This is a genomic window from Ruegeria sp. HKCCA4008 (assembly GCF_013033125.1).
Classification (GTDB): Bacteria; Pseudomonadota; Alphaproteobacteria; order Rhodobacterales; family Rhodobacteraceae; genus Ruegeria.
This window is the reverse complement of sequence record NZ_WQDM01000006.1, coordinates 111,986-221,365: the sequence shown is the minus strand read 5'-3', so window position 1 is coordinate 221,365 and position 109,380 is coordinate 111,986. Positions and strand designations below refer to the sequence as shown.

General features: G+C 59.4%; 122 protein-coding genes (2 of these 122 only partly in view). 66 read left to right on the top strand and 56 right to left on the bottom strand.

Translation table 11 applies throughout. The features are described 5' to 3' along the window. The 3 genes in view from GOW60_RS14825 to GOW60_RS14815 are tightly spaced (at most 1 nt apart) and all read left to right on the top strand, a layout consistent with a single transcriptional unit that may run on beyond the window. Positions 1 to 357, top strand: partial view of a mandelate racemase/muconate lactonizing enzyme family protein gene (locus tag GOW60_RS14825; protein WP_171229863.1) — the end only. 750 nt of this gene lie to the left of the window's left edge; the window shows 357 of its 1,107 coding nt (coding positions 751–1,107); its start codon lies off the left edge, out of view; the stop codon is at positions 355 to 357. After that, positions 354 to 1,457, top strand: coding sequence for a mandelate racemase/muconate lactonizing enzyme family protein (locus GOW60_RS14820; protein WP_171229862.1), 1,104 nt, complete (start codon positions 354 to 356; stop codon positions 1,455 to 1,457). Before GOW60_RS14825 ends, GOW60_RS14820 begins: the two co-directional genes overlap by 4 nt. A 1-nt stretch (position 1,458) precedes the next feature. After that, positions 1,459 to 2,730, top strand: coding sequence for an aspartate aminotransferase family protein (locus GOW60_RS14815; RefSeq protein ID WP_171229861.1), 1,272 nt, complete (start codon positions 1,459 to 1,461; stop codon positions 2,728 to 2,730). Positions 2,731 to 2,968: 238 nt separating this feature from the next. Here GOW60_RS14815 and hemC read toward each other — a convergent pair whose 3' ends face one another. After that, positions 2,969 to 3,934 carry a hydroxymethylbilane synthase gene (hemC, locus tag GOW60_RS14810; protein WP_171229860.1) on the bottom strand — a complete coding sequence of 322 codons (966 nt, stop codon included), beginning with the start codon at positions 3,932 to 3,934 and terminating at the stop codon, positions 2,969 to 2,971. A gap of 106 nt (positions 3,935 to 4,040) precedes the next feature. On the opposite strand from hemC, the gene hemE reads away from it, so the two are divergent. After that, a complete protein-coding gene (hemE, locus tag GOW60_RS14805) occupies positions 4,041 to 5,075 on the top strand; it encodes a uroporphyrinogen decarboxylase (protein WP_171229859.1) in 1,035 nt (344 codons plus the stop codon). A gap of 80 nt (positions 5,076 to 5,155) precedes the next feature. On the opposite strand, the gene GOW60_RS14800 is transcribed toward hemE, so the two are convergent. Beyond that, a complete protein-coding gene (locus GOW60_RS14800; protein ID WP_171229858.1) occupies positions 5,156 to 6,250 on the bottom strand; it encodes a CaiB/BaiF CoA-transferase family protein in 1,095 nt (364 codons plus the stop codon). A 165-nt stretch (positions 6,251 to 6,415) separates the two neighbouring features. Here GOW60_RS14800 and GOW60_RS14795 point away from each other — a divergent pair, with 165 nt between their 5' ends. The 6 genes from GOW60_RS14795 to uvrC all read left to right on the top strand — a co-directional run bounded on the left by GOW60_RS14795 (position 6,416) and on the right by uvrC (position 13,103). Then, complete coding sequence (locus GOW60_RS14795; protein WP_171229857.1) at positions 6,416 to 7,345, top strand: ABC transporter ATP-binding protein; 930 nt, start codon at positions 6,416 to 6,418, stop codon at positions 7,343 to 7,345. After that, positions 7,342 to 8,103 carry an ABC transporter permease gene (locus GOW60_RS14790; protein WP_171119787.1) on the top strand — a complete coding sequence of 254 codons (762 nt, stop codon included), beginning with the start codon at positions 7,342 to 7,344 and terminating at the stop codon, positions 8,101 to 8,103. The genes GOW60_RS14795 and GOW60_RS14790 overlap by 4 nt, the downstream gene beginning before the upstream one ends. Positions 8,104 to 8,217: 114 nt before the next feature. Next, entirely contained in the window at positions 8,218 to 9,015 is a 798-nt protein-coding gene (locus tag GOW60_RS14785) for a S49 family peptidase (protein ID WP_171229856.1), read from the top strand. A 171-nt stretch (positions 9,016 to 9,186) separates the two neighbouring features. After that, positions 9,187 to 10,149, top strand: a complete 963-nt coding sequence (locus GOW60_RS14780) for a calcium/sodium antiporter (protein ID WP_171229892.1) — start codon at positions 9,187 to 9,189, stop codon at positions 10,147 to 10,149. 21 nt (positions 10,150 to 10,170) lie between these two features. Beyond that, positions 10,171 to 10,950, top strand: a complete 780-nt coding sequence (locus GOW60_RS14775; RefSeq protein WP_171229855.1) for an SDR family oxidoreductase — start codon at positions 10,171 to 10,173, stop codon at positions 10,948 to 10,950. A gap of 290 nt (positions 10,951 to 11,240) precedes the next feature. Continuing rightward, a complete protein-coding gene (gene uvrC / locus GOW60_RS14770; RefSeq protein WP_171229854.1) occupies positions 11,241 to 13,103 on the top strand; it encodes an excinuclease ABC subunit UvrC in 1,863 nt (620 codons plus the stop codon). Here uvrC and GOW60_RS14765 read toward each other — a convergent pair. Further along, positions 13,100 to 13,984 (bottom strand): DMT family transporter, encoded by an 885-nt coding sequence (locus GOW60_RS14765; RefSeq protein WP_171229853.1) that lies wholly within the window; start codon positions 13,982 to 13,984, stop codon positions 13,100 to 13,102. The two genes, uvrC and GOW60_RS14765, sit on opposite strands and share 4 nt — an antisense overlap. A 173-nt stretch (positions 13,985 to 14,157) precedes the next feature. Here GOW60_RS14765 and pgsA point away from each other — a divergent pair, with 173 nt between their 5' ends. The 4 genes from pgsA to GOW60_RS14745 all read left to right on the top strand — a co-directional run bounded on the left by pgsA (position 14,158) and on the right by GOW60_RS14745 (position 16,843). Next, on the top strand, positions 14,158 to 14,826 hold the full coding sequence (pgsA, locus tag GOW60_RS14760; RefSeq protein WP_152456738.1) for a CDP-diacylglycerol--glycerol-3-phosphate 3-phosphatidyltransferase: 669 nt from the start codon (positions 14,158 to 14,160) through the stop codon (positions 14,824 to 14,826). Between the two features lie 3 nt (positions 14,827 to 14,829). Next, complete coding sequence (gene moaD / locus GOW60_RS14755; RefSeq protein WP_171119782.1) at positions 14,830 to 15,075, top strand: molybdopterin converting factor subunit 1; 246 nt, start codon at positions 14,830 to 14,832, stop codon at positions 15,073 to 15,075. Positions 15,076 to 15,078: 3 nt separating this feature from the next. Beyond that, on the top strand, positions 15,079 to 15,522 hold the full coding sequence (locus GOW60_RS14750) for a molybdenum cofactor biosynthesis protein MoaE (RefSeq protein WP_152456740.1): 444 nt from the start codon (positions 15,079 to 15,081) through the stop codon (positions 15,520 to 15,522). Between the two features lie 112 nt (positions 15,523 to 15,634). Further along, entirely contained in the window at positions 15,635 to 16,843 is a 1,209-nt protein-coding gene (locus GOW60_RS14745; protein WP_171229852.1) for a PLP-dependent aspartate aminotransferase family protein, read from the top strand. 21 nt (positions 16,844 to 16,864) lie between these two features. Here GOW60_RS14745 and GOW60_RS14740 read toward each other — a convergent pair whose 3' ends face one another. From GOW60_RS14740 to ubiA, 3 genes are all read right to left on the bottom strand, one after another. After that, the gene (locus GOW60_RS14740) at positions 16,865 to 17,185 is read right to left on the bottom strand and encodes a hypothetical protein (protein ID WP_117870533.1); all 321 of its coding nucleotides are present in this window, start codon (positions 17,183 to 17,185) and stop codon (positions 16,865 to 16,867) included. 1 nt (position 17,186) lies between these two features. Next, on the bottom strand, positions 17,187 to 19,124 hold the full coding sequence (locus tag GOW60_RS14735) for an OmpA family protein (RefSeq protein ID WP_171229851.1): 1,938 nt from the start codon (positions 19,122 to 19,124) through the stop codon (positions 17,187 to 17,189). Positions 19,125 to 19,188: 64 nt separating this feature from the next. After that, positions 19,189 to 20,151, bottom strand: coding sequence for a 4-hydroxybenzoate octaprenyltransferase (gene ubiA, locus GOW60_RS14730; RefSeq protein ID WP_171229850.1), 963 nt, complete (start codon positions 20,149 to 20,151; stop codon positions 19,189 to 19,191). A gap of 12 nt (positions 20,152 to 20,163) precedes the next feature. Here ubiA and GOW60_RS14725 point away from each other — a divergent pair, with 12 nt between their 5' ends. From GOW60_RS14725 to GOW60_RS14685, 9 genes are all read left to right on the top strand, one after another. Next, on the top strand, positions 20,164 to 20,889 hold the full coding sequence (locus GOW60_RS14725) for a 16S rRNA (uracil(1498)-N(3))-methyltransferase (RefSeq protein ID WP_171229849.1): 726 nt from the start codon (positions 20,164 to 20,166) through the stop codon (positions 20,887 to 20,889). Between the two features lie 68 nt (positions 20,890 to 20,957). Next, positions 20,958 to 21,731, top strand: coding sequence for a GNAT family N-acetyltransferase (locus tag GOW60_RS14720; protein ID WP_171229848.1), 774 nt, complete (start codon positions 20,958 to 20,960; stop codon positions 21,729 to 21,731). Next, positions 21,728 to 22,255: a hypothetical protein gene (locus tag GOW60_RS14715; RefSeq protein WP_171119774.1), complete on the top strand. Its 528-nt coding sequence runs from the start codon at positions 21,728 to 21,730 to the stop codon at positions 22,253 to 22,255. Before GOW60_RS14720 ends, GOW60_RS14715 begins: the two co-directional genes overlap by 4 nt. A 66-nt stretch (positions 22,256 to 22,321) precedes the next feature. Further along, a complete protein-coding gene (locus tag GOW60_RS14710; protein WP_171229847.1) occupies positions 22,322 to 23,692 on the top strand; it encodes a glutamate--cysteine ligase in 1,371 nt (456 codons plus the stop codon). 70 nt (positions 23,693 to 23,762) lie between these two features. Then, complete coding sequence (pheS, locus tag GOW60_RS14705; RefSeq protein ID WP_171229846.1) at positions 23,763 to 24,836, top strand: phenylalanine--tRNA ligase subunit alpha; 1,074 nt, start codon at positions 23,763 to 23,765, stop codon at positions 24,834 to 24,836. A 29-nt stretch (positions 24,837 to 24,865) separates the two neighbouring features. After that, the gene (locus GOW60_RS14700) at positions 24,866 to 25,270 is read left to right on the top strand and encodes a hypothetical protein (protein ID WP_171229845.1); all 405 of its coding nucleotides are present in this window, start codon (positions 24,866 to 24,868) and stop codon (positions 25,268 to 25,270) included. A gap of 154 nt (positions 25,271 to 25,424) precedes the next feature. Next, a complete protein-coding gene (locus tag GOW60_RS14695) occupies positions 25,425 to 26,228 on the top strand; it encodes a PHB depolymerase family esterase (RefSeq protein ID WP_171229844.1) in 804 nt (267 codons plus the stop codon). 78 nt (positions 26,229 to 26,306) lie between these two features. After that, on the top strand, positions 26,307 to 28,703 hold the full coding sequence (gene pheT, locus GOW60_RS14690; RefSeq protein ID WP_171229843.1) for a phenylalanine--tRNA ligase subunit beta: 2,397 nt from the start codon (positions 26,307 to 26,309) through the stop codon (positions 28,701 to 28,703). 82 nt (positions 28,704 to 28,785) lie between these two features. Continuing rightward, entirely contained in the window at positions 28,786 to 29,232 is a 447-nt protein-coding gene (locus GOW60_RS14685) for a YtoQ family protein (RefSeq protein ID WP_171119768.1), read from the top strand. Positions 29,233 to 29,282: 50 nt separating this feature from the next. Here the strand turns inward: GOW60_RS14685 and GOW60_RS14680 are convergent, their stop codons facing one another. After that, positions 29,283 to 29,981: a glutathione S-transferase family protein gene (locus GOW60_RS14680; protein WP_171229842.1), complete on the bottom strand. Its 699-nt coding sequence runs from the start codon at positions 29,979 to 29,981 to the stop codon at positions 29,283 to 29,285. A 216-nt stretch (positions 29,982 to 30,197) separates the two neighbouring features. Between GOW60_RS14680 and GOW60_RS14675 the strand changes: the two genes are divergently transcribed. Beyond that, entirely contained in the window at positions 30,198 to 31,004 is an 807-nt protein-coding gene (locus GOW60_RS14675; RefSeq protein WP_171229841.1) for a mechanosensitive ion channel domain-containing protein, read from the top strand. Positions 31,005 to 31,193: 189 nt separating this feature from the next. Here GOW60_RS14675 and ald read toward each other — a convergent pair whose 3' ends face one another. After that, the gene (gene ald, locus GOW60_RS14670) at positions 31,194 to 32,312 is read right to left on the bottom strand and encodes an alanine dehydrogenase (RefSeq protein ID WP_171229840.1); all 1,119 of its coding nucleotides are present in this window, start codon (positions 32,310 to 32,312) and stop codon (positions 31,194 to 31,196) included. 135 nt (positions 32,313 to 32,447) lie between these two features. Here ald and GOW60_RS14665 point away from each other — a divergent pair, with 135 nt between their 5' ends. Then, the gene (locus GOW60_RS14665; protein WP_152456756.1) at positions 32,448 to 32,906 is read left to right on the top strand and encodes an Lrp/AsnC family transcriptional regulator; all 459 of its coding nucleotides are present in this window, start codon (positions 32,448 to 32,450) and stop codon (positions 32,904 to 32,906) included. Positions 32,907 to 32,909: 3 nt separating this feature from the next. On the opposite strand, the gene GOW60_RS21440 is transcribed toward GOW60_RS14665, so the two are convergent. Beyond that, a complete protein-coding gene (locus GOW60_RS21440; protein WP_171229839.1) occupies positions 32,910 to 33,749 on the bottom strand; it encodes a CPBP family intramembrane glutamic endopeptidase in 840 nt (279 codons plus the stop codon). A gap of 280 nt (positions 33,750 to 34,029) precedes the next feature. Between GOW60_RS21440 and ppk2 the strand changes: the two genes are divergently transcribed. Continuing rightward, on the top strand, positions 34,030 to 34,947 hold the full coding sequence (gene ppk2, locus GOW60_RS14655) for a polyphosphate kinase 2 (RefSeq protein ID WP_371419726.1): 918 nt from the start codon (positions 34,030 to 34,032) through the stop codon (positions 34,945 to 34,947). 67 nt (positions 34,948 to 35,014) lie between these two features. On the opposite strand, the gene GOW60_RS14650 is transcribed toward ppk2, so the two are convergent. From GOW60_RS14650 to rpsU, 3 genes are all read right to left on the bottom strand, one after another. Continuing rightward, on the bottom strand, positions 35,015 to 36,127 hold the full coding sequence (locus GOW60_RS14650) for a CAP domain-containing protein (protein WP_254443967.1): 1,113 nt from the start codon (positions 36,125 to 36,127) through the stop codon (positions 35,015 to 35,017). Positions 36,128 to 36,210: 83 nt separating this feature from the next. Further along, on the bottom strand, positions 36,211 to 36,399 hold the full coding sequence (locus GOW60_RS14645; RefSeq protein ID WP_171229838.1) for a hypothetical protein: 189 nt from the start codon (positions 36,397 to 36,399) through the stop codon (positions 36,211 to 36,213). A gap of 25 nt (positions 36,400 to 36,424) precedes the next feature. Further along, complete coding sequence (gene rpsU, locus GOW60_RS14640) at positions 36,425 to 36,631, bottom strand: 30S ribosomal protein S21 (protein ID WP_005614280.1); 207 nt, start codon at positions 36,629 to 36,631, stop codon at positions 36,425 to 36,427. 111 nt (positions 36,632 to 36,742) lie between these two features. Here rpsU and GOW60_RS14635 point away from each other — a divergent pair, with 111 nt between their 5' ends. Further along, positions 36,743 to 37,435: a COQ9 family protein gene (locus GOW60_RS14635; RefSeq protein WP_171229837.1), complete on the top strand. Its 693-nt coding sequence runs from the start codon at positions 36,743 to 36,745 to the stop codon at positions 37,433 to 37,435. 61 nt (positions 37,436 to 37,496) lie between these two features. Next, positions 37,497 to 38,483, top strand: coding sequence for an NAD(P)H-quinone oxidoreductase (locus tag GOW60_RS14630; protein ID WP_171229836.1), 987 nt, complete (start codon positions 37,497 to 37,499; stop codon positions 38,481 to 38,483). 30 nt (positions 38,484 to 38,513) lie between these two features. Here the strand turns inward: GOW60_RS14630 and GOW60_RS14625 are convergent, their stop codons facing one another. Then, the gene (locus tag GOW60_RS14625; RefSeq protein WP_152456761.1) at positions 38,514 to 39,371 is read right to left on the bottom strand and encodes a DUF2189 domain-containing protein; all 858 of its coding nucleotides are present in this window, start codon (positions 39,369 to 39,371) and stop codon (positions 38,514 to 38,516) included. Between the two features lie 192 nt (positions 39,372 to 39,563). Between GOW60_RS14625 and GOW60_RS14620 the strand changes: the two genes are divergently transcribed. Next, positions 39,564 to 40,547, top strand: coding sequence for a quinone oxidoreductase (locus GOW60_RS14620; RefSeq protein WP_171229835.1), 984 nt, complete (start codon positions 39,564 to 39,566; stop codon positions 40,545 to 40,547). 49 nt (positions 40,548 to 40,596) lie between these two features. Here the strand turns inward: GOW60_RS14620 and GOW60_RS14615 are convergent, their stop codons facing one another. From GOW60_RS14615 to GOW60_RS14570, 10 genes are all read right to left on the bottom strand, one after another. After that, positions 40,597 to 41,130, bottom strand: coding sequence for an outer membrane protein (locus GOW60_RS14615; protein ID WP_171229834.1), 534 nt, complete (start codon positions 41,128 to 41,130; stop codon positions 40,597 to 40,599). A gap of 261 nt (positions 41,131 to 41,391) precedes the next feature. Next, positions 41,392 to 41,868: a YHS domain-containing (seleno)protein gene (locus GOW60_RS14610; RefSeq protein ID WP_171119757.1), complete on the bottom strand. Its 477-nt coding sequence runs from the start codon at positions 41,866 to 41,868 to the stop codon at positions 41,392 to 41,394. Between the two features lie 183 nt (positions 41,869 to 42,051). Beyond that, entirely contained in the window at positions 42,052 to 42,321 is a 270-nt protein-coding gene (locus tag GOW60_RS14605; RefSeq protein ID WP_171229833.1) for a hypothetical protein, read from the bottom strand. Next, positions 42,318 to 42,923: a glycerol-3-phosphate 1-O-acyltransferase PlsY gene (gene plsY, locus GOW60_RS14600; protein ID WP_171206089.1), complete on the bottom strand. Its 606-nt coding sequence runs from the start codon at positions 42,921 to 42,923 to the stop codon at positions 42,318 to 42,320. Before plsY ends, GOW60_RS14605 begins: the two co-directional genes overlap by 4 nt. Then, positions 42,923 to 44,203, bottom strand: a complete 1,281-nt coding sequence (pyrC, locus tag GOW60_RS14595; RefSeq protein WP_171229832.1) for a dihydroorotase — start codon at positions 44,201 to 44,203, stop codon at positions 42,923 to 42,925. Before pyrC ends, plsY begins: the two co-directional genes overlap by 1 nt. Beyond that, the gene (locus tag GOW60_RS14590; protein ID WP_171229831.1) at positions 44,200 to 44,652 is read right to left on the bottom strand and encodes a hypothetical protein; all 453 of its coding nucleotides are present in this window, start codon (positions 44,650 to 44,652) and stop codon (positions 44,200 to 44,202) included. The genes pyrC and GOW60_RS14590 overlap by 4 nt, the downstream gene beginning before the upstream one ends. Continuing rightward, positions 44,649 to 45,035 carry a hypothetical protein gene (locus tag GOW60_RS14585; RefSeq protein WP_171229830.1) on the bottom strand — a complete coding sequence of 129 codons (387 nt, stop codon included), beginning with the start codon at positions 45,033 to 45,035 and terminating at the stop codon, positions 44,649 to 44,651. Before GOW60_RS14585 ends, GOW60_RS14590 begins: the two co-directional genes overlap by 4 nt. Next, on the bottom strand, positions 45,020 to 45,538 hold the full coding sequence (locus GOW60_RS14580; RefSeq protein ID WP_171229829.1) for a hypothetical protein: 519 nt from the start codon (positions 45,536 to 45,538) through the stop codon (positions 45,020 to 45,022). The genes GOW60_RS14585 and GOW60_RS14580 overlap by 16 nt, the downstream gene beginning before the upstream one ends. Further along, positions 45,535 to 46,470: an aspartate carbamoyltransferase catalytic subunit gene (locus tag GOW60_RS14575; protein WP_171229828.1), complete on the bottom strand. Its 936-nt coding sequence runs from the start codon at positions 46,468 to 46,470 to the stop codon at positions 45,535 to 45,537. The genes GOW60_RS14580 and GOW60_RS14575 overlap by 4 nt, the downstream gene beginning before the upstream one ends. Before the next feature lie 59 nt (positions 46,471 to 46,529). Further along, positions 46,530 to 47,144, bottom strand: a complete 615-nt coding sequence (locus GOW60_RS14570) for a scavenger receptor class F, member 2 (protein WP_171206084.1) — start codon at positions 47,142 to 47,144, stop codon at positions 46,530 to 46,532. A gap of 83 nt (positions 47,145 to 47,227) precedes the next feature. Here GOW60_RS14570 and GOW60_RS14565 point away from each other — a divergent pair, with 83 nt between their 5' ends. From GOW60_RS14565 to GOW60_RS14540, 6 genes are all read left to right on the top strand, one after another. Then, positions 47,228 to 47,995: a uracil-DNA glycosylase family protein gene (locus GOW60_RS14565; RefSeq protein WP_171229827.1), complete on the top strand. Its 768-nt coding sequence runs from the start codon at positions 47,228 to 47,230 to the stop codon at positions 47,993 to 47,995. Next, a complete protein-coding gene (locus tag GOW60_RS14560) occupies positions 47,992 to 48,591 on the top strand; it encodes a metallophosphoesterase (protein WP_171229826.1) in 600 nt (199 codons plus the stop codon). Before GOW60_RS14565 ends, GOW60_RS14560 begins: the two co-directional genes overlap by 4 nt. Continuing rightward, positions 48,588 to 49,208 (top strand): LysE family translocator, encoded by a 621-nt coding sequence (locus tag GOW60_RS14555; RefSeq protein WP_171229825.1) that lies wholly within the window; start codon positions 48,588 to 48,590, stop codon positions 49,206 to 49,208. The genes GOW60_RS14560 and GOW60_RS14555 overlap by 4 nt, the downstream gene beginning before the upstream one ends. A 6-nt stretch (positions 49,209 to 49,214) precedes the next feature. Next, a complete protein-coding gene (gene moaB / locus GOW60_RS14550; RefSeq protein WP_171229824.1) occupies positions 49,215 to 49,757 on the top strand; it encodes a molybdenum cofactor biosynthesis protein B in 543 nt (180 codons plus the stop codon). Between the two features lie 106 nt (positions 49,758 to 49,863). Next, positions 49,864 to 51,312 carry an efflux RND transporter periplasmic adaptor subunit gene (locus GOW60_RS14545; protein ID WP_171229823.1) on the top strand — a complete coding sequence of 483 codons (1,449 nt, stop codon included), beginning with the start codon at positions 49,864 to 49,866 and terminating at the stop codon, positions 51,310 to 51,312. Between the two features lie 5 nt (positions 51,313 to 51,317). After that, positions 51,318 to 54,719 carry an efflux RND transporter permease subunit gene (locus GOW60_RS14540; RefSeq protein ID WP_171229822.1) on the top strand — a complete coding sequence of 1,134 codons (3,402 nt, stop codon included), beginning with the start codon at positions 51,318 to 51,320 and terminating at the stop codon, positions 54,717 to 54,719. Here the strand turns inward: GOW60_RS14540 and GOW60_RS14535 are convergent. Together GOW60_RS14535 and GOW60_RS14530 are read right to left on the bottom strand one after the other, a co-directional pair. Beyond that, a complete protein-coding gene (locus GOW60_RS14535) occupies positions 54,686 to 55,135 on the bottom strand; it encodes an NUDIX hydrolase (RefSeq protein ID WP_171229821.1) in 450 nt (149 codons plus the stop codon). The genes GOW60_RS14540 and GOW60_RS14535 overlap by 34 nt on opposite strands. Before the next feature lie 4 nt (positions 55,136 to 55,139). Next, positions 55,140 to 55,952: a protein-disulfide reductase DsbD domain-containing protein gene (locus GOW60_RS14530; RefSeq protein ID WP_371813366.1), complete on the bottom strand. Its 813-nt coding sequence runs from the start codon at positions 55,950 to 55,952 to the stop codon at positions 55,140 to 55,142. A gap of 145 nt (positions 55,953 to 56,097) precedes the next feature. On the opposite strand from GOW60_RS14530, the gene GOW60_RS14525 reads away from it, so the two are divergent. Then, positions 56,098 to 56,652 carry a YqgE/AlgH family protein gene (locus GOW60_RS14525; protein WP_152456781.1) on the top strand — a complete coding sequence of 185 codons (555 nt, stop codon included), beginning with the start codon at positions 56,098 to 56,100 and terminating at the stop codon, positions 56,650 to 56,652. Here the strand turns inward: GOW60_RS14525 and GOW60_RS14520 are convergent, their stop codons facing one another. Then, on the bottom strand, positions 56,653 to 57,603 hold the full coding sequence (locus tag GOW60_RS14520; RefSeq protein WP_171229819.1) for an L-threonylcarbamoyladenylate synthase: 951 nt from the start codon (positions 57,601 to 57,603) through the stop codon (positions 56,653 to 56,655). Positions 57,604 to 57,741: 138 nt separating this feature from the next. Here GOW60_RS14520 and GOW60_RS14515 point away from each other — a divergent pair, with 138 nt between their 5' ends. The 7 genes from GOW60_RS14515 to GOW60_RS14485 all read left to right on the top strand — a co-directional run bounded on the left by GOW60_RS14515 (position 57,742) and on the right by GOW60_RS14485 (position 64,246). Continuing rightward, positions 57,742 to 59,445: an acyl-CoA dehydrogenase gene (locus GOW60_RS14515; protein WP_152456783.1), complete on the top strand. Its 1,704-nt coding sequence runs from the start codon at positions 57,742 to 57,744 to the stop codon at positions 59,443 to 59,445. Beyond that, positions 59,445 to 60,491 carry an MBL fold metallo-hydrolase gene (locus tag GOW60_RS14510; RefSeq protein WP_171229818.1) on the top strand — a complete coding sequence of 349 codons (1,047 nt, stop codon included), beginning with the start codon at positions 59,445 to 59,447 and terminating at the stop codon, positions 60,489 to 60,491. The genes GOW60_RS14515 and GOW60_RS14510 overlap by 1 nt, the downstream gene beginning before the upstream one ends. A gap of 4 nt (positions 60,492 to 60,495) precedes the next feature. Further along, on the top strand, positions 60,496 to 60,948 hold the full coding sequence (locus tag GOW60_RS14505; RefSeq protein ID WP_171229817.1) for a DUF6173 family protein: 453 nt from the start codon (positions 60,496 to 60,498) through the stop codon (positions 60,946 to 60,948). A 56-nt stretch (positions 60,949 to 61,004) separates the two neighbouring features. Then, positions 61,005 to 62,846: a glycerophosphodiester phosphodiesterase gene (locus GOW60_RS14500; RefSeq protein WP_171229816.1), complete on the top strand. Its 1,842-nt coding sequence runs from the start codon at positions 61,005 to 61,007 to the stop codon at positions 62,844 to 62,846. After that, the gene (locus tag GOW60_RS14495) at positions 62,833 to 63,372 is read left to right on the top strand and encodes a hypothetical protein (RefSeq protein ID WP_171229815.1); all 540 of its coding nucleotides are present in this window, start codon (positions 62,833 to 62,835) and stop codon (positions 63,370 to 63,372) included. Before GOW60_RS14500 ends, GOW60_RS14495 begins: the two co-directional genes overlap by 14 nt. A gap of 89 nt (positions 63,373 to 63,461) precedes the next feature. Then, a complete protein-coding gene (locus tag GOW60_RS14490; RefSeq protein ID WP_050604020.1) occupies positions 63,462 to 63,596 on the top strand; it encodes an aa3-type cytochrome c oxidase subunit IV in 135 nt (44 codons plus the stop codon). Between the two features lie 17 nt (positions 63,597 to 63,613). Beyond that, positions 63,614 to 64,246 (top strand): hypothetical protein, encoded by a 633-nt coding sequence (locus GOW60_RS14485; protein WP_171206074.1) that lies wholly within the window; start codon positions 63,614 to 63,616, stop codon positions 64,244 to 64,246. Here GOW60_RS14485 and GOW60_RS14480 read toward each other — a convergent pair. After that, complete coding sequence (locus tag GOW60_RS14480) at positions 64,235 to 64,567, bottom strand: AzlD domain-containing protein (protein WP_171229814.1); 333 nt, start codon at positions 64,565 to 64,567, stop codon at positions 64,235 to 64,237. The two genes, GOW60_RS14485 and GOW60_RS14480, sit on opposite strands and share 12 nt — an antisense overlap. Then, positions 64,564 to 65,280, bottom strand: coding sequence for an AzlC family ABC transporter permease (locus GOW60_RS14475; RefSeq protein ID WP_171229813.1), 717 nt, complete (start codon positions 65,278 to 65,280; stop codon positions 64,564 to 64,566). The genes GOW60_RS14480 and GOW60_RS14475 overlap by 4 nt, the downstream gene beginning before the upstream one ends. A gap of 49 nt (positions 65,281 to 65,329) precedes the next feature. Here GOW60_RS14475 and GOW60_RS14470 point away from each other — a divergent pair, with 49 nt between their 5' ends. Genes GOW60_RS14470 through GOW60_RS14445 form a run of 6 tightly spaced genes read left to right on the top strand, consistent with a single transcriptional unit; the run spans position 65,330 to position 70,535 of the window. Further along, entirely contained in the window at positions 65,330 to 66,217 is an 888-nt protein-coding gene (locus GOW60_RS14470) for a formate dehydrogenase accessory sulfurtransferase FdhD (protein ID WP_171229891.1), read from the top strand. Continuing rightward, on the top strand, positions 66,214 to 66,750 hold the full coding sequence (locus tag GOW60_RS14465) for a hypothetical protein (protein ID WP_171229812.1): 537 nt from the start codon (positions 66,214 to 66,216) through the stop codon (positions 66,748 to 66,750). The genes GOW60_RS14470 and GOW60_RS14465 overlap by 4 nt, the downstream gene beginning before the upstream one ends. Next, positions 66,747 to 67,391 (top strand): molybdenum cofactor guanylyltransferase MobA, encoded by a 645-nt coding sequence (gene mobA / locus GOW60_RS14460; protein ID WP_171229811.1) that lies wholly within the window; start codon positions 66,747 to 66,749, stop codon positions 67,389 to 67,391. Before GOW60_RS14465 ends, mobA begins: the two co-directional genes overlap by 4 nt. Further along, positions 67,388 to 67,879, top strand: a complete 492-nt coding sequence (gene mobB / locus GOW60_RS14455; RefSeq protein ID WP_171229810.1) for a molybdopterin-guanine dinucleotide biosynthesis protein B — start codon at positions 67,388 to 67,390, stop codon at positions 67,877 to 67,879. Before mobA ends, mobB begins: the two co-directional genes overlap by 4 nt. Positions 67,880 to 67,899: 20 nt before the next feature. After that, positions 67,900 to 69,945: a gephyrin-like molybdotransferase Glp gene (gene glp / locus GOW60_RS14450; RefSeq protein ID WP_171229890.1), complete on the top strand. Its 2,046-nt coding sequence runs from the start codon at positions 67,900 to 67,902 to the stop codon at positions 69,943 to 69,945. Next, the gene (locus GOW60_RS14445; RefSeq protein ID WP_254705337.1) at positions 69,942 to 70,535 is read left to right on the top strand and encodes a GNAT family N-acetyltransferase; all 594 of its coding nucleotides are present in this window, start codon (positions 69,942 to 69,944) and stop codon (positions 70,533 to 70,535) included. The genes glp and GOW60_RS14445 overlap by 4 nt, the downstream gene beginning before the upstream one ends. On the opposite strand, the gene GOW60_RS14440 is transcribed toward GOW60_RS14445, so the two are convergent. From GOW60_RS14440 to GOW60_RS14430, 3 genes are all read right to left on the bottom strand, one after another. Next, entirely contained in the window at positions 70,532 to 71,527 is a 996-nt protein-coding gene (locus GOW60_RS14440; protein WP_171229809.1) for a hypothetical protein, read from the bottom strand. The genes GOW60_RS14445 and GOW60_RS14440 overlap by 4 nt on opposite strands. Positions 71,528 to 71,541: 14 nt before the next feature. Beyond that, positions 71,542 to 72,012, bottom strand: coding sequence for a transcription elongation factor GreA (greA, locus tag GOW60_RS14435; RefSeq protein WP_152456794.1), 471 nt, complete (start codon positions 72,010 to 72,012; stop codon positions 71,542 to 71,544). 231 nt (positions 72,013 to 72,243) lie between these two features. Beyond that, positions 72,244 to 72,624 carry a VOC family protein gene (locus tag GOW60_RS14430; RefSeq protein WP_171206067.1) on the bottom strand — a complete coding sequence of 127 codons (381 nt, stop codon included), beginning with the start codon at positions 72,622 to 72,624 and terminating at the stop codon, positions 72,244 to 72,246. Between the two features lie 86 nt (positions 72,625 to 72,710). Here GOW60_RS14430 and soxR point away from each other — a divergent pair, with 86 nt between their 5' ends. The 4 genes from soxR to GOW60_RS14410 all read left to right on the top strand — a co-directional run bounded on the left by soxR (position 72,711) and on the right by GOW60_RS14410 (position 77,576). Then, positions 72,711 to 73,166: a redox-sensitive transcriptional activator SoxR gene (gene soxR / locus GOW60_RS14425; RefSeq protein WP_171229808.1), complete on the top strand. Its 456-nt coding sequence runs from the start codon at positions 72,711 to 72,713 to the stop codon at positions 73,164 to 73,166. A 136-nt stretch (positions 73,167 to 73,302) separates the two neighbouring features. Continuing rightward, positions 73,303 to 74,949, top strand: a complete 1,647-nt coding sequence (locus GOW60_RS14420; protein WP_152456797.1) for an electron transfer flavoprotein-ubiquinone oxidoreductase — start codon at positions 73,303 to 73,305, stop codon at positions 74,947 to 74,949. 145 nt (positions 74,950 to 75,094) lie between these two features. Beyond that, complete coding sequence (locus GOW60_RS14415; protein WP_171229889.1) at positions 75,095 to 76,765, top strand: tetratricopeptide repeat protein; 1,671 nt, start codon at positions 75,095 to 75,097, stop codon at positions 76,763 to 76,765. Then, positions 76,755 to 77,576: a 4-(cytidine 5'-diphospho)-2-C-methyl-D-erythritol kinase gene (locus GOW60_RS14410; RefSeq protein ID WP_171229807.1), complete on the top strand. Its 822-nt coding sequence runs from the start codon at positions 76,755 to 76,757 to the stop codon at positions 77,574 to 77,576. The genes GOW60_RS14415 and GOW60_RS14410 overlap by 11 nt, the downstream gene beginning before the upstream one ends. Here the strand turns inward: GOW60_RS14410 and GOW60_RS14405 are convergent. Next, positions 77,569 to 78,567 carry a polyprenyl synthetase family protein gene (locus GOW60_RS14405; RefSeq protein ID WP_171171195.1) on the bottom strand — a complete coding sequence of 333 codons (999 nt, stop codon included), beginning with the start codon at positions 78,565 to 78,567 and terminating at the stop codon, positions 77,569 to 77,571. The two genes, GOW60_RS14410 and GOW60_RS14405, sit on opposite strands and share 8 nt — an antisense overlap. Before the next feature lie 56 nt (positions 78,568 to 78,623). On the opposite strand from GOW60_RS14405, the gene GOW60_RS14400 reads away from it, so the two are divergent. The 3 genes from GOW60_RS14400 (at position 78,624) to GOW60_RS14390 (ending at position 79,895) form a co-directional block, all read left to right on the top strand. Further along, a complete protein-coding gene (locus GOW60_RS14400; protein ID WP_152456800.1) occupies positions 78,624 to 78,839 on the top strand; it encodes a DUF2007 domain-containing protein in 216 nt (71 codons plus the stop codon). Beyond that, on the top strand, positions 78,836 to 79,615 hold the full coding sequence (locus tag GOW60_RS14395) for a tRNA1(Val) (adenine(37)-N6)-methyltransferase (RefSeq protein WP_171229806.1): 780 nt from the start codon (positions 78,836 to 78,838) through the stop codon (positions 79,613 to 79,615). The genes GOW60_RS14400 and GOW60_RS14395 overlap by 4 nt, the downstream gene beginning before the upstream one ends. Before the next feature lie 115 nt (positions 79,616 to 79,730). Then, positions 79,731 to 79,895 (top strand): YdcH family protein, encoded by a 165-nt coding sequence (locus tag GOW60_RS14390; protein WP_170346328.1) that lies wholly within the window; start codon positions 79,731 to 79,733, stop codon positions 79,893 to 79,895. On the opposite strand, the gene GOW60_RS14385 is transcribed toward GOW60_RS14390, so the two are convergent. The 11 genes from GOW60_RS14385 to GOW60_RS14335 form a co-directional block, all read right to left on the bottom strand. Further along, a complete protein-coding gene (locus GOW60_RS14385; protein ID WP_171229805.1) occupies positions 79,892 to 80,758 on the bottom strand; it encodes a DMT family transporter in 867 nt (288 codons plus the stop codon). The genes GOW60_RS14390 and GOW60_RS14385 overlap by 4 nt on opposite strands. Beyond that, the gene (locus GOW60_RS14380) at positions 80,755 to 81,702 is read right to left on the bottom strand and encodes a transcriptional regulator GcvA (RefSeq protein WP_171229804.1); all 948 of its coding nucleotides are present in this window, start codon (positions 81,700 to 81,702) and stop codon (positions 80,755 to 80,757) included. The genes GOW60_RS14385 and GOW60_RS14380 overlap by 4 nt, the downstream gene beginning before the upstream one ends. A 298-nt stretch (positions 81,703 to 82,000) precedes the next feature. After that, positions 82,001 to 82,723 (bottom strand): acetoacetyl-CoA reductase, encoded by a 723-nt coding sequence (phbB, locus tag GOW60_RS14375; protein ID WP_171229803.1) that lies wholly within the window; start codon positions 82,721 to 82,723, stop codon positions 82,001 to 82,003. A gap of 186 nt (positions 82,724 to 82,909) precedes the next feature. After that, positions 82,910 to 84,085, bottom strand: a complete 1,176-nt coding sequence (locus GOW60_RS14370) for an acetyl-CoA C-acetyltransferase (protein WP_170346332.1) — start codon at positions 84,083 to 84,085, stop codon at positions 82,910 to 82,912. Between the two features lie 190 nt (positions 84,086 to 84,275). Next, complete coding sequence (locus GOW60_RS14365; RefSeq protein ID WP_171229802.1) at positions 84,276 to 85,109, bottom strand: EAL domain-containing protein; 834 nt, start codon at positions 85,107 to 85,109, stop codon at positions 84,276 to 84,278. A 103-nt stretch (positions 85,110 to 85,212) separates the two neighbouring features. After that, the gene (locus tag GOW60_RS14360; RefSeq protein ID WP_171119720.1) at positions 85,213 to 85,401 is read right to left on the bottom strand and encodes a hypothetical protein; all 189 of its coding nucleotides are present in this window, start codon (positions 85,399 to 85,401) and stop codon (positions 85,213 to 85,215) included. Positions 85,402 to 85,495: 94 nt separating this feature from the next. Further along, complete coding sequence (locus GOW60_RS14355; protein WP_171229801.1) at positions 85,496 to 86,467, bottom strand: sterol desaturase family protein; 972 nt, start codon at positions 86,465 to 86,467, stop codon at positions 85,496 to 85,498. Next, complete coding sequence (locus GOW60_RS14350; protein ID WP_171229800.1) at positions 86,464 to 86,850, bottom strand: hypothetical protein; 387 nt, start codon at positions 86,848 to 86,850, stop codon at positions 86,464 to 86,466. The genes GOW60_RS14355 and GOW60_RS14350 overlap by 4 nt, the downstream gene beginning before the upstream one ends. Before the next feature lie 59 nt (positions 86,851 to 86,909). After that, a complete protein-coding gene (locus GOW60_RS14345) occupies positions 86,910 to 87,239 on the bottom strand; it encodes a hypothetical protein (RefSeq protein ID WP_152456810.1) in 330 nt (109 codons plus the stop codon). Positions 87,240 to 87,323: 84 nt separating this feature from the next. Next, complete coding sequence (locus tag GOW60_RS14340; RefSeq protein WP_152456811.1) at positions 87,324 to 87,692, bottom strand: hypothetical protein; 369 nt, start codon at positions 87,690 to 87,692, stop codon at positions 87,324 to 87,326. 63 nt (positions 87,693 to 87,755) lie between these two features. Continuing rightward, positions 87,756 to 88,322 (bottom strand): TlpA disulfide reductase family protein, encoded by a 567-nt coding sequence (locus tag GOW60_RS14335; RefSeq protein ID WP_171119716.1) that lies wholly within the window; start codon positions 88,320 to 88,322, stop codon positions 87,756 to 87,758. 21 nt (positions 88,323 to 88,343) lie between these two features. Here GOW60_RS14335 and argH point away from each other — a divergent pair, with 21 nt between their 5' ends. The 5 genes from argH to GOW60_RS14310 all read left to right on the top strand — a co-directional run bounded on the left by argH (position 88,344) and on the right by GOW60_RS14310 (position 94,081). Then, positions 88,344 to 89,732, top strand: a complete 1,389-nt coding sequence (gene argH / locus GOW60_RS14330) for an argininosuccinate lyase (RefSeq protein ID WP_171229799.1) — start codon at positions 88,344 to 88,346, stop codon at positions 89,730 to 89,732. Beyond that, the gene (locus tag GOW60_RS14325; RefSeq protein ID WP_171229798.1) at positions 89,732 to 89,929 is read left to right on the top strand and encodes a hypothetical protein; all 198 of its coding nucleotides are present in this window, start codon (positions 89,732 to 89,734) and stop codon (positions 89,927 to 89,929) included. The genes argH and GOW60_RS14325 overlap by 1 nt, the downstream gene beginning before the upstream one ends. 87 nt (positions 89,930 to 90,016) lie before the next feature. Continuing rightward, entirely contained in the window at positions 90,017 to 90,172 is a 156-nt protein-coding gene (locus GOW60_RS14320) for a hypothetical protein (RefSeq protein WP_171229797.1), read from the top strand. A 62-nt stretch (positions 90,173 to 90,234) separates the two neighbouring features. After that, complete coding sequence (gene lysA, locus GOW60_RS14315; protein ID WP_171229796.1) at positions 90,235 to 91,500, top strand: diaminopimelate decarboxylase; 1,266 nt, start codon at positions 90,235 to 90,237, stop codon at positions 91,498 to 91,500. Between the two features lie 37 nt (positions 91,501 to 91,537). Beyond that, positions 91,538 to 94,081, top strand: a complete 2,544-nt coding sequence (locus GOW60_RS14310; protein ID WP_371813365.1) for a TIGR02302 family protein — start codon at positions 91,538 to 91,540, stop codon at positions 94,079 to 94,081. A gap of 3 nt (positions 94,082 to 94,084) precedes the next feature. Here GOW60_RS14310 and GOW60_RS14305 read toward each other — a convergent pair whose 3' ends face one another. Further along, on the bottom strand, positions 94,085 to 94,825 hold the full coding sequence (locus GOW60_RS14305; protein ID WP_171229795.1) for a zinc-ribbon domain-containing protein: 741 nt from the start codon (positions 94,823 to 94,825) through the stop codon (positions 94,085 to 94,087). Between the two features lie 182 nt (positions 94,826 to 95,007). Here GOW60_RS14305 and GOW60_RS14300 point away from each other — a divergent pair, with 182 nt between their 5' ends. From GOW60_RS14300 to GOW60_RS14285, 4 genes are read left to right on the top strand one after another with little or no spacing between them, the layout of a single operon-like run. Continuing rightward, positions 95,008 to 95,685 (top strand): cell division ATP-binding protein FtsE, encoded by a 678-nt coding sequence (locus GOW60_RS14300; protein WP_152456816.1) that lies wholly within the window; start codon positions 95,008 to 95,010, stop codon positions 95,683 to 95,685. Continuing rightward, the gene (locus GOW60_RS14295) at positions 95,682 to 96,581 is read left to right on the top strand and encodes an ABC transporter permease (RefSeq protein WP_171229794.1); all 900 of its coding nucleotides are present in this window, start codon (positions 95,682 to 95,684) and stop codon (positions 96,579 to 96,581) included. The genes GOW60_RS14300 and GOW60_RS14295 overlap by 4 nt, the downstream gene beginning before the upstream one ends. Next, positions 96,581 to 97,324: a 1-acyl-sn-glycerol-3-phosphate acyltransferase gene (locus tag GOW60_RS14290; protein WP_171229793.1), complete on the top strand. Its 744-nt coding sequence runs from the start codon at positions 96,581 to 96,583 to the stop codon at positions 97,322 to 97,324. Before GOW60_RS14295 ends, GOW60_RS14290 begins: the two co-directional genes overlap by 1 nt. Then, complete coding sequence (locus GOW60_RS14285) at positions 97,308 to 97,913, top strand: pyridoxamine 5'-phosphate oxidase family protein (RefSeq protein ID WP_171229792.1); 606 nt, start codon at positions 97,308 to 97,310, stop codon at positions 97,911 to 97,913. The genes GOW60_RS14290 and GOW60_RS14285 overlap by 17 nt, the downstream gene beginning before the upstream one ends. A gap of 20 nt (positions 97,914 to 97,933) precedes the next feature. Here the strand turns inward: GOW60_RS14285 and GOW60_RS14280 are convergent, their stop codons facing one another. Further along, positions 97,934 to 98,527 carry an NAD(P)H-dependent oxidoreductase gene (locus GOW60_RS14280; RefSeq protein WP_171171173.1) on the bottom strand — a complete coding sequence of 198 codons (594 nt, stop codon included), beginning with the start codon at positions 98,525 to 98,527 and terminating at the stop codon, positions 97,934 to 97,936. A gap of 102 nt (positions 98,528 to 98,629) precedes the next feature. On the opposite strand from GOW60_RS14280, the gene GOW60_RS14275 reads away from it, so the two are divergent. After that, on the top strand, positions 98,630 to 99,208 hold the full coding sequence (locus tag GOW60_RS14275; RefSeq protein WP_171229791.1) for a TetR/AcrR family transcriptional regulator: 579 nt from the start codon (positions 98,630 to 98,632) through the stop codon (positions 99,206 to 99,208). A 21-nt stretch (positions 99,209 to 99,229) separates the two neighbouring features. Here GOW60_RS14275 and GOW60_RS21340 read toward each other — a convergent pair whose 3' ends face one another. The 11 genes from GOW60_RS21340 to sucC form a co-directional block, all read right to left on the bottom strand. Further along, on the bottom strand, positions 99,230 to 99,358 hold the full coding sequence (locus GOW60_RS21340; protein ID WP_256369187.1) for a hypothetical protein: 129 nt from the start codon (positions 99,356 to 99,358) through the stop codon (positions 99,230 to 99,232). Between the two features lie 27 nt (positions 99,359 to 99,385). Next, positions 99,386 to 99,514, bottom strand: coding sequence for a hypothetical protein (locus GOW60_RS21335; protein WP_256369186.1), 129 nt, complete (start codon positions 99,512 to 99,514; stop codon positions 99,386 to 99,388). A gap of 27 nt (positions 99,515 to 99,541) precedes the next feature. Next, complete coding sequence (lpdA, locus tag GOW60_RS14270) at positions 99,542 to 100,930, bottom strand: dihydrolipoyl dehydrogenase (RefSeq protein ID WP_171229790.1); 1,389 nt, start codon at positions 100,928 to 100,930, stop codon at positions 99,542 to 99,544. Positions 100,931 to 101,002: 72 nt separating this feature from the next. Beyond that, positions 101,003 to 101,272, bottom strand: coding sequence for a hypothetical protein (locus GOW60_RS14265; protein WP_152456823.1), 270 nt, complete (start codon positions 101,270 to 101,272; stop codon positions 101,003 to 101,005). Positions 101,273 to 101,274: 2 nt separating this feature from the next. Further along, positions 101,275 to 102,789, bottom strand: a complete 1,515-nt coding sequence (gene odhB / locus GOW60_RS14260) for a 2-oxoglutarate dehydrogenase complex dihydrolipoyllysine-residue succinyltransferase (protein WP_171229789.1) — start codon at positions 102,787 to 102,789, stop codon at positions 101,275 to 101,277. Positions 102,790 to 102,792: 3 nt separating this feature from the next. Next, the gene (locus GOW60_RS14255) at positions 102,793 to 105,750 is read right to left on the bottom strand and encodes a 2-oxoglutarate dehydrogenase E1 component (RefSeq protein WP_171229788.1); all 2,958 of its coding nucleotides are present in this window, start codon (positions 105,748 to 105,750) and stop codon (positions 102,793 to 102,795) included. Beyond that, a complete protein-coding gene (locus tag GOW60_RS14250) occupies positions 105,747 to 106,289 on the bottom strand; it encodes a DUF805 domain-containing protein (protein ID WP_171229787.1) in 543 nt (180 codons plus the stop codon). Before GOW60_RS14250 ends, GOW60_RS14255 begins: the two co-directional genes overlap by 4 nt. Then, a complete protein-coding gene (locus GOW60_RS14245) occupies positions 106,286 to 106,849 on the bottom strand; it encodes a DUF805 domain-containing protein (RefSeq protein ID WP_171229786.1) in 564 nt (187 codons plus the stop codon). Before GOW60_RS14245 ends, GOW60_RS14250 begins: the two co-directional genes overlap by 4 nt. A 71-nt stretch (positions 106,850 to 106,920) precedes the next feature. Then, positions 106,921 to 107,802 carry a succinate--CoA ligase subunit alpha gene (gene sucD, locus GOW60_RS14240; protein ID WP_152456828.1) on the bottom strand — a complete coding sequence of 294 codons (882 nt, stop codon included), beginning with the start codon at positions 107,800 to 107,802 and terminating at the stop codon, positions 106,921 to 106,923. 13 nt (positions 107,803 to 107,815) lie between these two features. Continuing rightward, entirely contained in the window at positions 107,816 to 108,643 is an 828-nt protein-coding gene (locus tag GOW60_RS14235; protein ID WP_171229785.1) for a glycosyltransferase family 25 protein, read from the bottom strand. Between the two features lie 97 nt (positions 108,644 to 108,740). After that, positions 108,741 to 109,380, bottom strand: the 3' portion of a protein-coding gene (sucC, locus tag GOW60_RS14230; RefSeq protein ID WP_152456830.1) for an ADP-forming succinate--CoA ligase subunit beta. The gene runs 554 nt beyond the window's last position; the window shows 640 of its 1,194 coding nt (coding positions 555–1,194); the start codon falls outside the window, past its right edge — the gene reads right to left on this strand; it ends in the stop codon at positions 108,741 to 108,743.

Genomic DNA, 109,380 nt, shown 5'->3' with positions numbered 1-109,380 from the left:
GTCCGGATTGCCCGCGATGGTCTGGCCCAGATATTCGGGATCAAGCTGAATCGCGTGGGTGGCCTGACCAAGGCCGCGCGGATGCGCGATATCGCGCTGGCCCATGGGATAGACATGTTCGTGATGGCCACCGGCGGAACGGTTCTGGCCGATACCGAAGCGCTGCATCTGGCCGCCACGATCCCGGATGACCGTTGCCACGCGGTTTGGGCCTGTCAGGACATGATCACGGTTGATGTTGCAGGTGGTCGAGGGCCCCGCAACGTCGATGGCCATCTGCATCTGCCCGAAGCGCCGGGGCTGGGCGTGCATCCGGACGAAGCCGCATTGGGTGATCCAGTAGGAGAATATGCTTGAGAATTGACAAGATAACACTCTGGTCCGTCGATCTAACCAGCCATGAAACCTATCACATGGCCGACGGCAAGACCTGCGCGACCGTGACGTCTCATATCCTGCGCCTTGAGACGGATACAGGTCTGACAGGTTGGGGCGAGGTCTGCCCGATCCCGCATTATCTGCCCGCCTATGCAAATGGAGTACCGGGGGCCATCGCTGAAATGGGTCCCGAGATTCTCGGGATTTCGCCAATTGGGGTCGACGCACCGATGCGAAAGCTGGACGGGTTTCTGCAAGGCCACAGCTATGTGAAATCGATCGTCGACATTGCACTGTGGGATCTGTTCGGCCGCGCGGCGCGGGTGCCGGTTTACGCGTTGCTGGGCGGGCGGACACGGGCGGAGATGCCGCTTTATCATTCGATCACATGTATCGCGCCGGACGAAATGGCGCGCATGGCCAAGGCAGCCTTCCAGACGGGCATTCGGCAATTCCAGGTGAAGCTGGGTGTCGAGGGTGATTGGCAAGCCGATGCCGAGCGGCTGATCAAAGTGCGCGAAGCCGTGGGAACCGGACCACTTGTGTATGGCGACTGGAACTGCGGCGCATCGCGCCTTCAGGCAACGCGAACCGGGCGCGCGGTGGCACATCTGGATGTGATGCTGGAACAGCCCTGCAAGACGCTGGAAGACTGCGCCGCTGTTCGTCAGTCGACGGGTCTGCCCATGAAGATCGACGAAAACGCCTTTGATCTTGCATCGCTGATGCGGGCGCATGAGTTGGGATGCATGGACGCGGTGGCGCTGAAACTGTCGAAATTCGGCGGTCTTTCGGCTATGCGCCGTGCACGCGATCTGACCGTGCAGCTGGGTGCCGAGATTTGCGCGGAATGCACCTGGGGATCGGATATCGTAACGGCGGCCTCGCTGCATTTTGCGGCTTCGACCCCGCATGGATCGCTGATGAACACTTGCGACTTGTCCTCTTACGTTGCTCCGCGCCTGTGTCCTGACGCACCAAACCGTGAAAACGGCCGGATTGCACCGCCCGAAGGTCCGGGTTTAGGTGTGACACCTGACCTCGAAATTCTTGGCGCCCCGATTTTGGAGATTGATTGAGATGCTGAAGATCCAGACACAGTCCGAGTGGATAGCACGCGCAAAAGAGGTTCTGCCAGCTGGCGGTTTCGGCAACTTCGATCCGGGCATCATAATCGCCCGTGGCGAGGGCAGCCATGTCTGGGACGAGGACGGGAAGGAATATATCGACTATCTGATCGGGTCCGGCCCGATGCTGCTGGGCCATGGCCACCCCGAAGTGATGGAAGCGGTGCTGGAGCAACTGCCCAAAGGCATGACCTTCTTCGCCAACAACAGCAAGGGCATCGAACTGGCCGAGGCCATCATCGAAGCCGTCCCCTGTTGCGAGCAGGTGCGTTTCGTGGCCTCTGGGGGCGAGGCAGACATGTACGCCATGAGGCTGGCGCGCGCCTATACCGGGCGCGACAAGATCCTCAAGTTCGAAGGGGGATATCACGGAATGAGCGCCGAGGCGCAGATGAGCCTGGCCCCCAGCCGCCGGGTCAATTTCCCGCAGGCCGTTCCCGACAGTGCCGGTATCCCCCAAAGCGTGGCCGAGCAGATGCTGATCGCGCCTTTCAATGATCTTGACGCGGTGGCGGCGCTGCTGGACGAACATGATGACGTCGCTGCGATCATGGTCGAACCCTTGCAGCGGATCATCCCGCCCGAGCCGGGGTTTTTGCAGGGCTTGCGAACCTTGTGCGACAAATTTGGTGTGCTGCTGATTTTTGATGAGATCGTCACCGGGTTCCGTCTGGCTTACGGCGGCGCACAAGAGCGATATGGCGTGACCCCGGATATCTGTACGCTTGGCAAGATCACCGGTGGTGGCTTCCCTCTGGCTGCACTGGGTGCCAGCACCGAGATCATGAAGCATTTCGACAAATCGAAAGTCGGAGAACAGGGCTGGCTGATGCAGTTGGGCACTTTGTCCGGCAACCCCATAGCCTCAGCGGCGGGGCTGAAGACGATGGAGGTTTTGCGGCGCGACGGCACCTATGAACACCTGCGCGCGATTGGGAGGCAGTTGCAGCAGATGCAATCGGACGCTTTGAATGAGGCGGGCATCGCCCATCGAATCTGCGGTGACGAGACCTTGTTCGACATTTATTTCACCAAGGCCGAATGTCGCGATTTTCGCAGCGCAAACCATGATGATCCGCAGCGCAATGCCACTTACAATGCAACCTTGCGGGCGCATGGGGTCTTCAAGGCTCCGGGCAAACTGTACCCGTCGCTGGCGGTTACCGAAGCGGATCTGGATCAGACCAGAGAGGCCGTTCGTCACGCCGTCGAAGCGATTTCCTGAACGCGGGTCTGGCACAACGCAATCTGGCACAACGTAAACGGGTCGCTGTTGAACTCAACAGCGACCCGCTACCTTTGGAAGCCGGGGGTCAGCCTCGCCCCCTCGAATACTGATTAAAACACCGGCAATCTGAAAACTTTTCGATACTTTCGAGACTGACCCGACTTCCTCTTCGGTATGTCACAGTAATGCCTGATCGCGCCGCTTGCTACAGTGATCAAGTTCACACTAAACAAATTTATTTTGAATTTTTCCAATCGAATAGATCAGGTCCCGCCTGTTCAAGCAGTTCAGCCGCCATCGCGCGGGCTATCTCAGGCCCATCCTCGACGGGGCCGGTCATATCCCTGCTGGCGGTTTCCGTTCCGTCCGGGCGCAGCACTTCGCCCCGCAACCTTAGGGTGTCGCCGTCAAGTTCGGCAAGGCCGGCGATCGGGGTTTCGCAGGACCCGTCCAGCGCGGCCAGCAATGTGCGTTCAGCCGCCAGACGCCATCCCGTTTCCGTGTGATGAATCGCGTCCAGCATTTCGGCCGCGCGCATGTCATCGCTGCGCCGTTCGATGCCGATGGTGCCCTGCGCGATCGCCGGCAGCATGTCGTCAGGGGAAATGGCGCTGGCCGGAACCTCATCCATTCCCAAACGGCGAATGCCTGCCATTGCCAGAAACGTGCAATCGGCAACCCCGTCTTCAAGCTTTTTCAGCCGTGTCTGCACGTTTCCGCGAAACTCGACCACTTTCAGATCCGGCCTCCGGTTCAGCAGCTGCGCCCGCCGCCGCAAGGACGAGGTGCCCACAACGGCGCCTTCGGGCAGATCGTGAATCGAGCCCAGTCGCGGAGATATGAAGGCGTCGCGCACATCCTCGCGCGGCAGGAACGTATCCAGGACCAGCCCTTCGGGTTGTTCAACGGGCATGTCCTTTGTTGAATGCACGGCAATGTCGATCTCGGCGCGCAGCATCGCCTCTTCGATTTCCTTGGTGAACAGGCCCTTGTTGCCGATTTCCTTCAGTGGTCGATCCGCCTCGATCATGGCGCGATTGTCACCGGTCGTCTTGATCACCACGATTTCGAACGCATCCTGTGGCAGATCGAAGGCATCGCTCAGACGTTGGCGCGTTTCATAGGCCTGAGCCAGAGCCAGCGGCGAGCCACGAGTGCCGATTCTGAGGGGCGATGCGGGGGTGGGCAGGGTCAAAGTCATGTGCACAGCTTTAGTCGCGTCACATTGCCCTGACAATGGGGGCTGAGCTTGACAAATTGCCGCCGAAGGACGACCCGTTGCCAAAACCTGAATGCTGGGGACAAAAATGGCCGAGACAAAAAAGCTGCTGCGGGCGCTGGCGGGCGAAGTACAGGATGTGCCGCCGATCTGGATGATGCGTCAGGCGGGTCGGTATTTGCCGGAATACCGGGCCACACGTGCTCAGGCCGGGGATTTCCTGTCACTGTGCTACAATCCTGAACTGGCAGCAGAAGTTACCTTGCAGCCAATTCGGCGATATGGGTTCGATGCGGCGATCCTGTTTGCCGACATCCTTCTGGTGCCACAGGCGCTGGGGGCTGATCTTTGGTTCGTGACAGGTGAAGGCCCGCGTTTGTCCACCATCACGCAGCAGGCCGAGTTTGATGCGTTGAAGCCTGTTGACGCGATTCACGAGACATTGTCACCGGTTTACGAGACGGTGCGCATTCTTTCGCGGGAATTGCCGTCGGAAACCACCTTGATCGGATTCGCAGGCGCGCCGTGGACTGTTGCCACGTACATGATTGCAGGGCGCGGCACGCCGGATCAGGGTCCCGCGCATGCGCTGCGCGAAGGTGATACCGCTTTGTTCGAGGCGCTGTTGGACCGCATCACCGCGGCAACGATTGAATATCTGTCCGCTCAGATCGACGCCGGTGCCGAGGTGGTCAAGATATTTGACAGTTGGGCGGGGTCTTTGAATGGCGAAGCTTTCCGCAAATACGCGGTCGAGCCGTGCCGGGTGATCACGCAGGCCATCAAGGAACGTCACCCCGGTATCCCCGTGATTGGATTTCCGCGGGAAGCAGGCGACGGGTATGTCGGGTTTGCAAGGTCGACCGGCGTGGATTGCGTGGCGCTGGACAATTCCGTGTCGCCCGAATGGGCGGCTGAGAACGTGCAGATTGATGGCTGTGTACAAGGCAATCTGGCGTCGTCTCACATGGTTACCGGCGGGCAGGCGCTGGTGGATGAGACCCGGCGCATCGTCGAGGCGTTTTCCAAGGGGCCGCATATTTTCAACCTCGGCCACGGGATCACTCCGGATGCCGACCCGGACAACGTTCAGCTGATGATCGACACGGTGCGCGGCGGATAGAGCGCGTGGGAGGGGGCCAGCCCCCTCTTGGCCGCTGGCCAATTCACCCCCGGGATATTTTTGGCCAGATGAAGAGTGCGTCAGGTGCTTTCCGGGGCTTGGAGTTCGTTCAGGATCTCGGCGGTGTGTTGTCCGCGCGCCGGGCTGGGCTTTGGTTGCCACTGGTGTGTGGAAAAGCGTGGGGCGGCGGCGGCCTGTAGGGTGCCGTCGGTCTGGCGCCAGGATTGACGGGCCGCATTCATCGGGTGGGCTGTGGCCTCGTCGGGGTTGAGTACCGGTGCGACGCAGGCGTCTGACCCGTCGAACAGTTTGGCCCAGTCGTCGCGCGGTCTGGACGCGAAGATTTCGACGAGGCGCCGGGTCAGGTCGGGCCAGAGCTTGCGGGTGTACTGTTGTTGGAACACCGGGTCCTGGGACAGGCCCAGGATTTCGAGAAATCGGGCGTAGAATTTTGGTTCGAGGCATTGGACCGAAACAAATCCGCCGTCCGCGCAGGTGTAGGTTCGGCTCCAATGCGGGCCGTCCAGCAGGCTTTGGCCGCGGGTTTCAGACAGGTTTCCGGTTTGGCGCATGGTCATCAGAAGGTTCATCATATGGGCCGAGCCGTCGTAGATGGCGGCGTCGACCACGGTGCCTTTCCCGGTTCTTTGTGCGTTGATCAAACCTGCCAGGATGCCCGCGACAAGGTACATGGCGCCTCCGCCGATATCGCCGACCAGGGTTGCAGGGGTTTGAGGCGGCTGATCCGGGAGAGAGGCGTACCAGAGCGCACCGGACAAGGCGATGTAGTTCAGGTCATGCCCAGCCATTTCGGCCAGCGGACCATCCTGCCCCCAGCCTGTCATGCGGCCATATATCAGTTTTGGGTTGCGGGTCAGGCAAATATCCGGGCCAAGTCCCAGCTTCTCCATCACGCCGGGGCGAAAGCCTTCGATCAGTGCGTCCGCCGTGTCAATCAGGCGGCGGGCGGTCGCCAGATCTTTGGGATCCTTCAGATCCAGCGCAATCGATCGTTTGCCGCGGTCCAGAAGCGAGCGGTCCGGCATGCCCGGTGTTACTGCCTGGCCTTTGCGGTGGATCGTGATGACGTCGGCGCCCAGATCAGCTAGCTGCATGGCGGCAAACGGGCCGGGGCCCAGCCCTTCGATTTCGACTATGCGTATTCCATTAAGCATCGGCGCCCTCCGTTGTGGCAGAGTTTGCGGGTGGGTTGACGGATTGCAAGTTGGAATTGAGCATGGTTCTGACAACCATTACAGAATGCGCAGCACGTTGTGCGAAATTGACCTGTTACAGGCTGGTTCCGCGCGATAGGGTCTCGGTCGGAACGGGGAACGGATATGACGACCATTTTGTCCATCAATAATCTTCGCAAGTCTTACGCGGATGGGTTCGAGGCGCTGAAAGGTGTGTCTCTGGATATTGAAGAGGGTGAGATACTTGCGCTTCTGGGACCAAATGGCGCCGGAAAGACAACCCTGATTTCGACGATTTGTGGAATAACGACTCCGACCTCGGGGGTGGTCACGGTTGGCGGGCATGACACACAGTCCGATTATCGCGCAGCGCGCAGGATGATAGGGCTTGTGCCGCAAGAGATCGCGTTGGAACCGTTTGAAAAGGTCTGGAACACGGTCCGGTTGTCGCGTGGGCTGTTCGGGCTTGGCAAAGACAGCGCGCGGATCGAAGAGATTTTGCGCAAGCTGTCCCTGTGGGACAAGCGCAACAACGCGATCAAGGAATTGTCCGGCGGCATGAAGCGGAGGGTGCTGATCGCCAAGGCCCTGGCCCATGAACCCCGTGTGCTTTTTCTGGACGAGCCGACTGCCGGAGTGGATGTCGAGTTGCGCAAGGACATGTGGGAGCTTGTGGCGGAACTGAAACGGGACGGTGTCACCATCATTCTGACCACCCATTACATTGAAGAAGCAGAAGCGATTGCGGATCGTGTCGGCGTCATCGACAAGGGTGAGCTTTTGCTGGTGCAGGACAAAGACACACTCATGTCGCAGATGGGAAAAAAGCAGATCGAAGTCATGCTGACCGAACGCATCGACCGAATTCCCGATAGTCTGGTCAGCCACAATCTGGCCCTCAACGGCGCAGGTGATTGTCTGATCTATACCTACGATACCAATGCGGATCGTACCGGCATAACGACCTTGCTGAATGACGTGTCCGAGGCCGGGTTGGTGTTGCGCGACGTACAGACCAGGCAATCAAGCCTGGAAGAGATTTTTGTCAATCTGGTATCGGGAGAGGCCGCATGAACTGGACCGCGATCGCTGCCATCTACCGGTTCGAAATGACCCGTTTCTTTCGAACTCTGGCACAGAGTTTTCTGTCGCCGGTTCTGTCGACGTCGCTTTATTTCGTGGTGTTTGGCACCGCCATCGGCAGCCGTATTCAAGAGGTCGAGGGCGTTTCATACGGTGCATTCATCGTGCCGGGGCTGATCATGTTGTCGGTGGTGATGCTGTCGATTTCGAACGCGTCGTTCGGAATTTACTTCCCCAAGTTTCTGGGCACCATCTACGAGCTGTTGTCCGCTCCGGTCAATTTCATCGAGATCGTGATCGGATATGTCGGTGCCGCCGCAACCAAGGCGTTGTTCGTGGGGTTGGTGATTTTGGTCACCGCGACGTTTTTCGTCGATATTCGGATCGAGCATCCATTCGCCATGGCCGCGTTTCTGATCCTATCCTGTCTCAGCTTTTCGTTGCTGGGATTTATCATCGGCATCTGGGCCAGCAACTTCGAGCAGATGTCGCTGGTGCCGCAGTTGGTGGTGACGCCACTGATCTTTCTGGGGGGCACGTTTTATTCGATCTCGATGCTGCCCCCATTGTGGCAGACCATCACGCTGTTCAATCCCGTGGTCTATCTGATTTCGGGTTTCCGCTGGTCCTTTTACGGGCTGGCAGATGTGCCGATCGTTTTCAGCCTTCTTGCCATTGTCGCTTTTACGGCTCTGTGCCTGGCGGTTATCGGCTGGATATTCAAAACCGGCTGGCGCATTCGCAGCTGACCCTCGCCAAGGCGTTGCATTTTTGCCCATCGGGTGTGTGAATTTGGTTCACGTCGCGTTTAACGCCGGCAGAGTCCCTTGTTTACGGGTTGGGGGCACTCTACATCGGCACCCATGAAGCTCAGCCTGCCGTTCGTAAAAAAGCACCCTTGCGTGGCCGTTGTCCGTTTGTCCGGTTCCATTGGAATGGCCGGTCGCGGGTCCTTGAACGATACCACCCTGGCCCCGGTTCTCGACAAGGCGTTTCGAAAGGGTAAACCTGCGGCTGTCGCGCTCGAGATCAACTCTCCGGGCGGGTCGCCTGTACAAAGCTCTTTGATTGGCGCCCGAATTCGGCGCTTGTCGGAAGAGCTGGACGTGCCCGTGATCGGGTTTGTCGAAGATGTTGCGGCATCCGGAGGGTATTGGCTGGCGGCCGCCGCGGATGAGATCTGGGCCGACGACAGTTCGGTTCTTGGCTCGATCGGAGTCATTTCGGCAGGTTTTGGCGCGCATGTCTTCCTGGCGCGGCAGGGGTTCGAGCGGCGCGTCCATACAGCGGGCAAATCGAAATCGATGCTGGATCCCTTTTCGCCGGAAAAGAAAGAGGATGTGGCGCGCTTGCAAAAGCTGCTGGGCGACATCCACGAAAACTTCATCGCGCATGTCAAAGCCCGCCGGGGTGACAAGCTGGATCACAGTGCCGATCTGTTCACGGGTGAAGTCTGGCTGGCGCGTCGCGCGCATGAACTGGGATTGATCGACGGTATCGCCCATCTAAAACCCAAAATGCAGGAACGCTTTGGCGACAAGGTCAAGTTCCGCCGTTATGGCGTTCGAAAACCGATCTGGTCGCGGTTCGGGGCCAACCTTGCACAGGATGCCATTGCCGGATTAGAGGAGCGTGCGGCCTACGCGCGTTTTGGTTTGTGACGTGATCATCAAGGCTGTCACACTTTTTCTGATCGGCATGGGTGTCCTGGCGATGTTCGGTAAACTGCGCTTTCCGGGGCAGAAGAAACTGAGTTCCGCCAAGTGTCCGCGCTGCGGACGGTTTCGCATAGGCAAAGGCCCTTGTGCCTGCGAAAAAGGAGGTCGGACTTGATCACCACTTGGCTGCTGTCTGGTCTTGGGCTGTTGATCCTGCTGCTTGCAGGCGATGCGCTTGTGCGCGGTGCTGTGAACCTGAGCCTGCGCCTGGGTGTGCCGGCGTTGATCGTCAGCCTGACGATTGTGGCCTTCGGCACGTCTGCGCCCGAGTTGCTGATCGCCATCAGCGCAGTGAAAGAGAACGCGCCCGGTATTGCGCTGGGCAACGTTGTCGGATCGAACACGGCCAACATCCTGTTGGTTCTTGGACTGCCCGCATTGCTGGCAACGCTTCACACAAGTGAATGTGACAGCCGCAGGAATTACGTCTTCATGCTGATGGCGACGGTTCTGTTCATCGGGCTGGCTTTTTGCGGAACATTCACATTCTTCAGCGGTCTGATCCTGCTGGCGGCGTTGAGTCTTGTCCTGATGACTGCCTTTCGTGAGGCGAAAGCACATCGCAAGGCCTGTGGTGAGGCTTGCGCGGATGACGACGAGCTTGAAGGCTTGGAGGAAGCCGACCCTGACATGCCCTACTGGAAGGTATCGATTTACCTGATCCTGGGGTTGGTGGGGCTTCCGATGGGCGCTCATTTGCTGGTCGACAACGCGACCGTCATCGCCAGAACCTATGGGGTCAGCGAAACGGTCATCGGCCTGACCCTGATCGCGGTTGGAACCTCTTTGCCCGAACTGGCGACGACGCTTATGGCGGCATTGCGCAGACAGGCCGATGTCGCGCTGGGCAACGTGATCGGTTCGAACATGTTCAACCTTCTGGCCATCATCGGGATCGCAACCTGGTTCGGCCGCATTCCGGTCGATCCGGAATTCCTTAGGTTCGATCTGTGGGTCATGCTGGGCGCATCGCTGCTGCTGGTTCCGTTTGTATTCCTCAAACGCGACATCTCGCGCGTCTGGGGGTTGGTGTTGACTTTCCTTTATGTGCTTTATGTCATCGTACTGCTGGTGTGATCTGACCAAACGAGGTGAAGCATGACCCGAGCCCTAGTCACCGGCGCCGGTATTCGTCTGGGCCGGGCCATGGCACTGTATCTGGCAGATAGAGGTTTCGATGTGGCCGTGCATTACGCCTCATCCGAAGGTCCGGCGCAGGAGACGGCGGCAGAGGCACAGGCCCTGGGCCGGAAATCCGTGACCCTGAAGGCCGATCTGCTGGACGAAGCTCAGGTTCAGGCGCTGCTGCCCAAAGCGGCCGAGGCGCTGGGCGGGCCGATCACGTGTCTGGTGAACAACGCATCGATCTTTGAATACGACAACATCCGCACGGCAACCCGGCAAAGCTGGGATCGACATCTCGACAGCAACCTGCGCGCGCCCTTTGTGCTGACGCAGGCCATGGCAGGTCAGGGGCTGAGCGCCGGAACAGATGAAAATGGCGAACCGCTTGCAACCGGCCTTATCGTCAACATGGTGGACATGCGCGTGCGTAAACTGACGCCCGAGTTCATGTCATACACCATTGCAAAAATGGGCTTGTGGGCACTGACCCGAACGGCGGCGCAGGCATTGTCTCCGACGATCCGTGTCAACGCGATCGGGCCGGGCCCGACGATGCAAGGCCACCGCCAAAGCCAAGAGCATTTCCAGGCACAGCGTTCAAATACCGTTCTGGAGCGGGGATCCAACCCGTCTGACATAACCGCAGCACTTGGGTATTTTCTGGACGCACACGCGGTCACCGGACAGCTTTTATGCGTGGACGGTGGTCAGCATCTGGGTTGGAAAACTCCGGATGTTCTGGGTGTAGAATAGGTAATTCTGCTGCAAGTTTTGCACCGCTCTCAATTGTGTTACACGCGCGTTACAAAAATGTCTTTTTTTTCATACACTTGCTAAGTATGCAAAAAAATAATGTTTAAAAACAACAACTTGATAAGTTGCCTATTTTTTGTGCAAGTAAAGGAAAAGGCAAGGAAACAAGGGGATTTCCGATCTTCCGGAATTTTATCTTCACACTTATCCACAGAAACCGTGGATTTGTTTTCTCTTGATCTGAAAGGCGTGAGATTGCAGCCATTGCCAGAGAATCATATCTCAGGGTCATGACCACCGACGGCGAATCATCCCCTACCGGCTATGCCTGCATTCAGCGCTATGTAAAAACGCTGGACAGTTCTCCGGGCGTTTACCGCATGCTCGATGCAGACAGCCGGGTTCTGTATGTCGGCAAAGCCCGAAATCTCAGGGCACGGGTGTCGAATTACACACGGCCGGGTCATTCGGGGCGGATCGAAAAGATGATCGCCGCGACGGCCTCGATGATGTTCCTGACGACGCGAACCGAGACCGAGGCCCTGCTGCTGGAGCAGAACCTGATCAAGCAGCTGAAACCCAAGTACAATGTATTGTTGCGGGATGACAAAAGCTTTCCGAACATCCTGGTCGCCAAGGATCATGACTTTCCGCAGATCAAGAAACACCGCGGGGCGAAGAAGGAAAAAGGCGCCTATTTCGGCCCCTTCGCCAGTGCCGGTGCGGTAAACCGGACGCTGAACCAGTTGCAAAAAGCGTTCCTGCTGCGCAACTGCTCGGATTCGATGTTCGACAGCCGAACGCGGCCTTGCCTTCTGTATCAGATCAAACGGTGTTCCGGGCCGTGTGTCGGCCTGATCTCGGAGCAGGATTACCGTGAAAGCGTGAAGGACGCTGAACGCTTTCTGTCGGGCCGCTCGACCAAGGTGCAGGAGGAACTGGCCGAGCAGATGATGGCCGCATCCGAGGCGATGGAGTTCGAACGCGCCGCCGGTCTGCGTGACCGCATCCGGGCTCTGACGCAGGTGCAGACCTCTCAGGGCATCAATCCGCGCGGTGTGGCCGAGGCGGACGTGATCGGCCTGTATATGGACAGCGGTCAGGCCTGCGTGCAGGTGTTTTTCATCCGTGCGAACCAGAACTGGGGCAACAAGGATTTCTATCCCCGCGTCGGCCCGGATGTTTCACCAGCCGAGGTGATGGAGGCCTTTCTGGGCCAGTTCTATGACAACAAGGAGCCGCCGCGTCAGCTGATCCTGTCGGACGGAATCGAAAACGTGGATCTGATGCAGGACGCGCTGTCTGAGAAAGCCGGGCGCAAGGTCGAAATCCTTGTGCCGCAGCGTGGCGAAAAACAGGAACTTGTTGCCGGTGCCTTGCGCAACGCGCGCGAGGCTTTGGCCCGCCGCATGTCGGAAAGTGCCACGCAGGCCAAGTTGCTGCGCGGGCTGGCCGAGGCGTTCGATCTGGATGGTCCGCCGGGACGGATCGAAGTCTATGACAACTCTCATATTCAAGGCACCAATGCTGTCGGCGGCATGATCGTGGCCGGCCCCGAGGGGTTCATGAAGAACGCTTACCGCAAGTTCAACATTCGCGGTGATGACCTGACACCGGGTGACGACTTCGGCATGATGAAAGAGGTACTGAACCGCCGCTTCACCAGACTGCAAAAGGAAGACCCGGACCGTGACAAAGGGCTGTGGCCCGATCTGTTGCTGATTGATGGCGGCGCAGGGCAGGTAAGCGCGGTGCATCAGATCATGGTCGAACATGGGGTCGAAGACATTCCCATGGTCGGCGTCGCCAAGGGGGTCGACCGCGACCACGGCAAGGAAGAGTTTCACCGGATCGGCCAGCGCCCCTTTGCGCTGAAACGCAACGACCCTGTGTTGTATTTCATTCAACGCCTCAGAGACGAAGCGCACCGGTTCGCCATCGGCACCCATCGTGCGAAACGCGCCAAGGCCGTGGGTGCAACGCCGTTGGATGAAATCCCAGGGGTAGGGGCTGCGCGCAAACGTGCTCTGTTGACCCATTTCGGCAGCGCCAAAGCCGTCAGCCGGGCCAATCTGGCCGATCTGAAAGCGGTCGAAGGGATTTCGGCCGGGTTGGCGCAGAAGGTTTACGATTTCTTCCACGACAAGGGCTAGGCTTGCCGGCCCCGCCACAGGATATATAGGCCCGACGCGACGATCAGCGCGCTGCCGATCCACATGTTGGGATCCAGCCTCTCGCCAAACATGGCTACGCCAAGCCCGATGCCGAACAACAGCCGGGTGTATCTGAACGGGGTCACGGCGGACACTTCGCCGGTGCGCATCGCCTTCATCAGCGACGCATAGGCCATTACGCCCATCAGCACCGCTCCGATCAGATGCAGGCTGGTGTGAAGGCCAACCGGTGCAATCGGCGCGCCCTCCCAAAACCGATAGGCCACGCCGGCCACGATGATGCTGAGGAAGCCGTAGAACCCCAGGACTTCGGTTCCAAGCGTGGCAGGTGCTGCGCGGCTGGCCAGATCACGTCCGGCAAATCCCAGCATTCCCAGCACCGCCAGTATCGACAGCAGCGAAAAGCTGTCTCCGGTGGGTTGCAGGATGACGACAACGCCGATCATGCCGACAAAGATAGCGCTCCAACGCCGCCAACCGACTGTCTCGCCAAAGAACAACGCGGCGCCTGCAACAACGACCAGAGGCGTGGCTTGCAGGATCACCGTGGCCGAGGACAACGGCGTCAGTGCGATGGCCAGAACATAGAACAACCGACCAAAGACCTCGAACAGCACCCGAATTTTCATCGGGCGGGACAGAACGTCAGGTTGCAGCAGCCGCTGCCCACGGGCCCGGGCCACCGCAGCGAAAATCACCGACCCGCCCGCGCCGAAAAGAACCAGGACCTGCCAGATCGGCAGCGCGGCTGAAGCTGCCTTCAGTAACGCATCCTCCAGCGCAAAACCGGCCATCGCGGCGACCATCCAGAGGCTGCCGATCATGTTCGACCGTGTGTCGGTTTGAATATGCGCTGTCATCTGGTACTTTCCGGCTGGGCTTGCGCGGCAATCTGACCGCAAAGCTGGGAAAGGCCAAGAGGTACTGTTCTGAGACGTCGGGCCTGCGGCGCTTTGACCAAGCGTTTGTGAGTGATGCAGTTTTTTGTCTGATTGGCTTTTCTGTCCCGGACCGGCGATATAGGGTCCAAGCCATGAAGTGGAATTTGCCTAATCTCCTGACCGTTCTGCGCCTGCTGGCCGCGCCCGGGCTGGCAGTCATGTTTCTGTATTTCACCCGTCCCTATGCGGACTGGTTTGCACTGATCCTGTTCCTGTCGGCGGCGATTACCGATTGGTTCGATGGGTATCTGGCCCGCGCATGGAAGCAGGAGACCAAAATCGGAGCGATGCTGGATCCGATCGCCGACAAGGCCATGGTGGTGATCGCGCTTATGATCCTTGTGGGCTATTCGACCGAGCACTGGACGCCGTGGCTAGTCCTTCCTGCAACCGTGATCCTGTTTCGCGAAGTTTTTGTCTCGGGCCTGCGGGAATATCTGGGCGATGTGGCCGGGACGCTCAAAGTCACCAAACTGGCCAAATGGAAGACCACGGCCCAGATGGTCGCCATCGCGGTTCTGTTTTCGCAGGGTATCTTCGAGCACTATGCCGTGATGGCGAGTTTTGGCATGGATGCCGAGCTGGTCGAGCAGATCATTGCGGGTCAGGTCGACGACGTGAACCACCTGCGCCTGAATGTCGATGGCATGTATTGGGCGGGTCAGGTCGGGCTGTGGCTGTTGTGGATTGCGGCAACGCTTACATTGATCACCGGCTATGACTATCTACGTAAGGCCATGCCTCATCTGAAGGAGAGCTAACCGATGGATGTTCTGTATTTCGCCTGGGTGCGCGAACGCATCGGCTTGCCAAAGGAAAAGGTCGAAACGCAAGCAGCCACGGTCAGCGAATTGGTGACTGAACTGAGCGCTCGGGAAGAGCGCTATGCCGCGGCATTTGCCGATCTGTCCGCGCTACGCGTTGCGTTGGATCAGGAGTTGTCGGATTTCGATGCGTCGCTGGCAGGTGTTCGGGAAGTTGCGTTTTTCCCACCGATGACGGGCGGTTGACCGATGCGGATCGCGGTTCAGGAAGAGGCATTTGATCTGGGGGCCGAGGCCAATGCCTTTGCCGCCGGGGATGATTCCAACGGCGCCATCGTCACTTTCACCGGCGTTGTGCGTGACCTGGCGAGCGGTGATCTGGATGTGATGGAGATCGAGCACTATCCCGGTATGACCGAACGCGCCCTGACCAAGATCGCCGAAGAGGCGCAGGCGCGTTGGGCATTGGGTGACGTGCTGGTCATACACCGTTTTGGACGCTTGGTTCCGGGGGATCGCATCATGATGGTGGCCACGGCGGCCCCGCATCGCAAGGACGCGTTCGAGGCGGCCGAATATCTGATGGATTACCTGAAATCCCGCGCACCGTTCTGGAAAAAGGAAATTACCCGTTCCGGCGCCGAATGGGTTGCGGCCAAAGATCAGGACGAAGACGCTCTGACCCGCTGGTAGCGTCGCGCGCCCACCGCGGTGGTTCTGGAAACCGAGCGGTTTCAATTCTTCTCTGGACGCCGGATCACGAGCCTGCGCTAAATCTGCGCAAGTGGATCAGGAGGATGGCGGAATGCATGACGGGCTGAGAAACAAGGGCCTAGCGACACGGGCAATCCATGCGGGCGAAGCCCCGGACCCGACCAGCGGTGCGTCTGCGCCGGCCCTGCATATGTCTTCGACATTCGTCACGGATCAGGTGGCGGGGTTTTCGGCCCACGATCTGGAGGAAGAAGCCCCTTATCTTTATGGGCGCTGGGCCAATCCCAACGTCAGGACGCTGGAAGCCAAGATCAGCATGTTGGAAGGCACCGAAGATTGCCTGTGTCTGGCGTCCGGTATGGCGGCGGCCACCGCCATCTTCCTGACGTTCCTGTCTGCCGGGGATCATTTGATCGTTTCCGACGTCTCTTACGCGGGCGTGGCAGAGCTGGCGCGGGACACGCTGCCGCGTCTGGGGATCCATGTCAGCACGGTCAACATGTCCGATCTTTCGGCGGTATCAGCAGCCATCAGGCCGAACACGCGTCTCATCCACACGGAAACACCCGTGAACCCGATCGGTCGTCTGACCGATCTGGCATCGATTTCAGCAATTGCCAAAAGCGCGGGGGCGTTGCTGTCCTGCGATGCGACTTTTGCGTCTCCGCTTGGTCAGCCAAGCAAAGAGCTGGGCGTTGATCTGATCATGCATTCGGTGACCAAGTATATCGGCGGGCACGGTGATGCCATCGGTGGTGCGGTGGCCGGGCGAAAGGACCTGATCGCGAAAATCCGCACCGAATCCGCGATCCACCACGGCAGCATCATGTCCCCCTTCAACGCGTGGATGATCGCGCGGGGCATGGCCACTCTGCCGCTGCGGATGACAGCGCATCAGGCAGGAGCCACTGTCGTTGCCGATTGGCTTGAGACACGCGCGCGCGTGACCAGAGTGATCTATCCGGGGCTGAAGTCGCATCCCCAATACGAGCTGGCCCAACAACAGATGCGCAACACATCCGGAATGATCGCTTTTCAGGTGGGTGATCACGCAACAGGCGAGGCACTGGCCCAGCAGATGATCGATAAACTCCGGATCGTTCACTATGCCGTGTCGCTTGGCCACCATCGCAGTCTGATATTCTGGATGGGAACCGAAGCTTTGATGCAATCGTCCTTCCGATTGGAACGGGCGCAATTGGCAAGTTACCGGGATTACGCAGGCGACGGCGTGTTCAGGCTGTCGGTTGGTCTGGAAGACCCCGAAGACCTGATCGCAGATTTGGCGCAGGTCCTGTGAGCCGTCCGGGAAGGCGGTTTCTCAGTCGGCGTTGTTGATCCGACCGCGCATTTCCTCGGCCTCTTGCCGCGCGGCGCGCAGACCGTCCATGGCTGCGGCCAGCTCTGCCTCTGTCTGGGTCAGCTGATTGGTCAACTCGGCTTCACGTTGCTGAAGATAGGTTATGGCCTGATCGCGGGTTTCTTCCGCTTCGTGCAGTTCCTGGCTCATGCGATCCAGATCGGCAACGTCGCTTTGGCGGACGCGGGACAGGCGGTGTGCCAGCCAGTTGGCAAACCAGCCCATGCAGAAGGCCGCAAACAGAATGACGGCTGTGGCGATGATGAATTCGGTTCTGTTCAACTTACTGGTCCTCTGCGTCCGTGTCTGGTGCGGTCGATTCGGTCTGATCCGTTTCAGGCGCGTCAGCCTCAGCCCCAACCTCGGCCTCAGCCTCGAGCGCTTCGAGGCCTGTTTCGGAGGCTTCGACAGGCTCGGGACGAATCAGCCGGAATTCGATCCGCCGGTTGGCTTCGCGGCCTTCTTCGGTGTCGTTGTCCGCGATGGGCTGTGTTTCACCGTATCCAACGGCAGTGTAGCTGCTGGTGGGAATGCGCCGCCCGCGCAGCTCGTTCAGAATCGATTGCGCCCGTGCCTGGCTGAGCTGCTGGTTCATCTCTTCGCGGCCCTGGCTGTCCGTATGGCCCTGGATCTCCAGCCGGATCGGCCCGCAGTCACGCAGGATGTCGGCGATCTGGTTCACCGTATCGCGCGAGTCGGATGCGATCGTTGCCGATCCGGGTTCGAACGCGATTTTGCTGACGGTCTGGATTTCGGCGATCTGCGCTTCACAGACTTCAGGATCGGGCAGCGCGTCTTCGGGCTCCGGTGGAGGCTGATAGGTGATCGTCAGAGTGAATTCCTGCCCTTCGCCCAACTTGTCCGACAACTGACCTGCGATACGGGCTTTGGCATCCTCTTCATGGCTGAGGCCGGTCAGTTCGACCGAGCCTGGTGTTACGGTCAAGGCCCCGTTGTGAAGCTGGGCCAACGCCTCGAGGCCGGCTAGAACACGCACCGGCCAATCTGCCGGAAGCCCCGGCGCGATGCGGGTCGCAGTATAGACCTGATCCGAGCCGAAGGCCGCGCGGGCATAGCTGTCGACCATGTCCCGCAACGTTTCATCCCCCAGACGCCCTCGCAGTTGCACAAGCCCTTCGGGGCTGCGGGTCGCCGAGAACTCGACGGGTCCGGTCTGTTCGCTGGTTTCAGGTTCCGGCAGCACGGCATGCAGGGCAAAGACCTGAGGCAACGCTGTTTCAAGTTCACCTACAACCCGGTCGAACAAGGCTGGATCCGTGCCTTGCGCCGCAACCAGGGTGATGTCCGCATCCGACATCGTGACCGAGCCTTTGCCGATTCTGGCCAGTGCCTGAATGCTCTTCTCGGCGGCTTCGGGCCAGCGTGGTGAGGGCTCGCCCAGGCCGATGGTGCAGGAGTATGGCCCGGACAACCCGGCATCGCGCGCAGCGGTCACGATCCGGTCGCGTGCCTTTGCATCCTGTGCCGAACAGGCGTCAAATTGCCCACCGTCTTCGTTGATCAGAAAACGCAGCGTAAAGGGCGTTATGACGGGACGAGGCGCCGAGATCGCCAGCCCGATCCGCAGGCTGGGCGGCGCGGCGCGGGTCAGATCGCGTTCGAGACGTTGTTTTTCCTGTTGGCTGTCCGCAATGGCGGTGATTTTGACCAAATCGGCATTCGCGGAAATTTTGGCACGCGGCAGGCTGGCCAACGCCTCGATGGCATATGATATCGCGGCATCCCAACCGTCGGGCTTGGGGTAATTCGCCGTTTCCATCAGGTCCGAAACTGCGATGTTGGGGTCGAGGTTGCTCAGCCTTCTGATCAGGTCATCTCTGTCTTCGCTGGCGGGGATCAAGCCGATGATCGAGATGCCGTGATCATTGCGCAGAATTTCCGCTGAAAAGCGCGGCGGCGCCAGGGCAGAGGTTGCTTCGACCTCCATTTCATCGATTACGCGGGACGCATCGACCTCGGTTCCGGCTGCGGTCAGTGCGTTGAAACGTGTCGCCTCGTCCGGTGCAATCCCGGTCAGAACCACGCGCAAGCCGTCTGACTCGACCTCGGCCCAGTCGTGCCCTTTGAGGTCAAGCGCCCGGCGCACGGCGAACTCCGATGTCTCTTCGATCTTTGTGACGGCATAGCTGGCTGCCAAAAGCGACAGCCCGGCTGATACAAGAAAGATCAGGGAAACAACGATAAAATACGGCAGACGCATATTTGGGTTTGACACTCCTCAGGCGGTTGGGCCGATCTTTACAGGCCGCGTTCAGCAGGTGCAATCAGAGCAACAGGGCGACGCAGAGGAAGATCAGCGGAATCAAGCCAGTGTCGCGGTTGACCCTGAACAATTGCAACAGTCTGGCATTGTCTTCGATGTCCAGCGCGCGGAGTTGCCACATCATGTGCCAGCCCATTGCCCAAGGCCCACAGAGCGCAACACCCAATGCCAGCATCGAGGCATCCGGCACCCCTGCATCGACGATGGCCAGCCCCATCAGCGACACGGTCGCCACCAAAAAGTACTTCAGCCACCGCGCTGTATCAGCTCCGAACAGACGGGCGGTTGACTTGATGCCGATCAGTTCGTCATCCTCGGCATCCTGATGCGCATAGATGGTATCGTAGAACAGGGTCCACGCGATTCCAGACAGGTAAAGCGTCACCGCTGGCCATCCCACGGAACCGCTATGCGCCGCCCAGGCCAGTAGGGCGCCCCAGTTGAAGGCCAGCCCCAGAAACACCTGAGGCCACCAGGTAAACCGTTTGGCAAACGGATAGATCGTCACGGGCAGCAGGGACAGAACACCCATTGCGATCGCCGCCTGATTGAAGCTGAGAAGGATGCCAAGCGCCAGAATGCATTGCAGGACCATCCAGACCGCGGCCTGCCGGACACTGACCTGACCCGAAGGAATCGGGCGCGAGCGTGTGCGTTCGACCTGCCCGTCGAATTCCCGATCCGTAATGTCATTCCACGTGCAACCGGCGCCCCGCATCAGGAAGGCCCCAAATGCGCATCCCATGGCGATCCACAGATCTTCCCAACGCGGCTGCCCATCATGCAGGATCGCCAGAGCCAGCCCCCACCAACAGGGAATCAGCAGCAGCCATGTCCCGATGGGTCGGTCCGCGCGGCTGAGGCGCAGATAGGGGCGGGCAAAGGCCGGGGCACGGGTGTCGACCCAGTTGCCGCTGACGGCATCGGCGACTTGGCCATCTGGTGTTGGGGCATTGCCTTGCATATGTAGGGTCTCATGAGTGCGAAGATCAGACTGTATGTAGAGCAGCCCTTGGGTCAGGGGCAATCGGTTCCTTTGACGCGCGACCAGGCGCACTACCTCTTTGGTGTCATGCGCCTTGCGGTCAAAGGGCAGGTCGCCCTGTTCAACGGGCGGGACGGAGAGTGGTTGGCCGAAGTCTCCGAGGCGGGAAAACGCGGCGGGACGCTGACCTGTATTGAACAGACGAAACCGTTGCAGTTGCCACCGGATCTGTGGTTCCTGTTCGCGCCCATAAAAAAGGCCCGCACCGATTTCATCGTGGAAAAAGCCGCCGAAATGGGTGCGGCGCGTATCCTTCCTGTTCAGACCGAGTTCACCAATTCCGAACGCATTCGTCAGGACCGCCTACAGGCCCATGCGGTCGAGGCGGCCGAGCAGTGCGGCGGAACCTTCGTGCCCGAGGTTGCCGATTTGCAGCGGTTGGATCGGCTGCTGGATGCATGGCCCGAAGATCGGCAACTGATGTTCTGCAACGAAGCCGAGGTTGGATCGGCCCTGCGACTGGCCGCCAATGAAAAAGGACGGCCCTGGGCAATTCTCATCGGCCCGGAAGGCGGGTTTTCGGACCAGGAACGCGCGCGTTTGACAGGGTTGCCATTCGCGCATGTGGTCAGCCTTGGCCCTCGTATCCTGCGGGCCGACACGGCAGCGGTGGCTGCATTGACCATGTGGCAGCAGGCGCTGGGGGATTGGGCGTGATCCAAGAAGCCTCGCCGTCTAATGCCCCGGCCATTGAGGCGTTTTTGGCCAAACATCCCGATACTTCCATGTTTCTGCGCAGCAACCTGTTGGCGCACGGGATTGGATTTGGAGACGATGACCACTCCACCCGGTTCTTCATTTGGGGGCAGGATCGCATCCAAGGCGTATTTGGCCTGACCAAAAAGGGCTACCTGATGGCGCAACTGCCCGATTGTTCGCCAGAGGCCGCTCAGGCATTTGCGGGTCGGATCGCAGGTCAGATCGTTCTGGGCATGACAGGGGCTGCACAACAGGTTGAGATGATATTGGACGCGCTAGGGCTTGGACAGGCCTGTTATCGCCTGCATCATGATGAACCCCTGTACCGCCTGGATCTGGGCGAAATCCCAGAGGCACCGATTCCATTTCGTGCCCTGTCCGAGGCATACCGGCCGTTACTGACGCGTTGGTTTGCGGATTACTTCGAGGATACCGACCAGGCCAAAGGGCAAGAGGCGCGTGAAATGGCCTCCGATCGGATCACCACCGATATTCAATCAGGCAGGGCGATTGTCATGCTGGAAGACGACGCCCCCGTAGCCATGGCCGCCATCAATGCATCAGTCCGGGATCAGGTTCAGGTCGGCGGTGTATTTGTGCCGCGCGAGAACAGAAATTGTGGACTCGGGCGCAAGGTCACAACGGCTGTGCTGCAAAAGGCGAGGACCGAGGGCGCGAACGCGGCCATCCTGTTCGCCAACAATCCACCTGCCGCGCGAGCCTATGAAGCGATGGGGTTTCAGCAGGTCGGCTGGTATCGGATCGCCCTGTTGCAAACACCACAAAAGGTGCTGTCATGAGTTTCATCCGACCCGAGGCAAAACTGGCCCTGTGGCGCTGGCGCGAAGTGCTGGTTGCCGGGTTTGTCCTGATCCTCGGTCTCAGCTGGATCAACGGGCCCGGTGGTCTGCTGGGGTGGATCGGCTGGCTGCTTGTCGCTGTCGCAATCGCCCTAGCGGTGATCGGGGTGCAGCGCGCGCGGTTCAGAACCGGCACTGGCGGACAGGGTGTCGTGACCGTCGATGAAGGTCAGATCACCTATTTCGGCCCACTGGATGGCGGCATCATCGCCACGCGCGAGATTGAGCGGCTGGCGCTCGATCCGACCTCGACGCCGGCGCATTGGGTGTTGGAACAACCGGGTCAGGCGGTGCTTCACATTCCTGTGAATGCGGAAGGGGCCGAGGCGCTGTTCGATGTCTTTTCGGCACTTCCGGGCCTGAAAACCGAGCATATGCTGGCCGAACTGAACGGTGGATCGGCCCATCCGGTCGTGATTTGGGAGCGTACGCCCTCGCGCCCTCCACACCTTCGGCTGCATTGACACCGGCGCGGTTTGCCCCCACGACTGGCCAAAAGACAGACACATCAGGATCGGAGCGCGGGTCTCATGTCCATCCCCCAGTCCGGCGGCGGACCAATCGAACGCCATGAGCAATTGGCCGAATATCTGGAGTCGGGCTGCAAGCCCAAGCCAGACTGGCGCATCGGCACCGAGCATGAGAAATTCGGCTACTGCAAGGACACGCTGAAGCCGTTGCCGTTCGAGGGTGCGCGATCCATCGTGGCGGTGTTGGAGGGCCTGCGTGACCGGCACGGTTGGGCCGAAGTCCGTGAAGCGGGTCATCTGATCGGTTTGGAAAAGGACGGCGCCAATGTCAGCCTGGAGCCGGGCGGCGCGCTGGAGCTGTCGGGAGCTCCGCTCGAGACCATCCACGAAACCTGTGATGAGGTGAACACCCACCTGCGCGAGGTAAAGGACATCGCAGATGAGATCGGCGTGGGTTTCATCGGTCTGGGCGCGGCACCGACCTGGACACATGAGGAAATGCCGTTGATGCCCAAGGGGCGGTATCGGCTGATGAATGACTATATGGAAAAGGTCGGCACCATGGGCCGCGCCATGATGCGGCGGACCTGCACGGTTCAGGTCAACATCGATTTCGGGTCCGAGGCCGACATGGTGCAGAAACTGCGCGTGGCGCTGGCCTTGCAGCCGGTGGCAACGGCGTTGTTTGCGAACTCGCCCTTTTTCGAAGGCAAGGTAAATGGCCAGAAAAGCTGGCGCAGCTATATCTGGCGGCATCTGGACGATGCGCGTACGGGTATGCTGCCTTTCGTGTTCGAAGACGGCTTTGGGTTCGAGCGTTACGTGCAATACGCGCTCGATGTTCCGATGTATTTCGTCTATCGCGACGGCCAGTATATCAATGCGCTGGGCATGTCGTTCCGCGACTTCCTGAAAGGCGAACTGCCCGCCCTGCCGGGGGAAACGCCCACGCTCAGCGATTGGGCCGATCACCTGACCACCGCCTTTCCAGAGGCGCGGATCAAGAAATTCATGGAAATGCGCGGGGCCGATGGTGGACCATGGCGGCGCCTGTGTGCCTTGCCCGCCTTCTGGGTTGGCCTGACTTACGATCAAACGGCCCTGGACGCGGCCTGGGATCTGGTCAAAGGCTGGGACACCGAAACCCGCGAGGCGCTGCGTGTCGCGGCTGCCAAAGACGGTCTGCAAGCGAAGGTCGGCACCATCAACATGCACGATCTGGCGCGTGAGGTTGTGGCGATCTCCGAGGCCGGCCTGAAAGCCCGCGCCTATCCCGGTGCCGGTGGCCTGGTGCCGGACGAGACCCATTTCCTCAACGCGCTCAAGGACAGCATCCAAAGCGGGAAAGTGCCTGCGGATGAGTTGCTGGAACACTACAACGGCGACTGGAACGGTGATCTGACCCGGATTTTCCCAGAATACAGCTATTGATCCGCCCGGTCCCGCTTGCATTCGCGGGGCTGGCCCGATAGCAGGTTGGCGACCAAATTCAGAGGGCGTCATGGACGATCTTAAGGCAAAATATCTGGGCCAAATCGCCGAGGCAGGCGACGAGAACGCGCTTGAGGCGATCCGTGTCGCCGCCGTGGGCAAAAAAGGCGAGGTCGCGCTGAAGATGCGCGAATTGGGTAAAATGACGCCCGAGGAACGCCAGGTGGCAGGCCCAGCGCTGAATGCCCTGAAGGATGAGATCAACTCGGCCCTGTCCGCCAAAAAGGCCGCTTTGGCCGATGCTGCGCTGGATGAGCGTCTGCGCACCGAATGGCTGGACGTCACCCTGCCGACCCGCCCGCGCCGTCAGGGCTCGATCCACCCGGTCAGCCAGGCGACCGAGGAACTGACCGCGATCTTTGCCGAACTGGGCTTTTCGGTGGCCGAAGGGCCGCGAATCGAGACCGACTGGCACAATTTCGACGCGCTGAACATCCCCGGCCACCACCCTGCGCGGGCCGAGATGGACACGTTCTATATGCACCGCGCCGAGGGCGACAACCGCCCGCCGCATGTGCTGCGCACCCATACGTCGCCGGTGCAGATCCGGTCGATGGAGAAACAGGGCGCGCCGATCCGCGTCATCTGTCCGGGCGGCGTCTACCGCGCCGACTATGACCAGACCCACACCCCGATGTTCCATCAGGTCGAAGGGCTGGCCATCGACAAGGACATCTCGATGGCGAACCTGAAATGGGTTCTGGAAGAGTTCGTGAAGGCATTCTTCGAAGTTGACGATGTCGAACTGCGTTTCCGCGCCTCGCACTTCCCCTTCACCGAGCCGTCGGCCGAGGTCGATATCCGCTGTTCCTGGGATAACGGCCAGCTGAAGATCGGCGAGGGCGACGACTGGATGGAGATTCTGGGCTCCGGCATGGTCCACCCCAAGGTGATCGCCGCCGGTGGGATCGACCCCGAGGTCTATCAGGGCTTTGCCTTCGGGATTGGGATCGACCGTCTGGCGATGCTGAAATACGGCATCCCGGATCTTCGGGCGTTCTTTGACAGCGACCTGCGCTGGCTGCGCCACTACGGCTTCGCGGCGCTGGATATGCCGAACCTGCATGGTGGTTTGTCGCGGTGATTGACGAAAACAAAAGACTCCTCAAGTTGATGGAGTTTATTGAGGCTTCGGGTGTTTCCGGAGCCTCTTTTGATGACTCAATTGAGCGTTTGAATTCCATGTATCCTAATTCCCCGCAATCCCTGGAGACCACTCAGAACAAAATTGGCATGTCGATAGCGGAGAGAGATCATTACCTCTCGCTTCTAAAGGCGAGGAATTTTGTGTCCGGCAGTTTTACAAAGAATGGCGTACTAAACTTAAAACTCACGCTATCCGGGAAAGAATACCTAGCGAATCTAATTGAGATCGAAAAAGTAGAAAATGCCGAGAAGAGGCAGGTTACGAAAGCTGCATCGGGAGTTTTGGCAGCGCTTTCAAAGTACTTTCTGCTGCCGGTGGCGGTGATTGTGGCTGCTGGGTTGATTCTCTCTAAACTGGGGCTAACCCCGTAAGTTCATGGGTAAGTGCTGAGCAAAGGCAGATAGGTCGCCACGCCATCGCCAGACCGCGGGCTTCAGCCCGCCATGCGCCGGTTGCCGGGCTGAAGCCCGGCCTACACCAATATGTTAGGTGACAAGGCGATGAGGCTAGTTAGGCTTCGGCCTCATGATTTACCGACTGCTTTTTCTTCTGCTGACCGCAACTCCCGCTTTCTCCATGGGACCATGGAAGTCGGATTGCCATGGCGATACGGCCTGTGAGGTCGGCGACCGATCGTACCATGTGCTGGAACCTGAGGGTTGGGACGGGGAAACCCCTCTGCCTGTGTTGCTGCATTTCCACGGCTGGGCGCGGCAGGGTAATGTTGTCGTGAACCACGAACGCATTGCCGGCGCGACGAAGCTGCGGGGCGTGTTGCTGGTGGCCCCGAACGGTCTGGGCAAAAGCTGGGATTTTTGGACCCCGGACACGGGCGATGTGCCCTTTGCCGGTGCGGTGCTGGAGGATGTGGCCAAGCGCTATCCGATTGATCCGGAACGCATCTATGTCTCGGGATATTCCTTCGGAGGCGCGATGGCGTGGCGCTATGTCTGTCAGTCAGGCAATGACATTGCCGCCCTGCTGGCCGTTGCAGGCAGCATCCGCCAGACTGAAGCCTGCCCCGAAGCCCCGCGCGAGGTGCGCCATGTGCATGGGCTGGACGACACGGTGATGGATTTTCCCTTTGGACCGGGCGGCGATACCACCTACCCGGTGGCGCTGTGGCGAAAGAAATACAACTGCAACGGTGCCACCCCGCGCGGGGATTGGAGCGTGAGACCGTTCCTGACGCTCAGCCGGGTGGAATGGGCCGATTGTGCGCAGGGGCAGGTGGTGCTGGACACCCATCCGGGCGGGCATTTCATCCCGCATGGCTGGATCGGGTGGCAATTGGACGAGCTTTTGGGCCGCACCCCCACTTATCCGTGACCTGCAGCGCTTGCACCTTGGCGCATTCTTTGTCATTGCCTGTGCCGACTGGATGTTTGCCAAAAAAGGCCCCGAGCAATGAAATTCACTCTGTCCTGGCTGAAAGACCACCTCGACACCGATGCGTCGGTTGATGAGATCACTGAGGCGCTGACCGACCTTGGCCTTGAGGTCGAGGAGGTCATCAACCCGGCTGACAAGCTCAAGGACTTTACGCTGGGCTATGTGAAACACGCGGAAAAACACCCTGACGCCGACAAGCTGCGTGTCTGCAAGGTGGACACGGATGAAGGCGAGTTGCAGATCATCTGCGGCGCGCCCAACGCCCGCGAAGGGATCACTGTCGTCGTCTGCAAGCCGGGCATGTATATCCCCGGTCTGGACCTGACGATCAGCGTCGGCAAGATCCGCGGCGTCGAAAGCTTTGGCATGATGGCGTCCGAGCGCGAGCTGGAATTGTCGGACGAACATGACGGCATCATCGAATTGCCCTCGGGCGAGGTCGGTGACAGGTTCGTTGATTGGCTTGCCGAGAATGACCCATCGAAAGTCGATCCCGTGATCGAGATCGCGATCACTCCGAACCGGCCCGATGCGCTGGGCGTGGAAGGCATCGCGCGTGATCTGGCGGCGCGTGGGATCGGCACTCTGAAACAGCGCGACTACGTGCCGGTGCCCGGTGATTTCGAAAGCCCGATCAAAGTATCGATTGACGAGGATACGCTGGATGGCTGCCCGCATTTCACGGGCCGCCTTATCAAGGGCGTCAAGAACGGCCCCAGCCCGCAGTGGTTGCAGGATCAGTTGAAGGCGATCGGGCTGCGTCCGATTTCGGCGCTGGTGGATATCACCAACTATATGACCTTTGACCATAACCGCCCGCTGCATGTGTTTGACGCGGACAAGGTGCAGGGCAATCTTCGCGTTCATCGCGCCAAAGGCGGTGAAACCCTGGTGGCGCTGGACGAGAAGGAATACACTCTTCAGCCCGGCATGATGGTCATTTCAGATGACAAAGGCCCGGAATCCATCGCAGGCATCATGGGCGGTCAGGAAACCGGCTGCACCGAAGATACTGTGAATGTGTTCCTGGAAAGCGCGTTCTGGGATCATGTGCAGATCGCGCTGACGGGTCGGGCGCTGAAAATCAATTCAGACGCGCGGTACCGGTTCGAACGCGGCGTGGACCCTGAATACACGCTGGAAGGGCTCGAGCACGCAACCCAGTTGATTCTGGACATCTGCGGCGGCGAAGCGTCCAAAGTGGTCGAGGCGGGCAAAGCGCCGAACCACGCGCGTGCGTACAAGCTGGATGCCGAACGGGTGCAGTCTCTGGTCGGGATGGACATTCCCGAAAGCGAGCAGCGTCAGACGCTGACCCGCCTGGGTTTCCGTCTGGAGGGCGAGATGGCCCACGTGCCAAGCTGGCGCCCCGATATCATGGGTGAGGCCGATCTGGTGGAAGAGGTCGCACGGATCGCCTCGTTGACCAAGTTGCAGGGCAAGCCCTTGCCACGTGTCACCGATGGTATTCCCAAGCCGGTGATGACACCGACTCAGCGCCGCCAGTCCATGGCGCGCCGCACCTGCGCCGCGCTGGGTTACAACGAATGCGTCACCTATACGTTCATCGATCAGGCTTCGGCTGCTTTGTTCGGTGGCGGGGATGACGCGACCATGCTTGAAAATCCTATCTCGTCCGAGATGAGCCACATGCGCCCGGATCTGCTGCCCGGATTGTTGCAGGCCGCGGCGCGCAATCAGGCACGCGGATATGCCGACGTCGCCCTGTTCGAAGTTGGCCCTGTTTTCCACGACGGCGAACCCGGCGACCAGAAAACCCAGATCGCCGGCCTGCTGGTTGGCCGCAATGGCCCCAAGGATGTGCACGGGGCCTCGCGCCCGGTGGATGTCTTTGATGCCAAGGCGGATGCCGAGGCCGTTCTTGCGGCGATCGGAGCACCCGCCAAGGTACAGATTCTGCGCGACGGCGATGCCTGGTGGCATCCGGGTCGTCACGGCAAGATCTGTCTGGGACCCAAAAAGGTGCTGGGTGTTTTTGGTGAGCTGCACCCGCGCGTGTTGCAGGCGATGGATATCAAGGGTCCGGCAATGGCCTTTACGATTTGGCCCGACGAGGTTCCCTTGCCCCGCAAGTCCGGTGCCACACGTGCCGCATTGGAATTGCGTGACCTGCAAGCGGTCGAACGTGACTTTGCCTTTGTCGTTGATGAAAACGTCGAGGCGCTGACGTTGGTGAACGCTGCGGCAGGTGCCGACAAGGCGCTGATCGAAGATGTGCGTGTCTTTGACGAATTCATCGGCGGCAGCCTGGGTGAAGGTAAAAAATCGCTGGCCATAACGGTACGTTTGCAGCCGACAGAGCAGACGCTGAAGGAAAAGGACATCGAAGCGGTGGCCGAAAAGATCATCGCCAAAGTCTCCAAGGCGACCGGCGGTGTTCTGCGGGGCTGATGCAGGGCCGCCTCCGGCGGGAGTATTTCAGAAAAGATGAAGGGGCGGTGGCGCCCTTTTGCGTGTTTACGGAGGACGAAAGATGCTGAACGTGTACCTATCTGGCGAAATCCACACCGATTGGCGCGAACAGATCATCGACGGCGCGCAGGGGTTGGACATCACATTCAACAGCCCGGTGACGGACCACGCGGCAAGCGACGATTGCGGCGTTGCCATTCTGGGGGAAGAGCCGAACAAATACTGGCATGACCACAAGGGTGCGATGGTCAACGCGATCCGGACCCGCAAGGGCATTTCGGATGCTGACGTGGTGGTTGTCCGGTTTGGCGACAAGTACAAACAGTGGAACGCGGCTTTTGATGCGGGCTATGCCGCAGCGCTGGGTAAATCCATCATCGTGCTGCACGGCCCCGAGCATCAGCACGCGTTGAAAGAAGTGGATGCAGCCGCGCTGGCCGTGGCGGAAAAGCCCGCGCAGGTTGTCGAAATCCTGCGGTATGTGCTGACGGGTGCACTGCCGGGCTGAGTTTTTCAATGCGGGTGCCGGTTTCGGCACCCTGTCGATCGCGAAACAGATCAAGCGCGTGCGGGTATGGTTTTGCCGCGCTGCACCGCCGGGCGTTGCATGAACCGGTCGACATAGGCGACGACATTGGCGTAGTCGTCCCAGCCAACAACCTCTTTCGCGCCGTAGAAGTCCAGAGCATTCAACCAGGGGGCAAGAGCGATATCGGCGATGGAGTAATCGCCGGCGATCCAGTCGTTCCCTTCCAGTTGCGTGTTGACCACGTTCAAAAGGCGTTTGGCCTCGTTGATATAGCGTTCGCGCGGTCGGGGGTCTTCGATTTCGCTGCCCGCGAATTTGTAGAAGAAGCCAAGCTGGCCAAACATCGGCCCTACGCCCCCCATTTGGAACATCAGCCATTGTGTAATGCGATGCTTGTCTGCTGCGCTTTGTCCCAGCAACTTGCCCGATTTCTCGGCCAGATACAGCAGGATTGCCCCGCTTTCGAACAGGGTCAGCGGCTTACCGTCCGGCCCGTTGGGATCGATGATGGCTGGGATTTTGTTGTTTGGGTTCAGCGACAGAAACTCGGGGCTTTTGACATCCGCATCCGATAGCGTCACCAGATGGGGCTCGTAGGGCAGGCCGGTTTCCTCCAGCATGATCGATGCCTTGACGCCGTTTGGAGTCGGATAGGAATACAGTTGAATCTTGTCCGGGGATTGCGCAGGCCAGCGCGCCATGATCGGATGAAAGTTGTTGTCCAGCATTGGGGGCTCCTGTTTGGCTGTCCCTGTAAAAGCTAGGGGCCACGCCTGATTTATATAAGCCCTTGGCGATGTGCATTTCCGGTCAGGCCATGTTTTCTGGCGAACAAAGGGGAAATCCAACGCAACTCGCACCTAGACCGGAAGCCAAACTTGGCTCACAATCTGGTGACCCCCGCGAAAACCTCGCGGGTTTCTTGCTGTTGAAAGGAGATGGGCGTGGATGAGGTCGTAACACAGGTGGGCGCATTTGCCCCGCTGATCATGAGTGCCGTCAAGGCGCTTGTCGTTCTGATCCTGGGCTGGATCGTGGCTGGTGCAATCGGGGGCATGGTTCGCCGCAGGATCAATTCGACGCCGCATATTGATCCGACGCTTGGGAACTTTATGGCAAGCCTGGTCAAATGGGCCATTCTCGCCATGGTTCTGGTTGCCGTTCTGGGCATCTTCGGAATTGAAGCCACCAGCATCGTCGCCATTCTGGGTGCCGCGTCCTTGGCTATCGGCCTGGCGCTTCAAGGCACGCTCAGTGATCTGGCGGCCGGTGTGATGCTGGTTGTCTTCCGGCCCTACAAGCTGGGTCAATTCGTTGATATCGGCGGCACATCAGGCACCGTAAAGGACCTGAACCTGTTCACCACCGAACTGGTGACGCCGGACAACGTGCAGATCATCGTACCGAACGGTCAGGCTTGGGGCTCAATCATCACGAACTACTCTGCCCATGACACGCGTCGTGTCGATCTGGTGTTCGGGATTGATTATGGTGACAGCGCGGACAAAGCCATGCAGGTCATTCTGGATGTGGCCAAAGCGGACAGTCGCATTCACAGTGACCCGGAGCCCTGGGTTCGGGTTACGAACCTGGGTGACAGTTCGGTGGATCTGACGGCACGGCTGTGGTGCTCGGCGCCAGACTATTGGGATGTCAAATTCGAGTTGACGAAGACGATCAAGGAAGCCTTTGACGACAAGGGTATTTCGATCCCTTATCCGCATTCGGTGGAAATCCAGAAACAGGGGTGACGGCTCCCGCCCGTCGATCGGGCATTCGAAAATGCCCTCCTCCCGTTGGGCCGGGCACCGCGCAAGGGCGCGGTGCCCTTTTCTTTGTTCAAACCATCGCTTTGAGTCCGACCGCGCCACGCCTGTGGCGTGGCGCTATGCCCAACGCTGGAAATCGCTTTTCAAAAGCGATTTCAGGGGCGGGAGTGTTTACGACTTGACGATCACGTTGGGCGAGACGACGTCGATACCAAGGGCCTTGCCGACCGCATAGTAGGTCAGCTTGCCAGCGTGGACGTTCAGACCTTCCAGCAGATGCGGATCGTCCTGACACGCCTGTTTCCAGCCTTTGTCCGCCAGAGACAGCATGAACGGCATCGTGGCGTTGCCCAGGGCGATGGTCGAGGTGCGCGCCACCGCGCCCGGCATGTTGGCAACGCAGTAATGCATGATGCCGTCGACATCGTAGATCGGGTCAGCATGGGTGGTGGCTTTCGACGTCTCGAAGCACCCGCCCTGATCGATGGCAACATCGACAAGTACGGCACCGGGTTTCATCGTCGACAACTGGGCGCGCGAGACAAGTTTTGGGGCCGCAGCGCCGGGGATCAGAACGGCACCGATGACCATATCGGCATCCTGGATAAGCTCGGCCGTGGCACCAGCGGTCGAATACTGGTTCTTAAAGGTTCCGCCAAAGACGTCGTCCAGATAGCGCAGCCGCGGCAAGGAGCGATCCAGAACGATGACATCCGCGCCCATTCCAGCAGCGATCTTCGCCGCATGGGTCCCGACGACGCCGCCGCCGATTACGACCACTTTGGCAGGGCCGACACCGGGTACGCCACCCATCAGAACGCCGCGCCCGCCATTGGCCTTTTGCAGTGTCCACGACCCGACCTGAGGGGCCAGACGACCGGCGACTTCGGACATCGGTGCCAGCAGAGGCAGGCCGCCGTTTGCATCGGTCACAGTCTCATAGGCGATGGCAGTACAACCCGATTCCAGCAGGTCATGCGTCTGGTCCGGGTCCGGAGCCAGGTGCAGATAGGTGAACAGCAACTGCCCTTCACGCAGCATCTTGCGTTCCACGGCCTGGGGTTCCTTGACCTTGACGATCATGTCGGCGGTGGCAAACACCTCTTCCGCAGTGTCGATGATACGTGCGCCAGCCGCGACATATGCGTCGTTGTCAAATCCCGCGCCGATGCCTGCGCCGGATTCGATCAGAACTTCGTGACCACGTGCAACTGCTTCCTGAGCAGCATTGGGCGTCATCCCGACGCGGAATTCCTGGGGTTTGATTTCCTTGGGGCAACCGATTTTCATGGGGTTCTCCGTACATAAGCTGCTTAAATTATGTGCAGTTTGCAGTGCAATTTCTGTGAAAGAAAACGTGTCAGTACATTTTTCTTTGGAAGAATATCGCGTAATATACAAAAACCTTGCAAAGGAATTGCATGAATGAGCTTGGATACGACCGATCGCAAGATTCTGGCGGCATTGCAAAAAAACGGTAGGATGTCGAATTCGGAATTGTCTGAACAGGTCAACTTGTCTCCGTCGGCTTGCCACCGGCGTGTTCAGCGGCTGGAGGTTGAAGGCTACATTCGCAACTACGTGGCGCTGCTGGATGCGCGGAAGATGAACGTGCCGACAACGGTCTTTGTCGAAATCACGCTACAGGGTCAGGCCGAAGAGGTTCTGGATGCGTTTGAAAAGGCGGTGGCCCGGATACCGGATGTGCTGGAATGCCATCTGATGGCCGGTACGGCGGATTACATTCTGAAAGTTGTGGCGGAAAACACCGAAGATTTCGCCCGCATCCATCGGCAATACCTGTCGCGCCTGCCCGGGGTGGCGCAAATGCAAAGCTCGTTTGCCTTGCGTACCGTGTTCAAGACCACAGCCTTGCCCGTCTAATTGTCATAAAGGCCCGGGATAGGTGAACAGAAAAAGGTGGGTCAGGTTGAACCCGAAATGCATCATCACAGGCACCCACAGGCGTCTGGTTGCATAGTATCCCAATCCGCAGGCCAGCCCGAGAATGGAAGCAAAAACCACCAGCGCCGGACCCCCGGCGACATGGGCCAGCCCGAACAGCAGACTGGCTGCTATTACACTGCCAACGTCCCCCAGGCGCGGGGCGATGGCCGATTGCAGATAGCCACGAAAGAAGGCTTCTTCCGTCAGGCAGGTCAGAAACAGGTTGGACAGGGCAAATACCAGCCACCAGGGCGGGATCGCAAATTCCGGGCGCACCGCGCCGAAGGAAAGCCCCAACAGAAACAGCCCCGGCAGGAGCAGCAACCCTGCCAGCAAGGCCGTGCGATTGATCTGCGTTTTGCCGCGCAGCATCCCGGGCCAGGCCAGAAGTACGGCAAAGAAGACCATCGGTTTGTCCAGGTTCAGATGCAGGGTGAAACTGGCGCTTCCCGCGCCTGCCTGTACCTGATCCAGAATTTTCAAATTTTCGAACCCCGGCAGCAGATGTGCACCCATCACCAGACACCACAGGATCAACAACAGGTGCCCGGCGACAGCAGGCCATCCTTTCAGATGGGGCAGCAATGAAGCTCCGACCAGACCAAAGGCCGCCGCAGCGATCGCCATGGGTGACATCAATCCTGTCGCCGAGGCAATGCTGATGAACAACGCCAGTAACGACAAGCCGATGCCTGTCCGCCGGGTCAGCACCATCAATTGCGCTGATATCAGAACAAGCCAGGGCCAGATCGCGGGCATCACGGAAAGAAGGAATGTCACAATCGCCTCGTCTTTGTCATGCGCACCGTGATGCCGCACCAAAACGAGGCAATGCAAGCATCCGTGGCCAAGCGCAATGCATTGCGTCAATTCAGACGCTTGTATCCCGCGGGCCAGATGTACAAATTCAGGGGAAAGACCGTATACCCGCGCTGGACCTGATTTGCAGGCACGACAACAGCCGCAGGACTCGTGACCCTAGCGTCAATTTATCTGGTGGCATCAGGTTGTTACACGGGCCCGATATGGTCCGAACCCGAAGACCGAGAAGGAGCTGACCTTGGACAACGAAAACACTGGCGCCCCCAAAGACTGGCTGGAAGCCGAGCTGGAGGACACGCTGGACGAAGATTTCGAGATAGAATTCAGTGAGCCGATGCTGTCGATGGAAGTCCGGAAAATCTATCGGGAACAGCATCCGGACATGTTGGATCGCAAGGTTTACTTCCGCAACCTGCTGCGGCTGCAAGCCGAACTGATCAAGGTTCAGGACTGGGTACAGCATACCGGAGCCAAGGTCTGTATCCTGTTTGAAGGCCGTGACAGTGCCGGTAAAGGGGGCGTGATCAAGCGGATCACCCAGCGTCTGAACCCGCGCGTCGCGCGCGTGGTGGCGTTGCCGGCGCCCAGCCGCCGAGAGCAAAGCCAGTGGTATTTCCAGCGCTACGTACCGCATCTGCCGGCGGCGGGTGAAATCGTTCTGTTCGACCGCTCCTGGTACAACCGGGCCGGAGTCGAGCGGGTGATGGGTTTTGCGTCCGAGGACCAGGTTGAACAATTCTTTCAGGACGTTCCGGAATTCGAACGGATGCTGGTGCGGTCAGGGATCATTCTGCTGAAATACTGGTTCTCGATCACGGACGAGGAACAGCAGTTGCGATTCCTCATGCGTATTCACGACCCGATGAAGCAATGGAAGCTGTCACCGATGGATCTTGAATCCCGCATCCGCTGGGAATCCTACACAAAGGCCAAAGAGGATATGCTTTTCCGAACGAATATCCCCGAGGCCCCGTGGTACATCGTCGAAGGCAATGACAAAAAACGCGAAAGGCTAAACTGTATCGAGCATCTTTTGACAAAAATCCCATACGAGGACGTGCCTCAGGAAAAGGTCAATCTGCCCGACCGCAAGTACAACCCGGAATATGAACGCCGCGTTTTGCCGGATGAGCTTTACGTACCAAAGATCTATTGAAGCAAAACCAGGCTCTGAGCCGGATTATGCGAGGCCGACACGGCCGGCCTCGCACAGGGTCAAATGATCAGGCTGCATCCATCATGCAGTCAAAGTGGAAGAAGTTGACCATTGTGATGTCACAGTCATCGACGTCGGCTGTTTCGGTGCCCGCAGGCTCGGATTCCGTTTCCGGCGTGACGTCGGCGGTCGGCATCATGTCGATATCATCGGTGTCTGCCACGTCCGTGTCGCCGTTCATATCGTCACCCCAGTTGAACTCGTCAAACTGCGCTTGCAGGTTTTCGAGGAAACTGGCAATTTCATCCAGGAAGGCCTGAACGTCAAAGCAGAACGTCTCGGCCTCACCCCCGTCAACCACGTCCACGTCCGGCGTTTCGAGTTCCGGCTCTTCGGTCTCGGTGACGTCGGTGTCGGGTGTTTCGGGCTCCGGTTCCTCGGTCTCGGTGACGTCGGTATCGGGCGTTTCGGGTTCCGGCTCTTCGGTTTCGGTGACGTCGGTGTCGGGTGTTTCGGGTGCCGGCTCTTCGGTTTCGGTGACGTCGGTGTCAGGTGTTTCGGGTTCTGGTTCTTCGGTTTCGGTGACGTCGGTATCGGGTGCTTCGGGTTCTGGTTCCTCGGTTTCGGTGACGTCGGTGTCGGGTGTTTCAGGTTCCGGCTCTTCCGGAACGGCAACTTCGTCCGGTGTGGTTGGCGGAACGGGCGGTGTGTTCGTATTGCCGTTGTCCAGCATGACTGCCGCGTCGGTTGCGGCAAAGTTCTGGGTGACCATCACCGCATCAAAACCCTGCATATCGCCGGTTTCGATACCGATTCCGATATATTTGAAATCCGGGTTCAGAATATTGGCGCGGTGGCCCGGGCTGTTCATCAGGTTCTGGTGCAACTGAGCCACGTCATCGCTGATGCCGGGCTGTCCGCGTTCGGACTGCCATGCGATGTTTTCGCCGGTCCGCCAGTTGCCCTCAAGATCGAACCCGGCGTTTTGCATCCGCTGAGTCGCACTGGAACCGCCCGAGCCGGTGTGGCTGAACGTGTCTGTGTCCAGCATCCAGGTGCTGTGATCTTCGGATGAATCGTTCAGCTGTGTCTCAAGCTGAAGCGGGTTGAGCCCGCGGGATGTGCGTTCCTGGTTTATCAGCTCCAGCATCTCGCGTTCGAATGTACTTGCAGTCGACATTTTTGCCTCCGTTTGTGTTTGTGCCCTTCCGGACGGGCTCACTTAGAGGTCGGGATATCGACGGTGGTAGAGGGTGTTTCACCTCAGGCGAGTTTTGGCAACGCGATGCTACCGATGCGGGATTCGCTGCGCTGCAAAATGCCGGGCAAAATGTTGCTGGCGAGGAAATGGCGGCTTGTCGCACAGCCGGTACCACGAGTCGGCGGATTGAAACCGATCGCCGAAACGACAAACCCCCGGGCGATGCCTCGGGGGTCGTCAAATAGTGTCATCCAAAGCTGGACGAGACCAAAGGTCTTAGAGCAAACCTTCGCGCTGTGCTTTCTTACGTGCCAGTTTACGGGCACGACGGATCGCTTCAGCCTTCTCGCGCGCTTTTTTCTCGGACGGTTTCTCGAAATGTTGCTTAAGCTTCATTTCACGGAACACGCCTTCGCGCTGCAGCTTTTTCTTCAGGGCACGAAGCGCCTGATCGACGTTATTGTCGCGAACACTAACCTGCATGTGGTTGTCACCACCTTTCTAGATAGAGTTGCAAGGAAATTGCAGGAGTTGGCCGTATAGCAAAGCCGCCCTAACTTGTCTAGTACTGGGCCCGACAACCGGAGAACCGCCATGACGACCACATATGAAGATGCAAAACAGCAGCTTTTGGATGCGATGCTGATCCATGTTCCCTTCGACGGGTGGTCGGAATCCAGTTTCCGCGCCTCCATTTCCGACTGTGGTCTGGATGACGGTCTGGCACGCGCGATTTGTCCGCGCGGCGCGGTGGATCTGGCGCTGGCCTACCACGCGCGCGGGGATCAGGCGATGCTGGACCGCATCAAGTCCGAGGACCTGAGCGAACTGAAATTCCGCGACAGGATTGCAGCTGCGGTTCGGTTCCGGTTGCAGGCCGTCGAGGACAAAGAACTGGTGCGCCGGGGCATGACGCTGTTTTCCTTGCCGACACATGCGGCCGACGGTGCCAAGGCGGTTTGGCAGACCTGCGATCTGATCTGGGACGCGCTGGGCGACAGCTCGGATGATGTGAACTGGTACACGAAGCGGGCCACTTTGTCGGGTGTCTATTCCTCGACCCTGCTGTTCTGGCTGGGCGATGACAGCCCGGATCATCAGAACACGTGGGAGTTTCTGGATCGCCGGATCGCTAATGTCATGGAGTTTGAAAAGCTCAAGGCGCAGTTGCGCGACAACCCGGTGTTGAAACCGTTTCTGGCGGTTCCGAACTGGCTGGCGGGTCAGGTGAAGGCTCCGGTCAAAATGCGGGCCGATCTTCCGGGAATGCTGAACCCCCGAAAGTAGTGCGTCTTGGTGCTGGGCCTTGGCCCTGATGCCTGCTAGGCATTGGGCAAAGGAGGTGCCTATGACCCAGATGATGCGCGCTGTTGAGATCACCGAACCGGGTGGTCCCGATGTTTTGCAACTGACCGAGCGTCCGATTCCCGAACCGGGTGCGGGGCAGGTCGTTCTGAAAGTGGCCTATGCCGGGGTGAACCGCCCGGATGCGTTGCAGCGCGCGGGCGCTTACGATCCGCCGCCCGGTGCCAGCGACCTGCCGGGGCTTGAGGCTTCGGGCGAAGTGGTCTCGGTCGGGGCCGGGGTCGAAGGACTGTCCGTCGGGGATCAGGTCTGCGCGTTGCTGCCGGGCGGCGGCTATGCCGAATATGTCGCCACTCCTGCGGCCCATTGCCTGCCGGTTCCTGCCGGCATGGGAATGAAAGAGGCGGCCTGCCTGCCCGAGACCTTTTTCACCGTGTGGTCCAACGTGTTTACGCGGGGCGGGCTGAAGGCCGGTGAACGATTTCTGGTCCATGGCGGCTCGAGCGGGATTGGCACGACGGCCATCCAGTTGGCCAATGCCTTTGGCGCCCGCGTTTTTGCCACCGCAGGGTCGGATGAAAAATGTCAGGCTTGCGTCAAGCTGGGTGCGGAAAGGGCGATCAACTACCGCGATGAGGATTTTGTGGCCGTCATACGGGCCGAAGGCGGGGCAAACCTGATCCTCGACATGGTCGGAGGCGACTATATCCCGCGCAACGTCAAAGCTTTGGCCGAGGATGGGCGGCTGGTCCAGATCGCCTTCCTGCAAGGCCCGGTGGTCGAGCTGAACTTTGCCCTCATGATGGTCAAACGCCTGACCCTGACCGGCAGCACCCTGCGCCCGCAAAGCGATCTGGCCAAGGCCCGGATTGCGCAGGACCTGCGCGAAGCTGTCTGGCCTCTGCTTGAGGCAGGCAAGGTTGCGCCTGTCATGGACAGCGAATTTGATCTGGCCGAGGCTGCGGCCGCCCATGCACGCATGGAAAGCTCGGGCCATATTGGCAAGATCGTCCTGCACGTCGCGGGCTGAACTCTGCGCGCGCGGGGCAGACCCGCGCGTTCACGCAACCGCGCGGCGGTACAGGTGCCATGTGGCATGGCCCAGAACCGGCATCACTATGATCAGGCCCAATAGCATCGGCACGGCACCCAGAAACAGAAGGGCCGCCACGATGAAACCCCAGGTCAAGATGACGCCGGGGTTGTGACGCAACACGCGAAACGACGTCACGACCGCCACCGGCAATCCGACTTGCCGGTCCAGAAGCAACGGAAAGCTGACGACGCTGATCGCCAGAGCGCAAAGAGCGAACACGAACCCAACGGCGAGTCCGACAACCATCATGGTCCAGCCGGCAACCGTAGTGACGGCCTGCTTGGCAAAAGTGCCAAGTGACGCGGGGGCTTCTGGCCCCATTGTGTGCGTATAGATGCTCTGCGCCACCATCAGCCAGATCAGCAGAAGCATCACCAGATAGAAGCCCAAAACCAGAATTGCGCCGAAAGCCGGAGAGCGGAATACACCGAACGCATCCAACCAATGCACCGTGCTGCCTTGTTCTCGTTTGCGGCTGATCTCATACAGCCCCACAGCTGCGACTGGACCGATCAAGGCAAAACCGGCGACCAGAGGCGCCAGAAGTGGCACCATGTTGACGTTCAGGGCAAAGCCGAACATCAAAAGCCCCGCGATCGGGTAGATCAGCACAATGAATATGGCATCCGCCCGTGTTTCGACAAAGTCGTGATACCCCGCCTTCAGGCAGGCGCGCAGATCTTGCATCGTCAATGTCTGCACCATCGGCAAATGCGTGGTATCCGCGCTTCCGAGTTTTGAAACGCTGTCCGAGACATGATCACTGGCCGCCCCAAGATTCTGGGCTGCCCAACTGATCGGATTTCCGATTGTTTTAGCCATTTTCATCCCCTTTCCTGGCGAGGTGCGCGCCGCGGAATGGATCCGGCATTAAGTTGTCCGTGGCCGGACCAGCCGACAACGCCTGATCGCAGTATAGCACAGTTTGGCGGAATCCTGATCAACACTCTGATATCTGACGATTGCTCCGCATCGCAGTCATGTTAGCTTGATGTCAGGCAAGAGGAGGTCAGGATGCAGACAATAGCGAAAACGGTGGTATTGCACGAATTCGGCGGGCCCGAGGTTCTGCGGATCGAAGACAGGCCATTGGGCGACCCCGGACCGGGTGAAATACGTATCCGTCATCATGCCTGCGGTCTAAACTTTATTGATGTTTATCAACGCACTGGATTGTATCCCCTGGAGGTCCCCCATGCTTTGGGGATGGAGGCGGCGGGTGTCGTCGAAGCCGTCGGGGAAGGGGTAACGCACCTGAAACCCGGTCAACGGGCCGCGTATGCCGCAGCCCCACCCGGCGCGTATTGCGAGGCCCGCGTAATGCCTGCGGCACAGGTGTGCCCTTTGCCGGATGGCATCTCTTTCGACGCTGCTGCGGCAATGATGTTGAAGGGTTTGACGGTTGAATACCTGTTTCACCGAACCACTCCGCTGAAACGCGGGGATACGGTGCTGTTCCACGCAGCGGCGGGTGGGGTCGGACTGATCGCCTGTCAATGGGCGAAGTCAGAAGGGATCACTCTGATTGGCACGGCGGGAACCGACGAGAAGTGCAGCCTTGCCCGGTTCAACGGGGCCGCGCATTGCATCAACTACCGCTCTGAGAATTTCGCCGAACGGGTGGCCGAGATCACCAAAGGCAAGGGTGTGGATGTGGTCATGGATTCCGTGGGGGCGGACACGTTCGACGGATCGTTGAACTGCCTAAAACCCTTGGGAATGATGATTTCCTTCGGCAACGCCTCAGGGCCGGTGCCGCCATTCGATATCGGTGTTCTGGGCAAGAAAGGATCGCTCAAGATTACCCGCCCCACTTTGTTCACCCATATTGCGGACCACTCCATCTGTCAGGCAATGGCGCGCCGCTTGTTCGGCAAGGTCGAGGGCAGAGAGGTCAAGATCCACATCGATCAGCGCTTTGCGCTGGATCAGGTGGCCGATGCACATCGCGCGTTGGAAGCGCGGCAGACGACCGGCAGTACGATTCTGGACCTTTGACGCGAAACCCGGCCTGTCAGGCCGGGTTCAACTTTATCCGGAGTGCCGTTCAGAACCGGTAAGAGACACGAACCTGCAATGTGGTTGCGTCGACATCCACATTGTTTCCGTTGAAGTTATCGAATTCGTGATACAGAAGTTCTCCGCCAATACTCACATTTGGGGCCACGATCTGTTCATAGCCTGCGCCGATGAACCACCCGTCATCACTGCCCAGGGTGTCGGTGCCCGCTTCGGCGTAGCCTGCCGTGCCGTACAGCAAACCTTGCGGGTTTACCTTGTAGCCGGCGCGCGCCTTCAACCGCCAGACATCTTCGACAGTTGCGGCGCCGGACAGGCCCACGTCAGTCCAGTCATAGTCAAATCCGCCGCCAACGACCCAGTCGCCCAGATCATAGTCGTAGCCCAGGATGATACCACCGATCGCGCCATCGCCATCGACACCGGACAGGTTGGTGTCTACATCGGCATAACCCAGTTGCAGACCGCCATAAAACCCGGTCCAGTTGCCCGAGGATTGTGCCATTGCCGATCCCGCGACCACGGTTGCGACAGTAGTGATGAGAGCCAATTTCAAAGTCATCTCATTTCCTTTCGATTGTCACTCTGCTCCAGTGAAATTTGGTTCACTTATGCAGACAGTTACGATCCGCGAACGTCATCGGATCAGTGATACCTACGAACCCCTGCCCGAATTCTGGCTCTGAAACGTGAAAAGACACGCCGGGGGGCCTTTGAAATCGGGCACTTCTGATACTGATGAGATAGGTAGAGATGAGAGGTCTTCAAACGATATGCGGCGGCGGAACATTCCGCCGCCGACACATCTGAAGATTTAGGCGGATTATTGCTTTTGCAATTCAGCAGGGGTCTTGTCCGCGATGTTTTCCCAGTTTGCACTTGCGCTTTCGATAAAGCCCGGGATGTCGCCTTCCCAACGTTCCTGGATGTCTTCCGACAAGTTCAGGTACAGTTTGTTGTCGACGATTTTCCAGTGGTTCGGGTCACCGTCGAACTTGAAGCCCATGGCTGTACCAAAGGCGCAATAGCCGCCGTATGCAGGCAGGTAAGCTTCCGGGTTGGCTTCGAAGGCGGCTTTGTTTTCCTCGGACGAGAAACGGTACAGCGCATCGTCGTGCAGCGCGGTGATGCGATAGTCGCCCTTGGTCGCTTCACCGACGGTGAAATAGGCAACGGGGTCATAACCCTGCATGGCCAGACCGGTCGAGCTTGCGTTGATGTCCACTCCAGCGGCCAGAGCGGATGTTGCCAGCGCAACGGACAGAGCGACGCCACCGATCAGAGATTTAAACTTGTTCATTGTTCCACCTTTCGTGAAAGGAGCCTCGTCTGTGTGCGGATCGAAGGCCCCGGATTGTTGTCCTGTGTGGCCCGTAATTGACCGTCACGACAGCGATCTGGGAAGCAGGCGGATCACGTTCAAAACAATGAATCGTGATTGTGCGTCAAAGAGGAACGTCTGTTCAAAAATGCAGGCCTGACATTACGCGTCCGGTTCAAAATCCAGAACAAACGCGATGACTTTGCTGGCCGCCATTTCACAAGGCCTCAGCAGCGCGCCGCTGATGCGTGTCTGATACAGGTTCATGCTGATATAGTCGGTGCCGCCCAGCTCGCGCGCAACCAGCTTGTGGGATTTTCCCTTTGCCATCTGTTGGCGCACGACGACATAGCGCCGATCCCCCGATGTACCGGTAAAACTACCCTCGGGCAGTGCGAAAAACGCGGAAACGAAAGCGTCCGGCGGTGTCACGACTTTCCGATTTTCGGTTCAGTCCCGGCCTTGATCCGTGCGACGTTGGTGCTGTGACGCCAATAGATCAGAAGGGTCAGGATAATCCCAAGGATAAAGGATTGTCCGTTTGTCAGAACCAGCACCCAGGTCGTTGAAAGCGCGGCCGCGGCCAGTGCGCCGACCGAGGATATCCGCCAGATCGCCGCCGCCACCAGCCAGCTGAGACAGCACGCAACTCCGACGCGCCAGTCCAGCGCCAGCCAGAGGCCCAGAAAGGTGGCCACGCCTTTTCCGCCCTTGAAACCCAGCCAGATGGGAAAGCAATGACCCAGAAAGGCAAAAAGGGCTGCGATCTGCGCGGCGTCTTCTCCGGCATAAGCACGGGCAATCAGAACCGCCGCCGCGCCCTTGGCTGCGTCGAACAGCAAGGTCAGCGCCGCGGCGGCTTTGTTGCCGGTGCGCAGGACATTGGTTGCGCCGATATTTCCGGATCCGATTTCGCGCAGATTTCCCAGCCCCATGACCTTTGCAAGCAGCAGGCCGAAGGGAATGGAGCCCAAGAGATATCCAACCACCGCCCACTGGAGCAGTTCGCTGGTCGAGTTGTCGATCGGGGGCATCAGGAACTCCGGAACACTTCTTTACCTGCAACATAGGTCGAAATGACCTTACCTTGCATCCGCTGGCCGTCAAATGGCGTGTTCTGAGATTTGGATTTTAAGGCAAAGCGATCAAGCACAAAAGGCACATCCGGGTCGAACAGAAGCAGATCCGCCGGCGCGCCTTCCGACAATCGGCCGCTTTCCAGACCAAGCCGTTTGGCCGGGTTCAATGCCATCGCCCGGAACAGGGTCGGAAGGTCCAACTGGTCGGCATGATACAGGCGCAATGCCGCCGGCAAGAGCGTTTCCAGCGCCACCGCGCCCGAGGCGGCCTCTTCAAACGGCAGGCGTTTGCTTTCTTCGTCCTGCGGCGTGTGCATCGAACTGATCGTGTCGATCAGGCCGGTGCGCACCGCCTCGATCACCGCCTGCCGGTCATCCTCGGACCGCAGCGGAGGCTTGACCTTGAAGAAGGTACGATAGTCGGCCACGTCCAGTTCGTTCAGCGTCAGGTGATGGATCGAGGTGCCGGCAGTGATGTCCAGCCCGTTGCGCTTGGCCCGTTCCAGCGCGGGCAGGGCGCGGGCGGTGGTGATCTGGTCGGCGTGATAGGCCGCGCCCGTCATTTCCAACAGCGCGATGTCACGGTCCAGCCCCATGCGCTCGGCCATGGGCGAGACCGCAGGCAATCCGCGCAGGGCGGCGAATTTGCCGCTGGTGGCCGCGGCGCCATGGCTCAGGCCCGGATCTTGCGGGTGGGCAATCACCAGCGCGCCGCAGGATTTCGCATAGGTCAGTGCGCGGGAAAACACCTTGGTATTGGTGATGACGTGATCGCAATCGGTAAAGGCCACGGCGCCTGCGTCCTGCAAGAATCCGATTTCCGTCATCTCACGCCCTTCGCGCCCCTTGGTCAGCGCGGCCATCGGCAGCACGTTGACCGGCGCATCCGCCTGCGCGCGCCGGGTCGCGAATTCCAGCGTTTCCGGCGTATCGACCGCGGGCAGTGTATCCGGGCGGGTGACAATGGTGGTGACACCACCGGCTGCGGCAGCGAGGCCTGCGGATTTGTAGCTTTCCTTGTGCCGTTCGCCCGGCTCACACACCTTGACGCCGATATCGACGATGCCGGGGGCGAGGCACTTGCCCCCGCAGTCGATGACCTGGGCGTCAGCAACGGGCGCGTCCCCGCTGCCCTTGCCGTGAATGAGGCCGTCGGCAATGTGCAACCAGCCGGGACTGTCCGCGCCGGTTTCAGGGTCGATCAGGCGGGCATTGGTGAAGATCAGGGCGGTCATGTATGGGTCTCTCGGGCTTGGGTCAGCGCTGCCAACGCGGCATCCGGGTCGGGCAGATGGTCGAATCTGAAAAAGGGGTGGCGGTTAAAAACCACCGCTGAGGGCACAGTGCGGAAATCCAGGAACCGGTTGATTTCCAGTTTCTTGGTTTTCAGTTCTTTGTTGACTTGCCACGCGTTCTGCGGCGTCACAACATAAACGCGTTGCGAGCGAACAAAGCGGTCCGCCCACATCACGAATGCCAGCACGCCCGTGCAACTGATCAGCTTCCAGAAATCCCGCACCGAGTCGACAATCCACGGGCTGGCGAACCACGCCAGACCGACAGCGCCGATCAGAATCCTGTAGGACCAACCAAGATGAGGCGGAAAAAACCCGTTATGCGGCCGCCCGAACCATAGAACCTGTTCGCCCTCTGGTATCTTCTCACGCCACCATTCGTCGCTCATCCCATCGCCCTTTCAATCGCGGCTTTGGTGGCGGCCGGGTCTGACTGGTACTTGATCAGATGCTTGTCGCCGGTTTTGGTGACAACCTGGACGAAGCTGCCCATGATATTCACGGCGGTGATCTGGTTCAGCGGCACGCTGCGTCCACCGGGACCGGTCAGCGCGGTGTCTGACAATTGCCAATTCGAGACCAGTTCTTCCGAGGCCAGATACCACGCGCGAAAGCCGATGGCGGCAAGGCCAGCTGGGGCTCCGGTCCAGACGTAAGGATTGCCGATCAGCCACAGCACGGCCATCCCGCCGGCCATGGCAACGGCAGCCAGCCATGCATTTGTGCGGATATAGGCCCCTTTGTCCGGGGCGAAGATCACAGGATCAGCCATAAGATGCCTCCGATGACCACAAGCGCGACCAGTGCCAGAATGGCAGATCCGACGCGGCGGGGGGTGTCACCCGCTGTGACGGTTTGCGGGGCGGAAAAGGGTTTGGCGCTTTCGGTTTCGATGATCCCCCCGGTCCAGTTCGTGGCCTCTTCCGTGAACAGGCCGATCAGGCGCAGGCGCGGATCGGGGTTCAGCGTCGCCGGGTGTCCGTTGAAAGCCGCGCTGCGAAGGACCATGACCCAACCGTCGACAGAGGCCAGAGCGTTCCGGTCCAGCTGGTCCGCAGACACGCCGCAGCCCTCGGTCAGGTAGCCGTACAGGCCGAGCTCTTCGAGGTCGGAGACCGGGAAAATATCGATATGGCTGGGGTCCAGCCCGTCGACCCCAAGCACCTGATCGGCGGCACCCGGTTCGCGCAGGAACTTCGCCTCTTCCGGGCGCATGTCCAGCGTGAACAGGCGCAGAACACCGCGTTCGTGGGGGGCGACGGTCAGATCGCTCATACGGCCTCGCGCAGGTTGCGGGCCAGCAGATCCATCGCGGCCATGCGGACGGCGACGCCCATTTCCACCTGTTCCTGAATGACGGATCGGTTGATGTCGTCCGCCAACGTGCCGTCGATCTCGACCCCGCGGTTCATCGGGCCGGGATGCATCACGATCGCGTCCGACTTGGCCTGCGCCAGCTTTGCGGCGTCCAGCCCGTAGCGGTGGTAATATTCGCGTTCCGAGGGGATGAACCCGCCATCCATCCGCTCTCTCTGAAGGCGCAGCATCATGACGACGTCGACGTCCTTGAGGCCCTCGTTCATGTCGTCATAGATCTCGGCCCCGAACTCGGCGAACTGGCTGGGCACCAGCGTCGGCGGGCCAATCAGGCGGATGCGGTTTTCCATCTTGCCCAGCAGGATCAGGTTCGATCGGGCGACGCGGGAATGGGCGACATCGCCGCAAATGGCAATGTTCAGCCGGTGCAGGCGGCCCTTGGCGCGACGGATGGTCAGGGCGTCCAGCAGGGCTTGCGTGGGGTGTTCATGCTTGCCGTCACCGGCGTTCAGAACGGCGCAATTGACCTTTTGCGCCAGCAGATCGACTGCGCCGGAATGCGGGTGCCGCACCACCAGAAGATCCGGGTGCATCGCGTTCAGCGTCATCGCGGTGTCGATCAGGGTCTCGCCCTTTTTGATCGAGCTGGCCTGCATCGCCATGTTCATCACATCCGCACCCAGACGCTTGCCCGCCAGTTCGAAACTGGCCTGCGTGCGGGTCGAGTTTTCGAAGAACATGTTGATCTGGGTCAGCCCCGACAGAACGTCCGAATGCTTGGTTGACTGGCGGTTCATGTCGACATAGGTCTCGGCCAGATCCAGAATGTCGGTGATATCGGATTGCGACAGATGCTCGATGCCAAGAAGGTGACGATGGGCGAAACGCATGGGCGGGCTCCTGTCTGACAATCGCGCCGCTTATAGGAAGCCGGGCGGCGCAAGGCAACCTAAGGTTCCGTACCCTCAGGCAGTTTTTCGCAGCCGCCTTCGGGCAGGCATTGCTCGCCCGGCTTGCACCACTTGCCATAACCACAGTCGATGGCCTTGATCGGTACGCAGCCTTGATGCGCCGAGCATTTGAAACCGGGGCGGCATTGTGATCCGGTTTCCTCGCACAGGAACCACCCCGGACGAGAGCAGCCCCCGCCGGGCAGGCAGGCCGAACCGCGCGCGCAGGTTCTGCCATCAGCACATGTGGCCGGTGGTGTCGTATCCAGTTCGGGTGCGCTTCGTTCACACTCGCCACGGCCATTGCAGAAACTGTCGCCCGGACAATCCAACCGTGATGCGCATTTGTTCAGGCCTGCGGGCGCGCATCTGAGTCCACCGGCAACGCAGCGTTCGAACGGACCGCAACTGCGCCCGCCGCCGCAATAGGTGCCGCCCAGTGGAATGCAATGGCCATCAAAACTGCATCTTTGCCCGCCTGAACAACATGTGCTGCCACATTTGAACTGACCCGCACGGCACTGCCCGTGTTTGTCATGAAATGTGGCCCATGCCGGATCATCGGTGACAACCAGCACTAATCCAATGATGAGGAATCGCAGAAATCTGAGCATCGCATGCCGATGGTCGGCGCGACAGAGCGACCGATCAAGCCCTATTCGCTTTCCCTCAGCCCTCAGGCGGGTAAGTTATCCCTATGGAATCGGGCTTGGACTATTATTCTGCGCGGGCGCTGCTGGAATGGCAGATCGAACTGGGTGTGACCGAGGCAATCGGTGATGTGCCGGTTGACCGGTACGCGTTGCCCGACACCACGGCCAAACCCAGGAAACCGGAAACGCCCCCCGCCGCCCCGGCTAAGCCCAGCGATTTGGACCCGGTAGCAATCGCGGGATCCGCAGCACGGGGCGCGGGATCGCTGGATCAGCTGCGCGCAGCGATGGACGCGTTCGAGCATTGCGAGCTCAAGCGCGGTGCGCGGCAGTTGGTCTTTGCCGACGGGACCCCCGGCGCGCGCGTGATGATCATCGGCGAGGCGCCGGGTCGCGATGAGGATCGCGAGGGCAAACCCTTTGTCGGCCGTGCGGGTCAGTTGCTGGACCGGATGCTGGCGGCAATTGATCTGGATCGTCGCGAGAATGTCTATATCACCAATGTGCTGCCATGGCGGCCCCCGCAGAACCGCGACCCCAAGCCCGAAGAGATCGGGATGATGAAGCCGTTTCTGGAACGCCACGTGGCCCTGGCCAGACCCGAGGTTCTGGTTGTGATGGGGAATATCAGCTGTCAGGCGGTGCTGGGCAAACGCGGCATCACCCGCCTGCGCGGCAAATGGGATCAGGCAATGGATCTGCCGGTGATTCCGATGTTCCACCCGGCTTACCTGCTGCGACAACCGCAGATGAAACGGCAGGCCTGGGCGGATCTGCTGGAACTGAAAGCGCGGCTGCGAGGTGCAACATGAAGGTTCTGGCATTCTCAGATCTGCACATGGCGCGCAACCGGGCAGCCGATCTTGTTGCCGCCAGCGCCGAGGCTGATCTTGTCATCGGTGCCGGTGATTATTGCAATTCGCGTCGGGGGCTGGACGAGGCGATGCAGATGCTGTCCGGCATTTCGGCCCCGCTGGTCCTGATCCCGGGAAACGCGGAAAGTGCAGAAGAGCTGGGCAATGCGGCCCCGGACGGTGTCCATGTCCTGCATGGGTCTGGCATGACCATAGACGGCTTGCGCTTGTTTGGTCTTGGCTATGGCGTACCACCTACTCCGTTCGGAGACTGGTCCTGTGACCTAACGGAAGGTGAGGCGACCGAGATGCTCGACCGGTGTGAAACGGCTGATGTCCTGATCGTTCATTCTCCGCCCAAAGGGTATGGGGATCAGACATCGCAAGGCCTTTCGGTCGGATCGACTGCCATACGGGATGCGGTGGAACGCCTTCAGCCGGGATTTGCGTTCTTCGGTCATGTGCATGAAAGCTGGGGCTATCGCGGGTCCTTGGGGCGAACGCATTTGGCCAATCTGGGCCCGATGCCAAGTTGGTTTGAGGTGGATGCGTGATCGAATTCCAGACTTTGCTGGTCTTTGTTCCAGCGGCACTGGCACTGAACCTGACGCCCGGTGCTGATATGATGTTCTGCTTTGGCCAAGGGCTGCGATCCGGGGCGTGGCCTTCGGTATCGGCAAGCGCCGGCGTGTCCGTGGGTTCGATGATTCACGTGCTGCTGGCAGGGCTTGGGCTGGGCGCTGCGGTGTCGGCGCTGCCCTGGCTTTTCGAAGTGATCCGCTGGATGGGTGCCGCTTATCTGATGTATCTGGCTTGGGGTGCGGTCCGGCATGGAGCTTCGACGGGGGATGCGCCTGTGCGGTCGACGCGCATGGCCTTTCGGGATGGAATGTTGGTCAACCTGACCAATCCCAAGGTCATTCTGTTCGTGCTGGCGTTCATACCGCAATTCGTCGACCCGACCGCGGGATCGGTTCTGGCGCAGTTCCTGATCTTCGGGCTGATCATCGCGTTTGGCGGGTTCTTGGTGAACGGGCTGGTCGGAATTTTTGCCGGCGGGGCAGGCAAGGTGCTGATCGGCAACCCGCGCGCCTCGCGTATTATTGGTTGGATCACGGGGGGTATTTTTTCCGCCCTCGCGATCCGGCTTGTCATGATGGAAAGGGCCTGACGCAAGATGTCGCGCATTGACGAAACCAAGGAGTTCATCCCCGTCAGAATTGCCGTTCTGACCGTGTCGGACACCCGATCGTTGGACGAAGATCGCTCGGGGCAGACATTGGTGGACCGGATCGAAAAAGCGGGCCATGTGGTCGCGGATCGCCAGATCATCCGGGATGAGCGCGACCAGATCGCCGACCAGTTGCGGGCATGGGTGGCGGATGAGCGGATCGATGTCGTGATCTCGACCGGTGGAACGGGTCTGACCGGGCGGGACGTGACGGTCGAGGCGCATCGGGACGTGTACGAAAAAGAGATCGACGCATTCGGCACTGTCTTCACCATCATTTCGATGGAAAAAATCGGCACTTCGGCGGTGCAGTCCCGTGCAACCGGGGGGGTTTCGGGGGGAACATACCTTTTTGCATTGCCCGGCAGCCCAGGGGCCTGCAAGGATGCGTGGGATGGGATTTTGGAAAAACAGTTCGATTACCGGCATCGCCCCTGCAATTTTGTGGAAATAATGCCCAGATTGGACGAACATCTGCGACGGAAGTAGACTGGTCGTACGTTCAATTCCGTATAACCGCTTTGTGGCTTGGCATAATTCGTGATCCGGCTACATGTTGTGGACGGCAGCTTGGTGCAACCGGGGTAACTGTTTGATGCGATTTCTACGGCAGAGTCTTGTCGGTATCTTTCTGGCGTTCCTGACGCTTGCTCTGCTGTTTGTTGCCGCGCAGATCATCATGGGTGCCGTTCAGGACGTCCTGACGCGTGAGAACCAGGCGCCCGCCGCCCGCGAACGGGTCTTTGCGGTTGCCGTACGTCAGGCCGAAGCGGAAACCGTAATCCCATATCTCGAAGCATTCGGAGAGGTCCAGAGCCGGCGTAGGCTGGAATTGCGCGCGGCACTGGGTGGCCGCGTTGTCGCCCTGGCAGAGGATTTCGTGGATGGCGGAACGGTGACTGCCGGGGAAGTTCTGGTTGAACTGGATCCGGCGGATGCCCAATCCGCGCTGGATCGGGCCAAGTCAGATCTTTTGGACGCACAATTCGAAGAACGTGATGCCGAACGGTCTTTGCTGCTGGCGCAGGACGAATTGAAATCGGCCGAGGCGCAAGCCGAACTGCGGGAACGGGCGCTGCAACGGCAACGCGATCTGGAGTCCCGAGGGGTAGGCGCCGCCGCCAGCGTGGAAGAGGCGGAACTGGCGGCTGCTTCGGCACAACAGGCCGTTCTGGCGCGCCGTATCGCGCTTGCACAGGCTGAATCCCGCGTCGATCAGGCAACGACGTTGTTGGCGCGGGCGGTGATCGCCTTGGAGGCAGCCGAACGCGATCTTGACGATATGACCATTCGGGCCGGATTCAGCGGTACGCTGACCGATGTGACGCTTGTGGAAGGGCGGTTGGTGTCGGCGAATGAAAAACTGGCTGAACTGGTTGATCCAAACGCTCTTGAAGTGGCGTTCCGGGTGTCGACGGCACAATATGTACGTCTGTTGGACGAGAATGACAGGCTGATCAACGCACCGGTCACGGTTTCGCTTGAGGTGACGGGCACCGATCTGACCGCGACTGGTCATATCAGCCGCGACAGCGGCTCTGCGGGCGAGGGTCAGACCGGACGACTGATCTATGCGCGTCTGCAAGAGGCATCCGGTTTCAAGCCCGAAGATTTCGTCACCGTCTCGGTTCAGGAACAACCGCTTGCCAATGTGTTCCGCTTGCCGTCTTCGGCATTGGACGCATCGGGAACGGTTCTGGTGCTGGGTGCGGATGACCGCCTGGAAAGCTTGCCGGTGCAGCTTGTCCGCAGACAGGGTGACGAGGTTTTGCTGCGGGGCGACGGGTTGGAAGGGCGCGAGGTTGTGATCGGACGCACGCCGTTGCTTGGATCTGGCGTGCGGGTGCGGCCCTTGCGGCTTGAGGCCGGGGCAGACCCGGGCATGGTCGAACTTTCAGATGCGAAACGCGCTGAACTCGTGGCCCGGGTCGAGGCCAACGAATCCATGCCTCAGGATGAGAAAACTCAGGTTCTCGGTCAGTTGCGCGAAGCGCGCGTCCCTTCATCTCTGGTGCGGCGCATTGAAACCAAGGCCGGGGGCTGAGCGTCATGATGCGCGAGATACCTGGCGTAGCGGGTGGCCTTCTCAGTTATTTCACACGGCACCGGACGGTCGCCAATTTGCTGCTGCTGGTGATGCTGGTTCTGGGTGCAGCGGCTATCCCGAACATGCGGGCGCAGTTCTTTCCGGATGTCATTCTGGAACGGGTTGATGTCACCGTCTCGTGGGAAGGTGCAGGCCCCGAGGACATGGATGCCGGTATCGTGCAGTTGCTGGAACCTGCGCTGCTGGCCGTTGAAGGGGTAACCAGCACCGAGGCCAGCTCACACCCAAGTTGGACCCGCGTCAGACTGGAGTTCGAGCCGAACTGGGATATGTCCCGCGCGGTCGAAGACGTCCGGACCGCGATTGACGGTGTGACGGATCTGCCCGAAGGCTCGGAAGAACCTGAAATTCGGCGCGGCGCTTGGCGGGATCGGGTGACGGATGTCGTTATCAGCGGTCCCACCGACACCAATCAACTAGCGAAGCTGACGGATGAGTTCATCAACCGTTTGTTTTCGGCAGGGGTTACGCGAACCGAAATCAGGGGCATTGCCGCGCCCCAGATCATTGTCGAGATCACCACGGCGCAATTGATCGCCAATGACATCACTATGGAAGAGATCGCGTCGGCGATTGCGGCCGAGGTCAGCACCGATCCCGCTGGTGAGGTTGAGGGCGCAGGTGCGCGTATCCGGGCCGGAACCGAAAAGCGGACCCCGGAGCAGATCGAAGACATCGCGCTGCGGACCTTTGCCAACGGGTCGAAGCTGAAGGTCGGTGATATCGCCAGGATTCGGGTCGAAGGTGTCACACGGCATCGCAGTTATTTCGTCGGTGACGATCCGGCCATGTCCATCCGGGTCGACCGGTCAAATCTGGGCGATGCGATAGACATCCAGCACACGGTCGAAGATGTTGCCCGTGAAATGCAGGCCAGCTTGCCCGAAGGTGTGAAGATTGAGCTGATCCGCACCCGCGCCCAGGCCATAACCGACCGATTGAACATTCTGGTCAACAACGGGTTGATGGGTCTTGGCCTTGTCGTCTGCCTGCTGTTCTTGTTCCTCAATGCGCGCATCGCCTTCTGGGTTGCGGCGGGTATCCCCGTGGCGATGTCGGCCGCAATCGCATTGATGTATCTGGGGGGCTTGTCGCTGAACATGGTCTCGCTGTTCGGCCTGATCATCACGCTGGGCATCGTGGTTGATGACGCCATCGTGGTGGGGGAACACGCGGATTTCCGCGCCCGGCGTTTGGGTGAGCCGCCTGTTGTGGCTGCGGAACGTGCGGCGCGGCGGATGGCCATGCCGGTGCTGGCTGCGACTGTCACGACGGTAATCGCGTTTTTCGGTCTGACCCTGGTGGGCGGACGTTTCGGAGAATTGATCCGCGACATTCCCTTTACGGTGATCGCCGTTTTGATCGCTTCGCTGGTCGAATGCTTTTTGATCCTTCCCAATCACATGGCGCACGCCATCGCGCATTCGGCCAAGGAACACTGGTATGACCTGCCAAATCGGGTCGTCAATCGTGGTTTCCGTTGGGTTCGGGATCACCTGTTCCGCCCCTTGATCGCCTGGGTGATATGGGCGCGCTACGTCGTCGTGGCGCTGATGATCGCAGTACTGGCCAGCCAGGTGGCACTGTTCATTCGCGGCGACGTGAATTGGCGTTTTTTCAATGCACCAGAGCGAAGTTCCGTGACCGGCGGCTTTATCATGCGCGAAGGTTCGACGCGATCGGATACGCTGGAAATGATGCGCCTTCTGCAACAGGCGGTCAATGACCTGGGCCAGATCTACGAAGAGCGTCATGGGCGCAATCCGATCGACTATGTCCTGGCCGAGGTTGGCGGCAATGCAGGCCGACAGCTGGCTGCTGCGGATGGCAAGGATGGCAGTTTGTTGGGGGGTATCTCGATCGAACTCATCGATGCCGATCTGCGCCCTTATTCGAGTTTCGAATTCGTCGGAGAGTTGCAGGAATTCGCGCCGCGCCATCCCAAGCTCGAAGTGATCAGCTTCCGGGGGTGGCGGTCCGGCCCGGGTGGCGACGCCATCGACGTGCAGTTTTTCGGCTCTGACGTGAGCGTTCTCAAGGCCGCGTCCGAAGACTTGCAGGCCGAGCTGTCGAAATTTCCCGAAGTCTCGGCGCTGGAAGACAACCTGGCTTATGACAAGGAAGAGTTCATCCTGGACCTGACTGCACAGGGAGAGGCGCTGGGTTTCCGGATAGAAACGCTTGGTCGCGCCTTGCGCAATCGCCTGAACGGTATCGAAGCGGCAACTTTCCCGGACGGGCCACGCAGTGCCGAGATCCGTGTGGAACTGCCTGAAGGCGAACTGACGGCTGATTTCCTCGAGCGTACGCTCATGCGGTCTCCTGACGGGGTCTACGTACCGCTGGCCGACATCGTTTCGGTCGAGCGTGAATCCGGTTTCTCGACGGTTCGGCGCGAAAACGGCCTGAGGGTTGTTTCGGTCTATGGCGACATCTCGGAAGATGATCCGACACGCGCGGCTGAAATCGAACGGGCGATGCAGGAAGAAATCCTGCCGAATATCGCGGCCGAACGGCAAGTCGAGTGGCGCATGTCGGGCCTGAGCGAACAGGAAAATGAATTCCTTGCCGAAGCCCGCACCGGTTTGATCCTGTGCCTGACAGGTATCTACCTTGTTCTGGCCTGGGTGTTCGCCAGCTGGACACGGCCAGTGGTTGTCATGGCAATCATACCCTTTGGCCTCGTTGGTGCGATCTGGGGCCACTACATCTGGGATGTGCCGCTCAGCATGTTCACGGTGGTCGGGTTGCTGGGCATGACGGGGATCATCATCAACGACTCGATCGTTCTGGTGACGACGATAGATGCGTATCAAAAAGACCGTGGTCTGGTTCCGTCCATTGTCGAAGGGACCGCAGACAGGTTGCGTCCCGTGATGCTGACCACTTTGACCACGGTTCTTGGACTTGCGCCGTTGCTTTACGAAGGCTCGCAACAGGCGCAATTCCTCAAGCCGACCGTGATCACGCTGGTTTACGGGCTTGGGTTCGGGATGTTGCTGGTTTTGATCCTGGTGCCTGCTCTGCTGGCGATTCTCAATGACGTGGCGCGTCCGATGACAGCCATGCGCCGTGCCGCGCGGGCACCCGACCGGGTGGTTCGCGGGGCGCTGGCGGCAACCGGGGCCGCTTTGGCTGTTTGGTTCGGCCTGACGATGATTTGGCCTGCGGTTACAGGCGCGCCGCTTGGCGTGCTGCAAGGCCTCTATGCGGGCGGAGATGGCATTGCGGTGCTGCGAATGGGTTTGGGTGCATTCCTGGCCGGGGCAATTCTGATCGTGGTCCTGAGCGTGGTCCTGTCAGGTTTGCTTTATGGGCGGCTGACAAGATCGGCCGATGCCTGATCCGCGCGGATCGCGTGTTCCAAAAGGTCGATGACCCGCGCGCTCATCGGCAGGTCGCCCCGGCGTATCTGCTCGATCGCAAACCAGCGGGCATCCAGCGCGTCGTCGCCAGCTTGTGGTGTGCCGGAGCGATAGCGGCAGGCAACGCCGACCAACAGGTAATGGGACAAAACCTGCCCCGCCTTGTCATGACGCAGCAGATCCAGATTTCTCAGGTAATGAGACGGTTCCGCAATCACCGAGGTTTCTTCCCGCAACTCGCGCTGCGCCGCTTGCAGAACGGTTTCACCCCACTCTACGTGGCCGCCGGGGAACCCCCACAGGCCCTTGTCCGGCTGTTTGCTGCGCTGAACCAGAAGAACCTTGTCCTGATGCAGAACTACCGCCAACGCACCGATCTTGGGGGATTGGCTCATGCATTCAGCCCGCGCTACAGCCCAGAATATCCACCGCGTGATCGGACCCCAGAACGGTGATCCGGATCTCGGACCGGTCCAGCGCAAAAGGTGCACCTGATGCGTGAATGATTTCCGCTTCGGCCACCAATGTATCCCCCTGCCTCTGAGATACGGGTTGCGAGGCCCAAAGCGAAGGATTGCCGGGCTCGATCACGGCGACTTCTCGACCTCCCGCGGACGGCATCGTCATCCGCGCCTCGATCCGCATCCCATCTTTCGTGGGCGTCAGGTTGCAGGTGGTCTTGGTGACGCGGGCTTCGCGCGCGGAATAGGGCCTTTGCGCCATCGCTGCGGCGATCGCCGGGTTGCGATCAGCTTCGGCGTCCAGCGTGTGGTCGAAATCCAGGCGTTCCGGGATGCAAACGTCTTTGCAAACCCCAAGATCCATCCTGCCTTTCAGACGGACCGGTTTTGCCGGGTTGCGCGGAGTGACCTTGATGGGCAGGACCAACTGGTTTTCATAGCCAATCGATTGCAGGCCATTCTGGTCAAAGACTTCGGGCGAGGGCCAGATGATTTCCACCTGGCCGACATTGCTGGATCGCTTCCAGTCGAACTCGGGCGGGATGCCGGAATCTCCTGGCGCGCGCCAGTAGGTCTTCCAGCCATCCTTGAGCGTCAGTTTCAACGCGGACATATAGGTGCCGTTGGTCGCCCGACCGCCATCCAGAACATCCAGCCGAACCACGTTGTCCAAGTCTTGCGCGGCAACTGGGACGGACAGGCTCAGACACGCGAGCGCGGCGACGGCGGTGGGTTTGATCGGCATCTTCATACCCCATAAATGCGCGTCGATGGCGCGGATTCCAAGTCACGATCCGGTCACCGCGCTGAAATCTGTCGAAATACGGGTTGGTCTCTTGCAAACTGGGGTGCGGCAGGGCCATTGTTGACGTGAACTGACAAAGAGATGACGGCCCATGGACCTGACCGGAAAACTGTTGATTGCGATGCCCGGAATGGGCGATCCGCGATTCGACCATTCGGTGGTGTATATGTGCAGCCATGGCGACGATGGCGCCATGGGATTGATCGTGAACAAGCCTTCGGATCTGCGAATCAAGACGTTGCTGGGGCAACTGAACATCGCCTGCCGTATCCCGGTGATCGGAGAGCGCCTTGTGCATTTCGGTGGCCCGGTCGAGATGTCGCGCGGATTTGTCCTGCACAGCGCCGATTATGAGGCCAATCTGCACTCGATGCATATTTCCGCGGATTTCAGCATGACGGCGACACTGGATGTGCTTGAAGATCTGGCCTCTGGCAGCGGACCACTGAATTCGATGCTGACGCTGGGCTATTCCGGCTGGGGGCCGGGTCAGCTTGAGGACGAAATTGCGATGAACGGCTGGCTGACCACCGAAGCGACGACGAAACTTGTCTTCGACGTGCCTGATGACGAAAAATGGGAAGCTGCCTTGGCGACGCTCGGGGTGGACCCTCTGACGTTGTCCGCCAGCGCAGGCCGGGCCTGATCAGCTGTCGCGCGGCGCAGCGGCGCGGCGCAACCTGTCATTGATTGCAGCTCCCAATCCGGTGTTCGGGATCGGAGATACGGCAATGGGTCGGCCGGTCTCGTTCAATCTGTGAAGGGCTGCAAAAAGGTTCGCGGCCGCCTCGGTCAGACGTCCTTGGACAGACAGGTTCAGATCGCAGTCCACTGGCCCAAAGCCCAGCAGAACCTCATCCCCGTGACGCGCAGTGGCGTTCAGGCGGACCGGGGCGTCGGGCGCATAATGCGACTGCAACTGCCCCGGAGCGGTCAGCAGGTCGCCGGATTGATGCAGGTGCAGGTGCATGTTCAGTACGCTTTCGATCCGGTCCAACGCAACGCCGCCCGGACGCAGCAATGTGGGCTCTCCGGCCAGACCGACAATGGTGGATTCCAGCCCCACCGCACAGGGACCGTCGTCCAGAACAGCCGCGATCCTTCCGCCAAGACCGGACCACACATGAGCCGCCGTCGTGGGGCTGATCTGACCCGAGGGATTAGCCGAAGGGGCCGCGACCGGTCCGTCAAAGTCGGCCAGCAGCGCACGCGCCGTCGGATGCGCAGGTACCCGCACGGCCAGAGTGTCCAGCCCGGCGGTCACCAGCGAAGAAACCCCGTGCCCTTCGCGCAACGGCAAAACCAGGGTCAGAGGACCGGGCCAGAAGGCCTGTGCCAGCTGCTCGGCCAGATCCGACCATTGCACAAAGCGCTGGGCCGCTTCGACCGAGGCGACATGGGCGATCAGCGGGTTGAAGCTGGGCCGTCCCTTGGCCTCGTAAATCGATGCGACGGCCTGTCCGTTGCGGGCGTCGCCGCCAAGGCCATAGACCGTTTCGGTCGGAAAAGCGACCAGAAGACCCTGGCGCAAAAAATCGGCAGCCTGCGCGATGCCGCCGGGATCTGCCGTCAATTCCTGTGTGCCGGATGAGATCATATCTGATGACGCCGCGTTTTGGTTGCCTGGAACTTGAGGTAAGGTACGTAATCGGTTCAGGCCCACACGCTTACCGGCGCTTGCATTTGATTCCAAGCCCGCCGATGCATTCCGATCCGTTAGACCCCGAGAGAAATCATGCCATATCGCGCCCCAATCTCAGATTATCAATTTCTGCTGGACCATGTCGTCGGGTTCGACCAGGTCGCCGCCACCGAGACTTTTGCAGATGCCAGCGCCGATGTCGTCACGGCCATCCTGACCGAAGCGGCCAAGATGAGCGAAGAGGTTCTGGCCCCGTTGCAGCGTGCCGGTGATCTGGAACCGGCGCGGCTTGAGAATGGCGTGCTCCGCAGCTCTCCGGGTTATGCCGATGGCTGGAAGGCGATTGCCGAAGGCGGGTGGATCGGGATCAGCGCTGATCCCCAATTTGGCGGAATGGGCCTGCCGATGGCTGTCACCACTGCCGTGAACGAGATGATGAGCGCCGCTTGCCTGTCGCTGCAACTTGCTCCGCTGATGGCGCAGGGCCAGATCGAGGCGTTGGAACATCACGCCAGCGACGAATTGAAGTCGCTGTATCTGCCCAAAATGATTTCGGGTGAATGGTCTGCTACCATGAACCTGACCGAAGCTCAGGCCGGATCGGATGTGGGCGCGCTGACCTCGAAGGCTGAGCCAAATGGTGATGGCACATACTCGGTGACCGGGCAGAAGATCTTCATCTCCTGGGGCGACAACGACTTTGCTGAAAATGTCTGCCATCTGGTTCTGGCCCGCCTGCCGGACGGTGTGCCCGGCACCAAGGGCATTTCCTTGTTTCTGGTGCCGAAATACATCCCCGATGCGGATGGCAATCCCGGCGTGGCCAACGACCTGAAGGTTGTTTCCGTCGAACACAAGATGGGCCTGCATGGCTCTCCCACCTGCGTGATGCAATATGACGGCGCCAAAGGATGGCTTGTCGGTAAGGAACATGGCGGTATGGCGGCCATGTTCACCATGATGAACAACGCCCGCCTGGGCGTGGGTGGCCAAGGTGTGGGCGTTGCGGAAGGCGCCTATCAGCATGCTTTGGCCTATGCGCTGGAACGCAAGCAGGGCAGGACGCCTTCAGGTAAGATCATCGATCATGCGGATGTGCGTCGCATGATCATGGATATGCGCGCCGATATCTTTGCAGCTCGGGCGATTCTTCTGGCCAACGCGACCGCGATTGACATGGCGAAAGCCACCGGCGACGCCGATTGGGCCGCGCGGGCCGCGTTGTTGACGCCAATCGGCAAGAACTTTGGGGCCCGGACCGGGATACGCGTGGCCGAAACCGGCGTACAGGTGCATGGCGGCATGGGCTTTGTCGAAGAAACAGGTGCGGCGCAATATTCCCGCGATGTTCGCGTGACCGCGATTTACGAGGGAACCGACGGCATTCAGGCCATGGACCTTGTTGCGCGCAAAATGATGGACGGGGGCGAGGCGGCTTCGAACCTTCTGGACGAGATCGAAGAACAGGCCGAACACGCGCGTACGACGATGCCCGATCTGGCCGGTCCAGTGTGGGAGGCAACAGAAACCCTGCGCGAGGCAACCGAATGGTTGGTGGCGCAAGACGACATGAACGACCGATTTGCAGGCGCAACGGCCTATCTTCAGGCGTTTGCCCGGGTTCTTGGCGGGCATTATCACCTGTCCGCGGCTCTGGCTGATCCGGAAGGACCACGGGCCAAATTGGCGCGCTACTACATCAACGCCTTGTTGCCCGAGCATTCCGGGCTTCTGGCGCGGGTGCAAAGCGGCGCGGATGACCTCTTCTCGCTCAGCCCCGATGAGTTGGCGGCGTGATGGACGGGGATCGCGTATCGGGGATCAGATATCCGTGGGCGGAACCGCCCGCGCCGGGTGAAGCCGTCGAGGTTGCCGAGGGTGTACTGTGGATGCGCCTGCCTCTTCCGATGGCGCTGGATCACGTCAATATCTACGCGCTGGACGATGGTGAAGGTTGGACGGTGATTGACACCGGGCTGTCGTCGAACAAGACGCGGCGTATCTGGGAAACCCTGATGGGCGGGCCTTTGAAAGGTAAACCGATCACCCGTGTGGTGGTGACGCATCATCATCCTGACCATGTCGGCAATGCCGGGTGGTTTCAGTCGGAACACGGGGCCGAGCTGGTCACAAGCCGCACCTCATGGCTGTTCGCGCGGATGCTGACGCTGGATGTGCAAGAGACATGGCCGCAGGAAACGCTTGATTTCTATCGCAGCGCCGGCATGGCGCCCGAGGTTCTGAATGCGCGGATGAAGGATCGTCCGTTCAACTTTGCCGACACGGTTTACCCCATGCCGCTGGGCTTTGCGCGGATCAAGCAGGGCGACGTGATCCGAATGGGAGGGCGCGACTGGGATGTGCATATGGGCAATGGCCACGCGCCGGAACACGCCACCTTCTGGAGCCGTGACGACAATCTGGTGTTGAGCGGCGATCAGATTCTCAGCTCGATCAGTCCCAATCTGGGCGTCTATGCCACGGAACCGATGGCCGATCCGGTTTCAGCGTGGCTGGAAGCCTGCGAGCGGTTGCAGACGCTTGCCCGGCCCGATCATCTGGTTCTGGGCGGGCACAAGCTGCCGTTTTCGGGCCTGCCGCTGAGGATGAAACAGCTGATCGACAACCACCACGGCGCGTTGGACCGCCTGTTGAAGCATCTGGATCAACCCAGAGCGGCCGCGGATTGTTTTCTGCCACTGTTCAAACGCACGATCCGCGAAGGCGAATATGGGCTTGCGCTGGTTGAGGCGGTTGCGCATGTGAATCATCTCTACCACATTGGTGCGGTAACCCGGACGCAACGCGCTGACGGGGCATCGCTGTATCAGCGCAAAGGGTAGAAGAATGCAGGACCAGATCGAAACCTCGGCCGAGGCCGCCGAAGCCGCCGCTTTGCCGCGGTGTCACGAGGTGCACGCGGATCCCAATGCCGAATCCGGAACCAAGGACCTGCCCGAGGGGTTGAAGAAGCCTGTTGCCAACAAAAGCCCGGCGCAATGGGCATACGAGCGTCTGATCCTGTATATCCAGAACTTTGAAAAGACTCTGGACGGCGATCACGAAGTCGCCATGGGCTTTACCGGCGGCGATGCCGGCGTCATGCGGATCGAAGGGATGGGGTATTTCGACCCCGACATGATCACTTTTTACGGATCTGACGGAACCGGGGCCCGCACGCAATTGGTGCAGCATGTCAGCCAGTTGAACGTGATGCTGCGCGCCCTGCCCAAATCGGTCGAGGACAAACCCGCCAACCGCATCGGTTTCCGTCTGGCGGCGGATCTGGAAGACAGCTGACTTGCAATTCACGCTTGCGCGCCTTTGAATGACTGCATCAGTCCGGAGGCGCCCACGTGACAAGGTTTTTTCAAGCAGTAACACATGCCTATGCAGGTGCCTGGGAACGGCGCCGGGTCTTTGTGCCAATTTATGTCGCTGTGCGCTTGCTGCTGGTGGCGCTGATCGCGCCGGGTGTGGCTGTGGCTGTCAATCTGGCGGTCTCTCTGTCAAATCAGACCGCTCTGACCGATCAGGACATTGCGATGTTCCTGCTGTCTCCGGCAGGGTTCATCGCGGGTGTTGCTGTGCTCAGTCTGTTTTTGCTGGCTGAGGTTATTGTGTTCGCGGTCATGGCCGGATCCTTGCGCATGGGAGAAAACGACCCCTGGCGTGCAGGCAGTGCGGCACTGGCACTGAACCTGTCCCGCTTTCCGGCGCTGTTCGGATTTGCCGTTCGGTTCATCCTGCGCGTTCTGCTGCTTGCCTTGCCGTTTGTGGCCGTCGCGGGGGTGATCGCATGGTGGACGCTGACGGAATATGACATCAATTATTACCTGACATTCCACCCTCCGGCATTTCAGGTGGCCGTGGTTCTGATCGGGCTTGTCGTTCTTGCGTTGGCATGGGTGTTGATCCGCCGACTGTCGGGATGGGCGTTGGCGTTGCATCTGGTTCTGTTCGAGGGGGCCTCACCACGCGGAGCATTCGCGAAAAGCGAACAAAAGATGGAAGGCAAGCGCGGGAGTTTGAAGATCGAGCTGGCCCTTTGGCTGGGACTGCGGCTTGTGATTGCGGCTTTGATTGCGGCGGTGGCCAGTCTGTTGTTTGCGGTTGTGCCCTTGCAGGAAGGCGGCAGCCTCAGACTGGCATTGATCCTCAGCCTGGTCATTGCGGGGCTTTGGTCCCTGGCGGGGTTGGTTCTGGCGGCCACGGCGCTGGGCGCATTGGCGGTGTTGCTGGACGGTTTCTTTGAAGCTGAGACCAAGGACGTTCCCCATCCAGAACCCCGAAGGATCCGCGTACCGGTTCTTGTGACTGTCGTGGCGGCCTTGGCCGCGTTGGGCGTGGGCTTCTGGCTTGGGCAAAGCTTGCTGGAACGCGTGCAGGCGCCGGATCAAGCCGAGGTTATCGGCCATCGGGGCGCTGCGGCTTTGCGACCTGAAAACACGATGGCCTCGGTCCTGAAAGCGATCGAGGATGGTGCGGACTGGGTTGAGATAGATGTTCAGGAAACGGCGGATGATGTGGTTGTCGTGGCCCATGACAGCGATTTCATGAAATTGGCCGGCGTCAACCTGAAGGTCTGGGATGCGACGATGCAGGATGTTGCTGATATCGACATCGGAAGCTGGTTCGGACCGGAATACGCCGCAGAGCGGACCCCGACCCTGCGAGAGGTTCTGGAAGCGGCCAAGGGCAAGTCGAAGGTTCTTATCGAGCTGAAATATTATGGTCACGACGTCGATCTGGAAAATCGGGTGATCGGCCTTGTCGAAGAGCTTGGGATGCAGAACGACGTTGCCACCATGTCGCTGAAATACCCGGCCGTGCAAAAGATGGAAAAGTTGCGGCCCGACTGGCGCTCTGGTGTGCTGGCGGCCACGGCCATTGGGGATCTGTCGGGGTTGGAAGGTGAATTTGTCGCCGTCAATGCAGGCATGGTGACACCCGGGCTGATCCGCAAAGTGCAGGACGCCGGCAAGGATATCTATGTCTGGACGGTGAATGATCCGTTGCAGATGTCCAGAATGGCCTCGATGGGGGTGGATGGTTTGATTACCGACCGCCCGGCCATGGCCAATGAGGTTTTGCGCATACGCGCTGAAATGGGGCCGGGCGAGAGGCTGTTGCTGTGGCTGGCAACCACCTTTGGATTGCAGGTCGATACAGAGGCGATGCGCGATGAAAGTCCTTAATTTGGCCCTGTTTCTGTCTCTGCTGCCACTGTCGGCATGGGCACAGGATCTGATGCGCGGATTTGAAATGCCGGGCCACCGCGCCCTGATCAAGCAAAGCGAGGGCGCCGAACTGACGCCGTTTGAAACCGATGGCTGTTCAGGCGGGTTGTCAGCCAGTTGGCGCTGGGTGGCAAAGCAATTCCCACAGGTTGGCGCGCTATATCAAGAGCACCCGCCGTGGGAGTATTGCTGCGTCATCCACGACCGGGCATATCACAATGCGGGCGGTGCAGAGACAGCCAACGAAAGCTATGAGGCACGTCTGGCAGCGGATGACGCCTTGCACGCCTGCGTGGTACAGCACGGAGACAGCCATGCCGAAGACTATGCCGACCAGTACGACATGTCGCCTGAACAGATTCGCAGCGTGCACGCGATTACTGCGGATGCAATGTACGGGGCGGTGCGATTCGGTGGCGGGCCATGCAGCGGCTTGCCCTGGCGATGGGGGTTCGGGTATCCCGGTTGTTCGGTTCTCAAGTAACGGCGTCCTGCGCGCGAATGACGTGGTGACAGGCGTTCTGTTTTCCATTATCCAACAGATCAAACACGCGAATTGGGAATCTGAGACTCATGGCTGAACACAAGCACGGCGAAATGGACATCACGGTCCAAACCAAGACATTCAACGGTTTCATCAAAGCCACCACGTGGTGTGTGGTTGCCATTGCCTTCCTGTGCCTGTTCCTGGCGGTTTTCGCCTCCTAATCGTTTCGGGGGCTGACTTGCTCAGGATATTGATTGCCTGCTTGCTGGCAGCGACAGTGGCGGGCTGCGCCAATTCGAACCGTCCACAGGCGGATCGGAACGAAATCGTGTCCCGGTCCTACCGTGATCCGGGGCCAGCGACCCTGACGCTATACACGATGATCAACACACGCACCGGATCGGGAGCGCATACGTCGTTGATGATCTCGGGCAGCGAGCGGGTGATCTTTGACCCTGCCGGTTCGTTCCGGGCGGATGTGGTTCCGGTGAAGGATGATGTGCTTTACGGCATTACCCCGGCGGTCGAACGAGCTTATCGCAGCTCGCACGCGCGCGAGACGCATTATGCCCGCATACAGACCATTCAGGTGAGCCCGCAACAGGCTGAAATCGCCTTGCAACTGGCAAAGCAATCCGGTCCGGTCGCTGGCGCATTCTGTACCAACTCGACTTCTCAACTGTTGAAGCAGGTGCCGGGGTTCGAGCAGATTGATGTGACGTTCTATCCGGTTAACCTCTCGGAACAGTTCGCGCAGATTCCGGGCGTCGTGACCGAAGAATATCGGGAAAATGACGATGCGGATCTGCAAAAGGGGCTGGCGGCAAACAATGCGCGTCTCAACCAGCTCGACGCTGTCTCAACTCAGTAGATAAAGCAGACCATAGAGTGTGGCGGCCCCGGAAAAGATGGCCGCTATCACGTTTTTGCTGATCACTCCGACCGCCAGGGCAATGGCTGCCGCCGACATACGTGGCAGATCAGGCTGCCCTTCGGTGGCAGAGGGCCAAACGACCAGCGGTGCGATCAATGCGGGAAGGATGGCCACCGCTGTATATCGCAGGTGACGCAGCAGCCAAGGCGGCATCGGGCGATCACCCACAAAACCGATAAACACAAAGCGCAGCGCATAGCTGCCGATGGCAAGCCCGATGATAATGGTCCAGATGGTGACGGAATCGGGCTGTGTCATTGTCGCGTCTTTCTGCGTTCGAGGATCAGTTCCGCCTGTGCTCCGGCAACCATTCCAGCGCACCCGGCGATCAACAGACCCAGATTGAACGGGATTACGACGGTCAACAACGATACCGTGATGGCCACAAGGGCCGCGACCACATGTGCAAAGGTCCGCATCATCGGCCCTATCATGGCCAGAAAGGTGATAGGCAGGGCAAAATCCAGCGCCCAGCTTTCCGGTATTTGCGCACCCAGCACCGCGCCTAGATAAGTGCTCAGAATCCAAAGCGGTGTGATCGGCGTGACAGAGCCCACGAAATAGGACATGCGTAGTGGCACTGACAGGTCGGGCTCTTTCTCGAACCGCACGATCGAGCAGGCATAAGATTGATCCACGGTCAGATATGCCGCAAAGGCACGCTGCCACATGGGCGCGGAACCCAGGTAAGGTGTCAGTGATGCGGAATACATCGCCATACGCAGATTCACGGCCAGCGCCGAGATTATGATGATCACGGTCGGGGTGTTGTCTTGCAACAATTGCAACGCCGTGAATTGCGCGGCACCTGCAAAAACGGTCGATGTAAAGGCTATCGTCTGGACAAGGGTCAACCCGGCTTCGGTCGCAAAAACACCAAACAGAAGGCCAAAGGGCACGGCGACGAAGATAAACGGCGTCCCGTCCCGAAAACCTTTCCAGAAGTATGACTTGGATGTGGCAGAGGCCATGGCTAAATCCTATGGTGATTCATGCAGCAGTAACTGTCTTGGGAAGGGGTTGCAATTGGCCACGGAATTCGATCTGTCGGACTATCTTATCGCCCCTGATCCGGGTGCGATGCGCCTGACCCGAGCGGTCGAGGGTGTGGATCAGAACGGTGAAATCAGCCAGATATCCGTGGTCGAGGAACGCCCGCTGACGATCTTCCTCAATTCGCAGGAAATCGTGACGGCGATGACGATTGGCGACTATCCCGAATATCTTGCGCTGGGCTTTCTGCGCAATCAGGGGATGCTGCTGTCGGATGACGAAATCACGCGCGTGGAATATGACGACGATCTTGAAACCGTGATCGTCCGAACCGCGCGCGAAACATCGTATGAGGACAAGCTGAAGAAGAAGACCCGCACCAGCGGGTGTGCCGTGGGTACTGTGTTTGGCGACATGATGGAGGGCCTGGAAGACGTGCAGCTGCCGCAGGTTCAGGTGCGCACCTCCTGGCTGTATGATCTGGCCTCGAAGATCAACCGCACTCCGTCGCTGTACCTCGAAGCCGGAGCGATTCACGGCACGGTCCTGTGCCGTGAAAACCGCCCGCTGGTCTATATGGAGGACGTGGGCCGCCACAACGCCGTCGACAAGATCGCTGGCTGGATGCTGTCAAAAGATGAGTGTGCGGCGGACAAGATCCTCTATACTACTGGTCGTCTGACATCCGAAATGGTGATCAAAACGGCGATGATGGGGATTCCGGTACTGGCTTCCCGCTCGGGCTTCACCGCCTGGGGCGTCGAGATCGCGCGCGAGGTCGGGCTGACGCTGATCGGGCGGATGCGCGGCCAGCGCTTTGTCTGCCTGTCGGGTGAGGATCGTCTGCTGCGCGACGTGGACCCGTCAACCGTTGCTGTCGAAGACAGGAAACACCGCCGGAAAAGTGCAGGATGATTTTGGAAACCCTTAGACTTTTTTTCCTGTTTGTCGTTGCAGTCAGTATCTTGCCGCTGAGCATTCTTGCTGCGCGAAACTACGCACGCAGCAAACGGGCAATCGTAGAGGGCATGGCACGGTTGGACGAAGAAACTCTGGATCGATTGGGATGGGAAGCAAGAGACTATATCGGCACATTTGACCTGTTTGCCCCATTCCGGATGGGATGGGCAGCTTGGGGATTGGCGGTGCAAAAACAAAGCGCCGTGTTGCAACGTACCCTTCTTCAAGGTTTGCCGGACTCAGTTGTATTACCCGACGAGATTCGACGATCACTCCGCAGGTATCGGTGTTGTTTCTGGTCGTTTTTCGCGCCAGTGGCGGTTTTGGTGCTCTTTTTCGCTTTCATTCGCTTGAGCCATGTTTTGGCCGACTTTTCCGGACTTCCTGTGAGCCTGTGTTTCATTTTGCTGGGTGCGGGTAGTGGGGTTTGGATTTTTACACCGCTGGAGAAATTCCGAAAATGGCCGGACATCGAGGATCCATCATGACGAAACCGCTCGGCATCATTCTTGCAGGCGGGCAGGCTACACGTATGGGCGGCGGCGACAAGGGTTTGCTGCAGATCGGGGGGCAGAGCCTGCTATCCCATGTGATTGACCGTTTGTCCCCACAGGTAAGTGGGTTGGCGTTGAACGCGAATGGCGACCCTGAGCGCTTCGCTGATCTGGGCCTGCCCGTCCTGCCTGACACGATCGAAGGGTTTGCCGGGCCTCTGGCCGGTGTGCTGGCCGGGCTCGACTGGGCGGCAGAGCAGGGGGCGGGCTGCATCGTGACAGCTGCCGCGGATACGCCATTTTTCCCGCGCGATCTGGTGGCGCGACTGACGCAAGCTGCGGAAGGGCAGGTACACCCGTTGGTCTTGGCCACCACGCCGCGTTCGGGCGACGAGGCGCTGAAATCCGGTGGCGGCAAGCGGGTCAACCGACACCCGACATTCGGGCTTTGGCCCGTGGCCCTGCGCGATGATCTGCGGGCGGCGCTGATGGACGGGTTGCGCAAGGTGGTGTTGTGGACTGACAAACATGACGGGCGCGAGGCATTGTTCAGCGCCGACCCGTTTGATCCGTTTTTCAACGTCAACACGCCTGAAGATCTGGACCGTGCCCGAAAATTGCTGGAGCAGGCATGAGGGTCTATGGCGTCACGGGCTGGAAGAATGCCGGCAAAACCGGGCTGATGGAACGGCTGGTGGCCGAGATCACCAGCCGGGGCTTTACGGTCTCTACGGTCAAGCACGCGCACCACAGCGTCGATGTGGATCAGCCGGGCACCGACAGTCACCGGCACCGCGTTGCGGGCGCCAGCGAGGTGCTGCTTGCCTCGGGGCAACGTATTGCTTTGATGCAGGAATTGCGGGGCGCGCCTGAACCGCCGCTGGCCGAGCTGCTGGCGCGGCTCTCGCCGGTCGATCTGGTGTTGGTCGAAGGGTTCAAGCGCGAGGACCACCCCAAGATCGAAGCGTATCGCGTTGAGGCGGGCCATGCGCTGATGGCACCTGAAAATGGCACCATCCGCGCGGTGGCCAGCGACACTCCGCTGGATCTGGACCGCCCGGTCTATGATCTGGATGATACTGCCGGGATTGCTGAATTCATCCTGAAAGAGGCCGGTTTGTGAGCCTGTTCCAGACCTTTGCAATGGTGGATTGGTCTGGCGGAAACGACACCGGGCCGACCCCGCGCAAGGATGCGATCTGGGCCTGCATTGTACGAAACGGAAAAGCGCTTGCCCCCGAATATCTGCGCAACAGGCGGATAGCCGAGCAGAGGTTGGATGCTCTGATCCGCGCCGAACTTAAGGCCGGTCGCCGTCTGCTTCTTGGGTTCGATTTTCCTTTTGGATATCCTTGCGGCTTCGCACGGGCGATGACCGGAACGGACGATCCGCTGGCGTTGTGGGATTGGTTCGACCAACAAATCGAGGATTCTCCGAAGGCCAACAACCGCTTTGATCTGGCGGGTCGCATCAACCTTCAGTTTGACGGCCGTGGTCCGTTCTGGATGAACGGATTGCGCCGAGATATTGACGGCCTGCCGCGTACCAAATCGGACTATTCCAACCCGTTCCCGAACCGTCGTGTCGTTGAAACCCTGGCAAAAGGAAGCTTCACCTGCTGGCAGATGGCAGGGGCAGGCGCGGTTGGTGGCCAAGTCATGATGGGGCTGCCGATTCTGAACCGGCTTCGCCACCGGTTTGCCGGGCAAATCTCGGTCTGGCCGTTCGAGCCGCTGGATAAACCTGTTGCCTTCGTGGAAATCTGGCCGTCTTTAACCCTTGGCGCGGCACCGGATGGGCGGATCAAGGATGCCTGGCAGGTTGAACAGGTCGCCTTGACTCTGTCGCGTTTGACAGAGCAGGAGTTGGGTGCGCAATTGAACGTCTCAGCGGCAGAGGAAGGTTGGATATTGGGTGTGCCTCAGGACAAGCCGAACATAGCCCCGCCCCCGTTGCGGAACGATTGCTTCGCGTTGCCCGCCGGGGTCAACTGGACACCGGTGGATGAGGCGCTGGCCTGTTTGCGTGACAGGCTGCACCCGATTACCGCATCTGAGACGATGGCGCTGACCAAGGCATGCGGGCGCGTTCTGGCCGGGGATGTGGTCGCCCGACGTTCGAACCCGCCGCAACCGAATACGGCCGTGGATGGGTACGGTTTTGCCGGTCCCGCCCCTGATGGCCCGCAGATCATGCCGTTGATTGACGGGCGCGCGGCGGCAGGGATCCCGTTCGACGGTGTCGTGCCTGAAGGTCGGGCCTTGCGCGTGCTGACGGGGGCGGCGCTGCCCGCCGGTGTCGACACGGTCATTCTGGAAGAGGATGTCACGGTCAAGGACGGCCACATAGCCTTCCACGGCCCGTTGAAGAAAGGCGCCAACACACGGCACGCGGGAGAAGATGTGACCGCAGGCGATATCGCCCTTCCTGCCGGGCGCAGGCTGACCCCTGCCGATCTTGCGCTGCTGTCTGCCGTGGGGATTGCCGAAGTCAACGTGCGCAAACCGCTTCGCGTGGCCGTGGTCTCTACGGGTGATGAATTGGTCGAAGCCGGAGAGAGCGCTGGTCCGGGTCAGATTTTCGACGCCAATCGCCCGATGCTGCTGTCCTTGATCGAACGTATGGGGTTCGTGCCCGTGGATATGGGGCGTGTTTCGGATGATCAGGACGCCTTGCGGAATAAATTGGATCAGGCCGCGGAACAGGCGGATGTGATTTTGACCAGTGGCGGCGCGTCAGCGGGTGACGAAGACCATGTTTCGGCCCTGTTGCGTCAGGCCGGAGCGATGCAGCACTGGCGCATTGCGTTGAAACCCGGGCGGCCGCTGGCTTTGGGTTTGTGGTCTGGCGTGCCGGTGTTTGGCCTGCCGGGAAATCCGGTTGCCGCCATGGTCTGTACGTTGATCTTCGCGCGTCCGGCCTTGGGGCTGATGTCCGGTGAAGGCTGGACTGAACCGCAAGGTTTCGAAGTGCCTGCCGCCTTTGAAAAGCGCAAGAAGCCCGGTCGCCGGGAATATCTGCGCGCCCGAATGCGGGATGGGCGGGCCGAGGTCTTCCACTCGGAAGGATCAGGCCGGATCAGTGGCCTCAGCTGGGCTGAAGGGTTGGTCGAAATCGAGGACGGTGCGCGTCATGTCAAACCGGGCGATATGGTCCGGTTCCTTCCGTATGGAAGTTTCGGGTTGTGACGGTCACGATTTCAAGAGGGTTCGCCGATCAGGAACGCGCGCAAGCGGCGGCACTGTTCTGGCAGGCATTTGCGGCCAAGCTGGGCAAAGTCATGGGGCCGGACGAAAAAGGATTGGCTTTCTTTGAACTCGCATTGAACCCGGATTTCGCGCTGGTTGCACGGGATGAAACGGGCCGGATGCTGGGTCTAGCAGGTTTCAAGACACGTGACGGCTCTTTTGCGGGGGGCAATATGTCTGATCTGGCGCAGGTCTATGGTTGGTTCGGGGCGACCTGGCGCGCCTTGGTTCTGAGCGTGCTGGAGCGCGAACTGAAACCGGGCGTGTTCCAGATGGATGGCATTTTTGTCGCTGCCGAGGCGCGCGGCAAAGGAGTGGGCACGGCATTGCTGAATGCCATCAAGTCCGAGGCCCGCAACCGCAACATGTCAGAGGTTCAGCTTGATGTCATCGACACAAACCCCCGCGCCCGCAGCCTTTACGAGCGCGAGGGATTCCAGCCTGTGGGTCAAGAAAAAACCGGGCCGCTGAAGTATCTGTTCAATTTCAGCAGCGCGACCAAAATGTCGTGGATAGTCGGGCCGGATTAATCAAACGTGCCCGCCACGCGACCCAGCAACATGAATGCGCGGGCCGTTCGGGTTTCACCCAGTTCACTCAGTTCCGCATCGCTTGCCGTGGGTTCGAACTCGGCCATCATCTTGTCAAACCGGCGCAGGAAATGGTGCGCGGCGTCGCGGAAAATCGGATCCTGTTTCATCCGGGCTGCCGTCAGCGCAAGTGAGGATCTGTCGCGTACGCCGCCCAGCGCCGCCACGGCGCGCCCGCGTGTACCTTGGGCGAACTGGCGCCAGATTTCTGGCCGGGCCTTGTCGGGCCGCAGGTCATCCATGTAGATGCCTTCCTGGCTGAGCAGCGTCAGAACATCCTGCGAAGCTTGCACAAGCTGTGCCGTCTTGCGGTCCTTCAATGCAACACGCAGCGCATTGAACCCCTCAGTGTCATCCTGCGTTTCGGGGAAGTTCAGGGCGCGGATGAATACCTCGGTACTCAGCGGCGGTGTGATCTCTTCCGCAGGTGTGCCCAGTTCCAACGAGGTCTGGTCGCCCTGAGAGGAACTCTGCGTGGCCGTAGCAGAGCGCGCCGTGCGTTTGGTCGAGAACGTCGCCAAGGCGTCTTCGGTTTTCCGTGTGGCCGCAGCGATTTCATCCAGCTTTTTGGTCACCGCAGGTTCATAGGTGCTGGAGGCGCGCTGCTGCTGCGCCACATAGGTCTGCCGGATCGCGTCGATTGCCGTTTGCAACCGCGCACTTTCCTCTCGCATCACTCGGCTGGCGCGCATCGCGGTGGCCGCAACCCAGATCATCGCCACGGGCATGAACACGGCCAGAAAGGCGACGACAAAGCCGCCGTTCTGCCCCTGACCGGGCAGCACGAGAAAGACGACCGACACCACCAGCCAGATTAGGCTGAGCACCAGTGCGGCAATCTCGATTTCGGTGACAGCCGGAGTCTTCGGGCGATCATAGATGCCCAGCGACGTCGGCTTTTCGGTTTCCGGGTCAGGTTTTGGCCCCGACATTACATGCGCTCCGGTCAGGCGTACTCGATACTCAGAATTTCGTAAGAGCGCACGCCGCCGGGTGTGCGCACTTCGACACTGTCCCCTTCATCTTTGCCGATCAGGGCGCGGGCGATGGGGGATTTGATGTTCAGCAGGCCGTTTTCGATATTGGCCTCGTATTCACCGACGATCTGCCAGGTCTTTTCTTCCTCGGTATCTTCGTCGACCAATGTGACTTTTGCGCCAAACTTGACCGCACCCGACAATTTTGCCGGATCGATGACATCGGCCAGCGACAGAATACCTTCCAGTTCTTTGATGCGACCTTCGATGAAGCCCTGTTTTTCACGGGCAGAATGATATTCGGCGTTTTCCTTCAGGTCGCCCAGCTCGCGCGCCGAGGCGATGGCTTCGATGATCGCCGGGCGTTCAACGGATTTGAGGTTCTTCAGCTCAGCCTCGAGCGCGGCATTGCCCGCAGGCGTCATCGGGATCTTTTCCATACTCTCTACGTCCACGCATAAATTGAGTCGCCCCGCCGCACAGGAGCGTCGGGGCGAATGTTAGATTGGCAGTTACCTGACCCAAATGCCACGTGAATTGCAAGAGGTGACAGCGTCAGCAGCGATCAATTCGCGACTTCGCGCCGTTTTGATTTGGGGTGGGGCCTGTGCCGATGATCGGGATGCCGCGACCTGCGCCAACGCTGCGATGGGGTGCAAAGCCAAATCATCTCAATCATATTGCACCACTTCGAACTCGATCCCGTTGTCATCGCGAAAATAGAACCGGCGCCCTGGTTCGTAATCGGCATGGTTGTGGGGCTCGAATCCTGCCTTGCGAACCTTGTCTTCGGTGGCATCGATGTCTTCGACCAGAACACCCACGTGGTTCAGCCCGCCGATCACATCATAGCTGCTTTCATCCGACTGCTTCGGGTCGTCAGGTTTGTACAGTGCCAGATACGTATGGGCCGAGCCGACATGCACGGTGTACCCGCCGGCAATTGCGGGGCCTTCCCAACGGGTTTTCCAGCCAAATACCTTTTGCATCCAATCGGCCGAGGCCTTCGGGTCGCGGACAGTGAAGTTGGTGTGTTCAAGCGTCGCCATCATGGGATCTCCTGTGTTTTTTGGCTTGTCCCGACTCAGCGTAATTTCTAAACCTAACTTTAGGTCAAGGAATTTTTCATGAGGGTTTGATGGCGGCATCAGAGGGGCTGGCGATTGGCGCATTGGCCCGGCGCACAGGTCTGGCCGTGTCGGCCATCCGGTATTACGAAGCGCAGGGTCTGATTTCGCCCTGGCGCAACGCGGGCGGACAGCGGCGCTATCAGCGGGCCGATATTCGGCGGCTGAGCTTTGTCATGATTGCGCAGCAGTTCGGCCTGACCCTGCCTGAAATCCGGCAGGTGCTGTCGGGCCTGCCCGGAAACCGCACGCCGACGCCTCAGGACTGGAAGGCGATCAGCGTACGGCTGAGGGCCCATCTGGATCAGCGAATCGACACCCTGACTCGATTGCGCGACAATCTGGATGGCTGCATCGGATGCGGGTGTCTGAGCCTGCCGAAATGCGCGCTCTACAACCCCGATGACCGGGCAAAATCGCATGGTAGCGGTCCCAGGTACCTGATGGGGGATGCACCAGAGGGATGATGTGTCGAATAGCGCCCTTGTTACGCCGTGTTTCGATTGACCAATGTCTTTCCGACCATGTAATCAGCCGTGAAACAAAATTGCGCAGATCATGCGGTGACAGCGCCAAATCGGAAAGTTAGCTAAGGAGCCCGCGATGGCCGAGATTGAACGCGAAGCGATGGAATACGATGTGGTGATCGTGGGTGCAGGTCCTGCGGGCCTGTCGGCGGCCATCCGTCTGAAACAGCTGGATGCCGACCTGAACGTTGTCGTTCTGGAAAAAGGCTCCGAGGTTGGCGCGCATATCCTGTCGGGCGCGGTTCTTGATCCCTGTGGTCTGGACGCGCTGATCCCGGATTGGAAAGAAAAAGGCGCGCCGCTGAATGTGCCCGTGAAGGACGACAAGTTCTACATGCTGGGTGAAGCGGGCCAGGTCCGTATCCCGAACTTCCCGATGCCGCCGCTGATGCACAATCACGGCAACTACATCGTTTCGATGGGCAATGTGTGCCGCTGGATGGCGGAACAGGCCGAAGAACTGGGTGTCGAGATCTTTCCGGGCATGGCGTGCTCGGAAATGGTCTATGGCGACAATGGCGAAGTCAAAGGCGTGGTAGCAGGCGTTTTTGGCCTTGAGGCAGACGGTTCCTATGGCCCCAACACCGAACCGGGGATGGAGCTGCACGGCAAATATGTCTTCCTGTCAGAAGGTGTGCGCGGGTCGCTGTCCAAGGAAGTGATCGCCAAATACGACCTGTCTGCCGGCAAAGAGCCGCAGAAATACGGTGTCGGCATGAAAGAGATCTGGGAGATCGACCCTGCCAAGCACAAGGAAGGCAGCGTGACGCACACGATGGGCTGGCCTTTGGGCAGCAACGCGGGCGGTGGATCCTTCATCTATCACCTTGAGAACAATCAGGTTTACGTCGGTTTCGTGGTGCACCTGAATTACAAGAACCCGCATCTGTACCCCTACATGGAGTTCCAGCGTTTCAAGCACCATCCGATGGTGGCTGATCTGCTGAAAGGCGGCAAGCGCGTCGCTTACGGCGCTCGTGCGATTACGGAAGGCGGCTATCAGTCGATGCCGAAACTGGTCGCGCCGGGCGTGGCGCTGTTGGGCTGTTCGGCGGGCATGGTCAACGTGCCGCGCATCAAAGGCAACCACAACGCGATGCTGTCGGGCAAAGCTGCGGCCGAGGCTGCTTTCGAAGCGATCAAGGCAGAGCGTTCGGGCGATGAGCTGACGGCTTACGAGACCGAAGTTCGTAATGGCGCGATTGGTTCTGACCTGAAGAAGGTTCGCAATGTCAAGCCGATGTGGTCGAAATGGGGGCTGACCGCCAGTCTGATGTTAGGCGGTCTGGACATGTGGACCAACACGTTTGGCTTTTCGCTGTTCGGCACGTTGGGCCATGGCAAGAACGACGCGGAATCGACCGAGGATGCCAGCAAGCACCAGCCAATCGATTACCCAAAGCCGGATGGAACGCTGTCTTTCGATCGTCTGACGAATGTCTCGTTCGCAGCGACAAACCACGAGGAAAGCCAGCCCTGCCACCTGCGTCTGGCCGATCCCGAGATCCCCGTGAAGGTCAACCTGCCCAAATACGACGAGCCGGCGCAGCGGTATTGCCCTGCGGGTGTGTATGAAGTGGTCGAGGATGAGGGCGGCCCGCGATTCGTCATCAACTTCCAGAACTGCGTTCACTGCAAAACCTGCGACATCAAGGATCCCAGCCAGAACATCACCTGGACCACACCGCAGGGCGGCGACGGTCCGAACTATCCGAACATGTAAGCAAAAAACGGGCAATGGCGGCGCTGTGAAGGCTCTGCCATTGCCTCTTCCCTGCCGAAGCCCTAGCTTACCCCTCAGTCAACGATAGCAAGGCAGGATTTCGGTGTTTTCCCTGGTTCGTCGCGCGGCTTTGTCCGTGCTGTTCATGTCGTCGGTCGCATTTCCGGCCTTTTCGGAAACGGGTGCCGGGTCTTATCTGGCCGGGCGGCAGGCGATTTACGAAAACGACTATTCTGCCGCTGAAAGATATTACGCTCAGGCCCTCAGGTTTGATCCCCAAAATGCGCTGTTGCAGGAAAGCGTTGTCGTTGCACGCATCGCTTTGGGGGAAGTGGCGCGCGCGCTGCCGATCGCCCAGCAGATCGAAGAAGCCAACCTGCCCAGCCAGGCTGCGCGTATGGTGATTTCGGCCAATCTGATCGCCGATGGGAAATTTGACGACCTGCTGGCCCGGGACCCTGAAACACAGGGAGTTGGCCCCCTTGTTGACGGCCTGATGATCGCCTGGGCCCATCTGGGGCAGGGTGAGATGACCAAGGCGATGGAACAGTTCGATTCTGTCGCCACACAGGATGGCCTCAGGGAATTTGCGCTTTACCACAAGGCGATGGCATTGGCGTCTATCGGTGATTTCGAAGGCGCCGAGGCGATACTTGCCGACAATGATGGAACGGTTGCCCGGTTCTCTCGTCGTGCCGCCTTGGCCCGCACCGAGATTCTGTCGCAGCTGGATCGCAACGAAGACGCCATTCAGTTTTTGGACGATGTGTTTGTAGCGGGCAGTGACCCGACCATCGAGGCGTATTTGAGCCAGTTGACGGCGGGTGAAACACTGCCGTTCACCCATGTCAGATCCGCTCAGGACGGTATGGCCGAGATTTTTTTCACCGTCGGTGCCGCATTGAACAGCGAAGCTTCGGCCGATTACGTTCTGCTGTACGCACGCTTGGCCAGTTTCCTGCGCCCCGATCATGTGGATGCCATTTTGCTGAGCGCGGATCTGCTGGACAACTTGCAGCAATATGATCTGGCGGTTGAGGCATACCGCCTGGTCCCGGCGGACAGCAACGATCACCATGCGGCCGAATTGGGCCGGGCCGAAGTTCTGGACCGTTCGGGAAAAACCGATGCGGCCGTCGAGGTGTTGCAGAACCTGGCTGCGCAAGATCCTGATTTTCCGGGTGTGCATGTCGCTTTGGCAGACTTGCAGCGCCGACAGGAAAACTATGCCGCTGCCGTGGCCTCTTATGACACTGCGATCGCGCTGACGGATAGCGCGGCGGGTGGGAATTGGTTCCTGCATTATGCTCGTGGAATCAGTCATGAAAGGCTGAAGCAATGGGACCAGGCCGAAGCTGATTTCCGTCGGGCGCTGGAACTGAACCCGGATCAGCCTCAGGTTCTGAATTACCTGGGGTATTCGCTGGTTGAGCGCAAAGAAAAGCTGGATGAAGCACTGGATATGATCGAGCGCGCAGTAGCTGCGCGTCCGGACAGTGGCTATATCGTGGACAGTCTGGGCTGGGTACTTTTCCGTTTGGGGCGTTACGATGAGGCCGTCGAACACATGGAACGTGCGGTTGAGCTGATGCCGGTGGATCCGGTGGTCAACGATCATCTGGGTGACGTCTACTGGGCTGTCGGCCGCGCGCGCGAGGCCGAGTTTCAGTGGAGCCGCGCCTTGTCCTTCATCGACCCGGAAGACACGGACGGCGAAGCCGATCCGGATCGAATCCGGCGCAAGATCGAAGTCGGGCTGGATGCCGTTCTGGCCGAAGAAGGTTCGGAGCCACTGAAAGTCGCCAATGGAAATTAAGGCGTTTGCGCCCGCCAAGATCAACCTGACCCTTCATGTGACTGGCCGTCGAGACGACGGCTATCACCTTTTGGATTCGTTGGTTGTATTCGCCGATCTGGGTGATCGGCTGACATTCACCCCCGGCCCCGAATTGTCCATGGACGTTCGCGGCGAGTTTGCCGGCGGAGTCCCCACGGACAGCCGAAACCTGGTCTGGAGGGCGGCAGAAGCTGTCGGTTGGACCGGTCATATCCAACTGACCAAGTCTCTGCCCCATGGGGCGGGCATTGGCGGAGGGTCGTCTGATGCTGCGGCCACGCTTGGGGCCCTGGCAGATCAGGGCCACGACCTCCCGCAGGGCCTGCCGTTGTCATTGGGGGCGGATGTCCCCGTCTGCCTGGAAGGTCGGGCGATCAGAATGCAGGGCATTGGCGATCGTTTGACGGCGGTGAACCTTCCGCACCTGCCCGCCCTTTTGGTCAACCCGAATGTACAGGTGCCCACCGGTGCCGTTTTCAACGCGCTGGCGTCCAGAGACAACCCGCCAATGCCTGAAAGCACACCTGAGTTTGAAAGTGCCGATGAGTGCGCCCAGTGGCTGCGCAATCAACGCAACGATCTGCAAGTGCCCGCCATGAACGTCGCAGCTGAGATCGATCAGGTGTTGGACGAGTTGACGATGACCAATCGCGCGCTCGTGGTGCGCATGTCAGGGTCAGGATCAACCTGTTTTGCGCTCTATCCGACGATGAAAGACGCGCATTTCGCGGCCTATGAGATCGGCGCAGCCCATCCTGATTGGTGGTGCCGCGCCACGCAGCTCAATTGAGACGTGAAACCACGTAATCGGCCAATTCGCGCAACAGGCTGCGAATCTCATGATCCGGCAGTACCTCCAGCGACGCCTTGGCTTTGTTGGCCCAGCCCAAAGCGTCTTGCCGGGTTTCTTCCAGCGTGGCGTATTTGTTCATCAGACCCAGCGCCTGATCCAGATCCCCATCTTGTTGGCGGCCCTTTTCGATCGTGCGCTCCCAGAAGGCGCGTTCTTCCGGCGTGGATTGCGCCACGGCTTTGATGACGGGCAGGGTCAGTTTCCGTTCACGGAAGTCATCGCCAACATTTTTTCCGGTCGCTTTGCTGTCGCCCTGATAATCCAGCAGGTCATCGGCAATCTGGAACGCGATGCCCAGTGAATCGCCATAGTCGAAAAGCGCTTTGACCTGCTCTTCCGAGGCACCTGCGATCACGCCGCCCACTTCGGTCGCGGCTGAAAACAATGCAGCCGTCTTGCCGCGTACGACCTGAAGATAAACGTTTTCATCCGTGCGCAGATCGGTTGCGGCCGTCATTTGCAGCACTTCGCCTTCGGCAATGGTTGCAGAGGCATTGGCCAGGATATCCAGAACACGCAGCGAGCCCGTTTCCACCATCAGCTGGAAACTGCGTGAAAACAGGTAATCGCCAACCAGAACGCTGGATTTGTTGTCCCAAAGCAGATTGGCGGTCGGGCGGCCCCGTCGCTGTGCGCTTTCATCCACGACGTCGTCATGCAGCAGGGTGGCGGTGTGAATGAACTCGACCGTCGCAGCAAGGCGCACATGGTGGTCGCCGGAATAGCCAAACAGGCGTGCTGCGGCCAGTGTCAGCATCGGGCGCAGGCGTTTTCCACCTGCTTCGACCAGATGCCGCGTCACTTCCGGGATGCGTGGCGCATGGTCCGATGCCATCCGCGTGCGGATCAGCCCGTTCACGGCTTCCATCTCGCCCGCCAGAATTTCAGCCAGACGCTCATGCGGTTTTGAGATCATGTCGACGGTCATCACACTCCTGATACAAGGCTCGACTTTCGCCTCGCCTTGCCCTTACATCCATCCCCATGAAAGAACTGTTGCGCAGTACCGATCCGACAATCCTGGCCTTTGCATCCGCTCTCCTTGAGGGCGAGGATATAGACTGCTTTCAGATGGACGTAAATATGAGCATCCTCGAAGGTGGTATCGGGATCTTTCCCCGTCGACTGATGGTTCGGTCCGAAGACCTGACCCGTGCCGAGCGTGTGATGCGCGACAACGAAATCCCGCTGGGCCGATGATGCGCTTTGACGACAATGAATTGACGTGCAACGATTTCCTTGGTGGCCGGGTGCGATTGCTGCAACCTGCGTCAGGTTACCGCGCCGGAGTAGACCCTGTTCTGCTTGCCGCATCCGTCCCTGCAAAGGCCGGGCAATCCGTGCTGGAACTGGGATGTGGCGCGGGGGCTGCCATTCTGTGCCTGTCCGCGCGGGTACCGGGGCTGCAAATGGTTGGGATCGAATTGCAACCGGCCTACGCGGAGCTGGCCCGCCGCAATTCTGAAATCAACGGCTGTGATCTGGACGTGATCGAGGCTGACCTGAACGTTTTGCCTGATGACCTCCGACAGCGGCACTTTGATCACGTAATCGCGAACCCGCCCTATTACCGTTCTGGGGCGCATAGCCCCGCCAGCGACACAGGGCGGAGCATTGCCCTGGGTGAAAATACGCCTCTAATTGACTGGATCACCGTGGCGGCCAAACGCCTTGCCCCTCGGGGGTTCCTGCACATGATCCAGAAAGCCGACCGTCTTCCCGATATGCTGACGGCTTGTGAAGGGAAACTGGGTTCAATCGAGGTGCTGCCGCTCAGCGCGCGGGTGGGCCGCGAGGCCGAACTGGTCATCCTGAGCGCCCGCAAAGGGGGACGCGCGGCATTTCGCCTCCATGCGCCTTTGATTCTGCACGCTGGTGAGCGCCACGAAAAAGACGGTGAAAGCTATACCGAGGCGGTCTCAGCCGTGCTTCGACACGCCGCTCCGTTGCCTCGGAACTTGTGCCATCGGCAATGACCAGCCGAATTTGTCGGATTTGTTACAGATTCTGTGCGTCTGCAGCGTGACAGGGTGGAAACGATGTGGTCAAATTCTTACGTGACATACAGACACATGAACAAGGAGGATCGCAATGAGCGTGAGCGCACATCTGACGGAACTGAAGAAAAAGCACGAATCTCTCGGTCTGGAAGTGGAAGAAGCCCAACGCTCGCCAGGTATCGATGATCTCCATATTGCTCAGTTGAAAAAACAGAAGCTCAAGCTGAAAGAAGAGATCGAACGCCTGTCCGCTTAAGTTTTCAGGCTGGCGCGGGCCGCTATCAAGGCCCCGCCAGTGATCAGCAAGGCCGCGATCGCAAGCCCCCAGGACGGGGTCGCGATCCCGGCCACCACCAAAGCAAGTGTCGACAGTAACGGGGCCGCATAGGATGAGGTTCCGAGGATTTGAATGTCGCCTTGCTTGACGCCAATGTCCCAGACGTAGAACGCCAGCCCGACGGGCCCAAGGCCGAGTGCCAGCACCGACGCCCAGCCCAGTGCCGTATCGGGCAGTACAGTGTCTTCCACCGCCAGATGCAGCAGACCCGAAGCCGATGCAGCCGCAAGGCAGAAAATTGCGACGGAACTGGTCGGCGTGCCCTCTAATCTGCGTGATAGAACGGAATAGCCCGACCATGTCAGTGCGCACAGCAATGCCAATGCGTATCCAGGCAGGTATTGGGCCTGAAAGCCCGCGCCGCCACCCCCGGCAATGATGACAGCGGCCCCTGCGAATCCAAGGCAGGCCCCGATCAGGTGGCCGATACGCAGATGTTCACCCGGAAGCAGGCCCGACAGAAGCACAATGAGCAGAGGCCAGAGATAGGCGATCAGCCCGGCCTCGGCAGCCGGCGCCATGCGCAAGGCAGAAAAATACAGCGCGTGATAGCCAAACAGGCCCAATGCGCCAAACAGGTAGGTTGTCCAAGGAACTTGCTTTAGATCGCTCAGACCACCTGTCGCCGTCGCCCAGACAAGCCCAAGCGCTCCACCAATCGAAAAGCAGATCGTGTTCAGCAGCAGGGGCGGCGTGGGCGCCGACCCGACAGTGAACAACGCCAGCAAGGCCCATAGCAAGACAGCCACGAAGCCGATGGCCGTTGCGCGCATTTTGGTCATGGGCGGGAAACCTCTTCAATCGGTATGATTTTGAACTCATCCGATATATGCGCGGTTTTTTCAATCTCGGTCAGGAACCAATCGCGAAACGCCGCGATCTGAGGTTTCTTTTCAGCCCCCGGCAGGCACAGAAACCGGAACCGGCCTTGTGTTTCCAGGGCCACCTTGAACGGTGCAACCAGGCGGCCTTCGGTCAGGTCCTTGAGAATCATGGCGCGTCGCCCCAGTGCCACGCCGACGCCGGCAACAGCGGCATCAATCGCGTGATCAGCATTGGAAAAATGCGCACCGTGGGTCGGAATGAAATCCATTCCGACAGCACGGAACCAAGCGGGCCAATCGCAAGGCGGGGTCAGAAAGCTGATCGAATCGTCATGGATCAGCGGGGCCTCTTCAAGGCTTTCCGGCGTGGTGAATTGTTCCGCAAGTTCGGGGGTCATGACAGGGGTCAGCCATTCCTTTCTGACGGGAACGGAATACAGCCCGTCATCGGCCGAATTCCCGAAGCGGATGGCGACGTCTACGTCGTCCCGCTCCAGATCCATGTTGCGCAGCGTGGCCGAGAATTTCAGATCGATCTCGGGATGCGCCCGAGCAAATTCGTAAAGCCGCGGCGCCAGCCACTTGGCGGTCAAAGCTGGGCCCGCGGTGACGGTCAGGCTTGTGTCATCTTCCTGTCTGCGCACCGCGCGCCATGCGGCTTGCAAGGTGGCAAACCCTTCTGCCGCACCGGGCGCCAGGGCACGGCCCGCCTCGGTCAGTTCTACGGCGCGGTTCAGACGACGAAACAGCGGCCGGCCAAGGTGTTCTTCAAGCGACTTGATCTGAAAGGACAGGGCGGCTGGCGTCACATGCAGCTCTTCCGCCGCCTTCGAAAAAGACATGTGCCGGGCTGCGGCGTCAAAAGCACGCAACGCGGTCAGCGGAGGCAGATAGTCACTCATAGTGAAGAAAAACTTAACTGAAGTCTCAAGAAAGCTCGTTTGTCGTGTTTGTTTTTAGCAGCCATATTCACATCAGGTCAAATAAAACTGATTTGAAAAGGAGACTGCCATGATCGAGATGACGACGAATCCCGCCGCCCAGATGGCGATCCTGCGTGCCCACCAAGAGCGCAGCAGGGTGGTCTGGCAGTTTTGGGGATGGATATTCGGTTCCCGCTGATCGCAGCGCGCGCGTTCTTACGGGATCAGAAAGGGCCGGCCCAAAAGGACCGGCCCGTTTTTTGTTCACAAGTCTGGATCAGACGAAGAATTGCGCACCGTTGGCCGAGATCGTCGAACCGTTGATGAACTGCGAATCGTCCGATGCCAGGAAGACCACGCAGCGGGCGATTTCCTCCGGCTCACCCAAACGGCCGGCCGGGATCTGGCCAATGATGGACTCGCGCACCTTCTCAGGCACTGCCATGACCATTTCGGTTGCGATATAGCCGGGGCAGATCGCGTTGGCAGTGATCCCCGCCCGCGCGCCTTCCTGCGCCAGGGATTTCACGATGCCCAGGTCGCCTGCCTTGGTCGCTGCATAGTTCACCTGAGCGAACTGGCCTTTCTGACCGTTGATCGAGCTGATGACGATGACACGGCCGAACTTGCGCTCGCGCATGCCGGGCCAGATTGGGTGCACGGTGTTGAACACGCCAGTCAGGTTGGTGTCGATCACGTCTTTCCACTGATCCGGCGTCATTTTGTGGAACGGTGCATCGCGGGTGATGCCTGCATTGGCGACGACCACATCGATGGGGCCAACCTCAGCTTCAACCTTTTCGATGCCCGCTTTGGATTCGTTATAATCCGCGACGTTCCACTTGTAGGTCTTGATCCCGGTTTCTTCGGTGAATTTTGCGGCTGCTTCGTCGTTTCCTGCATAGGTGGCCGCAACGTTATATCCTTCGGCTTTTAGCGCCTTGGAAATTGCTGCGCCAATGCCGCGGGAACCGCCGGTTACGAGTGCTGTTCGTGCCATTTATGACTCCTTCAATTTTAGTCGTCTTAGTAATGCTGTTACTCTGAGAGATGGTTGTGCGCAATATTGTTTCGTTTTGAATCTCGGTTTCCGGGCGGCAATATCGTCGCATCCAAGGGTTAGAACCTCAATGTAACAAAAAAAGGCGCCCACTGGGCGCCTAATTCTATTTGATTGTCAAAGCGCTTAGTCGCGCTCCACACAAAGGGCAACGCCCATGCCACCGCCGATGCACAAGGTTGCCAGACCCTTTTTCGCATCGCGTCGCTTCATTTCGAACAACAGGGTGTTCAAAACACGGCACCCCGAAGCACCGATCGGATGGCCGATGGCAATGGCGCCGCCGTTTACGTTCACGATCGACGGATCCCAGCCCATATCCTTGTTCACCGCGCAAGCCTGCGCGGCAAAGGCTTCGTTGGCCTCGACCAGGTCCAGATCGTCTACCGACCAGCCTGCTTTTTCCAGTGCCTTGCGCGATGCGTAGATCGGGCCGACGCCCATGATCGAAGGGTCCAGACCGGCGGTCGCATAGGACGCGATGCGCGCCAGAGGTTCGATTCCCCGCTTTTCAGCGTTTTCGGCTGACATCAGCAGCGTCGCGGCCGCGCCGTCGTTCAATCCCGAGGCATTGGCAGCTGTGACCGAACCGTCCTTGGTGAAGGCCGGACGCAGTTTGGCCATGGCCTCCATGGTTGCGCCATGACGAATGTATTCGTCCTTGTCCATCACGATGTCGCCCTTGCGGGTCTTGATGGTGAAGGGCACGATTTCGTCTGCGAACTTGCCGGCCTTTTGGGCTGCTTCGGCCTTGTTCTGCGAAGCAACGGCGAATTCATCCTGCATCTCGCGGCTAATCTGCCATTTCTCTGCAACATTCTCGGCAGTCTGACCCATGTGATAGCCGTTGAAAGCATCCCACAAGCCATCGCGGATCATCGTGTCGATATACTTCATGTCGCCCATCTTGTGACCGGCGCGCAGCGCGGCGGCGTGGGGTGACAGCGTCATGTTTTCCTGACCACCAGCAGCGACGATTTCCGCGTCTCCCAGCTGAATATGCTGGGCGCCCAAAGCAACGGCGCGCAGGCCCGAGCCACAAACCTGATTGATGCCCCATGCGGCGCTTTCCTGTGGCAGGCCGGCATTGATATGCGCCTGTCGCGCGGGATTCTGGCCTTGGGCGGCAGTCAGAACCTGACCCATAATGGTTTCGCTGACTTCGCCTTTTTCCACTCCGGCGCGCTCGACAACTGCTTCCAGAACGGCAGCGCCCAGATCATGGGCAGGTGTGTTCGCAAACGAACCACTGAAGCTGCCAACACCTGTGCGTGCGGCGGATGCGATTACTACGTTGGTCATATGATCAGTCCTTTACCGTCATGGGCCAGCGGAATTTCTGACGGCGCAGGTCGAAAGGTGTCCTTTCGAAACAAGAGCGCCCCGTGATCCCCCGCTCAAGTACTCTTGCAATAGCGTAACGCTGCACATGCAGCAACGGGCAGCTTGTCTCAGTGTCGGAAATGGTAGGAAAATGTCGATGAACAGGCAATCAACTTCCTGTTTTTGATCTGTTTTCCTGCTTCCAGGGTTCCACGACACTGGGTGCGCCATACAAGAATCCTTGCAGGCAATCCACGCCACTTGCCACCAAGAAAGCGGCATCCTCCTGCGTTTCAACCGATTCGGCCGTAACCAGAATTTCAAATTCACGGGCCACTGCAATCAGGGCCCGCACCAAAGTCTGGTTGTCGGTATCGTTGCTGATGCCCCGAACGAACTGTCCATCGATTTTGGCTGCGTCGAACAGAAACTCGCGAAAATGCCGAAAGCTGAAATTGCTGGCGCCAAAGTCATCCAGCGCAAAAGCGATGCCGCGATCCTGCAAGCGGTCCATGAAGTCGACAACCAGCTCGGGCACCTGCATGGCCGAGCTTTCGGAGATTTCGAGGATCAAGCGTTCGCCCAATCCGGCATCTCGTTTCAGGAATCTGTCCAGTATTCTGGACCAGTTGGAATAACCGATCGAGCGCGCAGACATGTTGATCGACAGGCGTATTTCCGGGTTCCTCGCCAATGTGCGCAACCCAAGCTCCAGCGCGACGCAGTCCAGATCGCGGCCGATAGGAGTATTTTCGACCTGAGGCATGAATTCGCGCGCCGGGATGACGCGGCCGGTCTCGTCCAGAACCCGAATGAACCCTTCGTAAAACGCGACTCGGTACGGGGCGTGCGCCTGAATCACCGGCTGAAAAGCCAGTTTGCATTGCTTATGCTTCACGGCATCGGCTGCCATCTGCAAAACCGAACGATCCCGCGTCGAAACGGCCGCATTCAACGGGCTGTCCGACCCCTCAGGCAGATTTGCCAGTTTTCTGTTTCCCATAAGTTCGGATTCCCATGTGTCCAGGACAGGTGTCCGGTCACAGTCTCGGGGCAAAGAGATGAATCTGCGGTTAAGGGTTCGGAAAAATTTCCGTCTCGCGGGCTCAGCGGGTGGATTGCCACGCGCGCGCTAAAGAAGCTGCCGCGCCAAGTATCGCGCCCATCGCACCTAGGGCCATCATTGCAAAACCCAACGCGATCAGGGCTGCAACGGCGCCCCCAAGGGCTGCAAGCATGGCCATCAAAAGGCCGAACAGGCCGAAAAAGGTTGAAATGGTTGCCAAACGATTCATACCGACCCTCGCTCACTCAATACACGGCGCCTGTCGACCGATATGGCGCTGAATGACCGAGATTCAAGGCACAAGAAGGGTTCAGCCGGCCGTTTCAGGCCTGTTCTGCTTGTCCGCGGGGCAGTTTTTTGTCCAGATGCTCAAAACCGGGCGTTCCGCGGTCTTCCGGGTGGCGTGCCAGATGCTTGGCCTTGATCTGTTCCGAACTGTCCCGGCTGCCGTCATGGCTGTACCCAGGCGGGGCAAAGCAGTAGGCCAGCCGCTGTTTCAGGGTCAGACCCGGCTGGGTCGCGTCGCGCCAGATGGCCACCCATTCGTGAAAGGCCACCCGCAGGGGATTGAAAGTGCCGATATTGTGCACCAGGCCATAGTCCACCCGGTCGTCCTCCTGCTCGGGGACGAAGGTGCCGAACAGCTTGTCCCATATGATGAACACCCCGGCATAGTTGCAATCGAGATAGCGCGCGTTGCGGCCGTGATGGGCGCGGTGGTGACTGGGCGTGTTCATTACCGCCTCGAACCAGCGGGGCATCTTGCCGATGGCCTCGGTGTGAATCCAGAACTGATAGATAAGATTGAGGCCACCGACGAACAAAACCATCGCAGGATGGAACCCGAGCAGGATCAGCGGGGCGCGTACGACCATCATGAAAGTGAACGTATAAGTCCAGGTCTGCCGCAGCGCGGTCGTCAGGTTGTAGTGCTGCGAGCTGTGATGGTTTACGTGGCTGGCCCAGACCCAGCGGATGCGATGGCCAAAGCGGTGGACCCAGTAGTAACGCAGATCGTCCAGGACAAAGCACAGGATGATAACCGGAATTGACGTACCCAGGTTCATCGGTGTGATCTGCCACAGCCACATGAAAAACGCATAGGCGATAAAGCCCAGCAAAAAGCCCGATGCGATGTTTCCGGCCCCCATGATCAAAGAGGTCACCGCATCGCGTGTTTCATAACGCCCGCCTTTGCCTTTGACTGCGATCCACAGAAACTCGGCCAGAATTGCTGCGATGAAAAAGGGAACGGCCCATTGTACCGCATCGGGAAAACTCATTTGGTCTGTCATGCGGGCTCCATCAGGTCACGCCAGTGATGGCGTTCGAAATCGTCCAGTCGGATGAGTGTCTTGGGCACCGAGAATTCGTGAAACAGGATCTCAAAGCCTTCCGGATGATCCAGAAGATCATAGTCCATCAGATGCCGGGCCACGGTGTCGGCCCCGAAGGACCAAAGCAACCCATTGCCCGAACTGGTGCGCACCACCGCGGCGTGGCCATCATGGGAAACCGTGACGTCGACCACATCATCGTCCGGAAAGTGACGTGCCCATTGTGATCGTGCAATGTCGGGCGTCAGCATCACCTGCTGCGACCTGCCGGTGAGATGCAATAACAGGGTGACACCAGCTATGCCGCCGACGACCAGCGCCAGTAGAATTTCAAGTGGCATTCCATCCTCCTGAGCGCAGAGTGCAAAGGAGTTGAAACTCTGTCAAAGGTGGCGTTGCGTCAGCTGTTTTCCAGCCGTTCCAGTATCTCGTGTTGCACCACACGTTCGACGAAGGGCACCAGCCCCTCGGGGCCGGATGTACGATCCTTCAGGTGGATGCAGATATCCGGGCGGCGGGCGGCAATAATGCCCACCATTTCACCACGGATCGTGTCGTCAAGCCCCGCGCCCAGGATGGCGCAGGCAATCCGGGGCTCGGCATCCAGCTGTTTCCGAACCTCGTCCGTGTCATGTGCGCCCAGCCACTGAATCGGCAGATGATCCAGTTGCCGTGCAACGTCACCGATCACATTTGGCAACCGTCCGATCAGCAGTACGACGGGTTTCATCATTGCCTCCATTTCCAACAATATGCCTGCCCTGTCCGGCAGGGCAGGAACAGTATATCACGAGATTGAAAGGGGCTGACGCCTTTAGTTGTTGATCGAATAAATGGTTGTTTTGCCCTTGCCTTTTTCGCGGGTCATTCGGGCAGTGGCCCCGTCAATTTCCCAAAGCTGACAATCCGTGCCCAGTGCCTTGCCGTCCAATACTCCGTTTCGGCACCAGAATTTTTTGTTCCAGACCCAGGTTCCGCTGAACTTTTTCCCACTTTTGAGTTTGGCTGAAATCGTGCCATCAGCATTCGCGACAAAAACATTGCCTTGTTCGTCGGTCAGCTTTTTCCCAACAATATCGGAATTGAACTGCTTTGCGGTCTTGATCCGTTTGTAGTCCGCGTGTGCGGCGCCAGCGATTGCCAATGTGCCTGCAACAGCAAGGAATAAAATCGTATGTTTCATAAAAAACCTCCCACTCTTAATGCGTGGGAGGGTACCATAATTCCGCAAATTTTTCTAAATGCGTTAACTTTCGGCGCCAACAAGCGTCGAAATGATCGCCTTCGCACTGTCCGAGTTCCATTCGGCGTCGCCGATCAGCCGGGCGATTTCCTGCCCTTCGGGGTTCAGGATGACCGTGATCGGCAAGGCGATGACGCCGAACTCACGGGCAGCAGCCGAACTGGGGTCCTGGTGACGGGGCAGGTTGGCGATGCCGTTCTCTGCAAAGAACTTTTTGATGCCGGCTGGCGAGTTGCGGCCCGTGGCCAGTGTCAGAACCTGAAACTTGTCGCCGCCGAACTCTTCCTGAAGTTCAGCGATCTGAGGCATCTCTTTGCGGCAAGGCGCACACCAGGTGGCCCAGAAATTCAGCAGCACATACTTGCCCTCATAATCGGCAAGCGTGCCGACGCCGCCGTCATCTTCCAGCTGGAATTCGATTGATTTGGCGGGTTTCGGTTCCTTGTGCAGGATCAGACGTTTCAGGCTGTCTTCCCGCAGAGGGGCCAGCGTCTCGGCATCGGTCGCCAAGGCGGCATTTGCACCCAGCGCAAGGGCCATATAAAGGGGGATCAAACGAAATAGGCGCATATCAACTCCGGGTTTTCTTACATGACCGATCAATCCTCGAACCAGATGTGGGGCGGCCGCTTTGCCGCCGGTCCAGACGCGATCATGGAGGCAATCAACGCCTCGATCGGGTTCGATCAGCGGATGGCAGCCCAGGACATCGCAGGCTCGCGCGCCCATGCGGCCATGCTGGCAGCCACAGGCGTCATAAGTGATAGTGATGCCGAAGCCATTCGGGAAGGGCTGCTCACCGTTTTGTCAGAAATCCAGAACGGAGAGTTCCAGTTCTCGACCGCGCTGGAAGACATCCACATGAATGTCGAGGCCCGTCTGAAAAAGATCATCGGAGAGCCCGCAGGCCGTTTGCACACAGGCCGGTCACGCAATGACCAGGTCGCAACCGATTTCAAACTCTGGGTTCGTGATCAGCTGGACGCGGCGGAATCCGGTCTGCTGGCCCTGATCCGCGCGCTTTTGGCGCAGGCCGAGGCCGGGGCCGATTGGGTCATGCCGGGCTTTACCCACCTGCAAACGGCGCAGCCGGTGACATGGGGCCATCACATGATGGCCTATGTCGAGATGTTCGGCCGTGATCTGTCCCGCGTTCGTGACGCCCGCGCCCGGATGAACGAATCGCCACTGGGTGCTGCGGCGCTGGCCGGAACGTCCTTTCCCATCGACCGCCATATGACGGCCGAGGCGCTGGGCTTTGACCGGCCTGCCGCCAACTCGCTGGACGCCGTCAGCGACCGTGACTTCGCGCTGGAGTTCCTGTCCGTGGCCTCGATCTGCGCGGTGCACCTGTCGCGCTTTGCCGAGGAACTGGTGATCTGGTCTTCGGCGCAGTTCCGCTTTGTCACCCTGTCGGATCGGTTCTCGACCGGATCGTCGATCATGCCGCAGAAGAAAAACCCCGATGCGGCAGAGCTGATCCGCGCCAAGGTGGGCCGGATCTTTGGCGCCAACACGGCGCTGATGATGGTGATGAAGGGCCTGCCGCTGGCCTATTCCAAGGACATGCAGGAAGACAAGGAACAGGTTTTTGACGCCGCCGACAACTGGATGCTGGCGCTGGCGGCGATGGAAGGCATGGTCAAGGACATGACCGCCAACCGCGACAGCCTGGCCGCCGCCGCCGGTTCGGGCTTCTCCACCGCGACCGATCTGGCCGACTGGCTGGTGCGGGTGCTGGGCCTGCCCTTCCGCGACGCGCATCATGTTACCGGATCGCTGGTGGCCATGGCCGAGAAGAAGGGCTGCGACCTGCCCGATCTGACGCTGGACGACATGCAATCGGTCCATGCCGAGATCACAAATGACGTCTACTCTGTCCTTGGTGTCGAAAATTCTGTAAACTCACGTCAGTCCTATGGTGGCACGGCCCCGGATCAGGTGCGTGCTCAGGTTGAACGATGGAAGGCAATGGTGTGATGACCGTGCTGCGCGCGATCCTGATTGCAGGCTCCGGCCTAATACTGGCCGGATGCGGAGCCGACGGTGAACCCGTTCAGCCTGCGCCCGCTCAGCCAACTGTCAGTGCAACCGTCGGCGTCGGCTCTGGTGGAGCGTATGTAGGCGGTGGCGTAGGTCTGAGCCGTGGCCCGCTGGGGATTTACCTGGGATTCTAAGCCACTTTGATATTGCGCATCGGTTTTATATCCACCAACGTGAGGTGGCATGTCGGTGCGAATGCCATCCAAAGAAAAGATACTGAAATGAGAACACTAGGACTGTTTCTGGTATTTGCGGCTTTGACGGCTTGCGAACCTACATCGGCAAGACGCCCGGAACCTGCGGCAGAGCCCAAGCAATCGGGCACCGGAGTTTCGATCTCGGGCTATGGCCGGGTTGGAGTTTCGACCCGAAATTAAACTTGGTCGATGGGTTCGGAATCCATTGATTCGAAGCCATCTTCTGGTCTAAGCGCGCAGACATGGATCATTTTCTCTACCGCGACGGCGCGCTTTTCGCCGAGGATGTCCCTGTCTCCGAAATCGCTGCCGCGGTCGGAACGCCGTTCTATGTCTATTCCACCGCAACCTTGCTGCGGCATTTTCAACTGTTCGACGATGCGCTTGACGGCACGGACCACCTTGTCTGCTATGCGATGAAAGCGGCCAGCAATCAGGCGATCCTGAAAACTCTGGCACAGGCGGGCGCGGGGATGGACGTGGTCTCGGGCGGGGAATACCTGCGCGCCAAGGCGGCGGGCGTTCTCGGCGACAAGATCGTGTTCTCCGGCGTGGGCAAAACGGCGGATGAGATTCGTACCGCGCTGACCGGCGGCATCCGTCAGTTCAACGTCGAATCCGAGCCCGAGATGGAAGTGATCAACGCCGTTGCACTGGAATTGGGTGTGGTTGCTCCGATCACGGTCCGGGTGAATCCGGATGTTGATGCCAAGACCCACGCCAAGATCGCGACCGGCAAGTCCGAGAACAAATTTGGAATTCCAATATCCCGCGCCTCGGACGTCTATGCGCATGCGGCCAGCCTGCCGGGACTGGAGGTGATCGGCATCGACGTCCATATCGGCTCGCAGCTGACGGAACTCGAACCATTCGAGCTGGCCTATACGAAAGTGGCCGAACTGACCGAGCAGTTGCGGGCTGAAGGCCACAACATCCGCCGTCTTGACCTGGGCGGTGGATTGGGCATCCCCTATACCCGCTCGAATGACGCGCCGCCGCTGCCGGTGGAATATGGCGCTTTGATCAAGAAAACACTGGGCCATCTGGGCTGTGAGATCGAGATCGAGCCGGGCCGCCTGATCGCAGGCAATGCGGGGCTGATGGTCAGCAAGGTGATCTATGTGAAGTCGGGCGAAGGCCGTGATTTCCTGATTGTCGACGGCGCCATGAATGATCTGATCCGCCCGGCGATGTACGAAGCGCATCATGATATCGTCGCGGTGCAGGAACCGGCGGCAGGCGTGGAACAGCAAGCCTATGACATCGTGGGCCCGGTTTGCGAATCCGGTGACACTTTTGCCAAACAACGCAACATGCCGCCGCTGAAATCGGGTGACCTGATCGCCTTCCGCAGCGCGGGTGCCTACGGTGCGGTGATGGCCAGCGAGTACAATACCCGCCCGCTGATCCCCGAGGTTCTGGTCAATGGTGATCAATTTGCAGTCATTCGTGAACGACCAAGCTTTGACGAAATCATAAACCGCGATACCATACCTTCATGGCTTTGACGCGATGACCGCGCGGGCCTAACCCCGGAGGCCCGTCTTGTCCGACCGTTCAAACCTGCCCATTCCGCGCCTGTCCGTGTGGCTGACTCATGTCGGCATGGTGGCAGAACAGGTGTTGCGCGCGTTCTGGCCGGCTTTCTCGATCGTACTTGTTCTGCTTGCGGCTTTGATGCTGGGGCTTCAAGACGTTGTTTCCGTGGAAATCGTCTGGGCAGTTGGCGCGCTGTCCCTGGGATTGTTTTTGACGGCCGCGGTGCTGGGCCTGAGGGGGCTCAAGTTGCCCTCGCGCGCCGACGTTTTGGTGCGGCTGGATGAGACCTTGCCGGGACGCCCAATTCAGGCCTTGATGGATGATCAGGCCATCGGTGCGGCCGATCGGGATTCCGTGGCGCTGTGGCAAGCCCACAAAGCCCGGATGGCGCAACGGGTCGCGACGGCCGGGGCCGTGAAGCCAGATCTTCGGCTGGCCTCGCGAGATCCTTATGCACTGCGCTACGCGGCGTTGCTGGCTTTTGTCGTGGCGCTGGTTTTCGGCTCGTTGTGGCGCGTGGGGTCGGTGGCGGACATGGCCCCGGGCACTGCCGCCGCCGGGCAGGGGCCGACTTGGGAAGGATGGGTCGAACCCCCGCGCTATACGGGCCTTCCAACGCTGTATCTTGCGGACCAAACGGATGCAGAGCTTGCCGTTCCCAAAGGCAGTCGCGTTACCTTGCGGCTTTATGGTGAGGTTGGCGCACATAGCCTGACGGAAAACAGCTCGGCCCTGGGGGCCGAGGCGGCGACCGACCCCGAGCAGGAGTTCGTGGCAGAACGCTCTGGCCAGTTGCGCATCGACGGGCCAGCGGGGCGGGAATGGGCCCTTGAGATCATTGACGACACGGCACCGCAGATCGCCGTGGCCGGATCGGCTGAGGCCGAAGCGGGCGGGCAGATGAAGCTGCCATTCGTCGCAGGAGATGACTATGGTGTGGTTTCAGGCTCTGCCCTGATCGAACTGGATCTGGCTGCCGTTGACCGCCGCTATGGTCTGGCGGCAGAGCCCGAGCCACGCGAAGCGATCGCGGTTGAACTGCCTATGCCGATCACCGGCGATCGGGCGGATTTTGCAGAAGATCTGATCGAGGATTTCTCGCAACACCCATGGGCGCATTTGCCGGTCCGGATCACCTTGATGGCCACGGACGCGGCGGATCAGCAATCGTCTTCCGAACCTTATGTGACCGACCTTCCGGCCCGTCGGTTCTTTGATCCGCTGGCCGCTGCGGTGATTGAACAACGGCGCGATCTGCTGTGGTCGCGGTCCAATGCGTCTCGGATCGCGCAACTGCTGCGGGCTGTATCGCATCTGCCAGAGGACCTGTTTCGTTCGGAAACTGCCTATTTGCGTCTGAGGGTCGTGCTGCGGCGGCTTGAGACCTTTGATCAATACGGGCTGAAACCCGAACAGCAGGCAGAGATCGCCCAGGCCCTCTGGGATCTTGCCGTGTTGATCGAGGACGGCACGCTTGCGGATGCGCTGGAACGGATGCGGCGTGCGCAGGAACGCTTGACCGAAGCAATGAAGAACGGCGCCAGCGACGAGGAAATCGCGGAACTGATGCAGGAATTGCGCGAAGCGACGCAGGATTACCTCCAACAGCTGCAACGGTTGGCTCAGCCAAACGGCGAAGATGGCGAGCGTCAGCAGGGCCAGAACGGCGAGTCCCTGCAAATGACGCAGGATGATCTGCAACGCATGATGGACCGCATTCAGGAACTCATGGAACAGGGCCGGATGGCCGAAGCCCAGCAGGCGCTGGAAGAGTTCCAGCAGATGATGGAAAACATGCGTGTGACTCAGGGCCAGGGCGGAGGGCAGCAGTCCGAAGGTCAGCAGGCCATGGAAGGTCTTGCGGAAACCCTGCGTGAACAACAAGGGCTGAGCGATCAGGCTTTCCGTGATTTGCAGGAACAGTTCAATCCGGGCGCTCAATCCGGTGAAAGCCAGGGCAATGAGGGGCGCAATGGCGGGCAAGGCCGGGGGCAAAGCCACGAAGGTCAGGGCGGTCAGGGGGAAGGCTCGGATCAGGCCGGCGAAGGCCAGCAGGGTCAAGGCTCACTTGCGGATCGGCAGCAAGCGCTGAGAGATGAGCTGAGCCGCCAGCAGCAGGGGTTGCCCGGTGCCGGTACGCCCGAAGGCGACGCCGCGCGCGAGGCGCTGGATCGGGCCGGGCGCGCCATGGACGAGGCGGAACAGGCCCTGCGTGGGGATGATCTGGCCGAAGCCATCGACCGGCAATCCGAGGCCATGGAAGCCCTGCGCGAAGGGATGCGTTCGCTGGGTGAGGCGATGGCGCAGAACCAGCAGAATCAGCCGGGTCAGGGAACGCAGGATGGCGACATGCAAGCCAACAACCGCGATCCGCTGGGCCGAAACCCGGGTGCCGCCGGTTCGATTTCAACAGATGAGAATTTGCTGCAAGGCGAAGACGTGTATCGCCGGGCGCGGGAACTGCTGGATGAAATTCGACGCAGAACCGGGGAATCGGACCGCCCCCAGATCGAGCTGGAATACCTGAAACGTTTGTTGGAGCGGTTCTAGACCTCAGTTCTGGGCACCGGATCCAGCCTGTGCTTCAAGCCAGATGCGCGCCTGATCTACAAGCGACACGTATGAGCTGAGCAACGGGTCGGCCTGAGGGACTGCTTCGCTGATCTGTTGGGCATTTCCATAGATCAGATACAGAACCACGCCGATGATCAGCATCAACGCGAAACCGCGTAGGAATCCGCCCGATTTGCGGGGTGGCTGCGGGACCTCTTCCGGCTCATCTGATCGCAGGGTCGAATTGATGGCTTCGACATCCGGCAGCGCGTCTTTCTGCCCGGCATCGACAGCGGTTTCCGAAGCCGAAGGCCGCTTGGGGCGCACCTTGGGTTCTGGCGGCGTATCCAGCCCCAGATCGGGTTGACTTTCGAGGCTGCTGCCTTCCTGCGCCCGCAATTCCGCTTCGCGGGCAGCTTCCTCTCTCAGAATGCTGGCGACGGACGGATCGACATTCCCGGTGGGCGCGGCGGGTTCATCAACTTCTGGCTTGTCTTCGGATACCGCTTCTTCAACAGGTTCCGGTTCAACGTCCTGCTGAGCGTCGACCACGTCGGGCGATGCGTCATCCTGTTCAGGGGTTTCCGCTTTTTCGTCCGGTGCCTCTGCGGCTTCGGCAGGGTGCTTCGCTTGGAACCAGGTCTGATCGCAATTGGAACACTGTACGTCGCGGCCTTCCTCGGGGATGACCTCGTCAGGAACCTCGTACTGCGCGCTGCAATTCGGACATGTAAGACGCATGCTGCCTCCTCGGCCGGGCGAAGGGCCGATAATAGTTTTTTCAGGAATGATATTCGGTTAAGACCCAACAGCAAAGAGCGTTTTCGGTTTCGCGGGTCAAGTGTCACCAATTGGACTCGGTAGAGCCATTGAAACCATCACCATGCTCGGGCAAGAAGAGCGGCAAAATAACGGGGGCACGTGTGATCGAGCTGGAAAATGTCAGCTACACCTATGGTGGCGGCGAATTGCTGAGTGATGTCTCGGTACAATTGCAGCCGGGTTCGTTTCACTTTCTGACCGGGCCTTCCGGGGCGGGCAAGACCACGTTGCTCAAGCTGTGCTATGGTGCCCTGCTGCCGAGCTCGGGGCGGTTGAGCGTGTTTGATCAGGATATTTCAACGCTTGATCGCGACCAGCTGGCCGTATTGCGTCGCCGCGTTGGTGTCGTGCATCAGGATTGTCAGTTCCTTGACCACATGACGCTTGCCGAAAACGTCGCGTTGCCGCTGATGGTGTCCGGGCGTTCGGAAACATCCGAGCAGGAAAACCTGACCGAGCTGCTCAGCTGGGTGGGTCTTGGCGCCAGGCTCGAAGCGCTCCCGCCTGAACTGTCCGGCGGCGAGCGGCAAAGGGCCGCTCTGGCGCGTGCCGTCATATTGTCGCCTGACGTGGTTTTGGCGGATGAGCCGACAGGCAATGTTGACTGGGAAATGTCGCAACGGCTGCTGCGTCTTCTGATCGAACTGAACAGGATGGGCAAAACCGTCCTGATCGCCACCCATGATCTGAGCCTGATCCGCGCGGCCAAAAGCCAGGTACAGGCCCGTGTCTTGCGTATTTCGCAGCGCAAGCTGCAACTGGCGGGGGCGGATCTATGATCAGTCCTGACCTCAGAAATCTGTTGCGCGGTGACAAACGGGCAGACCGGGTTGTTCCCCCAACGGGATACACGGCACACCTGACTCTGTTCGTCGCGGGTGCGATGGCGTTTCTTGCGGTATTCGCCCTGGCCCTGTCTCTGGCGTCGGGGCGCATTGCGGATCGCTGGGCCTCGGAACTGGCCGGAGCTGCAACCCTGCGCATCAACGCGCCAGCGGAACAGCGTGCAGCCCAGACCGAGGCGGCGCTTACCGTTCTGGGCCAGACGCCTGGCGTGGCCTCGGCCCGTGCTTTGACGCAGGAAGAGCAGGCGGCGTTGCTTGCCCCTTGGTTCGGGCCGGATCTGCCGCTGGATACGTTGCCCGTGCCGCAGCTTATCGAGATCATTGAAACCGAACCGGGCATCGACGTGGCTGGGTTGCGATTGCGACTGGGGGCCGAGGTGCCGGGCGCCGTACTGGATGATCACACGCGGTGGCGGGAGCCTTTGGTTGATGCGGCGATGTCCCTGCGTCGTCTGGGGTGGATTTCGATCCTGCTGATCGGCGGTGCGACCGCGGCCATGATTACTCTTGCCGCCAACGCGTCGCTTGCTGCAAATGCCCAGATCATCGAAGTGCTGCGCCTGGTCGGTGCACGCGATGGGTTCATAGCGGGCGCATTCGTAAGGCGGTTTACATATCGCGCATTCTTTGGGGCATCGGTCGGTACATTGCTGGGCATGACCGGTGTTCTGATGCTGCCCGAAGCATCGGAATCGGGTGGTTTTCTGGCTGGCGTCGGCTTTCAGGGCAAAGACTGGGCGTTGCCGGTTCTTATTCCGATCCTTGGTGCCATGGTCGCGTTTTTTGCCATCTGGGCTGCGGCCCGACGCAAATTGAAGGAGCTTTCCTGATGTTGATGGCTGTTCAATGGGTTCGGTCATTGATCTTCATGATCGTGATCTACGCCTGGATGCTGATCCTTGGCATTGTCTTTCTGCCCTATGCACTGTTTTCCAAGGCTGGCGCCCTGAAGGCGTGCAAGACCTACGCGCGCAGCACGATGTGGCTGGCTCGTTGGATGGTTGGCATTCGGTGTGAAGTGCGGGGTACGGTCCCAACGAACGAAGTGGTCATAGCCGCAAAACACCAGTCTTTTCTTGATATCATCATAATTTTTGATGCCATTCCACACGGCAAGTTCATCATGAAGCGCGAGCTTTTGTTTACGCCCGTCATTGGAATGTATGCGCGGCGACTTGGCTGTATTCCGGTCAATCGCGGCAAGCGCGGTGCCGCCGTGACCAAGATGGTCAAGGATGTGTCGAAAGAGTTTTCGGAACCCGGACAGCTTGTGATCTACCCGCAAGGGACACGTGTGGCGCCCGGTGCGAAGAAACCTTACAAGGTTGGAACAGCCGTTCTATACGAAGGGCTCGGCTTTCCCTGCGTTCCGGTCGCGACGAATGCCGGCGTCTTCTGGCCCCGAACGGGTGTCATGCGCAAACCGGGCCTTGCGATCGTCGATTTCCTCGACCCAATCGAGCCGGGTGTTGGCCGGGACGACTTCCTTGCCCGGCTGGAAGACGTGATAGAAACACGTTCCAACGAGTTGATGCTGGAAGTGGGGTTTGATCCGGATGGAGCACATTCGTGACATTGAAACGCTTGAATCTTTGTATGGTCGGCCCGGTGCTGCGTCCTTGCGAAAGGTCGTTCATCAACTGACGCCTCTCTATCGCAAGTGGATCTTTGCATCGCGCCTCTGTGTGCTCAGCACGGTTGGCCCTGAAGGTGTGGATGGCAGCCCTCGGGGCGATGATGGCCCGGTGGTGAAAGAGCTGGATGCGAATACGCTGGCTCTGCCGGATTGGCGCGGCAACAACCGTCTGGACAGTTTGCGCAATATCGTGCGCGATCCACGTGTTTCGCTGATGTTTCTTGTTCCGGGGTCCAACAACGTCGTTCGGGTGAACGGGTTGGCGCGGGTAACGGCGGATGAGACCCTGCGGCATCAATTCGAGAAGGCCGGCAAACGCCCAGCGACCGTGGTCGTCGTTGAAATCGCCGAGATATACAGCCAATGTGCCCGTGCTCTGATCCGGGCGCGTATCTGGTCAAGCGGTGATGATAGCGGCGATCTTCCCACGATAGGCCAGCTTCTGTCCGAGGCATCAGACGGCGTGGAAGGCGGCGCGCAGTATGACGAGGAATGGCCTGCACGCGCCGCAAAAACGATGTGGTAGATGTGGGTGTCGGCTGTGGTTCAAACCGCAGCGGCCCCGATCCTTGATACTTTTTCCACCCAGCGATCTACGCTGCCGGGCTTGGGATAGCTTGCACCGGAAAAATAGGTGAAACGCGTTGGTTTGAAGCCGACGAACCCAAGAATCTGGTCCCGTACCTGACGGATAAGCGCCTGCCGGTATATCAGGCGCATGAACCATCCCGGCGTGTCTGACGTCAGGATGACACGCGCGGTGCGCCCTGTCAGCATCGGGGCCGGAAACCCGATCTTGGTAGTGTTCCGTGTGTCAAAGGTTCGCCCCGGAATGAACATTCGATCGATCAGTCCTTTGAGTTTGGCTGGAAGGCCGCCCCACCACATCGGGGTGGTCAGGACCAGATGGTCGCTCCACTCAAAGTCTTGCAGCACTTGTTCCAGAACCGGCTCAAGTGGTTTGAAGTCGTGATAATTGCCCTGACCGAAATCAAAATCGAATTGCAGATCGCTCAGATGAACCAACCGTACATCGTGCCCGTTTTTGCGGGCAGCGTCCCTGTACGTTTCGGCAAATGTGCGTGACAGGCTGCTTTCTGCGGGGTGTCCGTCAAGGATGAGAATCTTTTTCGGTTGCATCGGGTATCTCCTAAAAAATGACCGCGGTCAGTTTATAGAATCAAAAAGTGACCACGGTCAATAAAAATTTGACCACGGTCAGAAATTATGCGATTGAGCCATATGCAAAAGACAATTCAGAAACGTACGATCAAGACCCGCGCCAACCTTCTTGCGGCCGCTGAAGAGGTCATCCGCAATGGCGGATATGAAGCGTTACGGGTGGAAGAAGTCGTAAAGGCCGCAGGGGTCGCGAAGGGCACTTTTTTCACGCATTTTCACGACAAGGATGCGCTGATGGAAATTCTGATCGCAGACAAGCTGAACGCCTGTCTGGATCTGGCCGAGGCCGGAACGCCACCCAAAACTGTTGCAGAAATCGTCACTGCGCTGGAACCGGTTCACAGTTTCATGACCTCCGAGCGATATGTATTCGATCTGTTGATCAGGTATTCCGGTGCGACGGCTGTCGCCGAAATAGGACCGGTGGCCTATTGTTTTGAGCGATATTTCCGTGTCGTGATGCTGTGGCTCGAACATGCAGAGGTGCGCAAGGACGTGCCACCCGAGTTATTGGCCGAAGGTGTGCAGGCCTTTGCCATTCAGGCCATGTCACTAAGATTCTGCGCGTTGCACTCCTCGACTACATTCACCGACAGGTTGGAGACCTATCTGGATGCCTGGTTGACCCCGACAGGCTGATCGCTGTCGGGATCAAGGTTGTCAGCTGTGGATCGGGCCGTCGCCGCAAGCCAGTGCGGCCTCGCGTACAGCCTCGGAATAGGTCGGATGCGCGTGGCAGGGTTTGCCGTGGTTCGGCGCAGCCGATGAAAGGTCCGGTGGACCTTTCACGCGTCAAACGGGCGGAGCCCGACCTGCCTAGCTGTGGATCGGACCATCGCCGCAAGCCAGTGCGGCCTCGCGCACGGCCTCGGAATAGGTCGGATGCGCGTGGCAGGGTTTGACGTGGTTCGGCGCAGCCGATGAAAGGTCCGGTGGACCTTTCACGCGTCAAACGGGCGGAGCCCGACCTGCCTAGCTGTGGATCGGGCCGTCGCCGCAAGCCAGTGCGGCCTCACGCACGGCCTCGGAATAGGTCGGGTGCGCGTGGCAGGTCAGGGCCAGATCTTCGGCGGATGCGCCGAATTCCATCGCCACGCAGACCTCATGGATCAGATCGCCTGCTGCGGGGCCGATGATGTGGCAGCCCAGGATACGGTCGGTTTCCTTGTCGGCCAGGATCTTGACGAACCCGTCAGAGGCAAAGTTGGCTTTGGCGCGGCCGTTGCCCATGAACATGAACTTGCCGACCTTGTAGGCACGACCTTGTTCTTTGAGCGTCGCCTCGGTTTCACCGACATTGGCGACCTCGGGCCACGTATAGATCACACCCGGAATGACACCATAGTTTACATGGCCATGCTTGCCCGCAACCTGTTCCGCGGCGGCCATGCCTTCATCTTCGGCCTTGTGCGCCAGCATCGGGCCTTCGATCACGTCGCCGATGGCGTAGATGCCCGCTACGTTGGTTTGCCAGTCCGCACCCACCTTGATCTGGCCGCGCGGGGTCATCTCGACGCCCAGAGCGTCCAGCCCCAGACCATCGGAATAAGGTTTGCGCCCGGTGGCCACCAGCACGGTATCGGCGTCGATCACATGCTCGCTGTCGTCCTTGAGCAGCTTGTATGTCACTTTGGCCTTGGTCTTGGTTGCTTCGGTTTTCTGCACCGCTGCACCCATGATGAAATTCAGCCCCTGTTTCTTGAGGATACGCTGGAATGTCTTCTGTACTTCCGGGTCCATGCCCGGCGTGATTTCCTTGAGGAACTCGATCACCGTCACTTCGGCGCCCAGGCGGCTGTACACCGAACCCAGTTCCAGACCAATCACACCCGCGCCGATCACCACCATTTTCTTCGGGATCTTGCCCAGTGACAGCACACCGGTTGAGGTCACAACGACTTTCTCATCCACTTCGACACCGGGCAGCGAGGACGGTTCGGAGCCTGACGCAATGATGATGTTCTTGGTTTCATGGATTTCATCGCCAACCTGAACCTTGCCGGCCGCAGGGATCGAGCCCCAGCCTTTCAGCCAGTCGATCTTGTTCTTCTTGAACAGAAACTCGATGCCCTTGGTGTTGCCCTCGATCACCTCATCTTTATAGGCCTGCATCTGTTTCCAATCGACCGAAGGCGATTTGCCCTTCAGGCCCATCTTGGCAAAGTTGTGTTCGGCTTCATGAAGCTGATGGCTGGCATGCAGCAGAGCCTTTGACGGGATGCAGCCCACGTTCAGGCAAGTGCCACCCAGCGTTTCGCGCCCCTCAACCACAGCGGTTTTCAAGCCCAGTTGAGCGCAGCGGATCGCGCAGACATAGCCGCCGGGTCCGGCGCCGATTACGATGACGTCATAGTTTGCCATTACATTCTCCTAAACCGACCGGACGATCCGGCGCTTTCCCGACCCGATCTGGCGGGTCGGGAATATCTATTGTCAAACAGGTTCCAGCAGCTTGATCGAGATATGCGCAATGCCGCCTCGTTCGTGGTGCATTGCCAATTCCTCGGATCCGAAAAATGCCTTCGCCTTGTCCAGGTTGATCACCTCGAACATCGCGATTGCATGGTCCTTCTGATCGGGATCGCGCCAGACATGCAGGTCGCGGATACCCGCGGCCTTGCGCATCGGCTTGTCCTCGCGGAACACTTTCAGCCAGGCGTCGAAATCGGCCACATCGGCCTGCCAGAGTACATGTGTCGCCATGGTTACAGATCCATCAGCAGGCGGCGCGGATCTTCAAGCGCCTCTTTCACGCGAACCAGGAAGGTTACGGCGCCCTTGCCGTCAACAATGCGGTGGTCATAGGACAGGGCCAGATACATCATCGGGCGGATCTTGATCTCGCCATTGATGACCATCGGCCGTTCCTGGATCTTGTGCATGCCCAGAATGCCCGACTGCGGGGGGTTCAGGATCGGCGAGGACATCAGCGAGCCGTAGACGCCACCGTTCGAGATTGTGAAGGTGCCGCCCTGCATCTCGGCCATCGAAAGCTTGCCATCGCGGGCGCGCTTGCCCTTTTCGGCGATGGCTTTTTCAATGGCTGCAAAGGACATGCTGTCCGCGTCGCGAATGACCGGAACCACCAGACCCTGCGGCGTGCCGGCAGCAACGCCCATGTGAACGAAGTTCTTGTAGACGATGTCGGTGCCATCGATTTCGGCATTGACCTCGGGCACTTCTTTCAGGGCATGGCAGCAGGCCTTGGTGAAGAAGGACATGAAGCCCAGGCGCACACCGTGCTTCTTCTCGAACTGGTCCTTGTACTGATTGCGCAGGGCCATGACCTCGGTCATGTCCACCTCGTTATAGGTGGTCAGGATCGCGGCGGTGTTCTGCGCATCCTTCAGGCGCTTGGCGATGGTCTGACGCAGACGGGTCATCCGTACACGCTCTTCGCGGGCTTCATCTTCGGCAGCAACCGGTGCGCGCGGAACCTGAGCAACGGGCGCCGGCGCAGCCGCCGCAGGTGCGGGGGCCGAAGCAGCCGCAACCGCCTTGGCGACATCTTCCTTCATGATGCGACCATCGCGACCGGTGCCGGTAACCTGATCGGCTGACAACCCGGCTTCGGCCATCGCCTTTTCGGCAGACGGCGCATTTGCAACATCCTTGCCGGTGCTTGCCGCAGCAGGAGCCGACACAGCAGCAGCCGGTGCAGGGGCTGCGCCTGCGGCCGCGCCCGAGATGACGGCCAGCTTTGCGGTTGCATCAACAGTTGCACCTTCCGGCGCGACGATTTCCGCCAGAACACCCGCAGCCGGCGCGGGTACCTCGACCGAGACTTTGTCGGTTTCCAACTCACACAGCATCTCGTCCTGCGCGACGCTGTCGCCGACTTGCTTGAACCAGGTCGAAACAGTTGCCTCTGTCACGGATTCGCCAAGCGTGGGCACCATCACGTCAACCGACCCGCCCGATGCAGAGGGCGCGGCCTCGGGGGGTGCTGCGGCTGTTGCCGGGGCAGGCGCGGCCGCACCTTCACCGGCAGCAATCGTCGCCAGCAGAGCATCGACACCAACCGTGTCGCCTTCGGCGGCCACAATCTCACCCATCACGCCGGCAGAGGGAGAGGGCACTTCGACCGTCACCTTGTCAGTCTCCAGCTCACACAGCATCTCATCCACGGCGACTGCATCACCGGGCTTTTTGAACCATGTTGCAACAGTGGCTTCGGTGACCGATTCGCCAAGCGTGGGAACACGAACTTCAATCGTCATCGCTTATTTTCCTTCGAGGCTCAGCGCTTCGTTAACCAGCGCTTCTTGTTGGGCTTTGTGTTGGCTGGCCAGGCCCGTCGCGGGCGAGGCCGAGGTTGCGCGACCGACATAAGCCGGACGGGTATGTTTCGCGCCGATCCGGGACAGAACCCATTCGATATTGGGTTCAATAAAGGTCCACGCACCTTGGTTTTTGGGCTCTTCCTGACACCAGACCATTTCGGCATTCTTGAACCGTTCAAGCTCGTTGATCAGAGAATGCGCCGGGAAAGGATAGAACTGTTCGATCCGCATCAGATAAATGTCGTCGATGCCGCGAGCATCGCGTTCCTCCAGCAGGTCGAAATAGACTTTACCGGAACACATCACCACGCGTTTGATCTTGTCATCCGCCACCAGCTTGGTGTCGGAATTGCCCTTCTGGGCATCATCCCACAGTACCCGGTGGAAGCTGGATCCGGTGGTGAAATCCTCGGCGGTGCTGACTGCCAGCTTGTGGCGCAGCAGTGATTTCGGCGTCACCAGGATCAGCGGCTTGCGGAATGTCCGGTGCAGTTGGCGGCGCAGGATGTGGAAATAGTTCGCAGGTGTCGTGCAGTTCGCCACGATCCAGTTGTCCTGACCGCACATTTGCAGGAACCGCTCCAGCCTTGCCGACGAATGTTCGGGGCCTTGCCCCTCGAACCCGTGCGGCAGCAGACAGACCAGGCCGGACATCCGCAGCCATTTCGATTCACCCGAACTGATGAATTGGTCGAACATGATCTGCGCGCCGTTGGCGAAGTCCCCGAATTGGGCTTCCCACAGAACCAGCGCATTTGGTTCGGCCAGCGAGTATCCGTATTCGAACCCGAGCACTGCATACTCGGACAGCATCGAGTCGATCACTTCGTAATGCGACTGACCAGCGCGAATGTTGTTCAGCGGGTAATACCGTTCTTCGGTTTCCTGATGAACGAATCCGGAATGGCGTTGGCTGAAGGTGCCGCGCGTGGCGTCCTGACCTGCAAGGCGTACCGGGTAGCCCTCGGTCAGCAGGGATCCGAAGGCCAGCGCCTCACCAGTGGCCCAGTCAAAGCCTTTACCGGATTCAAACATCTGTTTCTTGTGCTCAAGCAGACGACCAACCGTCTTGTGCATGGCAAATCCGCTTGGTGCGCGGGTAAGGGCATCGCCGATTTCGGCCATGGTTTCCGGCGTAATCGCCGTCTCGCCGCGCATGTATTCGTCTTTGTTCTTGTCAAGATGCGACCAGCGCCCATCCAGCCAATCGGCCTTGTTGGGTTTATAGTCCTTACCGGCCTCGAATTCGTCGTTCAGATGGGCCTGGAAGGCCGCTTTCATATCCTCGATCTCACCTTCGGGGATCAGGCCATCCTTGACCAGGCGTTCCGTGTACAGAGAAAGCGTGGTCTTATGCGTCTTGATCTTCTTGTACATGATCGGGTTGGTGAACATGGGCTCGTCGCCCTCGTTGTGACCAAACCGGCGATAGCAGAAGATATCCAGAACCACGTCCTTGTGGAATTTCTGGCGGAACTCGGTGGCCACCTTGGCTGCATGAACAACGGCCTCGGGGTCATCCCCGTTCACGTGGAAGATCGGCGCCTCGACCATCAGCGCGATATCCGTTGGATACGGGCTGGAGCGTGAGAAATGCGGCGCGGTGGTAAAGCCGATCTGGTTGTTCACCACGATATGCATTGTCCCGCCGGTGCGATGCCCGCGCAGACCGCTCAGGCCAAAGCCTTCGGCCACGACGCCCTGTCCGGCAAAGGCCGCATCGCCGTGCAGCAGAATGGCCATGACCTTGGTGCGGTCCGTGTCGCCCAACTGATCCTGCTTGGCGCGGACCTTGCCCAGAACCACAGGGTTCACCGCCTCAAGATGCGACGGGTTCGCAGTCAGCGACAGGTGCACGCTGTTGCCATCAAACTCGCGGTCGCTGGAAGCACCCAGATGGTATTTCACGTCGCCCGAGCCATCCACGTCTTCGGGTTTGAAACTGCCGCCCTGAAATTCGTTGAAAATGGCGCGGTACGGTTTGCCCATCACATTGGCCAGAATGTTCAAACGGCCCCGGTGCGGCATCCCGATCACGATATCGCTGAGCCCGAGCGCGCCACCACGTTTGATGATCTGCTCCATCGCCGGAATGAGCGCCTCACCGCCATCGAGACCAAAGCGCTTGGTGCCCATGTACTTGACGTGCAGGAATTTCTCAAAACCTTCGGCCTCGACCATCTTGTTCAGGATGGCTTTGCGGCCTTCCTTGGTGAACTGGATTTCCTTGCCATAGCCCTCAATCCGCTCTTTCAACCATGCAGCCTCTTCCGGGTTCGAGATATGCATGTATTGCAGCGCAAAAGTACCGCAATAGGTTCGCTTCACGATCTCGACGATCTGCCGCATCGAGGCGACCTGAAGTCCCAGAACGTTGTCGATAAAGATCGGGCGATCCATGTCGGCATCGGTGAAGCCGTAGGTTTTGGGATCCAGTTCCGGATGATTGCTGGCCGCGCGCATGCCAAGGGGGTCAAGGTTGGCGGCCAGATGGCCCCGGATCCGATAGGCCCGGATCAGCATCAGCGCCCGCAGACTGTCCAGCACCGCGCGTTTGATCTGGTCATCGCTGACTTCGACACCTTTGTCGGCAGCCTTTTCCTTGATCTTCTTGCCTGCGGCCTTGGCGTCAATCTCGGCCCACTCGCCGGTCAACGCACCGGTCAGATCATCCGCTGGCATGGGCGGCCAGTCGGTTCGCGCCCACGAAGGCCCTTCGGCCTCGCGCTGCACATCAGGCGCGGCGTCACCCATGGCCTTGAAAAACTCGACCCAGGCCGCGTCTACCGCACCGGGGTTCTTGGTGTACTGCGCATAAAGCTGTTCCAGATATTCGGCGTTGTGCCCCTGCATGAAGCTCGAGGCGTGAAAGGCAGTATTGGGCGAGTGTTCGGTCATTGGGCTACCTCATGTGGGTTGGGACCGTATTGATTGGTGCCTGGTTGACTGGGGCGGGTCAGCCACCACAGCACCAGGAGGGGCGACACCACCAGAACGATAAGTGTCGGGATGACGATCAGCAATGTTGCGCGGGTAAACAAAATGTCGAGCGTTCCGCCATGCTGAAAACTCGAGGCGATCCCGATACCAAAGATCAGGACGGCAAAGGCCCCAAGGACCAGCAGGATCGGCAGCAGGGCGTACAGCCCACTGCGCCCGGTATCGTGCATCCGCCGCCACGCAACGGCCAGATGCGGGAAGAAGACGATCAGGCCGACGATGCTCTGCACCGGAGCCGAGGACGTTGCGGTGACAGATTTCACCTCATCGCTTTCGGTGATCGCGACCTGAGTGAAGAACTGCCAGTCGATGATGCCGGCGATGATGTTCCAGATCACGATGAACAGGAAAAAGAACCAGTACTCGGGCCGCGAGGCACGACCCGAAAAGGTGAAAAACTTGGAGAAACAGGTGCGGATCGCGTCAGAGAAGGTCATGGTGTCACTCCTCCCTCGGGCGCTCCGAAGCGATTGCTTTGCGGATCTGATGCTACAAGAATCATGCCAAGAACGTTGGATGCAACCAGTGCGCTTGTGATAAATCCAATAAGGAGCGCTGCGGCGATAAGCACGATGACGAACAACCCGAGAAAGAGGATGCCGAAACCGCTACTGGCTAGCAGGACTAACCCAAGCCAGTATGTCACCTGATAACCTAACCAGAGAATAATTAAAGGCATGAATGGATAGAATGCCTGACGACCCTCCTCACCAGTATCTTGCAACCGGCGGCTCATGGCCGATAGCAGAGGGACACAGGCTACCATAACGACAAACAGTTGCCAGGTGCCCCGAATCTCGGCTTTCTGCCATTTAAGCTGTGTTGCTGTTACGATCGGCAAGACAAGCGCGACCGGTGCAAACCACCAGAATTCTGAGCGTGTGGCTCTGCCGGAACAAACAAAGGTTTTCCGAAATCCGGTCGATATGGCCTGCATTGGTCCCATCAATACCCACACGCCCGGCGACACCGCCGGGCAGCGCCCGACCGCCCCCATGGGCGGGCGCTTTGCACCCACCCGCGGTCGGGCGCTGCCCTCAGCACATATGCGCTATGGGCAATCACAGCTTACCCAATCGCTTCCAGCACAGCCTCACCCAGCTGGGCGGGGCTTTCGGCCACGACGATACCGGCCGAGCGCATGGCTTCGATCTTGTCTTCGGCGCCGCCTTTGCCACCGGCGACAATCGCGCCTGCGTGGCCCATACGGCGGCCCGGAGGGGCTGTGCGGCCTGCGATGAAACCGGCGGTCGGCTTCTTGCGGCCCTTCTTGGCCTCATCCGCCAGGAACTGCGCGGCTTCTTCCTCGGCCGAGCCACCGATCTCACCGATCATGATGATCGACTCGGTCTCGTCATCGGCCAGGAACCATTCCAGCACGTCGATATGCTCGGTGCCTTTGATCGGGTCGCCGCCGATACCCACGCAGGTGGACTGGCCCAGACCCACATCGGTGGTTTGCTTGACGGCCTCATAAGTCAGAGTGCCCGAGCGGGACACAACGCCGACCGAGCCGCGCTTGTGGATATGGCCGGGCATGATGCCGATCTTGCAGGCGTCGGGTGTAATCACACCGGGGCAGTTCGGGCCGATCAGGCGGGATTTGCTGCCTTCCAGCGCGCGCTTCACCTTCATCATGTCCAGCACCGGGATGCCTTCGGTGATGCAGACGATCACTTCCATCTCGGCATCAATCGCTTCGAGGATCGAATCCGCAGCAAACGGCGGCGGCACATAGATCACGCTGGCATTGGCTTCGGTCACGTGCTTGGCCTCGTGGACCGAGTTGAACACGGGCAGGCCCAGATGCTCCATCCCGCCTTTGCCGGGGGTGACGCCGCCGACCATCTTGGTGCCATAGGCAATGGCCTGTTCGCTGTGGAATGTACCCTGCGAGCCGGTAAAGCCCTGACAGATCACTTTGGTGTTTTCGTCGATGAGGACTGCCATTTTGTCCCTTTCTCTAGGCGGTGTTGGATTGATTGGGTTCAGTCGCCGGCAGAACCTGCGGCGCATAGGTAATTTTCTCGAGCGTGGCACGTCCCAGGGCCAGGTTGGCCGTCGTGCGCAGGCCGCTGCTGATTTCAGCGATGCCACGCCTTACTTTTTGCCGGATCAGGGGCCAGCCTGTTGGCCGCGCGCGCGGCGCACCCATATTGTATTCGCCGGGCGCTTCGTTGCCCTGTTCGACCATGGCCGGGATCACCTGATAGATGTTGATCTGGCGCGCCGCCGGCGAGGCGGAAGGGTTGAACAACAAACCATCCAGCGTAATGTCAAAGGGTTTCTGGGCCAGGAAGTGCCGGGCCGCTTCGCGTGTCAGCGCATAAGCTGCACCACCGGGATGGCGCGAGCGCATCAGGCGCAGTTCCCGCCCCAAATGGGACAACCGCTTGCGTCCAAGTGCCACGTAAAGCTTCGTGCTGCGCCAGCGTTCGAACCGGACGATATCGGCATCTGCGGGCCACCATGATGCATCATTCAACCAGTCGGCCAATTCCGGTGTAAGAAACACATCATCCTCAAGGATCAACGCCTGTTCCGCGCCCGAGGCGATCAGCACCTCCCATGCTTTGGCATGGCTGAGGGTGCAGGCCATGTCCTTGGTGTGGAAATAGCCCCACGGCCCCTCGGCCCGACAGTCGCGCAGGAAATCCTCACGGGTGGCGGCGTCGCAATCAACGGCATTAACGCGCGTCGCCGACAGGCCTGCCTTTTGCAGCTCCTGCTCCATCAAACGCGCCCGCCCTGTGGCGCGTTCAAGACCTATGAGGAAGATTGGGATGGTCATCAGATCGATTGCTTCTTTCGGCCTTGCGCGGCAATGCTTTTCAGCTTGGTTTTAGCCGCGATGGGGCGGGCCCGAGGCCAGCCCCATTTGAACAAGATTAACCCTTGACCGCTTTCACGATCTTCTCAGCACCGTCTTTCAGGTTGTCCGCCGCGATCACGTCCAGGCCAGAGGTGTTGATGATCTCTTTGCCTTTCTCGACATTCGTGCCTTCCAGACGCACGACCAGCGGCACTTTCAGGCCGACCTCTTTCACCGCGGCGACAACGCCCTCGGCGATGACGTCACAGCGCATGATGCCGCCGAAGATGTTGACCAGAATGCCTTTGACCTGTGGATCGCTGGTGATGATCTTGAACGCTTCGGTCACCTTCTCTTTGGTGGCGCCGCCACCCACGTCGAGGAAGTTGGCAGGCTCGGCACCATAAAGCTTGATGATATCCATCGTCGCCATCGCCAGACCGGCACCGTTGACCATACAGCCAATCTCACCATCCAGCGCGATGTAGTTCAGGTCGTATTTCGACGCTTCCAGTTCCTTGGGGTCTTCCTCGGTCGTGTCGCGCAGTTCGGCAATATCCGGGTGGCGGTAGACCGCGTTGCCGTCAAAGCCGACCTTGGCGTCCAGCACCTTGAGATCGCCGCTGTCGGAAACGATCAGCGGGTTGATCTCCAGCATCTCCATGTCCTTCTCGACGAAGGCTTGATAGAGCTGACCCATCAGTTTGACGCATTGC

What these genes read in the sequence shown, in the direction of transcription:
- GOW60_RS14625 (WP_152456761.1), bottom strand. Translation starts at nt 39,371, where the DNA reads ATGGCTAAAACAATCGGAAATCCGATCAGTTGGGCAGCCCAGAATCTT.
- phbB (WP_171229803.1), bottom strand. Translation starts at nt 82,723, where the DNA reads ATGGCACGAACAGCACTCGTAACCGGCGGTTCCCGCGGCATTGGCGCA.
- GOW60_RS14235 (WP_171229785.1), bottom strand. Translation starts at nt 108,643, where the DNA reads ATGACCATCCCAATCTTCCTCATAGGTCTTGAACGCGCCACAGGGCGG.
- GOW60_RS14795 (WP_171229857.1), top strand. Translation starts at nt 6,416, where the DNA reads ATGACGACCATTTTGTCCATCAATAATCTTCGCAAGTCTTACGCGGAT.
- GOW60_RS14360 (WP_171119720.1), bottom strand. Translation starts at nt 85,401, where the DNA reads ATGAATCGTTTGGCAACCATTTCAACCTTTTTCGGCCTGTTCGGCCTT.
- GOW60_RS14800 (WP_171229858.1), bottom strand. Translation starts at nt 6,250, where the DNA reads ATGCTTAATGGAATACGCATAGTCGAAATCGAAGGGCTGGGCCCCGGC.
- lpdA (WP_171229790.1), bottom strand. Translation starts at nt 100,930, where the DNA reads ATGGCAAACTATGACGTCATCGTAATCGGCGCCGGACCCGGCGGCTAT.
- GOW60_RS14530 (WP_371813366.1), bottom strand. Translation starts at nt 55,952, where the DNA reads ATGAAGATGCCGATCAAACCCACCGCCGTCGCCGCGCTCGCGTGTCTG.
- GOW60_RS14615 (WP_171229834.1), bottom strand. Translation starts at nt 41,130, where the DNA reads ATGACTTTGAAATTGGCTCTCATCACTACTGTCGCAACCGTGGTCGCG.
- GOW60_RS14410 (WP_171229807.1), top strand. Translation starts at nt 76,755, where the DNA reads ATGGAAATTAAGGCGTTTGCGCCCGCCAAGATCAACCTGACCCTTCAT.
- GOW60_RS14305 (WP_171229795.1), bottom strand. Translation starts at nt 94,825, where the DNA reads ATGCGTCTTACATGTCCGAATTGCAGCGCGCAGTACGAGGTTCCTGAC.
- GOW60_RS14620 (WP_171229835.1), top strand. Translation starts at nt 39,564, where the DNA reads ATGCAGACAATAGCGAAAACGGTGGTATTGCACGAATTCGGCGGGCCC.
- GOW60_RS14265 (WP_152456823.1), bottom strand. Translation starts at nt 101,272, where the DNA reads ATGGCGACACATGTACTCTGGCAGGCCGATGTGGCCGATTTCGACGCC.
- moaB (WP_171229824.1), top strand. Translation starts at nt 49,215, where the DNA reads ATGTCGCGCATTGACGAAACCAAGGAGTTCATCCCCGTCAGAATTGCC.
- GOW60_RS14285 (WP_171229792.1), top strand. Translation starts at nt 97,308, where the DNA reads ATGGAGCACATTCGTGACATTGAAACGCTTGAATCTTTGTATGGTCGG.
- GOW60_RS14395 (WP_171229806.1), top strand. Translation starts at nt 78,836, where the DNA reads ATGATGCGCTTTGACGACAATGAATTGACGTGCAACGATTTCCTTGGT.
- soxR (WP_171229808.1), top strand. Translation starts at nt 72,711, where the DNA reads ATGGCGGCATCAGAGGGGCTGGCGATTGGCGCATTGGCCCGGCGCACA.
- GOW60_RS14370 (WP_170346332.1), bottom strand. Translation starts at nt 84,085, where the DNA reads ATGACCAACGTAGTAATCGCATCCGCCGCACGCACAGGTGTTGGCAGC.
- GOW60_RS14420 (WP_152456797.1), top strand. Translation starts at nt 73,303, where the DNA reads ATGGCCGAGATTGAACGCGAAGCGATGGAATACGATGTGGTGATCGTG.
- ubiA (WP_171229850.1), bottom strand. Translation starts at nt 20,151, where the DNA reads ATGCAAGGCAATGCCCCAACACCAGATGGCCAAGTCGCCGATGCCGTC.
- GOW60_RS14400 (WP_152456800.1), top strand. Translation starts at nt 78,624, where the DNA reads ATGAAAGAACTGTTGCGCAGTACCGATCCGACAATCCTGGCCTTTGCA.
- GOW60_RS14545 (WP_171229823.1), top strand. Translation starts at nt 49,864, where the DNA reads ATGCGATTTCTACGGCAGAGTCTTGTCGGTATCTTTCTGGCGTTCCTG.
- GOW60_RS14585 (WP_171229830.1), bottom strand. Translation starts at nt 45,035, where the DNA reads ATGGCTGATCCTGTGATCTTCGCCCCGGACAAAGGGGCCTATATCCGC.
- GOW60_RS14250 (WP_171229787.1), bottom strand. Translation starts at nt 106,289, where the DNA reads ATGACCTTCTCTGACGCGATCCGCACCTGTTTCTCCAAGTTTTTCACC.
- GOW60_RS14790 (WP_171119787.1), top strand. Translation starts at nt 7,342, where the DNA reads ATGAACTGGACCGCGATCGCTGCCATCTACCGGTTCGAAATGACCCGT.
- greA (WP_152456794.1), bottom strand. Translation starts at nt 72,012, where the DNA reads ATGGAAAAGATCCCGATGACGCCTGCGGGCAATGCCGCGCTCGAGGCT.
- GOW60_RS14495 (WP_171229815.1), top strand. Translation starts at nt 62,833, where the DNA reads ATGAAAGTCCTTAATTTGGCCCTGTTTCTGTCTCTGCTGCCACTGTCG.
- GOW60_RS14430 (WP_171206067.1), bottom strand. Translation starts at nt 72,624, where the DNA reads ATGATGGCGACGCTTGAACACACCAACTTCACTGTCCGCGACCCGAAG.
- mobB (WP_171229810.1), top strand. Translation starts at nt 67,388, where the DNA reads ATGAGGGTCTATGGCGTCACGGGCTGGAAGAATGCCGGCAAAACCGGG.
- GOW60_RS14415 (WP_171229889.1), top strand. Translation starts at nt 75,095, where the DNA reads ATGTCGTCGGTCGCATTTCCGGCCTTTTCGGAAACGGGTGCCGGGTCT.
- GOW60_RS14775 (WP_171229855.1), top strand. Translation starts at nt 10,171, where the DNA reads ATGACCCGAGCCCTAGTCACCGGCGCCGGTATTCGTCTGGGCCGGGCC.
- GOW60_RS14335 (WP_171119716.1), bottom strand. Translation starts at nt 88,322, where the DNA reads ATGCGCCTATTTCGTTTGATCCCCCTTTATATGGCCCTTGCGCTGGGT.
- rpsU (WP_005614280.1), bottom strand. Translation starts at nt 36,631, where the DNA reads ATGCAGGTTAGTGTTCGCGACAATAACGTCGATCAGGCGCTTCGTGCC.
- GOW60_RS14745 (WP_171229852.1), top strand. Translation starts at nt 15,635, where the DNA reads ATGCATGACGGGCTGAGAAACAAGGGCCTAGCGACACGGGCAATCCAT.
- GOW60_RS14505 (WP_171229817.1), top strand. Translation starts at nt 60,496, where the DNA reads ATGCAGGACCAGATCGAAACCTCGGCCGAGGCCGCCGAAGCCGCCGCT.
- GOW60_RS14570 (WP_171206084.1), bottom strand. Translation starts at nt 47,144, where the DNA reads ATGCTCAGATTTCTGCGATTCCTCATCATTGGATTAGTGCTGGTTGTC.
- GOW60_RS14515 (WP_152456783.1), top strand. Translation starts at nt 57,742, where the DNA reads ATGCCATATCGCGCCCCAATCTCAGATTATCAATTTCTGCTGGACCAT.
- GOW60_RS14645 (WP_171229838.1), bottom strand. Translation starts at nt 36,399, where the DNA reads ATGACACTATTTGACGACCCCCGAGGCATCGCCCGGGGGTTTGTCGTT.
- odhB (WP_171229789.1), bottom strand. Translation starts at nt 102,789, where the DNA reads ATGACGATTGAAGTTCGTGTTCCCACGCTTGGCGAATCGGTCACCGAA.
- GOW60_RS14350 (WP_171229800.1), bottom strand. Translation starts at nt 86,850, where the DNA reads ATGCCACTTGAAATTCTACTGGCGCTGGTCGTCGGCGGCATAGCTGGT.
- GOW60_RS14255 (WP_171229788.1), bottom strand. Translation starts at nt 105,750, where the DNA reads ATGACCGAACACTCGCCCAATACTGCCTTTCACGCCTCGAGCTTCATG.
- GOW60_RS14610 (WP_171119757.1), bottom strand. Translation starts at nt 41,868, where the DNA reads ATGAACAAGTTTAAATCTCTGATCGGTGGCGTCGCTCTGTCCGTTGCG.
- GOW60_RS14750 (WP_152456740.1), top strand. Translation starts at nt 15,079, where the DNA reads ATGCGGATCGCGGTTCAGGAAGAGGCATTTGATCTGGGGGCCGAGGCC.
- hemC (WP_171229860.1), bottom strand. Translation starts at nt 3,934, where the DNA reads ATGACTTTGACCCTGCCCACCCCCGCATCGCCCCTCAGAATCGGCACT.
- GOW60_RS14650 (WP_254443967.1), bottom strand. Translation starts at nt 36,127, where the DNA reads ATGTCGACTGCAAGTACATTCGAACGCGAGATGCTGGAGCTGATAAAC.
- GOW60_RS14565 (WP_171229827.1), top strand. Translation starts at nt 47,228, where the DNA reads ATGGAATCGGGCTTGGACTATTATTCTGCGCGGGCGCTGCTGGAATGG.
- GOW60_RS14475 (WP_171229813.1), bottom strand. Translation starts at nt 65,280, where the DNA reads ATGGCCTCTGCCACATCCAAGTCATACTTCTGGAAAGGTTTTCGGGAC.
- argH (WP_171229799.1), top strand. Translation starts at nt 88,344, where the DNA reads ATGACCGATCAATCCTCGAACCAGATGTGGGGCGGCCGCTTTGCCGCC.
- GOW60_RS14540 (WP_171229822.1), top strand. Translation starts at nt 51,318, where the DNA reads ATGATGCGCGAGATACCTGGCGTAGCGGGTGGCCTTCTCAGTTATTTC.
- GOW60_RS14535 (WP_171229821.1), bottom strand. Translation starts at nt 55,135, where the DNA reads ATGAGCCAATCCCCCAAGATCGGTGCGTTGGCGGTAGTTCTGCATCAG.
- GOW60_RS14405 (WP_171171195.1), bottom strand. Translation starts at nt 78,567, where the DNA reads ATGACCGTCGACATGATCTCAAAACCGCATGAGCGTCTGGCTGAAATT.
- GOW60_RS14390 (WP_170346328.1), top strand. Translation starts at nt 79,731, where the DNA reads ATGAGCGTGAGCGCACATCTGACGGAACTGAAGAAAAAGCACGAATCT.
- GOW60_RS14295 (WP_171229794.1), top strand. Translation starts at nt 95,682, where the DNA reads ATGATCAGTCCTGACCTCAGAAATCTGTTGCGCGGTGACAAACGGGCA.
- glp (WP_171229890.1), top strand. Translation starts at nt 67,900, where the DNA reads ATGGTGGATTGGTCTGGCGGAAACGACACCGGGCCGACCCCGCGCAAG.
- GOW60_RS14580 (WP_171229829.1), bottom strand. Translation starts at nt 45,538, where the DNA reads ATGAGCGATCTGACCGTCGCCCCCCACGAACGCGGTGTTCTGCGCCTG.
- moaD (WP_171119782.1), top strand. Translation starts at nt 14,830, where the DNA reads ATGGATGTTCTGTATTTCGCCTGGGTGCGCGAACGCATCGGCTTGCCA.
- GOW60_RS14355 (WP_171229801.1), bottom strand. Translation starts at nt 86,467, where the DNA reads ATGACAGACCAAATGAGTTTTCCCGATGCGGTACAATGGGCCGTTCCC.
- GOW60_RS14715 (WP_171119774.1), top strand. Translation starts at nt 21,728, where the DNA reads ATGAGTTTCATCCGACCCGAGGCAAAACTGGCCCTGTGGCGCTGGCGC.
- GOW60_RS14525 (WP_152456781.1), top strand. Translation starts at nt 56,098, where the DNA reads ATGGACCTGACCGGAAAACTGTTGATTGCGATGCCCGGAATGGGCGAT.
- GOW60_RS14325 (WP_171229798.1), top strand. Translation starts at nt 89,732, where the DNA reads ATGACCGTGCTGCGCGCGATCCTGATTGCAGGCTCCGGCCTAATACTG.
- GOW60_RS14380 (WP_171229804.1), bottom strand. Translation starts at nt 81,702, where the DNA reads ATGAGTGACTATCTGCCTCCGCTGACCGCGTTGCGTGCTTTTGACGCC.
- GOW60_RS14685 (WP_171119768.1), top strand. Translation starts at nt 28,786, where the DNA reads ATGCTGAACGTGTACCTATCTGGCGAAATCCACACCGATTGGCGCGAA.
- GOW60_RS14480 (WP_171229814.1), bottom strand. Translation starts at nt 64,567, where the DNA reads ATGACACAGCCCGATTCCGTCACCATCTGGACCATTATCATCGGGCTT.
- GOW60_RS14815 (WP_171229861.1), top strand. Translation starts at nt 1,459, where the DNA reads ATGCTGAAGATCCAGACACAGTCCGAGTGGATAGCACGCGCAAAAGAG.
- GOW60_RS14635 (WP_171229837.1), top strand. Translation starts at nt 36,743, where the DNA reads ATGACGACCACATATGAAGATGCAAAACAGCAGCTTTTGGATGCGATG.
- GOW60_RS14365 (WP_171229802.1), bottom strand. Translation starts at nt 85,109, where the DNA reads ATGGGAAACAGAAAACTGGCAAATCTGCCTGAGGGGTCGGACAGCCCG.
- GOW60_RS14735 (WP_171229851.1), bottom strand. Translation starts at nt 19,124, where the DNA reads ATGCGTCTGCCGTATTTTATCGTTGTTTCCCTGATCTTTCTTGTATCA.
- GOW60_RS14520 (WP_171229819.1), bottom strand. Translation starts at nt 57,603, where the DNA reads ATGATCTCATCCGGCACACAGGAATTGACGGCAGATCCCGGCGGCATC.
- GOW60_RS14725 (WP_171229849.1), top strand. Translation starts at nt 20,164, where the DNA reads ATGAGTGCGAAGATCAGACTGTATGTAGAGCAGCCCTTGGGTCAGGGG.
- GOW60_RS14440 (WP_171229809.1), bottom strand. Translation starts at nt 71,527, where the DNA reads ATGTCGGGGCCAAAACCTGACCCGGAAACCGAAAAGCCGACGTCGCTG.
- lysA (WP_171229796.1), top strand. Translation starts at nt 90,235, where the DNA reads ATGGATCATTTTCTCTACCGCGACGGCGCGCTTTTCGCCGAGGATGTC.
- GOW60_RS14590 (WP_171229831.1), bottom strand. Translation starts at nt 44,652, where the DNA reads ATGAGCGACGAATGGTGGCGTGAGAAGATACCAGAGGGCGAACAGGTT.
- pgsA (WP_152456738.1), top strand. Translation starts at nt 14,158, where the DNA reads ATGAAGTGGAATTTGCCTAATCTCCTGACCGTTCTGCGCCTGCTGGCC.
- GOW60_RS14785 (WP_171229856.1), top strand. Translation starts at nt 8,218, where the DNA reads ATGAAGCTCAGCCTGCCGTTCGTAAAAAAGCACCCTTGCGTGGCCGTT.
- GOW60_RS14245 (WP_171229786.1), bottom strand. Translation starts at nt 106,849, where the DNA reads ATGGGGGCGGTCGGGCGCTGCCCGGCGGTGTCGCCGGGCGTGTGGGTA.
- GOW60_RS14765 (WP_171229853.1), bottom strand. Translation starts at nt 13,984, where the DNA reads ATGACAGCGCATATTCAAACCGACACACGGTCGAACATGATCGGCAGC.
- mobA (WP_171229811.1), top strand. Translation starts at nt 66,747, where the DNA reads ATGACGAAACCGCTCGGCATCATTCTTGCAGGCGGGCAGGCTACACGT.
- pyrC (WP_171229832.1), bottom strand. Translation starts at nt 44,203, where the DNA reads ATGACCGCCCTGATCTTCACCAATGCCCGCCTGATCGACCCTGAAACC.
- GOW60_RS14290 (WP_171229793.1), top strand. Translation starts at nt 96,581, where the DNA reads ATGTTGATGGCTGTTCAATGGGTTCGGTCATTGATCTTCATGATCGTG.
- GOW60_RS14340 (WP_152456811.1), bottom strand. Translation starts at nt 87,692, where the DNA reads ATGAAACATACGATTTTATTCCTTGCTGTTGCAGGCACATTGGCAATC.
- GOW60_RS14680 (WP_171229842.1), bottom strand. Translation starts at nt 29,981, where the DNA reads ATGCTGGACAACAACTTTCATCCGATCATGGCGCGCTGGCCTGCGCAA.
- GOW60_RS14490 (WP_050604020.1), top strand. Translation starts at nt 63,462, where the DNA reads ATGGCTGAACACAAGCACGGCGAAATGGACATCACGGTCCAAACCAAG.
- GOW60_RS14700 (WP_171229845.1), top strand. Translation starts at nt 24,866, where the DNA reads ATGGAGTTTATTGAGGCTTCGGGTGTTTCCGGAGCCTCTTTTGATGAC.
- GOW60_RS14665 (WP_152456756.1), top strand. Translation starts at nt 32,448, where the DNA reads ATGAGCTTGGATACGACCGATCGCAAGATTCTGGCGGCATTGCAAAAA.
- pheT (WP_171229843.1), top strand. Translation starts at nt 26,307, where the DNA reads ATGAAATTCACTCTGTCCTGGCTGAAAGACCACCTCGACACCGATGCG.
- hemE (WP_171229859.1), top strand. Translation starts at nt 4,041, where the DNA reads ATGGCCGAGACAAAAAAGCTGCTGCGGGCGCTGGCGGGCGAAGTACAG.
- ald (WP_171229840.1), bottom strand. Translation starts at nt 32,312, where the DNA reads ATGAAAATCGGTTGCCCCAAGGAAATCAAACCCCAGGAATTCCGCGTC.
- GOW60_RS14280 (WP_171171173.1), bottom strand. Translation starts at nt 98,527, where the DNA reads ATGCAACCGAAAAAGATTCTCATCCTTGACGGACACCCCGCAGAAAGC.
- uvrC (WP_171229854.1), top strand. Translation starts at nt 11,241, where the DNA reads ATGACCACCGACGGCGAATCATCCCCTACCGGCTATGCCTGCATTCAG.
- GOW60_RS14720 (WP_171229848.1), top strand. Translation starts at nt 20,958, where the DNA reads ATGTTTCTGCGCAGCAACCTGTTGGCGCACGGGATTGGATTTGGAGAC.
- GOW60_RS14695 (WP_171229844.1), top strand. Translation starts at nt 25,425, where the DNA reads ATGATTTACCGACTGCTTTTTCTTCTGCTGACCGCAACTCCCGCTTTC.
- GOW60_RS14320 (WP_171229797.1), top strand. Translation starts at nt 90,017, where the DNA reads ATGAGAACACTAGGACTGTTTCTGGTATTTGCGGCTTTGACGGCTTGC.
- GOW60_RS14465 (WP_171229812.1), top strand. Translation starts at nt 66,214, where the DNA reads ATGATTTTGGAAACCCTTAGACTTTTTTTCCTGTTTGTCGTTGCAGTC.
- GOW60_RS14510 (WP_171229818.1), top strand. Translation starts at nt 59,445, where the DNA reads ATGGACGGGGATCGCGTATCGGGGATCAGATATCCGTGGGCGGAACCG.
- GOW60_RS14345 (WP_152456810.1), bottom strand. Translation starts at nt 87,239, where the DNA reads ATGAAACCCGTCGTACTGCTGATCGGACGGTTGCCAAATGTGATCGGT.
- GOW60_RS14710 (WP_171229847.1), top strand. Translation starts at nt 22,322, where the DNA reads ATGTCCATCCCCCAGTCCGGCGGCGGACCAATCGAACGCCATGAGCAA.
- GOW60_RS14560 (WP_171229826.1), top strand. Translation starts at nt 47,992, where the DNA reads ATGAAGGTTCTGGCATTCTCAGATCTGCACATGGCGCGCAACCGGGCA.
- GOW60_RS14575 (WP_171229828.1), bottom strand. Translation starts at nt 46,470, where the DNA reads ATGCGTTTCGCCCATCGTCACCTTCTTGGCATCGAGCATCTGTCGCAA.
- GOW60_RS14275 (WP_171229791.1), top strand. Translation starts at nt 98,630, where the DNA reads ATGCAAAAGACAATTCAGAAACGTACGATCAAGACCCGCGCCAACCTT.
- sucD (WP_152456828.1), bottom strand. Translation starts at nt 107,802, where the DNA reads ATGGCAGTCCTCATCGACGAAAACACCAAAGTGATCTGTCAGGGCTTT.
- plsY (WP_171206089.1), bottom strand. Translation starts at nt 42,923, where the DNA reads ATGCCCCCGATCGACAACTCGACCAGCGAACTGCTCCAGTGGGCGGTG.
- GOW60_RS14630 (WP_171229836.1), top strand. Translation starts at nt 37,497, where the DNA reads ATGACCCAGATGATGCGCGCTGTTGAGATCACCGAACCGGGTGGTCCC.
- GOW60_RS14385 (WP_171229805.1), bottom strand. Translation starts at nt 80,758, where the DNA reads ATGACCAAAATGCGCGCAACGGCCATCGGCTTCGTGGCTGTCTTGCTA.
- pheS (WP_171229846.1), top strand. Translation starts at nt 23,763, where the DNA reads ATGGACGATCTTAAGGCAAAATATCTGGGCCAAATCGCCGAGGCAGGC.